This window comes from Arthrobacter sp. P4_H3 (assembly GCF_056400885.1).
Window position 1 is genome coordinate 1 of the sequence record NZ_JBFUKK010000017.1, and the last position, 86,822, is coordinate 86,822.

An 86,822-nucleotide genomic window follows, 5' to 3' on the forward strand; every position below is an offset into this window, starting at 1 on the left:
GCTACGGCGCTACGGCGAGTTTCATGATCTTTTCGGCGCGGCCCAGGCGGGGCAGGTCGGAGCCGTCGCGGATGACGCGGCCGTTGGCTTCGAAGTCGGCCATGAAGTCCGTGGCCCACGCGACGTCGGACGGCGTGGGGCTGATGACCTCGTTGATGACGTTGGTCTGGTCGATGGCCAGGCACAGCTTGCCGGTCATGCCCATCATCACGGTGATGCCGGTCTGCTCGCGCAGGATGGGGTGGTTGGTTCCCACCGTGGGGCCGTCGATGGGGCCCGGGAGGTTKCCCACGCGGCTGGCAACAACCAGCTTCGCGCGCGGGTACGCCATGGCCTCGGGWGTGGCSGCCATGCCGGTGTCGCGGCGGAAGTCGCCGGAACCGAACGCCAGGCGGAAGGCGCCCTGGGCCTTGGCGATGTTGTTGGCTTCCTCGATGCCGACGGCGGATTCCACCAGCGGAATCACGGGGGTCTTGCCGTCCATCCGGTGGAAGGACTCGGTGACCTGGTCCGCGGACTCGGTCTTGGCCAGCATGACGCCGAGCAGTCCGGGGGTGCCGCGCAGGCCGGCGAGGTCTGCGGCCCAGAACGGGCTGGTGGCGTCGTTGATGCGCACCCAGGCCTGGCCGCCGGCAGTCAGCCAGTTGACGACGTTCTCGCGGGCAGTGTCCTTCTGCGAGGGGTCCACGGCATCTTCGATGTCCAGGATGATCGAGTCCGCGCGCGACACAGCCGAGACGTCAAAAAGCTCAGGCTTCATTGCGTTCACCAAAAGCCACGAACGGGCAATTTCGGCGGGGATGTTTCGTTCGGGCCGTACGGTGTCGACGGCGGCGGAGGTAGAGGTGGTCATACTCCTACCGTATCCGCCCGGACCCCTCCAACGCTAAGTAACAGCCTGCCGCCCTTGGAACAATACCGCGAACAATACGACCAAAATCCGCTGTTGCCTGCGCGTCAAACTCCTTCACGGCCCGTTACCGGGCGAAACAGGGCGTCTTGTGACCCGCCGTTTCCTCCTGTTTCCGCTCATTTCCGCGGGTTTCCCGGCGTGACAGCAACGCTTTTTTTGGCCGGAAAGGTGCGCTTACATCGTTCAAGCGGCAGGCAAACAACCCCGCTGCATCACACCACGACCTCTCCCCCAATGCTTCACAAAGGAACCCGAATGAAACGACACCTGACCATCATGAGTGCCGCGGCCGCCGTCGTCATCGCGATGACGGTGTCGGGCTGCGGCGGGACTGCCAACGGCACAAGCTCGGCCGGCGGTACAGCCGGCGGTACAGCCGGCGCAGGTGCCGCTGGCGCCACCGAGGTGAAGGAGCTCCGCTACCAGGGCTGGGCCAACTCCGTCACTCTTCCCGAGCTGGCCCAGGACCTCGGCTACCTCGGCGACGTCAAGCTCAACTGGGTGGGCAACACCATCAGCGGCCCGCAGGACATCCAGTCGGCAGCCACCGGCCAGACCGACTTCGGGGGTGCCTTCGCCGGAGCGGTGGTGAAACTTGTGGAAGCCGGCGCCCCGGTGAAAGCCGTCATCAACTACTACGGCGAGGACGAGAAGACGTTCAACGGCTTCTACGTCAAGGAAGACAGCCCCATCCGCACCGCCCGGGACTTCATCGGCAAGAAAATCGCCGTGAACACGCTGGGTGCGCACTCCGACGCCGTCATCAACACGTACCTGCAGAAGAACGGCCTCAGCGCCGAGGAAATCAAGCAGGTCCAGCTGGTGGTGGTGCCGCCCAACGACACCGAGGAAGCCATCCGCCGCGGCCAGGTGGACGCCGGTTCACTGGGCGGCGTCCTGCAGGACAAGGCAATCGCCAACGGCGGACTGCGCTCGGTGTTCAGCGACGCCGAACTGTTCGGCACCTTCGCCGGCGGCCCTTACGTGCTGCGCACCGACTTCATCGCCAAGAACCCCAACACCACCCGGACCTTCACCACCGGAGTGGCCAAGGCCATCGAGTGGGAGCGGACCACACCGCGGGAGGAAGTGATCGCCCGTTTCACCAAGATCCTGCAGGAACGCGGGCGCAACGAGAACCCGGCTGCCCTGCAGTACTGGAAGAGCGTGGGCGTTCCGGCCAAGGGCGAGATCAAGGATGAGGACTTCACCCGCTGGGGCAAGTGGCTCAAGGACACCGGGATCGTCCAAGGCGAACTGGACCCGAAGAAGCTCTACACCAACGAGTTCAACGGCCTGGCAGCCGGCACCGGTGCGGCTTCCGGCACAGCCAGCCCCGGCGCCACCACCAGCAACACGAAAGGACAGCCATGACGCCGAAGATCAGCCTCCGGAACGTCACCAAGGAATTCGCGGTGCGCCAAGTCAAGAGCAGCGGGAAACAGCGTAGCCGGAACCAGGCCGGCCCGTCCGTGCTGACGGCCCTGGATGACCTCAGCCTGGACGTCGCGGCCGGAGAGTTCCTCACGCTTGTGGGGCCCAGCGGCTCCGGTAAGACCACGCTGCTGGACCTGCTGGCCGGCCTCTCCCGGCCCAGCTCGGGAAGCGTCCTGGTGGACGGCAAGGAAGTGACCGGTCCGGGCCAGGACCGCGCCGTCGTCTTCCAGCAGTACGCGCTCTTCCCCTGGCGGACAGCATCGGCCAACGTCTCCATCGGGCTGGAGAACTCCGGCCTTTCGCGGAAGGAACGGGCCGCCAAAGCCAGCGAATTCCTCGACCTGGTCGGGCTGGCGGGGTTCGAGGACCGCTATCCGCACGAACTGTCCGGCGGTATGAAGCAGCGCGTGGCCATCGCCAGAAGCCTCGCCTATGAGCCGGACATCCTGCTGATGGACGAACCGTTTGCCGCCCTGGACGCGCAGACCCGCGAGCAGCTCCAGGACGAGCTGCTGCGGATCTGGAAGGCAACGGGCAAGACCATCGTCTTCATTACCCACGGAATCGACGAGGCCGTGTACCTGGGCCAGCGCGTGGCCGTGCTCAGCGCCCGCCCCGGCCGGCTCAAGGAAATCGTGGACATCAACATCCCGGACCGCGACGGCGAGGACGACATCCGATCCCATCCAGCGTTCGTGGAACACCGACACGAGGTCTGGTCCCTGCTGCACGACGAGGTCCGGCTCGCCCAGGGCTCCGGACACCGCAAGATCCTCCCAGACGGCACGGCCCCCGACGAACAACCCAATGAAAGGAGCGCTGCCTGATGAGCGCTGTGTTGACCCGCCCGCCAGAGGCGGCTGCCGCCGTCGAACCTTCCCGCCAGACCGGTTCCGGTCCCGAAAGCGGACAGCGTCCGACGGCGGCGGGCAGGGTCGCTGCCCTGGCCGGGCTCGCCGGACGGGCCGGCTGGAAATCCCTCGCCGTGCTGCTGTTCCTTGCGTTGTGGGAACTCGGCCCGACGTACCTGGCCAGCCCGTCCACCCGGGTGTTCCTGCCGCCGCTGCACGAGGTCATCGCGGCCGGCGCGAAGCTGCTGGAGACCGGGCAGCTGCAGAACCACCTGCAGGCAAGCCTCACCCGTTCCGTCTCCGGGTTCAGCATCGCCGTGGTGTCCGCCGTGGTGCTGGGGCTGCTGATCGCCTGGTACGGGTGGCTGAGCTCATTCCTGAACCCGCTGCTGGAGCTGTTCCGTAATACGGCCACGCTGGCCCTGCTGCCCGTGTTCACGCTGCTGCTGGGCATCGGCGAGGAATCGAAGATCACCATCGTGGCCTACGCGGCGTTCTTCCCGGTGCTCCTGAACACCATTGCCGGCGTCCGGACCGTGGATCCGCTGCTGATCCGGGCCGCGAGGTCGCTGGGGCTGAACAGCTTCCGGCTCTTCCAGAAGGTCATCCTGCCCTCGGCTGTCCCGACAATTTTCACGGGCATCCGGATGGCCGGCACATCCTCCATCCTGGTGCTCATCGCCGCCGAAATGGTGGGGGCCAAGGCCGGGCTGGGCTACCTGATCGTCAATTCGCAGATGAGCTTCCTCATCCCGGACATGTACGCCGGCATCCTCACCGTCTCCATCCTGGGGCTGGCGGTGAATGTCCTCCTCGTCGCCCTGGAACGGCACTTCTCCCGCTGGCGCACCGCCGTCGGCGCCGGCAACTGACCGCTTCACCAGCACCAACAGCCTGTCCGCACCATCAACCAGTAAGGAAAAAGCAATGACCACCATCACCGAAACCAAGCTCGACTTCGCCAAACTGGGCTCCCGCGTCGGGGCTGAAATCCGCGGCCTGGACCTCAGCGGGGACCTCTCCCCGGACACCGTGGCCCGGATCCGCGAGGCCCTGAACGAGCACAAAGCCCTGGTGTTCCGCGAGGCCAACATCCGCACGGACGAGGAGCAGGTGAAGTTCGCCAGCCACTTCGGGCCGCTCACCAAGGCGCACCCCACTGTGGCCTCGGTTGAGGGCGAAGAAAACGTCCTGCCGGTGGACAGCGAAAACGGCTCCGCCAACAACTGGCACACGGACGTCACCTTCGTGGTGAACCCGCCGCAGGCATCCACGCTGCGCAGCATCGACCTGCCGGCGTACGGCGGGGAAACCCTGATCGCGTCCTCGGCCGGGGCATACGCCGACCTTCCGGCGGAACTGCGGAACTTCGCGGACACCCTGTGGGCCATCCACACAAACGACTACGACTACTCGGTGCCCAAGAACCTGGAGCACCAGAACGCGGAGGAACGCCGCAAGGAGTTCACCCGGCTGAAGTTCGAGACAGCCCACCCGGTGGTCCGGGTCCACCCGCTGACCGGCGAGCGCGGATTGTTCATTGGGGGCTTCGCGCAGCGGCTGCGGATCGTGGGGCTGTCCAACACCGAGTCGAAGGACATCATCCGGCTGCTGCAGGCCTACGTCACGCGCCCCGAGAACGTGGTGCGGGTGAACTGGGAGCCGAACCAGCTGGTGCTCTTCGACAACCGCATCACCCAGCACTACGCCCCGGACAACTACGACGGCCAGCCGCGCAAGCTCAACCGCGTGACCATTGCCGGCGACATCCCCGTGGGCGTGGACGGCAAGCCGAGCCAGGCCCTGCAGGGCGACTCGTCCACGTACTCGGTGGTGGCGCCGCTCTAGGCCCCCACCCAACTAGGTCGCAGTTAATGTCGTTTTGAGGGCTCATAACGACATCTACTGCGACCTAGTTGGGCTGAGCGGGGACTTAGGGGATGTTGCTCCCCCGGGCCGTCACCCACAGCCGGTACCACTCGGCCCGGGTCATGGATGCGGCAACACGGGCAGCTCCGGCACAGGCCCGGATCCGGTCGGGGTTGGCCGAGCCGATCACCGGAGCGATTCCGGCCGGGTGCCGCATGAGCCAGCCGAGGAGGATGGCTTCCCTGGTGGTTCCCATGGCCTTCGCCATCTCAGCGACGAGCGCTGCTGTGGCTGCCTCCGCCGGCGTCGGGCTTTCCGGCGGGGCGCCGGTGTAGTGGCCCCGTGCCAGCGCCCCATAGGCCTGCAGGGTGATCCCCTGCCGGCCGCAGAACTCGACAGTGCCGTGCGGGAAGCTGTGGTCCAATCCCTCGGCGTGGTTGACCAGCACGGCGCTTTCCAACCAGGCCCGTTTCAGCAGGCTCATTTCCAGCTGGTTGGCTACCACGGGTGTTTCCAGGTGGTCCTGCAGCACCTCGATCTGCGGGGCGGACATGTTGGACACACCGACCTGGCGCACCTTGCCTTCCTGCATCAACTGCCCGACGGCGGACGCCACCTCAGCGGGGTCCGCCAGCGGGTCGGGGCGGTGGAGCATAAGAACATCCACGTACTCGGTCTTCAGCCGCTTAAGGCTGCCGTTTACCCGTTCGAGGATGCCGTCGCGGCTCAGGTCGTAATGCGTCTCGAGCCCCTGCTCGTTGAGCCGGATGCCGCACTTGGTCTGGAGCCGGATCCGTTCCCGCAGGCCCGGCGTAATCGCAAGGACCTCACCGAAGACGGCCTCCGACTTGCCGCCGCGGTAAATGTCAGCGTGGTCGAACAGCGTGATGCCGGAATCCAGCGCGGCGTCGATCGCGGCGGCGGCCTGGCCCACGTGCTCCGACGCGTACGGCTCGGCGGACCAGCTGCCGCCCAGCCCCATGCAGCCATAGATCAGTTCCTGTTGACGGCTCAGTTCCTGGCTTGCAGCATTTTTGGTCATGTCGTCACTCTTTCACTTGATCCGGCCAAGGCCCAGCGGCAAAAAAGCCCCGGTGGCGGTGCCCTGCCCGGGCACCGCCACCGGGACGGATTTCACGGTAAAGCTAGATGCTGCTTGGCACCGGCCTTAGCGCAGCCAGACCGTGGTGTTGGCGGGAAGTTTGCCGGCTTCCAGCGGGCCGCTACTGAGCAGGACCTCACCTGCCGGGAGCTCCACCGGCTCCGCACCGAAGTTGGTCACGGACTGCCAGCCGCCGGGCCGGCTGAACTGCAGCACCTGGGAGTTGCCGGTTTCCACCCATTCCAGCTCTTCCGCGGCCTGCAGCTCGCGGCGCAGCTTCAGCGCCTTGCGGTAGAGCTCCAGGGTGGAGCCTTCCACGCCGTCTTGGGCGTCCACTGCGTAGCGGCTAAACCATTCAGGCTGGGGCAGGTGGGCGTCCCCGGCGCCGAAACCGAATGAGGCGCCCTCGGCGGCCCACGGCAGCGGCACGCGGCAGCCGTCGCGGCCGATCTCCACGCCCTTGTTGCGGAAGAAGGACGGGTCCTGGCGCTCGGCGTCGGGGATCTGGCCGACTTCCTGCAGGCCGAGTTCCTCGCCCTGGTACAGGTAGGCCGAGCCCGGGAGGGCCAGCATCAGCTGGCTGGCCGCGCGCGCACGGCGCAGGCCGAGTTCAACGTCCAGTTCCTCGGCGGGGGCACCGGCCAGCAGCCAGCCCTTCCCGTCCTGGCCCTTGGCGTGGACTCCGCCACCCTTCGGCAGGCCGTAGCGAGTGGCGTGCCGGACGACGTCGTGGTTGGAGAAGACCCAGGTGGAGGACGCCCCGGTTGCCGTTGCTTCGGCGAGGTTCCGGGTGATGATTTCCAGGAACTCCCCGGCGTCAAAATCGGCCTGCAGAAGGTCGAAGTTGAAGGCCTGGCCCAGCCCCTGCGGGCTGGCATAGCGGGCGCGGCGGGTGGCGTGCACCCAGGCTTCGGCGACGGCGGTGCGCGGCGGATTGTATTCGTTGAACACCTCACGCCATTCGGCGTAGATCTCGTGGACTTCGTCGCGGTCCCAGTACGGGTGTGAGCCGTCCGGGAAACCGTCGGTGCCGGTGTTGGCCTCGGTGAGTTCGGCCTTGGAGAGCAGCGGCTCGGTGAGGTCCTTGGTCAGGGCGTGCGCCACGTCCACGCGGAAGCCGTCCACGCCGCGGTCGGACCAGAAGCGCAGTGTCTTCAGGAAGTCGTCGCGGACCTCGCGGTTGGACCAGTTCAGGTCCGGCTGTTCCTTGGCGAAGATGTGCATGTACCACTGGCCGGGGGTCCCGTCCGGTTCGGTGATGCGCTCCCAGGCGGGACCGCCGAAGACGGAGTCCCAGTCCGACGGCGGCAGCTCGCCGTTTTCGCCGAGTCCGTCACGGAAGATGTAGCGCTCGCGGGCAGCGGAGCCCTTCGGTGCGGCGAGGGCCTCCTTGAACCATTCGTGCCGGTCGGAGGAGTGGTTGGGGACGATGTCCGCGATGAGCCTGATGCCGGCGTCGTGGAGCGCAGCGGACATTTCGGCGAAGTCCTCCAGGGTGCCCAGTTTGGGGTCCACGTTGCGGTAATCGTCGACGTCGTAGCCGCCGTCGGCGAGCGCGGAGGGGTAGAACGGGCTGAGCCAGACGGCATCGATCCCCAGTTCCTTCAGGTACGGCACCTTGGCCGTGATGCCTTTGATGTCGCCCAGGCCGTCACCGTTCGAATCCGAGAAGCTGCGCGGATAGATCTGGTAAACGGAGGCCTGGCGCCACCAGTTGGGATCGGCTGCGAGGTTTGAATCGGACAGGGTTGCCAGAGTGGCGGTGGTGGACAAAAGAGATTTCCTTTTCTTGGGTTGGTTGTTTTTGGTAAAGGGAAAATGGATGGGCGCGTCCGGATGGCCTGCGCCTGTTTCACTGGCTGCGTCGCCGGTTACTTCGGTTACTTCACTGCACCGCGCATGACTCCGGACAGTACCCAACGTTGCGCGAGGATGTAAACCACCAGCGTGGGCGCCATGGCCATCAGGTACGACGCGAAGGCGAGGCTGTAGTTGGTGTTGAATTCGCCCTGGAAGAGCATCTGCACCACGGGGAGGGTCTGCAGCGCAGGGTCCGCGATCATCATCTGCGGCAGCAGGAAGTCATTCCAGGAGCCGAGGAAGGCGAAGATCCCCACGGTGGCGTTCATGGGAGCCAGCAGCGGGAAGATGATCCTGCGGAACACCTGCCACGTGGTGGCACCGTCCATGCGTGCCGACTCTTCCAGCTCCACGGGAATGGAGCGTACGAAGGCAATGTACAGCAGCGTGTTGAACGAGATTCCGCCGAGTACGTGCAGGAACACGACACCGGCCGGGTTGTCCAGGCCAAGGAGCGCCGTCTGCTTGATCAGCGGCAGGATGATCACCGGGAACGGAATGAACATTGCCGAGAGCAGGTAGACGAACGAGCCCCGGAAGAACCTGTGGTTCCAGTTCCGGGCAATGGCGTAGGCCACCAGGGAACTGCAGGCCAGGGAGCCGAGGACGCTCAGCACGGTCACAAACGCGGTGGACATGAAGGCCCGCGGGAAGTTGGTGGCCACGTAGGCGGCGGCAAAGTTTTCCCAGTTCATCGGGTTGGGCCAGGCGAGGCCCGTGCCGGTTCCGATCTGGTCCGGGGACTTCAGTGCCATGGCCACAGTGAAGTACAGCGGCAGCAGGACGGTCAGCGAGGCCACCAGCATCAGGGCGGTGAGCCACCAGTTGACCTTGAAGCCCTCGCGGTTGGACTTGCGGTTCTTGCGGAAGACCTGCGTGACGCCGGCGGGCGCTGCGGCTCCGGTGATGGTCTCGGGGCGTGTGGAAATGGTCATTAGAGTGAAACCCCCCGGCGCTGGATGAGGCGCAGTTGGATGACGGAGATCAGCAGGGTGATCAGGAAGTAGATGACGGCGTTGGCCATCTGGTAGGAGTAGTCGCCGCCCGTGAAGCCGGAGAAGATGCGCATGGCCACGGACTGCGTCGCCATGCCGGGACCTCCGCCGGTGAGGCCCACGATGATTTCGTAGGTCCCCAGGAAGCCCTTGAACCCGAGGATCACGTTGATCACCAGGTAGCCCAGGATCAGCGGCAGCGTCAGGCTGAGGAACTGGCGGAAACTGCCGGCACCGTCCAGGTCCGCGGCTTCATAGACCTCGGAAGGGACGCTCTGGAGTCCTGCCAGGTAGATGATGGTGGCGCCGGGCGCCGCCTGCCAGACAGTGACCACCACGATGGCGATCCAGGCCAGGTTCTCATTGGCGAGGATGCTGGTGGCGAGCGGGGTCATGCCGAACCGCTCCGCCAGCACCGGAAGCGTGTTGGAGAAAAGGTAGTTGAACACGAAGGAGACGATGAGCGCGGACAGCACCATGGGGATGAAGAAGACGGTGCGGATGCCGGTGCGCCATTTGATTTTGGCGTTCAGGCCCAGTGCAATGGCGAGCGCCACGACGTTGACCACCACGGTGGTGGTCAGGGCGAACACGAAGGTGAAGATGTAGGACTGCAGTACTGCCGGGTCCTTGAAGATGTTGACGTAGTTCATCAGCCCGATGAACTTCCAGTCGCCGTAGCCGGCGTAGTTCGTGAGGCTGAAGAAAACGCCCACGAGTGCCGGCAGGGTGATGAAGAAGGCGAACAGTGCCAGTACAGGCACCACCATCCAGTAGTACGTGGGGTCGATCTTGCTCCTGGACCGGAATGCTCCGGTGCCTGTGGAGGCTGAGGCGGCTGTGGCGGCTGAGGCGGGCGTCTTGCCTTCTGCGGGACGGGCTGTCTGGGCCACCCGGGAAGTTGTAGTCATGTGAACTCCTGGAGTCGGGGTGGGATCAGACTGCGGTGCGCTCGGCAACGCGGCGCCATTCGTCGTCGAGCGCTGAAAGGAACTGCTCGCCGTTCTTGCCGTACACGAAGGACTGGATGTAGTTGTTCAGGGGCACCGACGGCGGGAAGTAGGTCGCGGCGCCCTGGTAGTAGCGCGCTTCCTTGACCGACTCGCCCAGTCCGCTGATCTGCGGGTTGCTGACGGCGGGAGCGTCCTTGAGGGGTGAGAAGGCTGCGTTCTTTTCGTTGAACGTGTTCACCACGGACGGCTCCAGCAGGTAGTTGACGAACCGCTGCGCCGCGGCCATGTTTGGCGTGTTGCGGGTGATGGAGAGGGCCATGTCCACGTTCACCCGGGCTTTGGTTTCCTCGGGGTTGTCCGTGACCGGCAGCGGGAAGCTCCCGAGCCTGATGTTCTTGTTGGCCGAAACGAGCTGGGACAGCGCCCACGGGCCCTGCAGGTACATCGCCGCCTGGCCTTTGGCGAACGCCGCGTTGCCGTCGGCGTAGTTCTTGCTGGCGGCGCCGTTCTGGGCGTACGACGCGAGCTGCAGCATCTTGGGCAGCGCCGGGCCGAAGTTGTTGGAGAATGACTCGGCCGCGTCCTTGCTGATGCGGGCACCCCTCGCATTGATCCTGGTGAAGAAGTCCGCAACGTCCAGCGAGCCGCCGGCCACATAGTCGAACATGCCCTGGGCGAGGGTCCACGTGTCTTTGTATGTTCCGTAGATCGGGGCGATGCCGGCGGCCTTGAAGGTTTCGCAGGCCGCGACGAACCCGCTCCACGTGGTGGGGACGGAGACACCCTGCGCTTCGAAGATGTCGCGGTTGTAGATGACCCCGGCCGCGGCCAGGGAGAACGGCAGCGCACTGACCTCGGTGCCGTTGTACTGGCCCCAGGAGCTGATGAGCTCCTGCATCTTCGGGTCGATACCGGCGGCCACGGGCAGGTCCGAGAGGTCGGCGAAGATGCCTTTGCGGACGAAATCGGCGGTGGCCTGCGCAAAGCCGCGGGTCACCACGTCCGGCGGATTGTTGCGGACCAGCCCGGGAACGAAGTTGCCCTCATTGAAGTCCTGGACCACGCGGATGTCCGGGTTCAGCGCCTCGAAGTCCTTGATGACCTGGTTGAAGTAGGCCACCACCTCGGGCTTGTTCTGCATGAAGCGCAGGGTGGTGACGCCGTTCTGCGGGCCGGACGGCGACGCGCAGCCGGTTAGGGGAATCATGGCTGCGGCCCCGGCCAGGCCAGCGGCCCGGAGCAGCGAACGCCTGCTCAGCAGTGATGCGGGCACGGCGGCGTTCACAGGGCGGGGGCTGACGTGCGGGAGTGGCGGCGCTGGTGCCGGGGTCCGGGCGGGCAGTGCTTCAGGATGCGGTTCACAGTTGCTCCTTTGCAAAAGGCTGAGTGAAGGGCTGGAAGTCAAGCCAGTGGTCGGCGGCCGTCCGGTCCACATGGTCTAAGTTTATTTGGAATCTAAATTTAGTTCCTCAAGTATTATGTGGTGCAAAGCACAGAGAGGTCAACACCATGTCTGAAATGACTGCGGCAACGCCCCAGCTGTTGCGGCGCGTGAGCGCCGGAGCAGTGCTGGAATTCATGCGCGCCTCGCAGGCGGTGACGGTCACGGAAGTCATGGAGGCCACCGGACTCACCCGGGCTACCGCAATTTCCGTGTGTGAGGACCTCATGGAGCGCGGCTGGATCAGGGAGCTGGAAAATCAGCGCGCGTTCGGCGGCTACCAGAAAGGCCGGCCGGCGCGGCGGTTCGAACTCAACGAGCGCGCCGGCTACGTACTGGGCATGGACGTGGGCATCTCCAAGGCCACCGTGGTGGTGTCCGACCTCCGCGGCAAGGCCCTGGGCCGGTCCACCCAGCCGTTCGCCGGTGCCGAAATTTCGGCCGAGGAACGGATCGCCGTCATTGACCGGACCGCCATGATGGCCCTGCACGGCGTGGGGGCATCCCCTGACTCCGTGCTCGCCGTCTGCGCCGGCATCGCGGCCCCGGTGGACCGCAACGGCGACGTGCTGGTGACCCAGCACTTCTGGGGGCTGTTCGACGTCGGCCTGAAGGCGGCGCTGCTGGAAAGGCGCGGGTGGACCGTACTGCTGGAAAACGACGCCAACCTCGCCGCCCTGGGCGACCGCTGGCGCGGGGCGGCCGCCGGCGTGGACGACGTCGTGGTCATCCTTGCCAGTGAACGCCTGGGTTCGGGAGTGATCGACGGCGGGCGGCTGCTGCACGGACGCGGCGGCGGTGCCGGCGAGCTCGCCTTCCTCGACATGGTGGAAGGCGTGGGAGACACCTTCGGCATCGCATCCCTGGCGCGGGGTTGGGCCGCAGACGCCCTTGCCGGCAAGGCCAAAACCTCACTTCGTGAGCACTCCGGCACAGGCGTCGAGGCGGAGCACGTTTTTGCCGCTGCCGCCGCCGGAGACGCCGTTGCCCTGGGCATCCTCGACCGGCTGGCAGACAGGATGGCCAGGGTCATCGGTGCCGTGGCCACCATGATCAACCCCGAGCTGGTGGTCATCGGCGGCGCGGTGGCAAACTCGGCAGGCGTGCTGCTCGAACCGATCGCCAAGCGGCTGGCGGAGTTCACCGCCACTCCCCCGGCAGTGGCGGTTTCCCCTCTCGGCGACTCGATCGTGACCGTGGGTGCCGTCCGGTGCGCCCTGGACTACGTCGAGAAAAACACCCTGGACCTGGAGCTCGCGGCCCCGGCCTAGGCATCTTCGCCGGGAGTGATGAGCGCGAACGGACACTTGAGGCCCGAAATCCTGGGCCTCAACTGTTCGTTCGCGCTGATCTACTCCGGTCTACTCCGGCATGATCATGGTGCGCAGGTCCAGCTGGCGGAGCACGCGGTCCGCGACTTCCGGGTCCATGTCCGGTTCGTTCCGGGCCGCCACCACTTCCTGGCGGGCGGCGTCGAGCGCAATGGTCTGCACGGCAATGGCCAGTTCGCGCCCGCGCTTGCGCTTCTCCCCCACCGATTCGTTCTTCAGGCTTCCGTCCAGGAGCTCGGCATGCAGGCGCGTCATCTTTTCCTTGACCAGCGCCACCTTCTCCGGCGGGAGTTCCTTCATGAGGTCGTTGTCCTTGAGGGCGGCGACGGCAGCCTGTTGCGCCCGCTTGGCCAGCACCCGGGCGGCGTCGCGTTCCTCCGAGCCGTCCCCGGTGGCCTTCAGCACCTTCATCAGCCAGGGCAGCGTCAGGCCGGGCAGCACCAGGGTGGCCAGCAGCACCGCGCAGGCGATGACCAGCAGCTGGTCGCGCGCCGGGAAGGGAGTGCCGTCCGCCAGGGTCAGGGGCAGTGCCAGGGCAAGCGCCAGCGTCGCAAGGCCCCGCATGCCGCACCAGGTCAGGATCAGGACCTCCTTGGCCGACGTGGGCTGCAGCAGGTTCTCCCGCTTGCGTGCCGAGGCCGCCAGGAGGGCGAGCCACAGGAACCGGACGGCGAACACAATGATGCACACCACCACCGCGGTTCCGATCATCCCGTAGATTTCAGTGCCTTCGTCGTGGATGACCTGGCGGATTTCCAGTCCCACCAGCCCGAACGCCAGCCCCGTGACCAGGAGCTCCACCACGTCCCAGAAGGCCGTGCGCGTGACCCGCTCGGCGGCGTCCTGGGGCCGCGAGTGGCGCTGCATCTCCAGGGCGGTGACGACGACGGCGATCACGCCGGAGGCGTGCACCTCCTCGGCGAGGATGTAGGCCGCGAAGGGCACCACGAGGGTGACCGCGCTGCGGGCCACCATGGACGCCACGAGCCGCGTGATCAGCGCCGTGACCCAGCCCATGGCGATGCCGACCAGCACCGCGACCGCCGCCCCCACGAGGAACTTGAGGACGACGTCGGGCCCTATCCGGCTGCCGGACACGGCGGCGGCAACGGCGGCCTGGAAGATGACGATCGCGGCGGCGTCGTTGAAGAGGCCCTCGCTCTGCAGGACGGTGATGAGCCGCCGCGGCATGTGCACCCGGCCGGCCACGGATTCCACGGCCACGGGGTCGGGCGGGGCCACCATGGCGCCCAGCGCGATGGCAGCGGGAATCCCGATTCCCGGGATCATGAGCCAGGCCGCCCCGGCCACCGCGGCGGTGGACACGATCACCAGGGCCACGGCGAGCATGATCAGCGTGCGCCAGCGGACCCGAAACACGGCCCACGAGCTGCGCTGGGCCGTGGCGAACAGGAGCGGCGGCAGGAAGATGGGCAGGATCAGCTCGGGCGAGATGTCCATTTCCGGAAAGCCGGGGATGAACGTCAGCGATGCCGCCAGGATCAGCATGAGCACCGGATACGGCAGCCGGAGCCGGTCCCCCAGGCCCACGGCCACCACCGTGGCAAGCAGGAGCCCGATAATAAGTGCCAGCTGGTCCATGTGCTCACTTTCCCCGAAGTGGAGGTGCCCGCGGGGATGCGCAGGCGCCTCCTCCACGATATCGGGTGCGGGCCGGCGCTTACTCGCCGTTTAGTTGCCGGGCTCCAGCGCGGCGGCGACCGGCAGGGTGCCGTCCCGGAATTCGATGGTGCGGCCGGCGGTTTCCGGCAAGCCCAGGACGGCTGCCGTCACGAGGGCCACGTTGGCGCGTGATGTGGCGGTGCCTGCGGAGGTGTCGGCCGGGTTGACGTCGATCAGCCCGTTGCCCGGCCCGTCCGTCAGCGACCCCGGCCCCAGGATGGTCCAGGCCAGGTCCGTGCCGCGGAGGTATTGGTCCGCGGCGGCTTTCGCCTCGGCGTAGGCGTGGAAGCTGTTGTCGGCGGGAACTCCGTGGTCGGGTCCCGCACCGAAGTAGGACACCATGATGTAGCGCCCGACGCCGGCCTCCGCGGCCGCGTCCATCGAACGGATAGCGGCGTCCCGGTCCACCGCATAGGTGCGGTCGGGGCTGCCGCCGCCGGCACCGGCGGACCACACGACGGCGTCATGGCCGCGAAGGGCGGCGGTGAGTTCCGCCGTCGTCGTGTGTTCAACGTCCAGGACTGACGGCGTGGCGCCCGTCGCCGCGACGTCCTCCGTGTGGTCCGGGTTGCGGAAGAAGGACGTGACGTCCTCACCGTCCGCCGCGAGGATTCTGGCCAGTTCCAAAGCCACTTTGCCGTGGCCGCCGATGATTGCGATGCGCGTCATTGACCCATTCTGTCCCACCGCAGCTGGGAACGGCAGCGGGCCGGCCGGCTCACCCGGGCTTCTTTCCGGTCATCGCCTCGTAGTGCCGGGCGATTTGGGCAGGGGTCAGTTCCCGGTCATAGATGGCAACCTTGGCGATGCCGCCTTCAAAAAACGATTCGAGATTGCTGGTCCCGACCCGCAGGGGGGCATCTCCCCGCGTGGGAACGATGACGCGGCCGTTGATGCTCAGGTCGTCCTGGTCGCGCTGGACACCGTCCCTGAAGATCTTTGTGTATCCGTGCGGATACTCGCCGCCTCCGGCCGCCGCGTTAATGACAAGGACGTAATGGATCCACTCGCCGGCCGTTATGTCGTCCTGGAAATAGGACCCGGCACCCAGCCCTCCGTTGCGGTTGAACAAATACCCGGAGATCCGGTTGGGTCGGTCTTCGGCGTTGTCGGCAGAGTACATCCGGGCCACGTATTCGTACTTCTCCGGTTCCCCTTTACCGAGCCAGTGCACGTAGCCCGACGATTCTTCACGGCTGAACTGGAGGATGTCCGGACGCAGCCATGCTTCGACTGTGAGGGCACCGGTAGTGGCCGGACTGAGGGCTGCGGCGTCTGCGATCTCCAGGTACTGGGCGCGGCCGTCGAACTTCGACGCGGCCGCGCCGTTGGGGAGGGTGGTTTCCGACGGCGATCCAAGATACTTTCCATTGTGGTTACCGCCGGAGAGATCCGGCTCGGTCCCGCCGGCTGAATTGGCCATGGTCCAATATGCCCTTGGCTGGTCGCGCAGGACATCCGCGTCGTAGGCATCGGTGGTGCCGCTACCGCAGGCGAACAGCACGATCAGCAAATAGACGCCAATGACCGCAAGCACTCCCGCAGCGGCCGCGGCCGAACGTTGGCTGTACCGCTTCATCAGGCTGCCCCTCCCGGTTTCACAAGCACTTGGAATTTCACCGCGAACGCTGACTGCAGCCGGCCTACGTGAGCCGCAGCCGGTCGATCCGGGGCACCGGGCTTGCCGCGTCCCTCCGGTAGCCGGTGATCTGGACGCTTCCGGCCGCGCCGTGGTGGCCGACGCCTGGCAGCAATTGTGTCGTGCTGACCTGGCTGCCGTCGATGGAAACAACGACTGCCTCGGGCGACACAACCACCCTCAGCTCATGGGCCTTGCTCTCCGGAAGCGGACCCTTGGCGAGCTCCTTGCCGCCGGCGTCATTTTCCTGCGTGATCCGGTAATCGTTGGCGGACACGGAGACCTCTATTTGTTGGGGATCCTTCGTCAGGACCGTCACGCCTGCCGTGGTCCCGTCCCAGGCCTTCTCGAAGCCGCCGAGCGTGGCTTCGACGGTGTAGGACGTCCAGAGCCGTGTTTTGAGCGGTGCAAAGAGCCTACTGATGAAGGCCCCTGGTCCCGGGTCCAGCGAGACTCCGCTGTCGGCTTGCGTGGCGAGCACCACGGGTTGCTCGTCGTATGTTGTCCAGGAAGCGGGCATGCCGAGCGGCACGCTATCGGGCGGGTTCAAGGGACTGACTTCCAGGATTTTGTCCGCAAACGCGCCGAGCGAGGTATCCGACGTCGTGTCCATCCGGGCGAGGTTTCCCTCCGCCATGTTGTCGGCACTTGTGGCGACGGCACTGTGTGGCTGGTCCAGCATCGCGGCCTTAAACAACGAGGCGACAACTTTGGGGAGTGCACCGTCCGTACCCGGAGGGCTTGAATGCGCCGAAAACGGGTACGCGAAGAACTCCGGCTCCGGAAAGCCGTGGGCAGCAATCTGGCTCTTGGACTCCTGGAGGTCCGCAGTGATCCGTGCGCGGTACTCGTCGGCAGTTTCAACCCGGTGTTGCTCGGTGAGGTACTGCAGGTTGGTGAGGAAAGGGCCGGAGTGCCCTTCGGCGTCAATCGGGACCTCAACGTGCCCCATGTGGGTATGGGCCTCGATGTCCCACCGGCCGCTCTGCTGCAGCTTCGTGAGTTCGGGCCAGGTCATGTAGTAGGGACCGCGGGTCCCGACAAAGCCCGTGACGATGTACGCGACGGCATGCTGGTTGTTCCGGGCAAGAATGGGATCGGCGTACTGCCAGACGCCCCGGGCTCCGTCGTCAAAGGTGACCTGAACGGAATGCGGAGGCAGTGGCCTCCCATTGATCCACTCCCTGAGCTGTGCAGCCGTTATTGTCTGCCATCCGCTGTCGGCCAGCAGCTGCATCTGCCCCGCAAAGGCTTCAGGTGTGACCGTGTACTCGCCGCCGCCGTAGCTGATGTCGTGGTAGGTGAGGATGATCGGTCCGGATTGTTGACTGGTGCTCGCCGTGTTCAGCCGGGCCACCAGCGAAGAATCGATAGGGCCTGCCGGGACGTTGGTGAACTGGTCGAACACGCTGTTGGGGTTGGTTGAAAGGTGGTCATAGTGATCCTTCGCGACCACCCATTGCCAGGCGGCCGGACCGGCCAGGTACCCGATGACGAGGGCAACAAGCACCGCAGTGACCGACGCCGTGGCCAGGCGGTCCTTGAGCGCGTCGCCGCGGCGATGGGAAGCTGAATGTTCCTTGCGCGATGGTGCCTGAAAGCGGGTACTCATCGGGTGCCCCACTTCGAATCGCGGATGGTTAACAGCGCATACGGCAGCTGGCCCACCAGGAGCGTCACGTAGAAAAGCGTGAAGAATATTCCCTTGTACCAATCCTTCTCGTGCGTCTTCAGCCGGTAATACAAGCCGTAGAAAACGGCAATGGCCGCAACCCCGCCGAGGTACCAAACGGGCGGCGAGAACAGGAAGTACGGCGAGACGATGAGCGCCCGGAACACTACCTGCGGGGCGACGAAGGGCAGCAGCACGCCGAGGTAATAGAACAGGGCCATGACCGGAGGCTTGCGCCACATGATCCGGACGGCCCGGGTCGATTCCCGAAGCCAGCTCTTCTTCCACCGGAGCTGCTGGCGCAGGAATTGGCGCAACAGGTCCGGGACCACCGTCTGCGCCTTGGCGTTCGGCGCGTATAGGATCCTCCAGTCGGGAAGGAGGAAGTTGGTCAGGCTCCTGTCATCCCCGTAGGTGCTGGGCTGGCCGAGAAAGGTCTGGCTGATCCATTGGTCCGCGATCGGTTCCACGGCTGTTCGCCGATACCCCGAGAAACAGCCGGAGCAACAGGTAACTGAGCCGAAAAGGGCCTCCGCGGACTTATAGACACTAAAGGCTATGTAGTACTGCATGGCTTGCATCCGGGTGAGCAGGTTGGTCCCCTTGTTTGACACGTCAGTGTGTCCGCACACAGCGCCAACGGAAGGATCAGCGAAGTACGCGACGAGGGCGCGAACGGCGCCGGGCTCAATCAGCGAGTCGGAGTCAATGAAGACAAGGATGTCCGCGTCTCCTGCCGCCTGCATGCCGGCCGTCATCACATGGCGCTTGCCACGATTGACGTCAGCCGCCAGCACCGCGAGCGACGGAAAGTCGGCCTCGACTTCGCGGATGCGGCTCAACGTGTTGTCCGTCGAATGGTCGTCAACCACCACCACCCGGATCCGGTCCGCAGGGTAGTCAACGGCGAGGCACGCATGGAGGGTGGCCGTGATGCCGTTCTCTTCGTTGTACGCGGGAACCACGATCGCAACGGAAGGAAGCTCAGTCTCGGGAAGGGCGGAAACGCCGGGACGATAGCGCCAGGCCAGTCCGAACCGGCCGAAGATGAAGACCAGCACGAGAAGGCTGTAGACGGCCCAGACAGGCGACTGCTGAAAGTTCGACAGGGTCAGGGCCTTCAGAATGCAAATGACAACCACTATGGCTGTCAGCCCTAGAAGGAGGGCACCCCGTTCTACCCTGAACGGCCGGGACGTCGCCGTATGCGCACCCCGGTGGCCCTGGTCCGGTCGCGGACTTGAAGGCACCGTGCTGATCGTTTGGTGGCCAAGGTGACGGCGGTCAGGCTTCGTCCTCGGCACCATTTCCTTTTGCGTGCTCATCCGGTTCCCCCCGGTTTAGGCGTTAGGCAGGTAGCCGCGACTCCCCGCGACCATGTGCAATCAAAAGCAGCTTCATAGGCTGGCTTGCTCGCTGGATATTCGATGGCACCAATCGCTCCCCAGAGACTGACACTGGTGTTTCATGGCAGCCTTGTACCGGCCGTTGACTCGACCGGGGCTGATTAAGGCTTCGCGGGAGTTCGCTGGATCCCAACCGGACACCGCCGCGTGCCTAACCGCCGTCGAACGCTTAATGCCGGGTTGAAGGTGGCTGTACTCGGAAGCGTTGCGACCTGGCGGTGACTAGTTCACACGTCAAACCTAGTTCGGGCGGGCGCGATGGTTGCGAGTGGTAACTACTCGATTCGTGCCTAATCTTGAGCAAGCGTTCGAGTGGACTACTTGCTTGGAGTGAACACATCACCTAACCAGCCGCAGCGGCAGAAAGCGGGCAGCTGCCTTTATGCCGCTGGCCTGACGAAGAACTGCTGCGCCAGGGTCCAGAGGTTGGTGGTGGTCCAGTAGATCAGGACGCCGATGGGGAATACGATGCCGCCCGCGCCGAAGATGACCGGCAGGACGTAGAGGATGGCCTTCTGCTGGCGCATGAACGGAGTCTCCATGGCCTCGTCGGACATGGTTCTGGCCATGATCAGCTTCTGCGTCATGAACTGCGCGGCCGTCATGGCGAGGATCATGACGATGGCCAGTACTGCGACCGCCACGGGGTTGCCGCCCGGGGGCGTGCCATGGAGTAGTGCCGCGGACAGCGGGGCGCCGAAAATAGTGGACTCATCGAACTGCACCACCTGCTCGTGGCTCATGGCCCCGATGCCTTCGGCCTGGTGCGCTGCAGTGCTGATGCCGGAGAGCACCTGGAACAGGGCAAGGAAGAACGGCACTTGGATGAGCATGGGCAGGCAGGCCGAGAACGGGTTGGTGCCGTGCTTCTTGTACATGGCCATCTGCTCCTGCGCCATGGCCTGGCGGGAGAGCTGGTCGGTCTTGCCGCGGTATTTTTCCTGCAGCTTTTTCAGGTCCGGCTGGAGCAGCCGCATCCGGCGCTGGGCGTCGAGCTGCTTCAGGAAGACCGGGATCAGGGCGGCACGGATGACCAGCACCAGCCCGATGATGGACAGCGTCCACGTCCAGCCGTCGGCCGCCGGCATGCCAACGGCGCCCAGCCCGGCGTGGAAGCCCACCATGATGGCTGACACCAGCCACTTGAACGGAAACATGATTGATTCAAGGTCCACCGAGATCCCCTCCCCCAGGTGCTGCAAAGCTACGGCGTAACGGGCCGATTGTCACGGTCCCGGGATCCGGGGGCATTCCAAAGCCGGCAAAACAAAAGAACCCCCGGAATCTCAAGGATTCCGGGGGTTCTGCCTGGTAGCGGTGGGGAGGCTCGATCTCCCGACCTCACGATTATGAGTCGTGCGCTCTAACCAACTGAGCTACACCGCCACGAATGAGAAAAACCTGCATCAAGCCGGTCAAAAACCGCCTTGACACAGGCCCTCATTCAGAGCCCCCCACCGGAATCGATCCGGTGACCTCGTTCTTACCAAGAACGCGCTCTACCACTGAGCTAGGGGGGCAACGAGTAAATACTCTACCGGAAGATTCCGCTCCCAACAAATCGGCGGCGGAACAGGTCCGCGCGGCTGGAAAATGCGCCGAAATGCCCGGAATTCCGGGCATTAAGCCGCCCGTTGGCGGGACCCGTGGCGGTCCCCGCAGCACCGATGTGATGAAGCCAACACAGGTTGCCGGTTAAAGAAGAACGGGCCGGCTGATTCAGCCGGCCCGTTCTTAGTGCCTGGTGTTGCTAGTGGTTACCACTTGCCCTTGCGGTTGAAGCCGCCCTGGCCGCCTTCGTTGCCGTGGCGGGGCTTGCGTGAGCCGTCACCGTGGCCGCCGAAGCGGGAGTCACTGGCCTGGCCGCGGGTGGCGCCGCTGTCAGCGCCAACAGTGCGCTCCGAACGGTCGCTGTATGAACGGCCGCCGCGGTCAGCGGAGGAACGCTCGCCGTCGCTCTTGCGGAATTCCTTCTTGAACCCGCCGTTGCCCTTGAAGTTGCCGCCACGGTCGCCGCCGCCGGAGTAACCGCCGCGGTCGCCGCCACGGTTGCCCTGGTAACCGCCACGCTCGCCGCCGCCGGAGGGCTTGCGGCCGTTGTCCAGCTCGAGGTGGATCAGCTCGCCGCCGATCCGGGTGCGGGACAGGGCCTTGAGCTGGTCAGCGCTCAGGTCCGCCGGAAGCTCCACGAGGGAGTGATCCGAGCGGATGTCGATGCCGCCGATCTGTGCCGAGGAAATGCCGCCCTCGTTGGCAATGGCGCCAACGATGGAACCCGGCATGACGCGCTGGCGGCGTCCTACGGCGATCCGGTAGGTGGCGTTGCCCTCGGTCAGGGTGCGGGTGGGGCCACGTGAGCCGAAGCCGTCCTTGGCGCGCTCGCGCTTCTGGAACTCGGGGGCAGCAGGCAGTTCCTTGACCAGGAGCGGCTGTCCGCCCTGCGCCATGACGGCCAGAGCGGCAGCGATCTCCGCAGCCGGAACGTTGTGCTCTTCCTCGTAGGAAGCGATCAGGTCGCGGAACGCTGCTACGTCTTCGGACTCGAGGGTCTCCGTGATGCGCTCGGCGAACTTGCCCAGGCGCAGCGTGTTGACGGTCTCGGCCGTGGGCAGGTGCATCTGCTCCACCGGCTGGCGGGTTGCCTTTTCGATGGAACGCAGCAGGTACTTCTCCCGCGGGGTCATGAACAGCACGGCGTCACCGCTGCGGCCTGCACGGCCGGTGCGGCCGATGCGGTGCACGTAGGACTCGGTGTCGTGCGGGATGTCGTAGTTGATCACGTGGCTGATGCGCTCGACGTCAAGGCCGCGGGCAGCGACGTCGGTGGCCACCAGGATATCGATGCGGCCTTCCTTCAGCGCATCGACAGTCCGTTCGCGCTGCTGCTGCGGGATGTCGCCGTTGATGGCGGCAGCCTGGAAGCCGCGGGACCGCAGCTTGTCAGCCAGGTCCTCGGTGGCCATCTTGGTGCGCACGAAGGCGATGACGCCGTCGAACTCTTCAACCTCGAGGATGCGGGTCAGCGCGTCGAGCTTGTGCGGGCCCATGACCTGCAGGTAGCGCTGGCGGGTGTTCGCACCGGTGGTGGTCTTGGACTTCACCGAGATCTCGGCCGGGTTGTTCAGGTACTGCTTGGACATCCGGCGGATCTGGCTCGGCATGGTGGCCGAGAACAGTGCAACCTGGCGGTCCGAGGGGGTCTGCTGGAAGATCTGCTCCACGTCTTCGGCGAAGCCCATGCGGAGCATTTCGTCGGCCTCGTCCAGCACCAGGTACTGGAGCTCGGACAGGTCCAGGGAACCCTTGGAGATGTGGTCGATCACACGGCCGGGAGTACCGACAACCACCTGGGCACCGCGGCGCAGGCCGGCGAGCTGGGGGCCGTAGGCGGAGCCGCCGTAGACGGGGAGGACGGTGAAGTCATCGATGTGCTTGGCGTACGAGGTGAAGGCCTCGGCAACCTGGAGCGCCAGCTCACGGGTGGGAGCCAGCACCAGGGCCTGCGTCTTGCGGGACGGGCCGTTGAGGTCATGGAGTTCGGCCAGGCGGGACAGTGCCGGTACTGCGAATGCTGCAGTCTTACCGGTGCCGGTCTGGGCCAGGCCCACGACGTCGCGGCCTTCAAGCAGCAGCGGGATGGTTGCTGCCTGGATGGGGGAAGGCTTTTCGTAGCCGACATCCTGCAGGGCGGCAAGAACGCGGGGGTCGATGCCGAGGTCCACGAAGCGGATGCCTTCGGCTTCGGTGTCAGCTTCGCCGCTGGTCGGGTCGGCCTTGGGGGCCTCTGCGGCCCTGGGGGCTTCTTCAGCCTTAGGGGCCTCCTCAGCCTTAGGGGCTTCAGCGGCGGGGGCCTCATCAGCGGCAGGCGCTTCGGCAACTGCCGGGGCCTCGGTGAAAACGGGGGCAGCGCCGGCTACCGGAGTAGCGTTTTCGGCAGTGGTGTCGACGGTTGCGGCTTCGGCAGTAGCGTCGTTGTGAATTTCGGGCATAGGGGAGTTTTCCTCATCCATAGGGGGCCAGGCGGCACAACCCGAGGTGAGCGGAGCCGCAGTACATGTGCCGTTTGGACGCCGGGCAGACATTGACCGGCCGGTCACGTAGAAGTCCGGCGCTTTCGCAATCCCGTGGCAGGACTTCCCGCTGCATCTCTTGGCTGCTATCCCAGCAGTCTGTACAGCGTTTTCTTTAGCCGGCTCTCCCTATGAAAATGCCCGCATCGCTTGTGCGGGCCCCAACACTTGCCAGTCCTGCCTCAAAAATTGGGCAGGAATAAGGGATTTCCGGAGTGGGGGATATTTCAAGTGTAAGGCATGGTTCCGTGTTGCACGAAACCGGCGGCTGCCTAGCGGCGGTGACGTTGCGCACACAAGGCAGCACAGCAGGCGCACACGGGGCCGCACAGCCCTTCCGAAGCCCGAGGAACTAGACGCCCAGGCGCCGCTGAATCTTCTCGAATTCGTCGTGGTACTCCGGCTGAAGGCGGATCTCGCCGTCCGCGTCTGCATCACGCAGTGCTTCCATATCCTCGATGGTGGGCTCGCTGAACCACTTGCCGACGGTCACGCCGTGGGTGGGAACGAACAGCCGGTGGATATGGTCGCCGGCCCGGACGGTCCCGGTCCTGATAACGCGGAGGTACGTGCCCACCCGGCCCGCGTCGGTGAAACGCTTGACCCACTGGGACTCGTCCATGCGGCGCTGGAATGTGGCACACGGGACACGGGGTGAGGTGACCTCGACTTCGACGTCGAGCCCGATCTTCCACCGTTCGCCGATCACCGCGGTGGTGGTGCCGATGCCCGCGACGCGCAGGTTCTCACCGAAAATCCCGGGCGGCAGTTCGCGCTGCAGTTCACCCACCCAGTAGTCGGCGTCGTCCTGCGAATAGGCGTACAGCGCCTGGTCCACGCCGCCGTGGTGGATGCGGCTGGCCTGGACGTCCCCGTGGAGTCCGAGCTTGTGAACCTTTACCGGGCCGTCGACGGCACGTTTATCGATGGCCGTGACGCCCACGCTTCCCTCATCGCTCAGAAGCTGGTGTACCCGGCAGACGGCAAGCACAGATGCGGTGTCCATGGCACCAGTGTAGGCGGGCAGGGCAGTGACCGCTTCACGGATCGAAGCGGTACCCCATGCCGGCCTCCGTGTGCAGGTGGCGCGGGTTGGCCGGGTCCTGCTCCAGTTTGCGCCGCAGCTGGGCCAGGTAGACGCGAAGGTACTGGGTCTCTTTGGCGTACGCCTGCCCCCAGACCTGGGTGAGGAGCTGCTGCTGGCTGACCAGCTTCCCCGCATTGCGCACCAGCAGTTCCAGGATGTTCCACTCCGTGGGGGTGAGGCGGATTTCCTTTCCGTCCCGGACCACCTTCCGGGCGGCGAGGTCCACCACGAAGTCCGCGGTTTCCACCGTGGGCGCCTCGCGCTGCGCCGGCGAGCGCCGGGAGGCCGCGCGCAGCCTCGCCAGGAGTTCGTCGAGGCCGAACGGCTTGGTCACGTAGTCGTCCGCCCCGGCGTCGAGGGCATCCACCTTGTCCTCCGAGGCGTGGCGGGCCGACAGCACGATGATGGGCACCGAGCTCCAGCCGCGGATCCCCCGGATCACGTCGACACCGTCCATGTCCGGCAGCCCGAGGTCCAGCACCACGATGTCCACCGGGTGCTGGGCTGCCAGTTTCAGTCCGTCCGCCCCGAAGCCGGCGGTGATTGCCTGGTAGCCATGGGCACGGAGGTTGATCTGCATAGCCCGGGCCAGCTGTGCCTCGTCTTCGATAATCAGCACCAGGGTCACGGCAACGGGCCCTCCCACAGCGGGAGGGTGACCACCATGGTCAGCCCGCCGCCCGGCGTCGGCTCCGCTGCGAGCGTGCCTCCCATGGCTTCGGTGAAGCCGTTCGCCACAGCCAGGCCAAGCCCGATCCCGACGTTGCGGCCGCTGTCGGTGCGCTGGGAATCGTTGAGCCGCTGGAACGGCAGGAACATGTCCAGCACGGCCGCCGGGGCCACCCCGGAGCCCTGGTCCACCACGCGGAATTCGCTGGCGGGGCGGCCCGCGAGCGCGATCCCCTCCCCCGCCCGAGCCGTCAGCACCACGTCGGCCTCCGGCGCGTATTTGAGTGAGTTCTCCACCAGGTTCGCCACCACGCGCTCCAGCATCCCGGCGTCGGCCTCCACCCGGGGAAGGTTGGGCGGCACTTCCACCCGGATCCGCCCCGCGGGCAGGCCCTTCAGCGCATCGGGCAGCACGTCCACCCACCCCAGTCCGCGCAGGAACGGGTTGACGGAGTCAGCCGTGATCCGGGACATGTCCAGGAGGTTGCCGATCAGGTGGTCCAGGCGGTCGGCCGAATCCTCGATGGTAGCGAGCAACTCGCGTTCATCCTCCGGGGAAAACCGCACCTCCTCCTGGCGGAGGCTGCTGACCGCCAGCTTGATTCCGGCCAGCGGTGTGCGCAGGTCGTGGCTGACGGCCCTCAGGATGGACGTGCGCATCTTGTTGCCCTCGGAGAGACGCTGGTTGTCCTGCCTGCTCGCCACCAGCTGCCGGCGTTCCAGGATGGCCACCAGGAACGCGCCAAAGGCGGCCAGCATCCGCTGGTGCTGGCCGGAAAAGGGCTGGCCGGCCGGTGGCCCGCCGTTGATCAGCAGGGTGTACCGGGAATCGACGACGGCGGTGTGGTCGGCGGCCGCATGGGTCACCGGCGGATTGGTCCCGGCGCTGGCAACCACGGTCCATTCGGTATTACTGCCCGGCCCGCGTCCCGGACGGCCTGCAGCAGCGGACCCCGGGCCGGGCTGGCTCCCCGGGCCGGGCTGGCTCCCCGGGCCGGCCGGCATGCTTCCGGCCAGCAGGGTGACGGCGTCCACCGCCAGCCTGCTGCGGACTTTCTCGAGGAACGTCTCCAGGCTGCCATCAGAGCTGAGGATCCGCAGGGAAAGCTCACTCAGTGCGGTGGCTTCGGCCCCGGACCGTGCGGCTTCCTCGGCCCGACGGGTCGCCAGGCCGACGGCAAGGGCCACGCTGCAGGCAACCGCCAGGAACACCAGCAGGGTGAACAACGTGGAGGGATCAGCGATGGACAGCGAGCCCACCGGATCGGCGGAGAAGTAATTGAGGAGCGTTGTGCCCAGGACGGCTGCCACGACGGCGGGCCAGAATCCCCCGATGGCAGCCACTGCGACGGCGACGGCGAGGTGCAGCAGCATGATGATGCTGAAGTTCCGGTACCCCGCCAGCGTCACGAGGACTTCCACGGCAGGCGGCAGGACCACGGCAAGGACCAGGCCCAGGACGAAGCGGCTCCGCCCAATGCCCTGAAGCGCCGAGCGCGCCGTCCCGGAACCGGCGGGGCCGGCGTGCGGGGCGCCGGAACGGGCGGGGCCGGAGTGCGGGACGCCGGAACGGGCGGGTTCAACTGCTGCCATGGCTCCATCTTGGCATGGGCAGTTCTCCCCCTTATTCCCGTTACCAGGACCTCCCTCCAGGCACTAGGCTGACTTCAGGATTGACACATCTGTGCTTTGCCGACCGCGTGGTCACGCGTGTGGCGAAGCGGGCGGCCACGCAGCGTTGGCGCGCGTGGCCGGTCACGGATTTCAGCATGGACAACCAAGGGGGACCCATGGAGCCGCAGGACCCGAACAAGGATCCTTCGAAGGATCCAAAGAACAACCGTTCCGGGCCGCAGGGACCGGACGGCGAGTCAGCGGCGCCCGGCGTGCCCGGGGCTTCGGGACCGGGCTGGATGACTTCGCCCGAAGATTTCACGCCGCAGCCACACGATCCAGCCAGCGGCCAACTGCCGCCCTGGCAGGTCCCCAAACCCGAGCTCCGCCCGGACCTGCTCGGCGATTCTGCGGGCGCCCCGCCAGAAACAGGAAGAAAAGCAGGACGCCGGCAGAAAGGTGCGGCTGCCGGGCCTGGTCAAGGGCCGGGCCCGGCTCCGGCGCCCGGAAGCGGACCTGGACCCGTGATCGACCCCTTCGAGCGCGAACGCGAGCGGGAAACGGCGGCACGCAAGAAGCGCTCGCAACGCCGTACCGTCGTCGTCGGCCTCGGCGTTACTGCCCTGCTGGCGGGCACCATCACCGCCATCGTGGCCAGCAACGAAGCGGAGGCCGACTACGCGCAGGTCTGTTTCAACGATGAAACCGGCGAGCGCGTGGACGACGCCCAGTGCGACAACAGCAGCAGCGCCGGACGGAGCTCGGCCATCTATGCCTGGTACTTCTACTCGCGCGGCGCCAGCGTCCCGGCTGTCGGGCAGAACCGCTCGCAGTACACCGGTTTCACCAAGACCGCGCCGCAGGGGGCCAAAACGTCCAAGGGCTACAGCAGCAAGGGCGGAACGGTCAGCAGGGGCGGCTTTGGCAGCAGCTCCAAGGGCGGAAGCACGGGAGGCTAGGCGTGAAGAGACTGCAGGCGACCCCCAGGCCCGACTGGAAGCAAAAGATCGAGGAACAGGGGCTGGTCTTTTCCACCACCACCATGCCGGACGGCAAGAAGATCGAGTACTGGAACGAATCGGCGTACTACGAATTCACCATGGACGAGGTGGAAACCCTCGAGAAGACCGCCGAGGACATGCACCTGATGTGCCTTGAGGCGGCCAAGTACCTCGCCACCGGGGCCATGGGCAACATCGGAATCGGCCCTCAGGCGCTCGAACTGGCTGCGGAATCGCTCCAGGCCGCGGATATGGACATCTACGGCCGCTTCGACTTCGTGTACGACGGCCAGGGCGGCCCGGCCAAGATGCTCGAGTACAACGCGGACACGCCCACGGGGCTGATCGAGGCTTCCGTGGCGCAGTGGTTCTGGCTCCAGGATGTCTTCCCGGAGAAGGACCAGTGGAACGGAATCCATGAAGCCCTGATCCGGCAGTGGAAGAAGCTGCAGTACCGCACCGGCATGAGCACCCTGCACATTGCGCACTCGGAAGCCGAGCAGTCCGGCGAGGACTGGATGACGGCGGCCTACATGCGGGACGTCGCCGGCCAGGGTGGCTGGACCACCATCGGCATCAACATGTCCGACATCGGCTGGGACCCCAACCTGAACCGCTTTGTGGACCTGGATAACTTCATGATCAGCACCATCTTCAAGCTGTATCCGTGGGAACTGATGATGAAGGAACCCTTCGGCCAGCGGCTGCTGCAGCGTGCCCACAATCCGCGCTGGGTGGAGCCGGCTTGGAAGATGCTCCTGTCCAACAAGGCACTGCTGGCGGCCCTGTGGCACCTCTACCCGGACCATCCGAACCTCCTCCCGGCGTACCTCAACGAGCCCGGACCCCTCAAGGAATGGGTCGCCAAGCCGCTGCACGGCCGCGAAGGGGACAACATCAAGATCCACGCTGCCGGCATCAACATGGAGCAGCCGGGCGGCTACGGCCGCGAAGGCTGGTGCTACCAGCAGTTCCATTCCCTGCCCGATTTCGCCGGGAACCATCCGGTGCTGGGCCTCTGGGTGGTTGATGGCGAGTCCGTGGGCTGCGGCATCCGCGAGTCCGACGGACCCATCACCGATTACTTCTGCCGGTTCGTTCCCAACACTATCGACGCCCCGGCTCCCCTTTCAGTCCAGGCCGCTTCGGCCTCCTCCAGCAAAGCAGGTATCGCACTATGACCGCAGGTACGACGACGACGGCGGAGGTCCCGTCCAAGGGGCTGCGCGCCGGCATCCTGGACCTGGGCGACTCCGTCATGCTGGGGCTGGCCTCCACCGCACCCGTCTATTCGCTGGCGGCTACGCTGGGCCTGATTGTGGCGGTCAACGGCAACTACACGCCGCTGATCCTGCTCCTGGGGTTTGTGCCGGTCCTCTTCATCGCCTACGCCTTCCGGGAACTGAACAGCGCCATGCCGGACTGCGGCACCACCTTCATTTGGGCCCGCCGGGCGTTCGGTCCGTGGGCGGGCTGGCTGGGCGGCTGGGGCGTTGCCCTTGCCGGCGTTGTGGTCCTCGCCAACCTGGCACAGGTGGCCGGGCAGTATCTGTGGCTGCTGATCGGCGACGGGTCGCTGGCGGAGAACGACCTGGTGGTGACGGCCACCGGCGTGGTGTTCATTATCTTCATGACCCTGGTGAACTACCGCGGCATCCGGCTGGGCGAGCACGTCCAGCGGGTCCTGACCTACGTGCAGTATGTCTCGCTGGGAATATTCGCACTGGCGATCATTTTCCGGATCACGGGCGGGACACCCGTCGGAGACACAAGCATCCAGGCCTTCGACATCGAGTGGTTCAACCCGGCCGGCGCCTTCGCCGATCCGGGCGCGGTGGTGCACGGTGTACTGCTGGCGCTCTTCATCTACTGGGGCTGGGACACCTGCCTGGCCGTGAATGAGGAAACCGAGAACCCCGCCAAGACCCCCGGCCGCGGCGCCGTCATTTCCGCCTTCGTGCTGATGGCGATCTACGTGTCCGTGGCGCTGCTGGTCATGATGTATGCCACCGTGGGCACGGACGGGATCGGGCTGGGCAATGCCGAGAACCAGGATGACGTCTTCCTGGCCATGAAGGACGTGGTGCTGGGGCCCTGGGGCTGGCTGATCGTGGTGGCCGTGCTGGCATCGGTGCTGTCCTCGACGCAGACCACCATCCTGCCCACCGCCCGCGGCACATTGTCCATGGGCGTCCACGGGGCCCTTCCGGCCAAGTTCGGGGAAGTCCACGAGCGCAACCAGACGCCGGGGTTCTCCACGCAGGTGATGGGTGCCGCCGCCGTCGTGTACTACGTGGCCATGAGCTTCCTGAGCCAGAACCTGCTCTCCGATTCCATCAGCTCCATCAGCCTGTTCATCGCGTTCTACTATGCCCTCACCGGCTTCGCGTGCTTCTGGTTCTTCCGCGGCACCCTGCGCGAGTCAGCCCGCAACCTCTGGTTCCGGGGCATCCTGCCGCTGCTCGGTGCGCTGATGCTGACCGCCGCGTTCTTCATTTCCGCCGCGCAGATGTGGGATCCGGCCTACGGTGACACGGAGATCCTCGGTGTGGGCGGTGCGTTCGTCAGCGGCGTGGTGCTGCTGGCGCTCGGCGTGGTGCTGGCCGTGGTGTGCCGCTTCGCCCCCGCCACGCGGGGCTACTTCCTGGCACAGCGGCCGGTGCCGAGCACCCGCTAGAAGCACAACCCGTAGGATGCACCAATGAGCAACGCTGCTGACGTTCCCGCTGATTCGGACCCCTCCGACGTCCTGGCCCTGGATGCCCTCCTGACCCCCGGGGAGCTGGCGGTCCGGGAGCGGATCCGCGATTTCACGGAGCAACGGATCAAACCGGATATCGCCCGGTGGTACGACGACGCCGTCTTTCCGCTCGACCTGGCTCCCGAACTCGGCGAGCTGGGCGTCCTCGGCATGCACCTGGAGGGCTATGGCTGCCCGGGCCGCTCCGCCGTCGAGTACGGCCTCGCCGCGATGGAACTGGAAGCCGGGGACTCCGGGATCCGCACGTTCGTCTCCGTCCAGGGATCCCTGGCCATGACCGCCATCCACCGGTGGGGGTCCGAGGACCAGAAGCAGGAGTGGCTCCCCCGCATGGCCGCCGGAGAGGTGATCGGCTGCTTTGCCCTGACCGAACCCACCGCAGGATCCGATCCGTCCTCGATGACCACCGTGGCCCGCCGCGACGGGTCCGGGGACGGCGCCGGCTGGGTCCTGGATGGCGCCAAGCGCTGGATCGGGCTCGCGTCGGTTGCGGGCGTGATGGTGGTGTGGGCCATGACCGACGACGGCGTCCGCGGCTTCCTGGTGCCGGCCGGCACGCCCGGGGTCACCGCGACGCCGATCGGCCGGAAACTTTCGATGCGCGCCTCGATCCAGTGCGATGTGGTGTTCGACGGCGTGCGGCTGGGGCCCGAGGCTCTGCTGCCGGGTGCCCGCGGCCTGCGCGGCCCCTTCACCTGCCTCAACGAGGCGCGGTACGGGATTGCTTGGGGTGCCATGGGCGCCGCCCGCGATTCCTACGAAGCCGCCCTGAAGTACTCACAGGACCGGCTCCAGTTCGGCAGGCCGCTGGCCGGGTACCAGCTCACGCAGGAGAAGCTGGTGAACATGCTCCTGGAAATCCAGAAGGGCACCTTGCTCGCCCTGCACCTGGGCCGGCTCAAGGACGCCGGCACCCTGCGGCCCGAGCAGATCTCCTTCGGCAAGCTGAACAACGTCCGCGAGGCGCTGGCCATCGCGCGGGAGGCCCGCTCCATCCTCGGAGGCAACGGGATCACGCTCGACTACTCGCCGCTGCGGCACGCCGCCAACCTCGAGTCGGTGCGCACCTACGAGGGCACCGACGAGGTCCACACCCTCATCCTGGGCCAGCACATCACCGGCATCGGCGCCTTCCGGTAACCAGCCTCCCAACTAGGTAGCAGCAGGTGTCGTTTTGACGGCTCATAACGACACCTGCTGCGACCTAGTTGGGGTGGGCGCCGCACCGTGGCCGTCCCGGCGGGCTCAGGCCGAGAAGCCCCCGTCGGCCTTGATCAGCTGACCGGACACCCAGCGGCCCTCGGGCGAGAGCAGGAACGCCACAGTTCCCGCCACGTCCGCGGGGGTACCGAGCCGTCCGCCGGGCTGGCGCCGGCTGAGGTCCTCCCGCAGCTCCGCATCCATCCAGCCGGTATCAACGGGCCCGGGGTTCAGCACGTTCGCCGTGATGCCAAGCGGGCCCAGCTCCCTTGCCGCGGCAATGACCGTCCGGTCCAGCGCCCCCTTGGACGCGCCGTACGGCAGGTTGAACGCTGTGTGGTCGCTGGTCAGCGCCACGATCGCGCCGCCGTCGTGCCCTGCCTGCCTGGCAAAGGCGGCGATGAGCTGCCAGCTGGCCCGGGTGTTCACGGCGAAGTGCCGGTCCCAGCTCGCCAGCGTGGTGTCCAGGACACCGGAGTCCACGGACTCAGCATGGCTGAGCACCAGGCCCTGCAGCGTCCCGGCCTGCACTGCCACCTCGGCCATGAGCCGGTCCACCGCCAGCGGATCCTCCAGATCCGCCGGCAACGCCAGGACGCGCGCGCCCGTCGCTTCCAGCTCCGCCAGGAGGCGTTCGACGTCGTCCGGCTGGACTCCCCAGGGCATCCGGGAGTCGTAGTCCTGCCAGTAGGTGAGCACCAGGTCCCAGCCGTCCGCTGCCAGGCGGCGGGCAATGCCGGCGCCGATGCCGGCCAGGCGGCCGACGCCGGTCACCAGGGCTGTCCTGCGCTGCTCGGCGGCCTGAGCCACCGGCTGGTCGTCCGTGGACTTAGTCATCCGGGCACCTCAGCCAGTGAGTTCCGCCGGAGCACCACGAGCCAGCAGGCCAGGATGGCCACCGCGCAGAACACGCCGGCGCTGGAGGCCATGAGCCACGGCTCGGGCGTCTGGAAGTCCAGGTTCTCCGCTCCGAGCGCCTCGCCGATGCTCTTGGGTGAAAAGAAGAACACCATGATCGAGGCCCCCAGCACTCCGCCCAGGAACCAGCGGGTCACCCGCTGGCGGTGCGGTGTCTCGCGCAGGGTCCACGCGAACGCCGGGAGGACCGCCGCCATCCAGACCCAGTGGTGGGACCAGGAAACCGGGCTGATGAGGAGCATGGTGAGTGCCGTCGCCGAGATGGCCACCACCCGCGCGCCCTGGTCACTGGCGGCCTTGATGACCATGGCGCCCACGCCAACCACCAAGACGCTGAGCAGGAGCCAGGGGATGGTGACGCCGGCTTCGGGAACCCCGAAATGCAGCAGCGCACCCTTGATTGAAAGGTTGTCCACATAGCCCGCCCCGCCGATCCTGGACGTGTCAGGAAGGATCTCCAGCCAGAACTGGAACGATTCCGCCGGGCGAACCAGCCAGCCCAGCAGCACGGTGAAGGCGAACCCGGCGGCCATGTTGAAGAGTCCGCGCCAGTCCTTGCGCACCAGGAAGTACAGTCCGAAGACCAGCGGCGTCAGCTTGATGCCGGCGGCCATGCCCACCAGGAACCCCCGGCCGGGGACACCCTGGTTCCAGCGCTGGTTCCTGGCGAGGAGGTCGGCCGCCATGAGCCCCATTAGCAGGATATTGATTTGGCCGAACGCCAGGGTCTCGCGCCACGGTCCCAGGTTGATGACGGCCAGCAGCAGTATGACGGCGCCGCACCGGTTCCGTGTTGCCTTCAACCCGGGGGTTCCGAAGGTGCTGCGCCAGTCCTGTTTGGCGCTCCAGTACCGAACTCCGCGGACGGCGACCCAGACGGCCACGGCTGCCCCGGCAGCGTTGAAGAGCATCAGCGCTGACTTCTCCGGCAGCGTCGCCAGCAGGCTGAACAGCATCGCGGCGAACGGCGGGTAAGTGAACGGCAGTTCCGGCCCGCCGGCCCAGCCCACGGTCCGGCTGTAGAGGTCCGACGGCGCCTGGCCGGCTTCGTTGAGGATCTTGCCGCCGTGCCAGTAGACGCTGAAGTCGAGGCCGTGCTCGCCCCAGGCGTCGAGCCTTGAGGAGATGAACAGGGCGGCAGCCAGCACGGCCAGCAGCGTCACCAGCTCGCCGGAGACGCCCAGCGCCAGCCGGCTCCGGTACCAGGGTGCAGCGGTCCCGGCGCGTGGCCGGGGTTTTCTGTCGGCGTCGTGCCGCGTCGCGGCGTCGAGCTCCTTTTCGGCGTCGAGCAGTGCCATCCCGTGTCCCCAAACGTTGTTCCTGCAGAGCGGCGCCACTGTAGGCGCGGTGCGCGCTATCGCGATGTTGTGCCGGCTGACTCGCGCCGGATTCGGCGCCTCGTCCTCACATCCTACTGAAACAGGGGCCCTGTCCCCTGCTGCGCAGCGCCGGCGTGGCATGACCAGACGGGGCACCAGGCAGGACACCACAAACCGTCAGGACTGTTGCTGCCGCGGGACGCCGGAGCGCCCGTCCGTTGGCGGGCCGCCGGGCTCAGCGGTCCGCGGGACGCCGGGCTCAGCGGTCCGCGGGGCTGGCCGCCACGAGGACAGGTTCCCGCGCCCCGGCATCCTTGCGGATGGTGGCGCTGATGACGGCGGCAATGGTGCACATGGCGGCTGCGCCGAACCAGGCATAGGTGTACTGGCCGGTGGCGTCGCGGATGGCGCCGGCGCCCAGGGCGGCGGCGGCCGCACCGAGCTGGTGGGCGGCGAACACCCAGCCGAACACCACGCTGCCGTCCGCCCCGAAGACCTGGCGGCAGATGGCGGCCGTCGGCGGAACGGTGGCAACCCAGTCGAGCCCGTAGATCACCACGAAAACGATCATGCTGGGCTGGACGGTGGCACTCAGCAGCAGCGGCAGCACCAGCAGCCCGATACCGCGGAACTGGTAATACACGGCCAGCAGGATCCTCGGGTTGAAGCGGTCCGTCAGCCAGCCGGAGGCAATGGTGCCCACGATGTCGAAGATCCCGACGACGGCGAGCAGGCCCGCCGCGGTGGTCTCCGCCATGCCGTGGTCGTGGGCGGAGGGAATGAAGTGGGTGCCGATGAGACCGTTGGTGGTGGCACCGCAGATGGCAAAGCCGGCCACCAGGGCCCAGAAGGTGCGGACCTTGCTGGCACGCTTGAGGACCTGGAGAGCCCGGACCGCGGCGTTCCCGCTGGGTGCCGTGGAAGGGACCTGTTCCGACGCAGCGGCGGGCGCAATGCCGGGCGCAATGCCGGTGTCAGCACCGGCGGCTGTGTCGGTGTCAGCGGAGGGGACCGCCTCGGCGCCGTACGGCAGCACTCCGGCGTCGGCCGGTGAGTTCTTGAGGAACTTGAGCACCAGCGGCACCACGGCCAGGGCGCCGGCGGCAATGAGCAGGGATGCCTGCCGCCAACCGGGATCCTGGGCCAGCATCGCGATGAAGGGCAGGAAGACCAGCTGCCCGGCCGCACTCCCGGCTGTCAGGATGCCGATCACCAGGCCGCGGCTCTTGGTGAACCAGGTGTTGGCGATGGTGGCGGCGAAGACGAGCGCCATGGACCCTGTGCCCAGTCCGATCAGCAGCCCCCACGTCAGCAGGATCTGCCACGACTGGTTCACCAGCACCGTCAGGGCACTCCCCGCGCCGATCAGGACCAGCGCCACGGACGTCACGGCGCGGATGCCGAACCGTTCCATGAGCGCTGCGGCAAACGGTGCGGTGAGGCCAAAGAGCACCAGGTTGATGCTGACAGCCCCGGACAGGACTGTGGTGGACCAGCCGAATTCGTCCTGCAGCGGCACCATCAGGACGCCGGGGGCGGCCCGGAAACCGGCGGCGCCCACGAGGGCCAGGAACGCGACGGCGGCCACGATCCACGCGGGGTGCAGCTGGCGGCGCCTGCGTTTCCTGGGCGAAGGCAGCAGGGTGGTTTCGGAAGCGCTCATGCGGCGGGCCCGTTCTGTGAGGTGGAGGTGGCCAGCCGGACGGGCTCAGCCGTGCGGGTGAGGCTGTGCCAGCTGGTGTTTTCCGCGGTCAGCCGCTCACCGCAGGCGGTGCAGCTGTCCGCCGAGGACGTCCGCTGGCCGCAGGTGGAGTGAATGACAAACATGTGCGCCTGCTCGGACGGTGCCGGGAGATGCTTTTCGGCCCAGATCACGACGGCGTTGAGCACCGGCAGCGCGTCCTCGCCTTTCTCGGTGAGCACGTACTCCTGCCGGGTGCGGCCGCCGTCGTCGTACGGTTTCCGGGCAAGGAGCCCGTCGTCCACGAGGCCTGCGAGGCGCTTGGTGAGCACGGAGTCGGCCACCATCAGCCGTTTTTTCATGGCGTCGAAGCGGCCGTTGCCGAAGAAGACTTCGCGGAGCACCAGCATGCTCCAGGGATCGCCCAGGATGTCCAGGCCGCGGGCCATGGCGCAGGTGCGTTGGGACCAGTCAGAGCGGAGTGCCATGCAGGAAACCCTAGCTGACTCTCTTCAAGAAAGCTAGGGTTGTCGGGTCGGGTTGTCCGGCTAAATGGTCAGCGGAGGGTGGCCCTCGACGGACGGTAGGCCAGGGCCCAGTAGGCGAGCATGGCGATCCCGCACACCACGCCCAGGCTGGACACCGCGAGCTGCCATTGCGTCTGCGGGTCTTTGCCCCACTCGTGCGCGCCTGCCATCACGGCGAGGTATTTGGGCGTCAGGTAGAACGCCACTGCGGAGGCGGCCACGATGATCCAGCCGGCCAGCCGCATCCTTCCGTCCTTCGACGGGATGCGGTGGAGCGCGAAGGCCATGGAGGGCAGCGCCACCGCCATCCACACCCAGTGGTGGGACCACGAGACCGGACTGATGAGCAGCATGAGCACGGCGGTGGCCGATACCGCCACGAAGTTCTCGTCCGCTTCAACAGCCCATTTGATGACCAGCGCCGCCACGGCCACGAGGGCCAGCGAAAGAACCAGCCACACCGCGCTGGTGACTCCGGAGTCCGGCATGCCCAGATGCAGCAGCAGGCCTTTGACGGAAAGGTTGTCCACGTAGCCGGGGCCGCCGATCCGTCCGGTGTCCGGCAGGATCTTGGTCCAGAACGTCACCGACGCATGCGGGAGCACGGCCCAGGACAGCGCGATGGAGCCGAAGAAGCCCGCAGCCATCCAGCCGAGCGCCTTAAAGTCCCGGCGCACCAGGAAGTACAGGCCGAACGCCAGCGGCGTCAGTTTGATCCCCGCCGCCATCCCGATCAGCAGTCCTGCCGGCCACCGGAGCTCACCCGCCCGGGATTTTCCGTGGAGGGCAAAATCCGCGAGGATCAGCCCCATCAGGATGATGTTGATCTGGCCGAAGTCGAACGTGTCCCGCCAAGGGCCCAGCAGCAGGATCGCCGCCGTCCCCGCGAGCGCCACGGCCCGGAAGCGCCAGTCGGCGAAGGCGTCCTTCCAGCGCTGCAGCCCGAAGTAGTGCCGCGCAAGCCACGCCGACACAACGGCGGCGCCGGCCAGCGCCGTCGTAATGAAAATGAGGCTACTGGCACCGATGCTGAGCGTTGCCAGCAGCGCGAACAGCAACGCGGCGAACGGCGGGTAGGTGAACGGGAGCCCGTCCCGCGGCGCATAAAGCTCGTTGACGCCGCTCTCGCCGGTCTGCAGCACGCGGCTGCCGCCGTAGTAGTACACCTCGAAGTCGTTCATAAGCGGGATGTACGCCGAGTACAGAACCACAAGGGCGATCACGACGGCGGCAGCACCTGCCGCCGTCGCTATCCAGCCGCGCGTGGTGGGCGAAACCGCCCGGAGCGAGATGGTCACCGGCTGCTAGCTGCCCGTCCCGATGAAGGTGAAGGCGCGCTCCAGGTCCGCGATGAGGTCCTCGACGTCCTCGATGCCGCAGGAGAGCCGGATGAGGTTGACCGGAACGGCCAGCTCGGTTCCCTTGACGGAGGCGTGCGTCATTTCCGACGGGTAGTTCATGAGTGACTCGATGCCGCCGAGGGACTCGGCCAGGGTGAACACGGAAGTGTTTTCCGCGACGGTGCGGGCCGCCGCCTCGCCGCCCTTGAACTGCACGGAGATCATGCCGCCGAACTTCTTCATCTGCTTCTTCGCAAGTTCGTGGCCCGGGTGCGACGGGAGGCCCGGGTACAGCACGGCTTCCACTTCGGGGCGCTGCAGCAGCCATTCGGCCACGGCCTGGGCGTTGTCGCTGTGCCGGTCCATCCGGACGCCAAGGGTCTTGAGGCCGCGGGTGGTGAGGAAGGCGTCCATCGGGCCGGAGACGGCACCGACGGCGAACTGCACGAAGCCGATCTTCTCGGCCAGCTCCGCGTCGTTGACCACGATCGCGCCGCCGACGACGTCGGAGTGGCCGCCGATGTACTTGGTGGTGGAGTGCACCACGATGTCGGCGCCGAGGGCCAGCGGGGTCTGCAGGTACGGCGAGGCGAAGGTGTTGTCCACCACGAGCAGCGCTCCGGCGTCGTGCGCCAGCTTGGCGAGCGCCTCGATGTCAGTGATCTTCATCATCGGGTTCGACGGCGTTTCCACCCACACGAGGCGGGTTTTGCCCCCGTCCGGTCCGCCGGCCGCAACGGCCCCCGCGACGGCATCGAGATTGGACATGTCCACCGGCGTATTGCCGATGCCCCACTCCCCCAGCACGCGGCTGATCAGCCGGTAGGTGCCCCCGTAGGCGTCGTTGCCGAGCACGATGTGGTCGCCCGGACGGGTCAGTGCACGGATCATCGAGTCCTCGGCGGCGAGGCCGGAGCTGAAGGAGTACGCGTGCGAGCCGCCTTCGAGCGCGGCCAGCTGTTCCTGCAGCGAGTCACGCGTAGGGTTGGTGCCGCGGCCGTATTCGTAGCCGTCGCGCAGCCCGCCGATGCCGTCCTGGGCATACGTGGAGGAGAAGTGCACGGGCGGCACCACGGCGCCGGTACGCGGTTCGAAGGCCTGGCCGGCGTGGACGGCGCGGGTGTTGAACCCTTGGTTTTCAGAGACAGACATGAAGTTCCTTTCGGCTGCCGATCGGGCTTGCAATCAGGACTAGTTGCTGAGGTAGGCGAGGAGGTCGTGGCGGGTCAGGATGCCCACCGGGGCGCCGACGAAGGTGACCATGACCGTATCGACGTCGGAAAGCAGTTCGCGGGCCGCGGAGATGGTCTCCAGCGAACCGATCACGGGCAGGCTGGGCCCCATGTGTTCGGAGATCTTGTCCGTCAGCTTCGCCTCGCCGCGGAACAGCTTGGATGTGAGGCTCCGCTCGTCCACGGCGCCCAGCACCTCGCCCATGACCACCGGCGGTTCCTGGGACAGGACCGGGATGTGGGAGACGCCGTACTCGTTCATGATGTTGATGACGTCGCGGACAGTTTCGTTCGGGTGGATGTGCACCAGTTCCGGGAGCTCGCCGGTCTTGGATTTGAGTACCTCACCGACGGAGGATTCCTCGCCGCCGGACAGGAAGCCGTAGGACCGCATCCACTGGTCGTTGAAGATCTTGGCCAGGTAGCCGCGGCCTGAATCGGGCAGGATCACCACCACCACGGCGTCTTCGGGCAAGTCCTTGGCGATCCGCAGCGCGGCAACCACGGCCATGCCGGATGAGCCGCCCACCAGCAGGCCCTCTTCGCGGGCAAGCCTGCGGGTCATCTCGAAGGACTCGGCATCGCTGACGGCAATCACGTCGTCCGGGACGGTCTTGTCGTAGTTGGCCGGCCACATGTCCTCGCCGACGCCCTCCACGAAGTACGGCCGGCCGGTGCCGCCGGAGTAGACGGAACCTTCGGGGTCGGCGCCGATGATCCGCACGCGTCCGCCGTCGGCTTCGGGGCGGTTGGCGGAAACTTCCTTGAGGTACCTGCCGGTGCCGGTGATGGTGCCGCCGGTGCCGGCCCCGATCACGCAGTGCGTGATCCGGCCGTCCGTGTCCTGCCAGATCTCGGGTCCGGTGGATTCGTAATGGCTTCCCGGCGCGGCGGGGTTGGAGAACTGGTCCGGTTTGAACGCGCCCGGGATTTCGGTGACCAGGCGGTCCGACACGCTGTAGTAGCTCTGCGGGCTGTCCGGGGCGACGGCGGTGGGAGTCACCACCACTTCGGCGCCGTATGCCTGCAGGACGGCGCGCTTGTCCTCACCGACCTTGTCCGGGACCACGAAGACGCAGCGGTAGCCCTTCTGCTGGGCCACGAGGGCCAGGCCGACGCCGGTGTTCCCCGAGGTGGGTTCAATAATGGTTCCGCCGGGCAGGAGTTTGCCGTCCCGTTCCGCCTCCTCGATCATCTTCGCCGCGATACGGTCCTTGATGGATCCGCCCGGGTTCAGGTATTCCACCTTCGCCAGGATGGTGGCTTTGACGCCATCAGTTACGTGGTTGAGTTTGACGAGCGGCGTGTGGCCGATGAGGTCCAGGACGGACTGGGCGTACTTCATAGGTACAAAGTTACCGTCTCGGGCCTGCACGCCTTGCTTCGCCGCCCCGCCCCGCCGGTGCGTGCCGCGCGCGCACAGGCCGGGACGGGTGGGACGATTGGTCGGTGCAGCGGTTCGCGTGGTTGACGAAGAGACGGAGTTACCTCCTGCCGGGCATCACGCTCATGGCCGGCGTGGGGGCCCTGGCCCTGGGTGCGTTGCCTGTGCCGGCCTTCGCGGAACTGGCCGGCCGGACCATTCCGATCCTGTCCTTCGTCCTGGCCATGTCCCTGGTGACGGAGCTCCTGGACGAGGCGGGCCTGTTCCGGGTGGTCACGGACCGCCTGGCTGTCCTGGGCCGCGGCCGCGTTTTCTTCCTGTGGCTCCTCGTCATTGCAGTCGCCACGGTATCCACGGTTTTCCTGTCCCTGGACACCACAGCAGTGCTGGTGACCCCCGTGGTGGTCCTCCTGGCCGTCCACGCCGGCATTCCGCCCCTGCCGTTCGCCCTGACCAGCATCTGGCTCGCCAACACGGCGTCCCTGCTGCTTCCGGTGTCCAACCTGACGAACCTGCTGGCCCAGGACAGGCTCGGGCTCAGCCCGCTGGGATTCGCGGGCCTCGTCTGGGCCCCCGCCCTGGTGGGACTGCTGGTTCCGCTCACCCTGTTGTGGCTGGCGTTCCGGGGAGACCTGCGCGGCAGCTACGGGCCCCAGCCAGTCCACCGGGTGCGGGACCGCGGCCTGCTGATATTCGCGGCGGGCACACTGCTGGTGCTGCTGCCTGCGCTGGTGTCCGGAGTGCCTGTCCAGTACCCCGCCATGGCGGCGGCCGCCTTCCTGCTGGCGGTTTTCCTGCGGCGGCGCCCTGCCGCGCTGCGGTGGTCCATGGTTCCGTGGCGTCCGCTGATGCTGACGGTGGGCCTGTTCATGCTCGTGGAGGCCCTGCATGCCAACGGCCTAGCCTCGCTGCTGGCCGGGGTGGCCGGATCAGGCGACAGCCTGCCCGACCTCCTGCAGTTGGCGGGGCTGGGTGCAGGCGCCGCAAACGCTGCCAACAACCTCCCCGCCTACTTGGCCCTGGAACCGGTGGCAGGCTCGCCGGCCCGGCTGGCCGCCCTTCTTATCGGCGTGAACCTCGGCCCGCTGGTGAGTCCGTGGGCATCCTTGGCCACGCTGCTCTGGCACGAGCGGCTCCTTGCCCTGAACGTCCGCATCAGGTGGGGCGGATTCGCCCTCGCCGGCCTGGTGGCCGCAGCGCTGACAGTTCCCCTGGCCGTCGTGGCGCTGTGGGTGGCTTCAGGGATGCACTGAATCCCAGGCGGGTTCCCAGGCGGGGCGGGCCACCCGGGCCCCCAGCCTACGCGCCGATGTCGTTTGCCGCGGATTCCGGGCTGACCCGTGCTGCCCCGGCGTCGGCGTTCTGCCACAGCCCCAGGACGTTGCCCTCGGGATCCCTGAAGTAGGCGTAGAAACCCATTCCGGGAATGGCATCCTTGGGTTTGACCACGGCTCCGCCCAGCGATTCGATCCGCGCGAGCGAGGCGTCGATGTCCTCGACATCAACGGTGATGATGGGGGTCTTCAGTTCCCCTTCCCTGGCAAAGAGTCCGCCGTTGATCGCCCCGGGTTCCTTGGGCGTTCCGGTTGTTTCATCACTCGGGGTGGTGAGGACCATGTTGTAGTCCATCTGGGGCATCGGGGTGATTGTCCAGTCGAAGGCCGCTTTGTAGAACTCGCTGGCCCGTCCCTGGTCGTCCGCAGGGATTTCAAAATGTACGATTCCAGCCATTGTGCGCTCCTGACAAAATGGGGGTGGAGGGCACGGATGTGCCGCGCCACAGGCAAATTCTAGTCCCGCAGACCGGAGCCAATCAGGGCCCTTTGGCCTTGCCTGTCCACCGGGCTGCAGGCCTTGGAGGCGACGCCGGGGCGGCATGCCGCGGGGGGCTGTGTCAGCCTTGCGTGGGACGATGGACCTATGACCATTACCGACGTCCCTGCTGGCCTCGCCGCCGCGGCGGACGCCTCGCTGCGGTGGCATCCGGGCGGTCCGTTCAATCTCCTGCAGACCCTCGGCACGCTGATGCGCGGCAACGGTGATCCGGCCTTCGCCTCCCGGCCCGACGGTGTCTGGATGTCATTTACGACGCCGGATGGCCCGGCGACGCTGCGCCTCACCGTTTCCGGGGACCCCCGCGAACCGGACGTGGACGCGCAGGCATGGGGCCCCGGGGCCGGGGACGCCATCTCCACGGCGCCGCGGCTGCTGGGCAGCGGGGACGACTGGTCCGGCTTTGACCGCCCAGAGTTCCACGCCACGCTCCCCCGGATGGTGGTGGAAGCCCGACGCCGGAACCTGGCGCTGCGGCTCCCGTCCACCGGCCGGATAGTCGATTCCTTGGTGCCTACCATCCTCGAGCAGAAGGTCACCGTCATCGAAGCCCGGCGGGGCTATCGCTACCTGATGTACCGCTTCGGCACGGCGGCCCCCGCCGCCGGTACGGCCGCGCCGGCCGGGCTGCTGGTGCAGCCCACTCCTGAGCAGTGGCTCCGGATCCCCTCCTGGGAATGGCACAAGGCCGGCGTGGGACCGCAGCGCTCGGCAACTGTCATGCGGGCCCTGCGTTCCGCCGTCGCCCTTGAACGCCTGGCGGGGCTCACAGCCGCGGAGGCATCCGCCAAGATGCAGACCATCCCCGGCATCGGCATCTGGACCACGGCGGAGGTGGTCCAGCGCACCCACGGCTGCCCGGACTCCATCGCGGTGGGCGACTACCATCTGGCCGCGTATGTGGGCGCCGCGCTGACCGGCCGGCGGACGGACGATGCCGGGATGCTGCGGCTGCTGGCGCCGTGGCAGGGTCACCGGCAGCGGGTGGTGCGGATGATCGGCCTCAGCGGCTTCCGGAAACCCACGTTCGGCCCGCGCATGACCATCCAGGACCACCGCCGGCACTAGGTCTTTGCGTGGACGGCGGGCCTTAACTGTCCGTTCGCGCTTGTCCCCAGATCCCCGGGCCGCCGGCTGTCAGAGCCCCAGCCGGGCCACCGCTTCCTTGCGCATTTCCACCTTGCGGATTTTCCCCGAGACGGTCATCGGGAAGCTTTCGCGGACGTCCACGTACCGCGGGATCTTGTAGTGGGCCAGCTGCCCCCGGCAGAACTCGGCGACGGCGGCGGCGTCCAGCGGATCGGCGCCGGGCTTGAGGATGATGCAGGCCATCAGCTCTTCGCCGTACTTGGCATCCGGGACTCCTATCACCTGCACGTCCTGGATCGAGGGATGGCTATAGAGGAACTCCTCGATCTCGCGCGGGTAGATGTTCTCCCCGCCGCGGATCACCATGTCCTTGATCCGGCCTTCGATCACCAGGTAGCCATCGGCGTCCATGCGGGCCAGGTCGCCCGTGTGCATCCAGCCGTCAGCGTCGATCGCTTCGGCGGTCTTGTCCGGCTGGTCCCAATACCCCTGCATAACGCTGTAACCGCGCGTGCACAGCTCGCCGATATCGCCGCGCTCCAGCACGCTGCCTGTCACCGGGTCCACCACCTGGCTTTCCAGCTGCGGCATGGTCCGCCCCACGGTCTCGGTGCGGTGCTGCATGGTGTCACCGTCGCGGGTCATGGTGGATACCGGGGACGTTTCCGTCATGCCGTAGCAAATGGCCACATCCTTCATGTTCATTTCCGAGATGACCCGGTTCATCACCTCGATGGGACACAGCGATCCGGCCATAACGCCGGTCCGCAGCGTGGACAGGTCGTAGGAAGCGAAGTCCGGCAGTGCCAGCTCGGCAATAAACATGGTGGGCACGCCATACAACGATGTCCCACCAAAATCCTGGACCGCCTCAAGGGCCCCCGCAGGTGTGAAGGACCGCCCCGGAATGATCGTGGCGGCGCCGTGGCTCAGGGCGTTCAGGTTTCCGATGACCATCCCGAAGCAGTGGTAGAACGGCACCGGGATCACCACGCGGTCGTGTTCCGTGTACCCCAGCAGCTCGCCGATGGAATAGCCGTTGTTCAGGATGTTGCGGTGGGTGAGCGTGGCGCCTTTGGGGAAGCCGGTGGTGCCCGAGGTGTACTGCAGGTTGATGGGATCGTGCGGATCCAGCCCCGCCAGGCGGGCCTTCAGAACCGAATGCCCGACGTCGTCTGCCCGCTTGAGCAGCTCGGCGTACGTCAGTTCGGCGTCCGTTTCCGGATCGCCTGCCTGCAGCTGCGGCTGGCCGCCATCCGGGAGGAACACCAGTTCCTTCAGAGCAGGGCATTCGGCGAGGGCCTGCCGGGCCATCCCGGTGTAGTCGCTGCTCCGGTCCGACGGCGCCGTGACAAGCATGCGCATGCCGTTCTGCTTCACCACAAACTCCAGCTCGTGGCTCCGGTAAGCCGGATTCACGTTGACCAGGATCGCGCCGATCTTGGCTGTGGCGTACTGCAGGATGGTCCACTCCGCACAGTTGGGGCTCCAGATGCCAATCCGCTCCCCCGTGGCGACGCCGAGGGCGAGCAGCGCGCGGGCCAGCCGGTCGACGTCGTCGTTCAGTTTTGTGTAGCTCCAGCGGCGGGCATCCGCGCCGGGAACCGGAGCAGCCTCGATCAGGGCGTCGTGGAACGGGAACCGGGCCACGATCCGCTCGAAATTCTGTCCAATGGTCTCTTCGAGCAGCGGGACGTCAGTGTCCCCGGCTGTATAAGCGCGCATGCTGGCACGCTACCACTCAGCCCGTGCAAGAGAGGCGCAAGAGAAGCGTAAAACTAGGAAGCCCTACAAAATATTTCGGAACCGGCAAGGGCGGGCCGGTATTGTGAAACGCATGAGTGCACCCATTGACCTGCAGGCAACGTTCATCCCCAACGACGGCGAATTCTTCCGCGTGAAGCTCGCCCTCGAAATCGCGATCGACGAGGTGGTCAACGAACCCGGCTGCATCCGGTACGAACTGACGCAGGCCACCGAGGACAAGCTGGTTCTCACCGAACAGTGGGCTTCCGAGGAGGACCTTGACAAGCACTCCAAAGGCACGGCCGTCCAGGACCTGAACGAATCGCTGAGCGCCCTGCTGGCCGAGCCCGTCCAGCTCGAACGGCTGTAGTCCCGCCGCTTTTCTCCGGACAAACAACGCGGGGTCACATCCGCCCGTACGAACCATGGTTCGTGGGCGGAAGTGACCCCGCGTTGGAGCTTAAATGCTGCGTTCAGGCGGTGGAGCCTCAGGCGATGGACGCCCGGCGGAAGCCTAGGCCTCCGGAATCTGGGTGCCGTCCTGCTTGCCGGCCGCAGCCGCTGCCTCAGCCTGCGAACGGGCCACATGCGCGTGGACTTCCTCCATGTCCAGTGCCTTGACCGCGTCCACCACCTGTTCCAGCTGCTGGGCGTTCAGCGCGCCGGGCTGGGAGAACACCAGCACCTTCTCGCGGAAAGCCATCAGCGTGGGGATGGACGTGATGCCGGCTTCGGCCGCCAACTGCTGTTGCGCTTCGGTGTCCACCTTGGTGAAGACGACGTCCGGGTGCTTCTCGGAAACGGCGGAATACGTGGGTCCAAACTGCTTGCAGGGACCACACCATTCGGCCCAGAAATCAACGAGGACGATGTCGTTGTTCTCGACGGTTGTTGCGAACTGTTCACCTGTAATGTCTACGGTAGCCATGAGTCAACGGTACGCGAGCCGCCCGGGGAAGTCCCATGCGTTTCGCTCTTGGCACACCTCCACCGCTTCAGCCCGGCTTCCGGGACCTATGACCCTTGCCGGGCGTTAAACAGGCGTTTAACATCTTGAACATGCGTTCAGCAGCAGCGGACCCGCGCGGGGACGACCGCAGCACCAGGGCGCGGATCAGGGACGCTGCCATCGGGCTGTTTGGCAACACCGGCTTCGCGCTCACCACCGTCCGCGCCGTTGCAACGGCCGCCGGCGTCAGTCCGGGGCTGGTCATCCATCACTTCGGCAGCAAGGCCGGCCTGCGTCTGGCCTGCGACGACTTCGTCATCGGCGAGGTGGCACGGCGCGGCCAGGAAAAGGCGGATCCGGCCAGCGCCCGCCACCTCCTCGAGGATTACCTTGCGGACCCCGGGCAATACGAGGACGAAATCGCCTACATCCGGCAGGCGCTCAGCGACCGGTCGGAGGCCGGCGAGTGCCTGTTCGATGCACTGGTGCGGCAAACAGCGCAGCTGATGGAAACCGGCGTGGCCCACGGCACCGTCCGCACCTTCAGCGATCCGCACGCCGCCGCCGTCGTGATCGCTTCCAATAGCCTGGCCATCCTGGTGCTTGGCAGGCACATCGCCAGATCGCTGGGGACGACGGGACTCGGCGCCGACACGGTGCGCCGGCTGACTGTGCCGGCGCTGGAGCTCTATACGTACGGGGTCTACACGGACACCGTCTTCCTGGACGCTGCACGGTCCGCGATGGGGGCTTCCGGAACGAAGGCTCCGGCGGAGGCCGGGTCCGGAACGAAGGCCGGGGCGCAGCCTTCCGGACCGCTGAACAGGGAGGAAGATCGATGAGCCAGGCGATAGTCGTTCAGTCACTCACCAAGAAATTCGGCAGCAGGGAGGTGCTGCACGGCATCGACTTCACGGTGGAACGCGGAACGGTGTTCGGCATGATCGGACCCAACGGTGCCGGCAAAACCACCACCATGCGCTGCCTGCTGGACATCATCAGGCCATCGTCCGGGAGTTCCCGGGTGCTGGGCGAGGATCCCCGGCGGGCGGGACCGGAGCTGCGTCGCCGGATCGGATATCTCCCCGGCGAACTGTTCCTGGAAGGCCGGATCACGGGACGTAAACTCCTGTCCCATTACGAGGCCATCAGCGGCCCGGTGAAGCGCGGCCACATCGATGCGCTGGCGGAGCGGCTTGACCTCGACCTGGACCGGCACACACGCAAGCTGTCGAAAGGCAACCGGCAGAAACTGGGGCTCGTACAGGCCTTTATGCACGACCCGGAGCTGCTGGTGCTGGACGAGCCCACCAGCGGCCTGGATCCCCTCGTGCAGCAGGAATTCCTGGCCATGGTGAAGGAGTCCCGGAACAAAGGACAGACCATCTTCCTCAGTTCCCATGTACTTAGCGAAGTCCAGCAGGCTGCGGATGAGGTCGCCATTCTGCGGGACGGCCACATCGTCACCGTGGCCTCGGTGGCCAGGCTCCGGGAAAGCGCAGTGCGGCATGTCCGGCTCAGCGCCACCGGGATTTCCGTGGACGACGCCGGCGCGCTGCTCCGCCGGGTCCCCGGCATCGCCCGGCTTGAGGTGCTGGACTCGGGCGACGGCGTCGAGCTCTCAGCCACCCTTGAAGGCGCCATCCAGCCCCTGCTCCACGTGCTTTCCGGGCTGCAGCTGACCGACCTGGTGCTCGAGGAACCCGACCTGGAGGAATCAGTGCTCAAGATGTACGGAAGCCTGGCCGGCAACGGGGTACGGCCGTGAAGACGACCCTTCCCCTGTTCACCAGGGCCTTCGTGGACTCCTGGCGGTCGACCCTCGGCTGGGCGGCCGGACTGGCCTTTGCCGTCTTCCTCTACCTGCCGCTCTACCCTTCCATCGGCGGCAGCGCCGAAATGCAGAACATGATCGACGCCCTGCCGCCGGAGATGACCAAGGCCCTGAACTACGATCTGATCGCCACAGGTCCGGGCTACACCCAGGCGACGCTCTTTGGCCTGATCGGCTTCATGCTGATGACTATCGCCTCGGTGGCGTGGGGCGCGGCAGCAGTGGGCGGGGACGAGGAATCGGGTCAGCTGGAACTCACGCTGGCGCACGGCGTCACACGCGTCCAGGTGGTCCTGGAGCGTGCACTGGCCCTGTTCCTTCGCGTGATCCTGCTGTCCGCCCTGGTGTTTGTCCTGGTGCGCCTGCTCAATGACTCGGCACGGCTGGACATCATGCCGGAAAACCTGTTCGGTGCCGCCGTGCTGTTCGCCGGGCTGTCGCTGCTCACCGGAACCGCCGCCCTCTTCGCCGGCACGTTGACGGGCCGCCGGACGTATGGACTCGCCGCCGGCGCTGCCGTAGGCGTGCTGGGCTACGTCTTCAACGCCGTGGGGCGGCAGAGCAAGGACGTCGAGTGGCTCCTGGGGCTGTCCCCGTATCACTGGGCCTACGGAAACTCCCCGGTGGCTGGCGGGGCGGACTGGGCGGCCGCCGGATGGCTGTGGGGCATCTCAGTGGCACTGGTGCTGCTCAGCGCAGTGGCGCTGGACAGGCGCGACGTCGGCGCGTAGCGACAGGTGCTTAGGCCTCGGGCGTGCAGGCGGCAGGTGCGGTTCCAGCGGCGCCGCAGCGTCTCAGTGCCAGAGGTTCGGCGCGGGACGGCGGGCTCCGGGCAGTGCATTGGTTTCGCGCCACTCGTGGATCCACTCCGGCAGTTCCAGCCCCGCCGGGGGCTCACCGAATTCGGCGAAGATCTCCTCCTGGCTGACGGGCTTCCCCTTACTGACAAGACGGGTGGCGATGTGCGCCCGTGCATAGATTTCCCCGTCCGCCACCATGCGCTGCTCGAAGTAGATGGCTTTGGTGTCGAGGCCGATGATCCGCGATTCGATGGTGTAGCGCTGCCACAGCTGCAGGGACTTGCGGAAGGCGATGGTCTCCCCTGCGGCCACGGGCGTCCAGCCCCGCCGGCGCATCTTTTGCCAGGTCCCGCTACGTGCCATCAGATCAAAGCGGCCCAGGTCCATCAGCGAGAAATACATCCCGTTGTTGACGTGCATGGCGATGTCTATGTCCGTGGGCAGGACGCGAAGCGGCAGGGAGGATGTGTCCCAGATGCTCAGGGCCGGCCGGCGCGAGGAAGTGAACAGGAGCAGGAGGGTTCGCAAAAGCAGGTGCATGCAAACATGTTACCCGCGAGTAACATCGCGGCCAAGAGGCGGCGCCGTAGGATTTCCCCCATGACACAGCAACGCTACAGGGACATAGCCGAGTGGCCGCTGATGGGGACAGCCCTGGTGTTCCTGGCAGCCTATGCCTGGCAGGTGATCGGCCACATCGAGGGACGGCAGGCCGACGTCCTGGAAGGGATCATGTGGATCACCTGGGCGATCTTCGCCGCCGACTATGCCGCCAACCTGTGGCTCGCGGAGAACAGGAAGCACTGGTTCATCCTCAACCTGCACGAGCTGCTGATCGTTGCCCTGCCGTTCTTCCGGCCGCTGCGGCTTCTCCGGCTGGTGACGCTGCTCTCCGTGCTGCACCGCACCGTGGGTGAAACCCTCCGCGGCCGCGTGGTCACCTACGTGGCCGGCTCCGCGGTCCTGCTGGTCTTCGTGGGCGCACTGGCCGTCCTGGATGTCGAACAAAACGCTCCCGACGCCAAAATCCTCACCTTCGGCGACGCCGCCTGGTGGGCCATCACCACCATAACCACGGTCGGCTACGGCGACCTCTTTCCGGTCACGCCGATTGGCCGGATGGTCGCCGCGGCTTTGATGATGAGCGGCATCGCGGTGCTGGGTGTGGTCACGGCGTCCATCGCATCGTGGCTGGTGCAACGGGTGGAAGAGAACACCGAAGCGGCCGTGGAAGCGGCTGAAGTTCCGGTCCGCACTGAGGTCCGGGAGCTGCTGGTGGAGGTTGCCGCCCTGCGCCGGGAATTGGCGGAACTGCGCAGCGAGCGCGAGCTGTAGAACCGCCGCCAACCCACCGCATTCAATTAAAAGGTAGCCGCCCGGACTTTACATCCGGGCGGCTACCTTTTGACGTCTATTGGACTGGAATAAGTCCAGACGGCTGAATTACTTTGTCTTACGATATTCCCCCAAAACCGAGAATTGTCCAGGCCAAAACTAATTAACCAGCATTCGCAATGCGCACGTGTCCTGGCGCTTGCAGTGCCCACGGCAGGGCATTCACGTACCGCGTACTCACCCCAGGCCAAGTACCACTCCATCCGCAAGCGAGTGTCCCCGCCGTCGAACAAAAAGCGGCATTGGGTATGTCCTGCCAATGTGCGGGTGTTATGCGTGAAGATTCGGGTAATGCCCACTCGTGCGGCAAATACTCCCCATTCATAGACTCGATATTCCTAGGGCAAGCAGCATTCCGGAATTTCACATGGCCACGGAAGTGGGCATGGGTCTAATCATTCGGGCTTCCGCAATTCTTCGTCAATTCGGCAGCCCACTTCACGCGTCTTTACGCAACGGGCTGCCCTTTGTGCGGTCCGGGGCCGGCGCACCACCGCCCTGGGGCCTGCTGTCCTGTTGACCCCCAAGGGCATTGACTCTCGGGGGGAACCGATGGATCAAAACGAGCTTAACCAGGAGGACAGACCACTTGTCCCCACACCTGCACCAAGCCGCGGCACAAATACCAGGCTGAGGATCATGCTGGCCGCGGGAGCCGTGGTGACGGCGATTGCCGTGACCGCCATAAGCTTCTCCAGCGCCACGCAGACGTCCCAGGTCAGCGAAGCCCAGGCCCTAACGGCTGCGGTGCCAGCGGCCGACAACTCCGTAGACGCCCCTGCCACGGCCGGTGCCGGCACGCCGGAGGCGGCTGTTGCTGCCGTTCCGGAAGCCGCGCCACAGCAGGCACCGGCTGCCGAACCGGCGCCCGCTGTGCAGGCACCCGCTCCGGCACCCGAACCCGCACCCGCACCCGAGGCGTCCAACACGTACACGGTGGTTGCCGGGGACACGGTGGGGGCCATCGCTGCCCGCTTTGGCGTCGACATGAACGCTATGCTGGCGGCCAACGGGCTCGGCTTGTACTCGCCGATCGTGCCGGGTCAAGTCCTGAAGCTGACAGGCCCCGCCGTAGCCGCCCCGGCCGCAGCCCCCGCGGCAGCGGCACCAGCGCCAGCACCAGCTGCTGCTCCTGCTCCGGCCCCCGCCCCTGCGGTCCGGACAATCTACGTCGCGGGCGCCGGTGGCCAGGGGATGGTGGACGCCTGTATCGGCCCCATTCACTTCACCCCGACTGATGCCTACGCCCTGTTCATCACGGAGCACGACTTCTGCGGCGGGTGGGCACGGTTCTCGGGGATCGGCGTCGGTGAAACGGTCAGCATTCCCGGCTACGGAACCTACACGGTCACCGGGCGCGGGCAGGTGCCCAACCCCGGCACAACCAACAATGTCTCAGCGGTTTTCGGAGGCTTTCCACGGGTGATCCTGCAGACCTGCATCCCGGGGACCAACCAGATGCTGGTGATCGGCCTCAACTGATTTCCTAGGCTTGTCCGCGGTTCTGCGCCTTGAGGGCCAGGGACCTCGGACAAGCCCGGGCCGGGTCGGGCAGGGCCACGCCGGGCCTGGCCTGACCTGGCCTGGCCGCGAAAACGTAGCGGAAACAGAAAAGTCTCCGGAACCTGACGGTTCCGGAGACTTTTCCTTGGGTGGCAGATGAGGGATTCGAACCCCCGTAGGCGTTGCCAGCTGATTTACAGTCAGCCCCCTTTGGCCGCTCGGGTAATCTGCCGAACTTCAAAAGAAGATCACTCGCGGCTTCCATGTTCAGAACGACTGTTTCCATCCGTTCCGCTTCCAGCAACCGCGGGCAAGACAACTTTACAGAACTTCTGCCGAAGAATCGAATCGAGCCTCAAAGGGCCCCGAATTCCCCGGAATTCCGCGGAAAATCAGGCTTCACCGAGAATGCGTCCGGCCAGTTTCGCCTCGAACTTTGTGGCCTGCTCCTCCGTGATCTGGTTCAGCTGCACTGCCCGCATCAGGTCCGAGTGCACACCGTCCATCCGGGAAGAGGCATCTGCCACGGGGCTAAGGATGATGGACGCGGCCACCGCAGCCGCTGCTACGGACGTCGCCGCCGTGGCGATGGTTGTGGCTGCGGCTGCAGTCGAGCGGGTGACATAACGGACGGCCTTCTGGTGCATGTGCTTTCCTTCCGGGGCAGCTCTTCCAACACCTTCAACTCTGGAGGCCAAGGCTTCGTTCCCGCCCTGCGTTCGCTATGAGGGAACTGTGAATCGCCCGTAACGTCTTGCGCTGTGGACGATTGTCCGGCACGCGGCCTTCACTTGGACGCCATCCGTACTAGGCTGGAATGCAGACAACACCGCCCTTCAAGGGGTATCGGGACGATCAGCAGGAGGACAGTTATGGCAGGCGAATCCACATTCGACGTCGTCAGCAAGGTAGACAAGCAGGAAGTTGCCAATGCGCTGAACCAGGCGCAGAAGGAACTGGTCCAGCGGTATGACTTCAAGGGCGTCGGCGCCGAGGTCGATTTCAGCGGTGAGAAGATCCTGATGAAGGCGAACTCGGAAGAGCGCGTGCTCGCCGTCCTGGACGTGCTGCAGTCCAAGCTCATCCGCCGCGGCATCTCGCTGAAGTCCCTGGACAGCGGCGAGCCGTACCCGTCCGGCAAGGAGTTCCGCCTTGAGGCTTCCATCAAGGAAGGCATCGAGCAGGACCTGGCCAAGAAGATCAACAAACTGATCCGCGACGAGGGCCCCAAGGGCGTCAAGTCCCAGATCCAGGGCGACGAACTCCGTGTCTCGTCCAAGTCCCGCGATGACCTGCAGGCCGTCATGGCACTGCTGAAGGACTTTGACGAGGCCGACCTGCAGTTCGTGAACTTCCGCAGCTAGCCCCGCCGTCGTTTTCGACGCGGAAAAATCCTGACGCTACGCAAAGAGGCCGGCGCCCCCCGTATACGGGCCGCGCCGGCCTCTTTGCGCGTCGAAAAGGACTTCACGCGTCGAAGGGCACTTTGCGCGTCGAAAGGCACGATGCGCCCCACCACGGAAAAAGTACGACGGCGGCGCTCAGCTGAGCGGGCGGCCCGCCATCAGTTCCAGCCGGGCGATGCGGTCCTGCATCGGCGGGTGCGTGGAGAACATCTTGCTCAGCCCGCCGCCGCGGAACGGGTTGGCGATCATCAGGTGCGACGCGTTCACCAGCTTCTGGTCCTGGGGCAGCGGCACCATCTGCACGCCCTGATGGATCTTGCGCAGGGCTGAGGCGAGCGCCAGCGGATCGCCGGTAAGCTCGGAACCGTCCTCGTCGGCGTCGTACTCCCTGGTCCGGGAGATGGCCGACTGGATCACCATCGCCGCGAGCGGGGCCAGCAGCGCCATGGCGAGCATCGCGAGCGGGTTCGAATTGCGCCGGTCGCCACCGCCGAAGTACAGCAGCATCTGCCCCACCGACGTGATCACGCCGGCTACTGCCGCGGCCACGGATGAGGTGAGGATGTCCCGGTTGTAGACGTGCATGAGCTCATGGCCGAGCACGCCGCGCAGTTCACGGACGGACAACAGCCGCAGGATGCCTTCGGTGCAGCAGACGGCGGCGTTCTGCGGGTTCCTGCCGGTGGCAAAGGCATTCGGCGCAGGCGTGGGCGAGACGTAGATCCGGGGCATGGGCTGGTTGGCACTTACCGAGAGCTCCCGGACAATCTGGTACAGCTGCGGGGCCTGCTCCTCGGTGACCGGGTAGGCCTGCATGGCCCGGAGCGCGATCTTGTCGCTGTTCCAGTACCCGTAGGCGGTGGTTCCCACACCCACCAGCGCCATGATCCAGATGGGAGCCGTGCTGCGCATGCTGCTGCCGATCACGGCACCGAGCCCCAGGAGCACCGCCCAGAGCACCCCGAACAGCGCCGCGGTCTTGAGCCCGTTGTGGTGATTATGCACTGTGCCTCCTCGCGAAGTTCCTGCCCTCTTGAAATGACTGCGGGGCCGGTCCCTACGGAACGGGATTCCGCGCGTCGTACTTCAAAAAACCCGACTGCCGGTGTGCCAGCGCCCATGCCACAGCGATGCACAAGAGGCCGCCCAGCAGCAAAACCCAACCTTCACTCAAGAGTTTAGTGCCGCCGCCGGCCAACATGTCCCCTATCCTCGGACCGCCCGCAACCACCACCACAAACACGCCCTGGAGTCGCCCTCGAAGGTGGTCGGGCGTGGCCGCCTGGAGGATGGTGGTGCGGAAAACGGCACTCACGGAATCGGAGATGCCGGCCAGTGCACAGCACAGCGCGGCGGGCAGCAGCCACAGCGTGACGCCGGCCTCCCCCGAGCGCCCGGCCAGGACCACTACCAGCCCGAAACCGGCAATGGACGCGCCCCAGCCCATAACGGACCACACCACGGCGCTTCCTTGCCGGCGGACGCCGCCCAGCGGTCCGGAGAACAGGCCGGCCAGGAAGGCGCCGATTGCAGTGGACGCCAGGAGGATGCCCACCGTGGCCTCGCCCCCGCCGATCATCACCGCACCGATGGCCGGCATCAGGGCCCGGGGCTGCGCGAAGATCATGGCTATCAGGTCGATCACGAATGTCATGCGGAGGTTCGGGCGCGTGCCCAGGAACCGGAAACCCTCCACCACGGAACGCAGCCCCGCGCGGTGGGCTTCCTTGCCCGGCGGCATCGGCGGAAGCTTCAGCAGGGCCCAGAAGGCAAACACGAAGCTCGCCACGTCCAGCGTGTACGTCCAGCCAAACCCCACCCACGCCACCAGCACGCCGGCCAGGAGCGGACCGGCGGTCATGGCCAGGCCGAAGCTGATCATGCTCAGGGCGTTGGCCGCGGGGAGCAGTTCCTTGCGGACCAGCATGGGGATAATGGCGCTCCGGGCGGGCTGGTTGATGGCCTGCGCGCCGCTCTGCACGGCAACCAGCACGTACAGCAGCCACACGTTCCCCACCTCCAGCCAGGCCTGCAACGCCAGCGCGGCCGTGGTCAGCCACAGCACGGTAGTGGCCAGGAGCGCCACCCTGCGGCGGTCGTGGGCATCGGCGATGGACCCGCCCAGCAGGCCGCCCAGTACCAAGGGAACCAGCGCGAAAATACTCAGCAGGCCGACGTAGAGACTGTCCTGCGTCAGCCGGTACACCTCGAGGCTGACCGCCACCAGGGTGAGCTGGCTGCCGAGGTTGGAGACGGCTGATCCCAGCCACAGCCGGCGGAAGTCCGAACTCTCGCGCAACGGAGTGATATCAGCCAGCAATTTACCCACCGGGCAACTCTAGCCGCGGGCACTGACGGGACCGGGCCATCCCGCCACCGGCATCCCGACAGTGACCCCGGCAGGGCCCCGAATAGTGGTGCGGACCTTGATAGTCTCGGGCGGGGAAACACAACAGCGAACGGAGTGCGCATGGAGTTGTCCAGACGGCTGCTTTTCGGCTCTGAGGTATGGGAAGTCACCCGGCCGCGCACGCCGCTGACTTCCGGCCACCTGATGATCCGCCTCAGCAATCCCGCGACGGCCCTCGACCACCGGTCGGCCGCCGACTGGTTGCTGTGCCACAACGCTGCCCGCACGGCACTGGCCGACGTCCTGGGCGCGGACACTTGCACTCTGCTTTTCGCGCACCGCTGGCATGCGCTCGGTGCCTCGATCGGCGAACCGGCCGCGGAGTCATCCACCCCCACGTTCCACCTGTTCGGCCGCTGGGACAGCGAACCGGTCACCCCTGCCGAACAGCTCGCCTTACCCGCGCAGCGCCGCCGGCCGGTGCCGGATCAGGATCTGGACAAGCACGACGTCGGGCTGCGCACCGCGCTGCTGGCGGCGGCAACTGCCGCCCGGCGCAGCGCACCTGACGGCACCGGCCCCCGCAGCGACGGACCGAACGGAGCAGTACCGCCGCCCCCCATCCGCACCTGGGCGCCGGCGACCCCTGCCGGGACGCACCACACGGTCCTGGCTCCGGAGCGGAGCATCGGGTCCGTGGAGGACGTCACCCCGGCGGAACTCCTTGCCCTGGCCGCAGCATTGGAAGCCCTGGCGCTGCGGCAGTCCGTCACGGGCCTCAGCTGCCTGGTGCCGGATGCTGCCGTCACGGACGGGCGGCTGGAACTGCACGCGCTGGGCCGCTCCGCCGGCGAGGCCGTCAACCCGTTTGAAATGGTGCTGCGTTCTCCGGAGATTAGCCTAGCCTTATTGTGATTCAGTCATAATAAGTGCTTCAATGGGGTTATGACAGTTCACGAGGCCGGCCAGGACGCATGGGCAGCTGCCCTGCGCGCCCACGGCCGCCGGGTGACCAAACAGCGGCTGGCGGTGCTCACCGCCGTCGCACATCACCCGCACTCGCCGGCCGAAAGCATCCTTGCCGCCGCGCGTGAGGAACTCCCCGAACTGACCGCGCAGTCCGTCTACGTGGTCCTTGGCGACCTCACGGACCTCCAGATGCTGCGCCGGTTCGAACCGCCCCATTCCCCCGCGCTGTACGAGACACGAGTGGGCGACAACCACCACCACGCCGTGTGCATCAGCTGCGGTCGGGTGGAGGACGTGGACTGCGCCGTTGGCCATGCGCCCTGCCTCACCCCGCACTGGGATCCGGACGCCAAGCCGATGACCATCCAGATCGCTGACGTCATGTACCAGGGCATCTGCCAGGACTGTCAGCGCACCCAAAAGCTACCCGCCGAACGAAACTAAGCAAGAAACCCAACCAGAAGGAGAAAGATGACTCAGAACATCTCTGCGCCCGCTGTGTCCACCACGCAGTCCGGTGCTCCCGTCACTTCCGACGCTCACTCGAAGGCTGTCGGCGCCGACGGTGCCATCATCCTGACCGACCACTACCTGGTGGAAAAGCTCGCCCAGTTCAACCGCGAGCGGGTGCCGGAGCGCGTAGTGCACGCCAAGGGCGGCGGCGCATTCGGTACGTTCAAGGCCACCGAGGACATCTCGGCGTACACCAAGGCCGCGTTCCTGCAGCCGGGTGCCGAGACCGAGATGCTGATCCGCTTCTCCTCCGTCGCCGGCGAGAACGGCTCCCCGGACACCTGGCGGGACCCCCGCGGTTTCGCCGTGAAGTTCTACACCTCCGAGGGCAACTACGACCTCGTGGGCAACAACACCCCGGTCTTCTTCATCCGCGACGGCATCAAGTTCCCGGACTTCATCCACTCCCAGAAGCGCCTGCCCGGCACCCACCTGCGCGACGCGGACATGCAGTGGGACTTCTGGACCCTCTCCCCCGAGTCCGCACACCAGGTCACCTGGCTGATGGGTGACCGCGGCCTGCCGGCTTCCTGGCGCGAAATGCAGGGCTACGGCTCGCACACCTACCAGTGGATCAACGCCGAGGGCGAGCGTTTCTGGGTCAAGTACCACTTCAAGTCCAACCAGGGCGTCAAGACCATCACGGGCGACCGCGCCGAAGAGCTGGCCGGTTCGGACGCGGACTTCTACATCCGCGACCTGCAGGAAAACATCGCTGCCGGCAACTTCCCGTCCTGGGACCTGCACGTCCAGGTCATGCCGTACGAGGACGCCAAGACCTACCGCTTCAACCCGTTCGACCTCACCAAGGTGTGGCCGAAGGCTGACTACCCGCTGATCAAGGTGGGCACCATGGAGCTGAACCGGAACCCGGAGAACTACTTCGCGCAGATCGAGCAGGCCACCTTCGCGCCGTCGAACTTCGTGCCGGGCATCGCCGCATCCCCGGACAAGATGCTGCAGGCCCGCATCTTCTCCTACGCGGACGCCCACCGCTACCGCGTGGGCACCAACCACGCCCAGATCCCGGTGAACCAGCCCAAGAACCAGGTCAACAACTACAGCCAGGACGGCGCCGGGCGGTACCACTTCAACGCCCCGTCCGTTCCGGTCTACGCCCCCAACTCCGTTGGCGGCCCCGCTGCTGTTGAGCCGCAGGACCCCGCAGGCGGCTGGGAGAACGACGGCGAGCTGACGCTCTCAGCGCACTCCCTGCACGCCGAGGACGGCGACTTCGGCCAGGCCGGCACGCTGTACCGCGAAGTTTTCGACGACGGCGCCAAGGCCCGTCTGCTGGACACCATCACCGGTGCAGTGGGCGGCGTGAAGAGCCCGGGCATCAAGGAACGCGCCATCCAGTACTGGACCAACGTTGACGCCGACCTCGGCGCCAAGCTGCGCGCCAACCTCGGCGCAGGCCAGACGGAATCAGACGCAGAGGCAGCCAACAAGCTCTGATTCGCTCCCTCGCGACAGCTGATGCGACGGCGCCCTAAACCGGCGCCCGACAGCCCCTGATACGAACACCCCGCCGCGGACTATCCGCGGCGGGGTGTTCTGCGTTCCGGGTGCTTTCCACATACGGTCCGCAGCCTCTGGCCTGCGCGGCAGGGCGGCCCTAGGCTCCCTACATGAACACATTCGACGGCATCCCCGCCGGTGCTTCCGGCTTCTATGCGGACCTTGAGCAGAACAACAACCGGGACTGGTGGCTGGAACACAAGGCCCGCTACGAGACGCTCGTCCGGGAACCGCTGGCTGCCCTGCTGGCCGAGCTGGAGCCCAGGTTTGGCCCCGCGAAGATCTTCCGGCCCAACCGGGACGTCCGTTTCTCCCAGGACAAGTCCCCCTACAAGACAGCCCAGGGTGCGGTCGCGTCGTTCCAGGAAGGCGTGGGGTACTACGTGCAGCTGAGCGCGGACGGCCTTCTGGTGGGTGCCGGCTGCCATGCGATCTCGCCCGCCCAGCTTGCCCGCTTCCGGAACTCGGTGGATGCCACCGGGACCGGGGAATCCCTGGAGAAGATTGTTCATCGGCTCACCGATGCCGGATTCACCGTTGAGGGTGAACGGCTCAAGACCGTCCCGCGGGGCTTCCCCCGCGAGCATCCCAGGGCCGACCTCCTCAAATACAAGTCGCTGTCCGCCGGCAGGGAGCTGGGCGAACCCGGCTGGCTCTCCACGCCGGGCGCGGCGGAGGAGGTTGGCCGGCTCTGGGAACAGCTGCGGCCGCTTGTCGAGTGGATGGGCCGCCACGCTTCGCCCTAAGGCAGCGCGCCGTGCATGCCGTACGCGCCGTGCATGCCGTACGCGCCGTGCGGGAAGCGTGCCGTGCGGGCTGCGGTGCGTGGCGGCGTCAGAAGTGCTGGCCGTCCGTGGCCAGGCGGTGCTGAAGGTTCGAGAAGAAGACTGTCACCATCAGTTCGAAGGCCTTCGTCGCTTCCTCGGGCTGGTTCATCACCACAAAATCGAACTGCAGGCCGTAGAACGTGGACGTGAAGAGGCGGGCGTCGGTGTCCGCGAACTCCGGGCGGATGCCCTGCACCACCAGCCAGTCGCGGGCTTTTTCGTGGAGCATGCGGAAGTGGTCCTGGGCTGTTCCGCGGGGCGAGTCCGCCACGATGTCCTGGGCCGTGGCCTCAAACTCGAGCCTGGCCAGGTGGCGGTTCCGCTGGGCCATCGTCCAGCGCCAGGACTCCATCAGGTAGGACCGCCAGGCCTCCTGGTCGATGTCGCGCACGTCCGTGCTGCGCATGCTGTCCAGCCGGGATTCGATGGACCGGATGATCTCGTTGACCAGCTGCTCCCGGTTGCCGAAGTGGTAGACCAGCACGTACGAGCTGATGCCCAGGCCGTCCGCCAGGCTCCGGAACGTCAGCTCGGCCAGGGTCTTGTCCATCAGGTAGTCCTGAATGGCGGACAACAGCTCCGCCTTGCGCTCCGGTTTAACTGCTCTGGCCATGGCTCCATCTTATGGAGTCATGGCCAGGGCGGATTCCGACGCAGGGGCGGGCGGACGGGAGCGGAGGTCAGCTGCGGGTGAGCGCGTCCTCGTCCTCGTCGTCCGCAGCGCCCTTGTCCTGCACTGCCTTCACAGCCTGCGGGGCGCCATTGACGGCGGCCTTGGCTTCGGCGAACTTCTCGTTGAGCCGGGAATGGCGCTGGCCGTAGGAGAAGTAGATGGCCACGCCGATGACCAGCCAGATGGCGAAGAAGATCCAGGTCTCCACCGCGAGGTTCGTCATCAGGTAGAGGCACAGGAGCGCCGATACCACCGGGAGTACCTTGCCGAACGGGACGCGGAAGGCCGGCTTCAGGTCCGGGCGCTTCCTCCGCAGGACCAGGATGCCGAGGCTGACCATCACGAACGCGGAGAGCGTGCCGATGTTGATCATTTCCTCCAGCAGGTCCACGTTGGTGAGGCCTGCCACGACGGCGACCCCTGCACCGCAGATGATCTGGAGGCGGACCGGCGTCGCACGGATAGTGCTGGTCTTGGACAGCGAGCGCGGCAGCAGGCCGTCGCGGCTCATGGCCAGGACCACCCGGGACAGTCCCATGAGCAGCACCATGATCACGGTGGTGAGGCCCACCAGGGAACCGAAGGCGATGACCTTGGCGGCGTCGGTATTCCCCACGGCTTCGAAAGCGGTGGTGAGGGTGGGGTTCTCGGCCTCTGCCAACTGCGTGTAGGACACCATGCCGGTCAGGGCGAGCGACACGAGGATGTAAAGGACAGTGACGATCGCCAGGCCGCCGAAGATGCCACGCGGCAGGGTCTTCTGCGGGTTCTTGACCTCTTCAGCCGAGGTGGCCACGACGTCGAATCCGATGAAGGCGAAGAAGACCAGCGCCGCGCCGGCGAAGATGCCCAGCGTGCCGTACTGCGCCGGCACGGCTCCGGTGAGGAAGCCGAAGAAGGACTGCTTGAGCACGTCGGCACCGCCTGAGGCCGCGGTGGGCTCGGAGGCGGGAACGAACGGTGCGTAGTTCTCGAACTTTACATAGCTGAAGCCCACGACGATTACGAACAGGACGACGGCGATCTTGATCAGGGTGAAGATATTGCCCACACGGGCGGAGAGCTTCGTTCCCAGCACCAGCAGCACGGTGAATACGGCCACGATCAGGAAGGCGCCCCAGTAGAGGTCGATTCCGCCGAGGGAGATGGCGGGCGGAATGTCCACTCCCATCAGCGCAAAGACCTTGCTGAGGTAGATTCCCCAGTACTTGGCGATCACGGCTCCGGCGGTGAACAGCTCAAGGATGAGGTTCCAGCCAATGATCCAGGCCAGCAGCTCGCCCATGGTGGCGTAAGTGAAGACGTAGGCGGAACCGGCCACCGGGATGGCCGTGGCAAACTCGGCGTAGCACATGATGGCCAGGGCGCAGGTGACTGCAGCGATGGCAAAGGAAAGCGTCACAGCGGGGCCGGCGAAGTTCGCGGCGGCCTTGGCTCCGACGGAGAAGATCCCGGCGCCGACAGCAACGGCGACACCCATGATCATCAGGTCCCACGTGCTCAGGGAACGCTTCAGTTTGCGTCCGGGTTCATCGGCGTCGGCAATCGACTGCTCAATGGATTTTGTCCGGAATAGGTTCATAGGAAAGTCCACAATCTCGATAGCTTGTTGGAAACAGACTTATCAAGAGTAGTGTCCATCCAGTGGACGGTCATATTTATCCCAGATAGTGAGACGCCCCATGCCCGCCCTGGAGATCATGGCGGGGTCAAGTTTAGCGCGAACGAGCACTTGAGGCCCCTCTCACGAGGGGCCTCAAGTGTTCGTTCGCGCTGCCGGGACGGGCTGGTCAGGCCGGCCAGTCCATGAGCTTTGACCGGATCAGGAACCGCTTGCCTTCGGGTGATTCAACCGAGAACCCGCTCCCCCGGCCCTGCACCACGTCCACGGTCAGATGGGTGTGGCTCCAGTAGCTGAACTGCTCCCTGGACATCCAGAACTCGAGGGGCTGCGGCCGCCCGCCGTCGGCGATGTCGAACAGCCCCAGGAGGACGTCCGCTTCCGCGGTGATGAACTCCCCAGCCGGATAACACATAGGCGAGGAGCCGTCGCAGCAGCCGCCGGACTGGTGGAACATGAGGGGACCGTGCTGGCCCCACAGCTTCCTGAGCAGTTCCACAGCCTCGTCCGTGAGCGCCACGCGGGAGATGTCCTCCCCGGGCAGCGTCACTGCCGCGTCTAGCCTCGCCTCCATCATCAGTACCTGATGACGACGCGGCCGTCGATCTTGGCGTGCTTCATCTCGTCAAGAACGGCGTTGACCTCGGAGAGTTCCCGGGTGGAAACGGTGGGGTGGATCTTACCTTCCGCGTAGAACTCGAGGGCTTCCTCCAGGTCCTGCCGGGTACCCACGATTGAGCCGCGGACCGTCAGGCCCTTGAGCACAATCTCGAAGATCGGTGCCGGGAAGTCGCCCGGCGGCAGGCCGTTGAACACGATCGTGCCGCCACGGCGGGCCATCCCGATCGCCTGTCCGAATGCTGATGGGTGCACAGCCGTGACCAGGACTCCATGGCAACCTCCGGTTTCACGTTGGATGACTTCCACCGGATCTTCGTGCAGCGCGTTGACGGTAAGTTCCGCACCGTGCTTCTTGGCCAGGGCGAGTTTGTCGTCCGCGATATCCACGGCGGCTACACGCAGGCCCATGGCCACGGCGTACTGGACGGCAATGTGCCCGAGTCCGCCGATGCCGGAAATGGTGACCCACTGTCCGGGCCTGGCTTCGGTCATCTTCAGGCCCTTGTAGACCGTGACGCCGGCGCAAAGCACCGGGGCGACTTCAACGGGGTCCGAGCCGGCCGGGATGCGGGCGGCAAAGCGCGTGTCCACGAGCATGTACTCCCCGAAGGAACCGTCCACACTGTAGCCGGCGTTCTTCTGCGCTTCGCAGAGTGTCTCCCAGCCGGTGCGGCAGTACTGGCAGTCGCCGCAGGCGGACCACAGCCAGGCGTTGCCGACGAGGTCTCCGACGGCAAGGTCGGTGACACCCTCGCCCAGGGCAACCACTTCGCCTACGCCTTCGTGGCCGGGGATGAACGGCGGTGTCGGCTTGACCGGCCAGTCGCCCTCCGCCGCGTGAAGGTCGGTGTGGCAGACGCCGGTGGTGATGACCTTGACCAGCGCCTGGCCCCGGCCCGGGGTGGGAATGGGGAGGGTCTGGATCTGAAGATCCTTGCCGAACTCGGTTACTACTGCTGCTTGCATTGTCGTCGTCATTGGCGAAATCCTTGCGTTGATGGAGCGTTGGTGCGGTGGAGGTGGTGCTGCCTTCCTGAGGGGTGGCCAGGGTGGTGCGGGGGGGGACGGATCAGTGCTGATCCGTCCCCGCCCGGGCCAAGGGCGGCTTTAGAAGAAGCCGAGCTTGTTCTCGTTGTAGCTGACCAGTAGGTTTTTGGTCTGCTGGTAGTGGTCCAGCATCATGGAGTGGTTTTCACGTCCGATGCCGGAGGACTTGTACCCGCCGAACGCTGCGCCGGCCGGGTAGGCGTGGTAGTTGTTGACCCAGACGCGGCCGGCCTGGATCTCGCGGCCGGCACGGTAGGCCACGTTGCCGTTACGCGACCAGACACCGGCGCCGAGGCCATAGAGGGTGTCGTTGGCGATTTCCATCGCGTCGTCATAGTCGCTGAACCGGGAGACCGACACGACAGGTCCGAAGATCTCCTCCTGGAAGATGCGCATCTTGTTGTGGCCTTCGAAGACGGTGGGCTGGACGTAGTAGCCGCCGGCCAGGTCACCTTCCAGCTGGGCGCGGGCGCCGCCGGTAAGGACCTTGGCGCCTTCCTGCTTGCCGATGTCGATGTAGGAAAGGATCTTTTCCAGCTGGTCGTTGGAGGCCTGTGCGCCGAGCTGGGTGTCTGTGTCCAGCGGGTTGCCTTGGATGATTTTCTCCACGCGGGCCACGGCGTCAGCCATGAACGAATCGTAGATGTCCTCCTGGACCAGGGCACGGGACGGGCAGGTGCAGACTTCGCCCTGGTTGAAGGCAAAGAGCGCGAAGCCCTCCTGCGCTTTGTCGTAGAACGCGTCGTTGGACTCGGCAACATCGTTGAAGAAGATGTTCGGGCTCTTGCCGCCCAGTTCCAGCGTGACCGGAATCAGGTTCTGGCTGGCGTACTGGCTGATCAGGCGACCGGTGGAGGTCTCGCCGGTGAAGGCGATCTTGCGGATCCGCGGGCTGGAGGCCAGCGGTTTGCCAGCCTCGACGCCGAAGCCGTTGACCACGTTGAGCACACCGGCCGGCAGCAGGTCACCGATGAGTTCCATCAGGACCAGGATGGACGACGGCGTCTGCTCGGCGGGCTTGAGGACCACGGCGTTGCCGGCGGCCAGGGCCGGGGCGAGCTTCCAGACGGCCATCAGGATGGGGAAGTTCCACGGGATGATCTGGCCGACGACGCCGAGGGGCTCGTGGTAGTGGTAGGCCGTGGTGTCCTCGTCGAGCTGGGAGAGCCGGCCTTCCTGGGCACGGACGGCAGAGGCGAAATAGCGGAAGTGATCCGCCGCGAGCGGGATGTCCGCATTGAGGGTTTCGCGGATCGGCTTGCCGTTGTCCCAGGACTCAGCGACGGCGAGCATCTCCAGGTTCTCGTCGATGCGGTCGGCGATCTTGTTCAGGATCGCGGCGCGCTCTGCGACGGAGGTCTTGCCCCAGGACGGTGCAATCTTGTGCGCGGCGTCCAGTGCCAGCTCGATGTCTTCGGCGGTGCCGCGGGCAACTTCGCAGAAGACCTTGCCGGTGACGGGCGTGATGTTCTCGAAGTACTGGCCCTTGACCGGGGCAACCCATTCGCCGCCGATCCAGTTCTCGTAGCGGTCCTTGAACGTAACCTTCGAACCCTCGGTACCGGGCTGTGCGTAGACAGTCATTGCTAGCTCCTTTGCTTTGGCAGTTACTATGCCTCCACCGTAGGAGCCGGGAGGTTGCAACCAGGTTGCAACCCTGTGACTCAGCTCACGCCACTGCCGGCACCAGCGCCAGCGGCGCCGCCTCAGGCGCTGAGTTCGATTTCCAACCGTTCAAGATCGGCGACGACGGCGGCCCGCTTGGGCGAGCGCAGCGGGAGCAGCCTCAGCGCGGCGGTGCGGACGCCGACGTCGTCCTTTGCTTCCGGAAGTTCCGCGTACTTCAGCAGCGCATCGGCGCTGCCGTCCGTCAGGACCGCTTCGCGCAGCAGCGAGGACACGCGGTCCCGGAGATCGATGATGCCCGGCGCTTCCGAACGCGGCAGCACCGCGCCGCGGTAGATCTCCAGGGCAATGCGGTGCGCTCCGCGCTGCAGGCAGTTGAGCACCTGGCTCGAGTCCGGCATCAGGTCCATGGGGAGCCGGTAGGGGCGGGACGCGGGGACGGCTTCCGGGCTCAGCTGCTGCAGGACCTTGCGCAGGCGCACCATCTCCGGCCTGAGCGTCATGGAGGAGCCGTCGCCCGGATACAGCAGCGTGCAGAGTTCCTCCGCGCTGAGCCCCTTGGGGTGGACGCTGAGCAGTGCCAGGATTTCGCTGTGCCGGGCGGAGAGCGCCACAGTGCGGCCTTCGATGCTGAGCAGTGCCTGGTCCCGACCCAGGAGCTGGAGGCTGTTGCGGTACAGGCTCCCTTCGGCTGCGGATCCGGTCTTCGCAGCGGAAGACGTCGTCCGCCGTCGTGCCGGTGCCGCCTGGCGGGCGGCCGCCAGCTGGAGCCGCTCCACGCGCAGCTGCGCCTGGGCCGCTGCCACGGTGGCCTCCACGAGGGACAGCGTGTGCGGCGCCACCGCGGATTCGGTGCCCGTGATGTCCACAACCCCCAGCAGCGCGCCGGAGTCGGGGTCGTGGAACGGCACGGCGGTGCAGCTCCACGGATGGACGGAGCGCTTGTAGTGTTCGGCACCGGAAATCTGGATACTGCGGCCCAAGGCCAGGGCGGTTCCGGGAGCGCTGGTGCCCACGCTGGCCTCGGACCAGTCGGCGCCGGCCACGAACATCATGCCTTCGGCGCGCCGCTGCATTAGGGAGTCACCCTCCACCCAGAGGAGGCGGCCCACCTCATCGCCCACGGCGACCAGCAGGCCGCTGTCGTGGCTGGGCAGGACCAGGAGTTTATGGATCACCGGCATGATGGTCGCCAGCGGATGCTGCCGGCGGTATTCCTCCAGCTCCTCCCCATCCAGGGCCAGCGGCGCCTCGGGGTTGTCCGGATTGGCCCGGAACTGGACGGAACGTTGCCAGGATTCCTCCACCAGGCTGCGCAGCCCGGGCAGGTGCACGCTGCCGGTGTGGCCGGCGCTGTTCGCGGAATCGAGGCCGCCGGCAGCGCCGAAGCCGCTCACGCCGAGCAGTTCGTGGCCGGCCAGGGCATGCCGCTGGAGAAGTGCCGCGGCGTCCGTGCCCGGAACTGCTGGCTGATTCGTATTCCTCATCGAACTCCCTTGCCGGCACATCGGTGTGCCAGGCGTGACGGTATGCCGTGCTGGATTGGTCTGCTCAGTCTATTGCCATCCAGCAAGCCGCCATAGGGCTGGACGTTGGGTCAGCCCTCGGCGCTGCGGGAGATCCGGATCATTTCCTCGCGCGGCACAACCTTGACGCGTTCGCGGACGACGCCGGTCTCCGCTTCCGCTGCGGTCCACGCCTGGCCGAGGGCTGCTTCGTGCGCGTCCAGCCTGTTCCAGCCCTCCCACGTGGTGTACTCGACGCCGCGCTCCTCCAGCAGGGCAATGATGGCGTGCGGGTCCGGGTTCTGCGCCGGCGGCAGGGTCAGCCGGTCCTCCAGCAGGCAGCCGATGGTCTCCAGGGCGTCGCCCTTCGTGTGCCCGATGAGCCCCACCGGACCGCGCTTGATCCAGCCCGTGGCGTAGATCCCGGGCACCGGACTGCCCTCGGAGTCGAGGACCCTGCCGCCCTCGTTGGGGATCACGCCGGCCCTGGCGTCGTATTCCAGTTCGTCCAGGGGGGACCCGTGGTAGCCGATGGCGCGGTACACGGCCTGGACGGGGTAGTCGATGAACTCCCCCGTGCCCTTCACGTGCCCGGTGCCGTCCAGCTGCATCCGCTCAAACTTGATGCCCGCAACCTTTCCGGTGCCCGCGCTGCTGCCGGCGCCGTCGTAGATCTCCACCGGGCTGTGCAGGAAGTGCAGGTGCAGGCGGCGGGAGGACGGCTGTTCGGATTCCGCATGCTCCTCGACGAGCCAGTTCGTCAGCGTGTTCACCATGGTCTTGATCTGGTTGTTGCTGCGGATGGCGTCATCGGAGGCTTCGTCGAACTCGAAGTCCTCCGGGTACAGCACGATGTCAACATCCTTCATGTGGCTCAGTTCGCGCAGTTCCAGCGGGGTGAACTTCACCTGGGCCGGGCCGCGGCGGCCGAAGACGTGCACGTCGGTGACCGGGGAGTTCTTCAGGCCCCGGTAGACGTTGTCCGGAATTTCCGTGGAGAGGAGTTCGTCCGCGTGCTTCACCAGCATGCGGGCCACGTCCAGGGCCACGTTGCCGTTGCCGATGACGGCAATTTCCTTGGCATCGAGCGGCCATTCGCGGGGCACATCCGGGTGGCCGTCGTACCAGGACACGAAGTCGGCCCCGCCGAAGGATCCTTCAAGGTCGATGCCCGGAACGTTCAGGTCGGCGTCCTTGATGGCGCCGGTGGAGAAGATCACGGCGTCGTAGAAGGCGCGGAAATCGTGGAGTTTCAGGTCGCGGCCGTAGGTCACGTTGCCGAGGAACCGGATGTCGCCGCGGTCCAGGACCTTGTGCAGCGCGTTCACGATCCCCTTGATGCGCGGGTGGTCCGGTGCCACGCCGTAGCGGATCAGGCCGTAGGGCGCAGGGTAGGCCTCGAACAGGTCGATGCTGACTTCGACGTCGCCGCCCTTGACCTCGTTGGACTTGGTCAGGATGTCCGCGGCGTACACGCCTGCCGGTCCGGCGCCGACAATCGCGACGCGGAGGGGACGCTTGGGGGTGGTTTCGGCCGAGTTGGACACCGGGAGCCCTTCTGAAACGAGAAACTGCGCCACGTCACGTAGCGCACAGTTTCCCATTCTAATTGGTCAGCCCCCTTTCCCTGCGGAGCTGTTGAGGGATACTACGTCGCCTTCCCGGTACAGCAGCGCGCGCAATTCGGATTCAGCCGAGCCCGTCCGCCGGGGGTCGATGGTCTCTCCCGCGGCAAAATGGTCCAGGAGCCGCGGGTCCACATAGCTTTTCCGGGCGATCGACGGGGTGTTTCCCAGTACCGCCGCCGCGTCCTGCATCGCGAGGCTGATGGCCCTCTTTTTCTCGGCCACTGTCTTCTGGGGCCCGATCCGGGCCAGGCTGACCGCGGCGGCCACGGTTCCGTGCAGGGTGCGGAAGTCCTTCGCCGTGAAGTCCGACCCCGTCCGTTCCTTGACGTATTCGTTGATCTCCGCGCTGCCCACCGGATGCCAGCTGCGCCCGTTCTTGTACGCCAGGAGCCGGGCGTTGCCGCCCCGGCGCTTGAGCACCCGGACCAGGGCGGCGAGGTCGGCGTCGTCGATCTCGGATTCCCAGGTCTTGCCGCTCTTGGCGGGAAAACTGAGCCGCAGGCTCTCCTGCCTCACTTTCACGTGGGCGCACAGCAGGGTGGCCAGCCCGTGGCTGCCGTTCTCGTTGGTGTACCGCTCGGACCCGACCCGCAGCGACCCCGTGTCCAGCATCCTGAAGGCAGCCGCGAGGACGCGTTCGCGCGAGAGCCCGTCGCGGCGCAGGTCCACGGTGACCAGCCTCCGCGCCGTGGGCAGGGATTCTGCCAGCTGGAGGACCCGGTCGAATTTGAGCCGGTCCTTCTTTTCCCGCCAGGCCGGGTGGTAGATGTACTGCCGGCGGCCCATGGCGTCGAGTCCTGTGGCCTGGATGTGCCCGTTGTCGTACGGCGCAATCCACACGTCGGTCCAGGCCGGCGGGATGCCGATGCTCTCCAGCCTTTCCCGGACCGGCCCCGGGGGCAGCGTGGAACCGTCCAGGTCCCGGTACGTGAAGCCGGATCCTGCGGCCAGGCGCCGGTAGCCCCTTCCCGAGGCGTTGCTGTGGCGGAGCCTCATGGCCCGGCCGGGTCAGGATGCTTGTTCATATTAGTAAGCGTACTGATCACCGCAAGGCCCCGCAGCAGGGCTGCGGGGGAATCGTTGCCGTGTCGGCGGAATACCGCCCGCGGGGGTGGTGTTATTGATCGTGTGCCTACACCCGACGGAACCGCAGCCCCAGCCATGACCACTCCGGGTACCTCTGACTCCGCTGCCGCGGCTTCCGGCGGACAGCCGCCCCGCCCCGGCGTCGCCCTTAAGGCAGTGGACAAGGACACGACGGCGGGTGTCCTGTTCGGAATCGGCGCGTACGGACTATGGGGGCTGCTGCCCCTGTACTTCTTCGCGCTGCAGCCCGCCGGCGCGGTGGAAATCGTGGCCAACCGGGTGGTGTGGTCCCTGCTGTTCTGCACGCTGCTGATCACGGTCACCCGCTCGTGGCGGGTACTCGGGGCGGCGTTCCGGAACCGGACGGTCCTTGGCACCCTGTCCATCGCCGCGGCACTCATCGCGGTGAACTGGCTGACCTACACGTACGGCGTCACCACCGGCCAGGCCGTCGAGGCGTCCCTGGGCTACTTCATCAACCCGCTCGTCTCCGTGCTGCTGGGCGTGTTCGTGCTGAAGGAAACGCTGCGTCCGCTCCAGTGGGCCGCCGTCGGGATCGGTTTTGTTGCGGTGGTGGTGCTGACGATTTCCTACGGCAAGCTGCCCTGGATCGCGCTGACGCTGGCGGTCAGCTTCGGACTCTACGGCTTCGTCAAGAAGCGCGTCGGGCCCAAGGCCGACGCCATCACCAGCCTGACGGTGGAGACGGTGGTGCTCACTCCCCTGGCGGCCGCCACGATGATCTTCCTTGGCATCAGCGGGGCCGCGACCCTCGGCACCCAGGGTTCCGCGCACTTCTGGCTGCTGGTGTCCTCGGGCGTCATCACCGCGGTGCCGCTGGTGTTCTTCGGCGCCTCGGCCCGCCGCCTGCCCATGACCACCATCGGCCTGCTGCAGTACTTCGCGCCGGTGCTCCAGTTCATCGTGGCCCTGGCGGTGTTCAAGGAAACCATGACCCTGGACCGCTGGATCGGCTTCGGCGTGGTCTGGCTGGCGCTGCTGGTGCTGACCGTGGACATGCTGGCGGCGTCGCGCAGGAGTTCCGTGGCCCGGAAGCGCGCCCTGCGGGAAGCGCGAGCGGACACTTAAGCCCCACCCGCCAAGCGCGAACGGACAGATAATGACCTGTTGGGCGCTTTTTGGGGTCCTTATCTGCCCGTTCGCGCGGTCGGTTAGGCCTTAGGGGCTGTCGACGCGCTCGTATTCGCGCGGGATGACCACCATCGGCACGGGCAGTGCACGCAGCACCTTGTTGGCCGTGCTCCCGATGAACAGCTTGTTTTTCTCGGCCAGGCGCGACGAACCCACGATCAGGACCTCGCCGTCGTCCCATTCGAGGTCGTCAATGCACTCCTCGATGGTGCGCCCGTGCGCTACTTCCACGCTCACCTTATGTCCTTCCGGGAGCCGGTGCGACGCCTCGGTGAGCACGGTATTGGCGTGGATGTGCGCCGCATTGACCACTTCGCCGCTGTCACCTTCCGCGTCGAGCTCCACCAGGGAGACCATGCGCAGCGGTGCGCCCCGGCGTTGCGCTGCCCCGATGGCGACGTCGATCGCGGCCTCCGCTCCCACGCGCTGGCCGACGGCGAGCGTCAGCCGGGTGATGGCCTCCGTGCGGCGGTACCCGCGGGGAGCCAGCGCTACCGGTACCGGGGAGGCGTGCAGGAGGGCGTTGGCCACGCTGCCCACCGTGTGGCGCTTGAACAGGCCGCTGCTCGCCGCACCCACCACGATGAGTCCCGCCTGGTACTCGACGGCGGCCTCGATCAGCCCGGCAGCGAACGAGTCGGCGTGGCGCACGTGGAACTCCACGCTGACGTCCTCGGGAACCAGCGCCAGCCCTTCACGCTGAGCATCCAGCATCGCCTGCTCGCCGGCGCCGACATGGCCGCCGTCGGCATCCTGCGCGGCATGCGGGATACCCTTTTTCACCACGTAGACGAGGTCAAGCTGGGCGCCCTGTGCCCGGGCCATCGCGGACGCCAGGGCTACGGCGTCGGCGCCGCGTTCGTTTGGTGTGTAGCCAACTACGTATCGCATGGGTGAACCCCTTTTGGGTCTGGGGCAGAATCCAGCCGCGCTCGGGGTTCCCGGGCGACGTCGGCCGGTCTGCGTTCCTGCAGTGGTAGTGCTGACTCTAGCCCACAAGGGCCCAATTCAGGGGTGACATCCGGCCCGAAACGAGCCCCGAAACGGAGGCCCCGCAGCAGCCAAAACAGTGCGCACACAGAAGAGCCGCGGACGGTCGGTCCGCGGCTCTTCGGTTGGCTCCCGGAAGCCTGGGTCAGGCATCCGGGCGGAGTCCCATTGGGCGGGGCCCTGGTGCGGGTCCCTGGTCTTTTGGTTAGGCGCGGCCTTGGTTAGGCGTGCGCCTTGATGGCGGCGGCCAGCACCTCGAGGCCGTCCAGCAGCAGTTCGTCACTGATGACCAGCGGCGGCAGCAGGCGGATGACGTTGCCGTAGGTGCCGCAGGTGAGGATGATGACGCCTTCCTTGAGGCAGGCGGCGGCAACGGCCTTGGTCAGTTCCGGGTTCGGTTCCTTGGATCCGGCCTGCACCAGTTCGATCGCCAACATGGCGCCGCGTCCGCGGATATCGCCGATGACCGATACTTCACCCTGCAGTTCGCGGAGCCGGCCGGTGGCCAGTTCCTCGATGTGCTTGGCGCGGGCGTTGAGGTCGTACTGCTCCATGGAGCCGATGGACGCGAGCGCCGCGGCGCAGGCAACCGGGTTGCCGCCGTAGGTGCCCCCCAGTCCGCCCGGGTGGACGGCGTCGAGCAGGTCCGCACGGCCGGTGATCGCGGACAGCGGCATGCCGCCGGCGATGCCCTTGGCCATGGTGATGATGTCCGGGACAACACCTTCGTGGTTCACGGCAAACCATTCGCCGGTGCGGCAGAAGCCGGACTGGACCTCGTCAGCGATGAAGACGATGCCCTTTTCCTTGGCCCAGGCGGCGAGCGCCGGCAGGAAGCCGTCGGCCGGGACGATGAAGCCGCCCTCGCCCTGGATCGGCTCAATGATGATCGCAGCAACGGATTCGCCGCCGATCTGCTTTTCGATCATGGTGATGGCGCGCTTGGCGGCCTCGGCACCGGTGATCGAGGGGTTTTCCTCGCGGAACGGGTAGCTCATGGGCATGCGGTAGACCTCGGGCGCGAACGGGCCGAAGTTGGTCTTGTACGGCATGGCCTTCGCGGTCAGCGCCATGGTCAGGTTGGTGCGTCCGTGGTAGGCGTGGTCGAAAGCGACGACGGCGTCACGGCCGGTGGCCAGGCGTGCCACCTTGACGGCGTTTTCCACGGCCTCGGCACCGGAGTTGAACAGCACCGTGCGCTTTTCGTGGTCGCCCGGGGTCAGGCGGTTCAGCTGCTCGGCGACAGCTACGTAGCCCTCGTACGGGGTGACCATGAAGCAGGTGTGGGTGAAGTGCTCCACGGCTTCCTTGACGGCACCCACGACGGCGGGATCAGACGCGCCGACGCTGGTCACGGCGATGCCGGAGCCCAGGTCGATGAAGGAGTTGCCGTCGACGTCGTGGATGATGCCGCCGTCGGCGTCGGCAACAAAGACCGGGACGCTGGAGGCGACGCCGGCTGCCACGACAGCCTTGCGGCGTTCGGTCAGCGCAACAGACTTGGGTCCCGGGAAGTCCGCCTGAACGCGGCGCTTCTGCTCGAGACGGTAGGTGATGTCATGGGCGGTGGTGGTCATGGAGAAGCCTTTCTTGAAAGCTGGGGGTGAGGCGTAAAGGTCAGGAAGCTGGATCAGGCGACTGAGTTATGCATCAAGTGCACTCATCACGTGCTTGATGCGGGTGTAGTCCTCGACGCCGTACATGGAGAGGTCCTTGCCGTAACCGGACTGCTTGAAGCCGCCGTGCGGCATTTCGGCGGTCAGCAGGATGTGGGTGTTGATCCATACCGCGCCGAAGTCCAGGTCGCGGCTGACGCGCATGGCCGTGCCGTGGTCGGTGGTCCAGACGCTGGAGGCCAGGGCGTAGTCGACGTCGTTGGCCAGTTCCACTGCCTCGGCCTCGGTGTTGAACTTCTGGACGGTGATGACCGGCCCGAAGGTTTCCTTCTGGACGACGTCATCGGTCTGCTTGGCCCCCGTGATGATGGTGGGTTCGAAGAAGAAGCCCTTGTCGCCGGCGCGGTGGCCGCCGGTAACGATCCTGCAGTTCTCGGGCAGGTGCTCCACCACGGAGTTCACAGCGTTGAAGTGGTTGACGTTGTTCAGCGGTCCGAAGTAGTTGTCTTCGTCGTTCTGCGAGCCGGTGTGCAGGGTCTTGGTGTGTTCCACCATGGCTGCCACGACGTCGTCGTGGACGGAGTCCTCAACGAGCACGCGGGTGATGGCGGTGCAGTCCTGGCCGGCGTTGAAGAAGGCGAACTCGGCGATGGCCGCTGCGCTCTTCTTGATGTCGGCATCCTTGAAGACGATGGCCGGGGCTTTGCCGCCGAGTTCCAGGTGGGCGCGCTTGAGGCCCTTCGCGGCGCCGGAGGCCACCGCGATGCCGGCACGGACCGAACCGGTGATGGAGACGAGGCCGGGGACCTTGTGCGCCACCATCATGGCGCCGGTTTCACCCGTTCCCAGGACAACGTTGAAGACGCCGGCCGGGAAGATGTCCTTGGCCAGCTTCGCCAGCACCAGGGTGGACTCGGGGGTGGTGTCCGATGGCTTGAGGACCACGGTGTTGCCTGCCGCGAGGGCGGGGCCGATCTTCCAGATGGCCATCAGGAACGGGTAGTTCCAGGGGGCGACCTGCGCCACGACGCCGATGGGTTCGCGGCGCACGTAGGAGGTGTGGCCTTCGAAGTACTCGCCGGCGGACTTGCCCTCGAGGATGCGGGCCGCACCGGCGAAGAAGCGGAGCTGGTCGGCGCCGGCGGCAACTTCCTCGGAGGCGATGAGGCTGCGGACCTGGCCGGTGTTGCGGTGCTGGGCTTCAACGAGTTCGTCGCTGTTGGCTTCAACGGCGTCGGCAAGCTTGAGGAGCATCAGCTGGCGCTGGCCCGGCGTGACGTGCTTCCAGGTCTTGAACGCCTCGTTGGCGGCCGTCATGGCGGCGTCGACGTCGGCCTGGACGGAGATGGGCGACTTCGCCACCACTTCACCGTTCGTGGGATTCACGATGTCCAGCAGTCCGGTGCCGGCGGGCGTGACGAACTCGCCGTTGATGAAGTTCTGCAAGGTTTGGACCACGGTGTACAACCTCTTTCATGCTGGTTTCTGCGGCCGGTCCTGCAACCGGCGCAGTGTTGCGACTGCTCACGAGCCTATGCCAGGGCCCGTACACAGGGAATAGCCACCTGCACACCATCCCCGGAACCCTTTAGTGCGGTTGACCAGCGCGCGGTTATCCTGAATTCATGGCAATCTCCCTCGCCGCCCTGCTGGGCGTACAGTCGCTCAAGCTCACCAAATCCGGCCTGGCGGAGACCACGTGGCACCAGGACATCCAGTGGGTTGCCGTCACCGAGCAGGAGGACCCGCAGCGTTTCCTCAACGGCGGCGAGCTGGTGCTCACCACGGGAATGCGGCTGAAGTCCGCCCCGGAGCAGCGCCGCTTTGTGCGGCAGGTGCAGCGGGCAGGCGCGGTGGGGATCGGGTTCGGGATCGGACTGACGCACGACGCCGTTCCGCCGGCACTGATTGCCGAGGCGAACCGCTGGGGCCTTCCCGTGGTGGAGGTCCCGTACGAGACGCCGTTCATTGCAATCACCAAGCTGGTGGCCGATGCGCAGTCCGCGGACCACTACTCCAAGCTGGAAAGGCTCATAGCGGGCCACCAGATCCTGGCCCGCGCCCTGCTGACCGGCGGCGGCCTCTCCGAGCTGCTCAAGAACCTCGGCTCGATGCTCCGCACGGACATCGTCCTGACCCAGTTCACGGCGCAGCTGTACAACAGCGTGCCCGGCAACCCGCCACCCACGGCGGACACCTGGGCGTCCTACCCCATCCCCACCGGCCGGCGCGACGCATGCACCCTCTGGATCCGGCAGCCTTTCGAGGATTCCGGCATCGTGGGGTACGCGCAGAACCTGATCAGCGTCGAACTGAACAACATGGTCAAGCAGCGGCAGGCCCAGCGGGCACTGTCCGGCCAGGTGCTGGAGGACGTGATCCACGGGACCCTGGAGGCCAGCGAGGCGTCCCGGCGGCTGGCCGGCATCGGCGTCAACAGCACCCGGAAGAACGTGGTCCTCCTGGCCGAGTCCGCGGCGCACCCCAAGCAGTTGGTGAGTTCCTCGGTGCCGCGGCCGCTGGAGCACGGGGTGACCGCCGTCGTCGGCAAGGACCTGATCATCGTGGTCCAGGACGACGGCAGCGGCGCCAGCGTGCTGGCAAAAAGCCTCAGCGACCACCTGGCCGAGGCCGGGATCCACGCCACGATCGGCATCGGCGGCGCCTACACCAAACCCAACGGGCTGCGGTGGAGCTACTTCGAGGCCCGGGACGCGGCGAGCCACGGCCTGCCCGTCAACGAGCCCGAGCGGCTCAGCCTGACCTCGCTGCTCCTGGCCAGTGAGGACGTGCCGCTCGCGGACATGGCAAATGAGTCCCTCAACCCGCTGCGGAACTTCGACGCCCTGCACGGGGCCGAGCTGATGACCACGCTGGAAAGCTACCTGAACAACAACGGCTCGGTGGCCGCCGTCGCCGAGGCACTGACCCTGCACCGCAATACCGTCCGGTACCGGCTCGCGCAGATCACCGAGCTGACCGGCTACGATCCCGCCCAGACCCAGGACCGCGTGCAGCTCTGGCTGGCACTTGCTGTGCAGCGGCTGAGCCAGCGGCAGCCTGGGTAGTCCCCGCCGGTTTGAAGCTTCCGGAGATGTTTGCCACATCTTTACAAACATCAAACGTCTAACGTCTAATGTTTAAGTATGGTAAGTACGACGACGGCACCTCCTGGAACTGACACCCCACCCGACGCACGGGTCGGGGTGAGCCGGCCGCGCGCCGTCGTCGTCCTCGGAATCATTGCCGTCGTCCTCATCGGCCTCAACCTCCGCGCCGGTATCACCGGGGCTTCCGCCCTCCTCCACGACCTCCAGGAAGTCCTGGGCTACGGGCCGTTCATCGCCGCTGTGATTCCTTCCATCCCCACGCTGTGTTTCGCAGTTGCCGGCGCGGCCACGTCATGGCTGACGCGCCGGATGGGCGTGGAGAAAGCCATCCTGCTGTCCCTGGGAATGCTCGCCGCCGGCCTCCTGGTCCGCGGCATCCCGTCCACCGGCATGCTGCTGGCCGGAACCGTGGCGGGGATGTCCGGACTCGCCGTCTGCAACGTGGCCATGCCGTCCTTCATCCGTGAGCACTATGCCGACCGCACTTCCCTGATGACGGCGCTCTATACCGTCACCATGACCACCGGCGCCACAGTCACGGCAGTGATGGTCGTCCCGGTGGCCCAGGCGCTGGGTTCGGCGTCGGCGGGGCTGGGCTCCATCGGCCTGCTCTCCGTGGCCGCCTTCCTGGGTTTCCTGCCGGTCGCCCTCCACGCACACCGGAACGCCACGCCGGGCCGGGGCAGCCACATTTCCCCCTGGCCGCTCCTGCGGACCCGCAAGGGCGCGCTGCTCACCGCCATTTTCACCCTCCAGGCACTCCTCGCCTACGCGGTGCTGAGCTGGTTCCCGTACATGCTCACCACCCTGGGGCTGACCGCGACGGACAGCGGCCTGATGTTCGGGCTGATGCAGCTGGTCTCCGTTCCCGCGGGCATGGTGCTCATCGCCATCGGATCGCGGCCGCGGATGCTGCGGCCGGCCTTCTACCTGGCCAGTGTCACCATGGTCCTGGGCGTCACAGCGCTGATGCTGCTGCCTGCAACGCTGGCCGCCGTGCCGGCTGTACTGCTGGGCTTCGGCCTGGGCATTTTTCCGCTGGTGATGGTGATGATCAGCCGCAGCGGACGCACGACGGCGGAAACCACCGCCATGTCCACGCTGGCGCAGTCGGTGGGGTACCTGCTCGCCACGGCGGGTCCGTTCGGCATGGGCCTGCTTCACAGCGCCACGGGCGGCTGGACGGTACCGCTGGTCCTGCTACTGGCCATAGCGCTCACCCAGATCGTCGTGGCGCACCTGCTGACAAGGACCCGGCCATGACCCTCACCGCTTCGAACCGGCCTGCACTGGCCGACGAAATCACCGACAAGCTCCGCCGGATGATCCACTCCGGCGAATGGCCGCTGCAGCAGAAGATCCCGGCCGAGCCCGAGCTGATGGCCACGCTGGGCGTGTCCCGGGGCACCCTGCGCGAGGCCATCAAGGCGCTGGCCCATGGCGGCATGCTGGAGGTCCGCCGTGGCGACGGCACCTACGTCCGCGCCACGAGCGAGATTTCCGGCGCGGCGCAGCGCATGTACCAGGACCATACCCAGGAGCACATCCTCGAAGTCCGGGTGGGCCTGGACACACAGGCCGCCCGGCTGGCCGCCCGCAACGCAAAGGCGGACCACATCACCGCCATGAAGGACCTGCTGGACCTGCGCCGCGATGCCTGGAACTCCGGGGACTACGCCGCCTGGGCACAGGCCGACTGGGACTTCCACGTGCTGGTGGCGCACGCGACCGGGAACCCGCTGCTGCACGAGCTCTATGTCAGTTTCGGCGCCGTGTTCCACGCCGACCTGCTCCGGCAGCAGCGCCGCGTCGGCTTCAACGGGCTCCCCGACGAAGGGCACGGCAAGCTTGTTGAGGCCATCGAGGCGCACGATGAAAGCGCCGCCGTGGACAGCGTCAACCGGAACCTGAACTCCTGCGCGGAGTGGCTCCGGGAGTAGCCGGTCCGGCCGCCCTCAGCGCGCACCGCACACCGCCCTCAGCGGGCACCGCACAAAGTCAGTAGGCTTGTCTCTTTGGGGGAGCTCTTCATCCGGCCCTGGCCGCATCCTGCTCGCCCCTTTCTGCCTGCTGACGAAATTGGAGTACCCCTTGGCCAGATCAGTCGAAGTCACCGCGGAAGGCAAGCGTCCGGACCCCTGGGCGGACAGCCTGGGCCGGGTAGGCGTCCGCTCCGCCCAGGTCCTGCTGATCCTGACCGTTGTTGTGGTGTCAGTATTCGCCCTGCTCCAGATCCGGCTCCTGGTCATCCCGGTGCTGATCGCCCTGATCCTGGCGGCGGCGATCGCACCCTTCGTCAACGTGCTGAAGCGGCGCGGCCTGCCCGGCGCAGCGGCGACGGGCCTGGCCTTCGTGGCCCTGCTCGCGGTGCTCGCCGGCGTCACTACCGTCATTGTGGTCTCCATCCGCAGCCAGTGGAGCGAGCTGGCCAGCCAGGCATCCTCGGGGCTGGACGAGCTGCAATCCTTCCTCCTTAACGGCCCCATCGCCGTGGACCGGGATCAGATTGAACAGGCCCGGGCAGCCATCGTGGAATTCGCCGCCAGCAGCCAGGTCCGCTCCGGAGCGCTCACCGGATTGTCCGTCATCACGGAGTTCCTGGCCGGCGCCAGCCTCATGGTGGTGATCCTGTTCTTCTTCCTCAAGGACGGCACGGCCATCTGGAGTTTCTTCCTGCGGCCGTTCACCGGCGCACGCGAGGCGAAGCTGCGCCGGTCCGGCACCCGGACCATCCAGGTCCTGGGTGACTACGTTCGCGGCACGGCCATTGTTGCCCTGGTGGACACCGTGGCAATCGGCTCGGCACTGCTGATCATGCAGGTTCCACTGGCCATACCGCTGGCCATCATCGTCTTCATCGGCGCCTTCGTTCCGATCGTTGGCGCCACGGTGGCCGGCATCCTGGCCGCGCTCGTGGCCCTGGTGGCAAGCGGACCCGTGGTTGCGCTGATCGTGATCATCGTGGTGATCGCCGTCAACCAGCTGGAAGGCAACCTGCTGCAGCCCGTGGTGATGGGCAAGTCCCTCCAGTTGCACGCCTTGGTTATCCTGCTGGCCCTGACCGCAGGGACCATCCTGGCCGGCATCATCGGCGCCGTGCTATCCGTCCCCCTGGCAGCAGTGGCGTGGGCGATCATCCAGGTCTGGACAACGGATCCCAAGGAATTGGACGCCAAGAACCCCGCCGGTCAGGAACTCGAAGACAACGACCCTGAACCTGCGGACGCGGAGCTTGCTGCGGCGGACAGCGCGTCGCGGTAGGGGCAGCGCGCCATAAGGCTGCAGGCTGCCTAGTTTGAACGGTGCAGCAGCCCCTGGATCACGTTCTTCGGCCGCTGCATTTCGCCGTGCTTGGAACCGAGGACGATAACCCACCCCGCAAACACCGGGATGGCCCACTGCAGGATCTTCAGTTGCTTCTGGGCCGCTTTGAGCTCTTCCGACGCACCAGGCCTGGGCTCGGTGGCACCTTCGGCACCCTCGCCCGCGAGCTTCTCCACCTTGCCGCCCAGGATTCCCGCATACAGCGTGACTGCGGCGCCGGTGAGGGTGACCGCCGTCTTGTAGACATTGAGCCCCGCTACGCCCTCCTGGGCCGCCGTCCGGCCCTTGTTCTCCCAAGTGATGGCCAGGCCGGACAAGAGATGCGCGGCAAAGGCACCTGCCTGGACGGGCGCCCACCTCTTCCACCCCAGGCTGGAGAGTCTGGTGCGCTCCGCCGGATCCTTCGCAGCGGCTGCGGCTCCGTTGAGGCCGATGGCGCCCATAAGGGAGCCGCCGAACCAGGCCCCCGCGGTTAGGTCGTGGATGGCCCGTGCAACAAGATTTCCTGCCATGGTGATCTTTCCTAACGTAGTGCGGAATGTCCGGCCATAGTAAGCACACTTACCAATATTTTGGTACTCTGAGGAATGCGTAAGATCAGCCCTATGAACGAAACTGGAACCCTCTTCGGCTGGGCCTTTGGCGACTCTTCGAGGGGCGACGACGAGGCCTACCTGGATGAACTGCGGCGTGACGCCCTGGCCAACGCCACGAAGGATGCCGCCTCGCGTGGATTCGACGTCGAAGCCGGGACCGAAACGTATTTGGTCATCGATCCCGACCACACCCTGGCAGATCTCCACACCGCTACGGACCAGGTCGTCATCCGCTGCACGGTGAAACTCGTCGGCCCCGGCGCCGCCGACGTCCATGCCGAAGGGCCGATGAACGGCTAACGCCACTGTTTGGCACAACGGAGGGCAGGCAGGAACACCACCCCATGGCGGACGAAGGTACGGCCCTCGCCGAAGCCGCCGACGCGGCTTCCGCCCTCGGCCGACGTGAAGCAGCCACAGCAGAAAGCGAGCAGTGAAATGGCTACCGTTTCCAAAACCTTCCCCACTCCGCCGGCCGACGTCTGGAAGGTCATCGCCGACGGCTGGCTCTACTCCGGATGGGTCGTAGGTGCCTCCAGGATCAGGGGTGTGGATGCGCTGTGGCCCGCTGCGGGCGCCGTACTGCACCACTCGGTCGGCGCCTGGCCACTGCTGATCAACGACAAAACCACGGTGAAGGCGTCTGATCCAGGGAAATCCATCGAGCTGATCGCGCGCGGCTGGCCCCTGGGAGAAGCCAAGGTGGTCATCACTCTGGAGCCGGCAGAAACCGGGTGCAAGGTCTCCATCGCCGAGGATGCCGTCAAAGGCCCGGGCCTGCTGGTTCCCCGGTTCATCCGGGACCCGCTCATCTCGGTCCGGAATACAGAAACGCTGAACCGGCTGGAACTGATGGCTTCGGGAGGGGCGGGCACTTAGGTTCCGGGCCGCTAGGTTAAAGCGCGAACGGGCAGTTAAGGACCCGTCAAACCAGGGGTTTGCGGTCCTCAACTGCCCGTTCGCGCATTAGAGCGCGGTAGTCAGCGGTAGGGAACGGCAGGATTAGACCTGCGCGGCCACACCGTCACGGGAGATGGACACCATGTCCTCGCGCGGCACAACCTTGACCCGCTCGCGGGCAACCTCAACGCCGTGCGAACCGGTCTCGGTGGCCTTTTCGCCGAGGCTGCGCTCGTGCGCGTCCAGGGCCAGCCAGCCTTCCCAGCTCGTGTACTGCACGCCGCGGCTTTCAAGGAGTTCGACGACGGCGTCTGCGCCGGGCGCCAGAGCAACCGGAAGGTTTTCGCGGTCTTCGAGCAAGTAGGTCACGGTTTCCAGGGCGTCACCCTTGGTGTGGCCGATGAGGCCCACCGGGCCGCGCTTGATCCAGCCGGTGGCGTAGATACCCGGCACGTGGGTGCCGGCGGCATCCAGCACACGGCCGCCGTCGTTCGGTACAACACCCTTCTTGTGGTCGAACTCGACCTCCGGGAGGGCGGAACCGAAGTAGCCGATGGCGCGGTACACGGCCTGGACCGGGTAGTCCACGAACTCGCCGGTGCCGCGGGCGTTGCCCGTGCCGTCCAGCTCGGTGCGCTCAAACTTCATGCCGGCAACGCGGCCGGGGGTCTCGGCGTCGTCGTAAATTTCAACCGGGCTGTGCAGGAAGTGCAGGTGCAGGCGGCGGGAGGCCTTGAGCTCGGAGACGTCCTCGGGCTGCTCGGCGATCCAGTTGGTGAGCGTGCCGACCATGGTCTTGGTCTGGTTGTTGCTCTGGACCTGGCGGTCGGATTCCTCGTCGAACTCGAAATCCTCCGGGTACAGGATGATGTCCACGTCCTTGGAGTGGGCCAGTTCGCGCAGTTCCAGCGGGGTGAACTTGACCTGGGCCGGGCCGCGGCGGCCGAAGACGTGCACGTCCGTGACCGGGGAGTTCTTCAGGCCGGCGTAGACGTTGTCCGGGATTTCGGAGACCAGGAGGTCGTCGGCGTGCTTGGAGAGCATGCGGGCCACGTCCAGGGCCACATTGCCGTTGCCGATGACGGCGATTTCCTTCGCGTCCAGCGGCCATTCGCGGGACACATCCGGGTGTCCGTCGTACCAGGACACGAAGTCGGCGCCGCCGTAGGAGCCCTCGAGTTCGATGCCCGGGATGTTCAGGTCCGCGTCCTTGATGGCGCCGGTGGCGAAGATGACGGCATCGTAGTGGGTGCGCAGGTCCTCGATGGAGAGGTCCGTGCCGTAATCAACGTTGCCGAAGAAGCGGATGTCGCCGCGGTCCAGGACCTTGTGCAACGCGTTGACGATGCCCTTGATGCGCGGGTGGTCCGGGGCCACGCCGTAACGGATCAGGCCGTAGGGCGCCGGGTAGCGGTCAAAGAGGTCGATACTGACGGTCAGCTCGCCGCTCTTGACGGCTTCGCTCTTGGTGAGGATGTCGGCGGCGTACACGCCGGCGGGGCCGGAACCCACGACGGCGACCCGGAGCGGGCGGGCGGCAGAACCTACGGTGGTGCTATTTGACACGGCTGTGTTCCTTTTTTCTGTCACGGCCCAACTAGGTAGCAGCAGATGTCGTTATGACGGCTCAAAACGACACTTACTGCTACTTAGTTGGGAAGGGGCTACGGGGCTAAGGGGTGAGGACGCGGGTGTTCGAAATGCGGGGGCGGTTCGGGGTGGTGGTGCTGTAGTCGGCGGTCTTGAAGTGCGACGGCGCGAACGGGCTGACGCGGACAACGTCGCCGATCACGATCACCGCGGGATTCGCGACGCCGGTGGCCTCGGCCTGATCAGCGATGGAACCGAGAGTGCCAATGGTCACGCGCTGGTTGGGCAGATAGCCATTCTCAACGATGCCAACTGGAGTGTCCTGAGGCAAACCGGCGCCGGCGAGTGCGGCGGCGGATTCGCGCAGCTGGCCCACTCCCATGAGCAGCACAATGGTGTGGTCGGCCCGGGCGGGGACCTCGGAAAGTTCCTCGTGACCGGTGACCACGCTGAAGCCCTTGGCCAGGCCGCGGTGCGTCACGGGGATGCCCGCCGCTGCGGGAACGGAGATCGCTGACGTCACGCCGGAGACCACTTCAACCTCGACGCGGTGCTGGCGGCAGAACTCGGCTTCCTCGCCGCCCCGGCCCAGGACGTACGGGTCCCCGCCCTTGAGCCGGACCACGCGGTGGCCGGCCAGGGCTTCGTCGACCAGGATCCGGTTGATGTCGGCCTGCGGTACGGGATGGTGGCCGGGGGTCTTGCCCACCTCGATCACGCGGACGTCCGGGGCGAGTTCATTCAGGAGTTCGCGCGGGCCGAGGCGGTCTGCCACGACCACGTCGGCCTGGCCCAGGAGCCGGCGGCCGCGGACGGTGATGAGCCCGGTGTCGCCGGGACCGCCGCCCACGAGGGCCACGCTTCCCCGGTGGGCCCGCTGGCGGCGCAGCGGAAGGTCGCCGGTTTCCAAGGCAGTGGCGACGGCGTCGCGCAGGGCCATGGCGCGGCGCGGGTCTCCCCCGGCGTTCACGGCGATCTGCACATCGTCCACCACGGCGACGGCGGGGGTCCAGGCGGCGGAGGCTTCGTGGTCGGAGGCATTGACGCACCAGACGCGCTGGGCCTCGGCGTCGGCCGAAACGCGGGAGTCCACGGCGGGATCGCCGGTGGCGGTCTGGACGAACCAGACGCCGTCGACGTCGGAAGGGCGGTAGGGGCGCTGCTCCCAGGTGAGGAGGCCGGCGTCGGCCAGTTCCTCAAGTCCCGCGGAGGCGGCGGGGGCAACCACGGTTACCCGGGCACCGGCGTCGAGCAGCCCCTTGGCGCGGCGCGTGGCCACCGGCCCGCCGCCCACCACCAGCACGGGGCGGCCCAGCAGGCGCAGTTCCGTGGGGTAAATATCCTGAATTGCCATGAATCGACGATAGGGCCGCGTCATATACCGGAACAACGGCGCGGAAACACCAGTTCACGTAAGGTAACGCTGCGTCATATTGCTTGTGGATGCGCCAGTGGTGGGCCGGAGGACCGAGTGTGGGTATCCGCCTCCATCTGGGGCCTTCCTTCGGCCCTACTTCACGGCGATGAGTTCGATCGGCTTGATGTCGGGATCCTTGGCGAGCATGGCCGGGCCGTGTTCAGCAAGTGCGGCCGGAATGGCACCGTTGAGGTGCGCCTGCCTGTCCTCCTCGGTGTCAAAGGTGTCGAAAATGCCGAACGTGTTTTCGCTGACCCGGAAGGCATACCAGGTCCGGGTGCCCGGTTCGTTGTCCACGATCTCCCGGCCTCCGTTGAGGAAGTCCCAAACTTCCTGTTCCTTCCCCGGCTTCGCCTCGACCATAGCCAGCAGTCCAAGTTTCGGTGCCATGGCTGTCTCCTCAAATCGTCGGAACCGGGCGATGCCGGCCTGTTCGCGAGTCTAGGCACGTCGCCCGGGCCGGACAAGGGTCCGCCCATTCCGAGGCCGAGGCCGGCCCTGCGACGCGCAGGCTAGGTCTGCGGGTTACTGGGCAGCCCTGCGAGGTACAGTCCGCGCTCCGCGACCAGCCGTTCCAGGTATCGGCGCAGCAGCAGCCGCTCGGCGATCCGGCCCAGCGGTCCGAACGGCGCCGTGAATTCCACGCGGTCCGTCATGAGGCATCCGTGGGCTGTCGCTTCGAACTCATGGACGTGGCGGAAGGTTTTGAACGGCCCGCGGACCTGCTCGTCCACGAACCGCCCGGGAAACTCCAGCGACGTGATGCGGCTCGTCATCCGTATGGGCAGCCCGAAGTGCCTCGCCCGCCATGTCACTTCCTGCCCGGCGCCGATCAGGCCGGACGTCACGCCCGCCACGGCCCGCTCCCCCGCGTCAGCCTGGGAGCCCACGTGCGCGTCGATGCTGCGCGCGAGGTCGAACAGCATCTCCCGGGACAGGGCGGATTCGGTGCGGCACACGAAGCTGACGGTCATGGCGCCAGTCTGCCAGACTCCCCCGCCGCCGTGCGCCGGCGCCGCCGTCGCGTCCGTCGTGGGGCACATTGAAGCCAATTCGTCCCCGCAAGCCGTCAACACGCGGCGTGTCCGTGTCGAAGTGCCCCGTTTAGGCCCCCGGAGCACCTCAACCAGACCAAAACAGCAGAGCCCGACGGCGGGACTCGCCGACGGGCTCTGCTGTTGGGTCTTGCTGTGGCTGGGCAGGCAGCGGGCCCTAGCGGGTGCTGCCGGCGAGGAGGCCGCGGCGGCGCAGGAGCCGCTTTTCAATCGGCGCGAACACGAGCAGCTCGATCAGGATGCCCACGGCCAGGATCAGCAGGATGGCTGACATCACGATGGTCATGTCGGCGAGGTCGCGGCCCTGGTTCAGCATGGAGCCGAGGCCGAAGCCGATGGTGCCGCCCACCGCGATGATTTCCGCGGCCATGAGTGAGCGCCAGGAGAAGGCCCACCCCTGCTTCAGCCCGCTCAGGTAGCCGGGAAGGGCCGCGGGCAGGACTATTTGAAGGGCCATCTGCAGCCGATTCGCGCCCAGGACGGTGCCGACGCTGCGGTACTGCGGCGGGATCTGGTCTACGCCGGAGATCAGGCCGTTGATGATGGATGGGATGGCACCCATGAACACCACGAAGTACACGGTGGCGTCCGTGAGGCCGAACCAGATGATGGCTGCCGGCACCCAGGCCACGGAGGGCAGGACCTGCAGTCCGGAGATGAGCGGACCGAAGGCGCGGCGCAGCGGGGCCACCTGTGCCAGCAGGAGTCCGATCGGCGTCGCAATCACCACGCTGATCAGGAAGCCGATGATTCCGCGCTGCAGCGATGTCCAGACGGCTTCCTGCAGGGACCCTTCGGCCCAGAGGGTGCCGAACTGGCCCAGCACGTCCAGCGGACCGGGCACCAGGTCCCGGCGCTTGAGGCCCAGCGAAACGTAGAACTGCCATACGACCACCAGCACCACCAGCGCCGCCACCGGGAGCAGGATGCGGCTCCAGTCGATGCGCGCCGCACGGGCGGCGTCCGACTGCAATGAATCAAGGCCGGCTTCAAGCTCGCGCAGGTCCTCGTTGCCGGTGGAGGACCGGGTCAGGGCAGCGTGGACTTTGCGGGTTTCGGGCTCAGCGCCGGACACTTCTCCGGTCACAGGCGCTTCGGCCAGGGGCGTTGGGTTATTTGGCATGGCGGCGGATCTCCTCTCGCAGCCGGGCGGTGATGACCCCGGTCAGCTGTCCGGCAAGTCCGGCGTCGGTTCGGTGTTCCTCGGTGACGTTCCATTCCTGGACCACGCGGCCGGGGCGTGAGGACAGCAGCAGCACGCGCTGGCCCAGCCGGACGGCTTCGCGGACGTTGTGCGTCACAAAAACGATGGTGCGGCCGGTTTCCTTCCAGATCCGCTCCAGTTCGTCATGGAGGAGGTCACGGGTGATGGCGTCAAGGGCGGCAAACGGCTCGTCCATCAGCAACAGCTGCCGGTCCTGGGCCAGGGAGCGGGCCAGGGAGACGCGCTGGCGCATGCCGCCGGAGAGCTCGTGCGGGCGCTTGTCGCCGGCGCCGCCCAAATGCACCAGGTCCAGGAGTTCGTTGGCCTTGGTGCGCCGCTCGGCCTTGCCCACGCCGCGCAGCTTCAGGGCGAGTTCGATGTTTTCCCGGGCCGTCAGCCACGGGAAGAGGGCGGCGTCCTGGAACATAAACGCCGCGCCGTCGCTGGGGACCTCAAGGGCGCCCGACGTCGGCAGCTCCAGTCCCGCCATGATGTTCAGCAGGGTTGACTTGCCGCAGCCGGAGGCGCCGAGGAGGGCGACGAACTCGCCTTGCGCGATGCTGGCGTTGACGTCGTCCAGCACCGGGGCGCCGTCGCCGAAGCGTTTGCCCAGGTTTTCCAGTACGACTGGCATGGTCCTGTCCTTACGTTGATGGGGCTGGAGGTGATGCGAGGGGGGGGTGGTGCGCTTGGTCAGTCCTTGCCGAGGCCGGCGGCGCTGACCTTGTCTCCGCCGGTTTCGGCGGTGACGCTGTTCAGGGCGGTGAGGTCGAAGATGCCGTTGATGTCCGCCTGCTTGGTGGTGCCGGCGTCCACACCGTCCTGGAGCAGCTTCTTGTAGGCTCCGGCCAGCGGATCCACCGTGAAGACGATGTTCTGCAGGGACCGGTCAATGACGTCCTGCTGGAGCTCGGCGCTGCCGTATTCCTTCAGCGCTGCGTTCAGCACACTCGCCTTTTCCGCAGCCGGTGTGTCATTGAGCCAGGCAACGGACTCGGCGTGGCCCTTCAGGAGGGCTTTGACGGTGTCCGGGTGCTCGGCGGCGAACTTCTTGTTCACGATCAGGATGGTGGTGGGGAACTCGCCGGGCTTGCCGGTCAGCGACCCGTCCCACAGGTCCTTCTCATCGACCAGGACCTTTGCCCCGGCCTGCAGCACCAGGCGGGAGGCCCAGGGCTCGGGCAGCCACGCGCCGTCGAGCTTGCCGTCCTGGAACAGTTTCAGCGTCTGGGCGTTCTCGGTCGGGTTGATCGCCACATCGCCGCTGCCGTCGGTGCTGGTCTTGTAGCCCTGCCCGGCCAGCCAGGCCCGCAGCGCCACATCCTGCGTCCCGCCCAGCTGCGGCGTGGACAGGGTCTTGCCCTTCAACTC

General features: G+C 66.4%; 78 protein-coding genes and 3 tRNA genes. 29 read left to right on the forward strand and 52 right to left on the reverse strand.

Features of this window, described 5'->3' with window-relative positions; genetic code table 11:
* Position 1: 1 nt before the first annotated feature.
* The gene (locus AC1DRE_RS19025) at positions 2-853 is read right to left on the reverse strand and encodes an HpcH/HpaI aldolase/citrate lyase family protein (protein ID WP_476986077.1); all 852 of its coding nucleotides are present in this window, start codon (positions 851-853) and stop codon (positions 2-4) included.
* A gap of 315 nt (positions 854-1,168) precedes the next feature.
* Between AC1DRE_RS19025 and AC1DRE_RS19030 the strand changes: the two genes are divergently transcribed.
* Genes AC1DRE_RS19030 through AC1DRE_RS19045 form a run of 4 tightly spaced genes read left to right on the forward strand, consistent with a single transcriptional unit; the run spans position 1,169 to position 5,049 of the window.
* The gene (locus AC1DRE_RS19030) at positions 1,169-2,287 is read left to right on the forward strand and encodes an ABC transporter substrate-binding protein (RefSeq protein WP_476986078.1); all 1,119 of its coding nucleotides are present in this window, start codon (positions 1,169-1,171) and stop codon (positions 2,285-2,287) included.
* Positions 2,284-3,177, forward strand: a complete 894-nt coding sequence (locus AC1DRE_RS19035) for an ABC transporter ATP-binding protein (protein WP_476986079.1) — start codon at positions 2,284-2,286, stop codon at positions 3,175-3,177. Before AC1DRE_RS19030 ends, AC1DRE_RS19035 begins: the two co-directional genes overlap by 4 nt.
* On the forward strand, positions 3,177-4,073 hold the full coding sequence (locus AC1DRE_RS19040) for an ABC transporter permease (RefSeq protein WP_476986080.1): 897 nt from the start codon (positions 3,177-3,179) through the stop codon (positions 4,071-4,073). Before AC1DRE_RS19035 ends, AC1DRE_RS19040 begins: the two co-directional genes overlap by 1 nt.
* Before the next feature lie 55 nt (positions 4,074-4,128).
* A complete protein-coding gene (locus tag AC1DRE_RS19045) occupies positions 4,129-5,049 on the forward strand; it encodes a TauD/TfdA dioxygenase family protein (RefSeq protein WP_476986081.1) in 921 nt (306 codons plus the stop codon).
* Positions 5,050-5,134: 85 nt separating this feature from the next.
* Here the strand turns inward: AC1DRE_RS19045 and AC1DRE_RS19050 are convergent, their stop codons facing one another.
* The 5 genes from AC1DRE_RS19050 to AC1DRE_RS19070 form a co-directional block, all read right to left on the reverse strand.
* Entirely contained in the window at positions 5,135-6,112 is a 978-nt protein-coding gene (locus AC1DRE_RS19050; RefSeq protein ID WP_476986082.1) for an aldo/keto reductase, read from the reverse strand.
* 126 nt (positions 6,113-6,238) lie between these two features.
* On the reverse strand, positions 6,239-7,945 hold the full coding sequence (locus tag AC1DRE_RS19055; protein WP_476986083.1) for a glycoside hydrolase family 13 protein: 1,707 nt from the start codon (positions 7,943-7,945) through the stop codon (positions 6,239-6,241).
* Positions 7,946-8,052: 107 nt separating this feature from the next.
* Positions 8,053-8,967 (reverse strand): carbohydrate ABC transporter permease, encoded by a 915-nt coding sequence (locus AC1DRE_RS19060; RefSeq protein ID WP_476986084.1) that lies wholly within the window; start codon positions 8,965-8,967, stop codon positions 8,053-8,055.
* Positions 8,967-9,938 (reverse strand): carbohydrate ABC transporter permease, encoded by a 972-nt coding sequence (locus AC1DRE_RS19065; RefSeq protein WP_476986085.1) that lies wholly within the window; start codon positions 9,936-9,938, stop codon positions 8,967-8,969. The genes AC1DRE_RS19060 and AC1DRE_RS19065 overlap by 1 nt, the downstream gene beginning before the upstream one ends.
* Before the next feature lie 25 nt (positions 9,939-9,963).
* Positions 9,964-11,253, reverse strand: coding sequence for an ABC transporter substrate-binding protein (locus tag AC1DRE_RS19070; protein ID WP_476986086.1), 1,290 nt, complete (start codon positions 11,251-11,253; stop codon positions 9,964-9,966).
* 236 nt (positions 11,254-11,489) lie between these two features.
* On the opposite strand from AC1DRE_RS19070, the gene AC1DRE_RS19075 reads away from it, so the two are divergent.
* Complete coding sequence (locus AC1DRE_RS19075; protein WP_476986087.1) at positions 11,490-12,692, forward strand: ROK family transcriptional regulator; 1,203 nt, start codon at positions 11,490-11,492, stop codon at positions 12,690-12,692.
* A 90-nt stretch (positions 12,693-12,782) separates the two neighbouring features.
* Here AC1DRE_RS19075 and AC1DRE_RS19080 read toward each other — a convergent pair whose 3' ends face one another.
* The 12 genes from AC1DRE_RS19080 to AC1DRE_RS19135 all read right to left on the reverse strand — a co-directional run bounded on the left by AC1DRE_RS19080 (position 12,783) and on the right by AC1DRE_RS19135 (position 26,571).
* Positions 12,783-14,354 carry a Na+/H+ antiporter gene (locus AC1DRE_RS19080; RefSeq protein ID WP_476986088.1) on the reverse strand — a complete coding sequence of 524 codons (1,572 nt, stop codon included), beginning with the start codon at positions 14,352-14,354 and terminating at the stop codon, positions 12,783-12,785.
* A gap of 90 nt (positions 14,355-14,444) precedes the next feature.
* Positions 14,445-15,104, reverse strand: coding sequence for an SDR family oxidoreductase (locus tag AC1DRE_RS19085; RefSeq protein ID WP_476986089.1), 660 nt, complete (start codon positions 15,102-15,104; stop codon positions 14,445-14,447).
* Between the two features lie 49 nt (positions 15,105-15,153).
* A complete protein-coding gene (locus AC1DRE_RS19090; protein WP_476986090.1) occupies positions 15,154-16,014 on the reverse strand; it encodes a LamG domain-containing protein in 861 nt (286 codons plus the stop codon).
* 64 nt (positions 16,015-16,078) lie between these two features.
* Complete coding sequence (locus AC1DRE_RS19095; RefSeq protein WP_476986091.1) at positions 16,079-17,686, reverse strand: polysaccharide deacetylase family protein; 1,608 nt, start codon at positions 17,684-17,686, stop codon at positions 16,079-16,081.
* Complete coding sequence (locus AC1DRE_RS19100; protein WP_476986092.1) at positions 17,683-18,888, reverse strand: glycosyltransferase family 2 protein; 1,206 nt, start codon at positions 18,886-18,888, stop codon at positions 17,683-17,685. Before AC1DRE_RS19100 ends, AC1DRE_RS19095 begins: the two co-directional genes overlap by 4 nt.
* 644 nt (positions 18,889-19,532) lie before the next feature.
* Positions 19,533-20,309, reverse strand: a complete 777-nt coding sequence (yidC, locus tag AC1DRE_RS19105) for a membrane protein insertase YidC (RefSeq protein WP_476986145.1) — start codon at positions 20,307-20,309, stop codon at positions 19,533-19,535.
* Between the two features lie 152 nt (positions 20,310-20,461).
* A tRNA-Met gene (locus AC1DRE_RS19110) sits at positions 20,462-20,538 on the reverse strand.
* A 62-nt stretch (positions 20,539-20,600) separates the two neighbouring features.
* A tRNA-Thr gene (locus AC1DRE_RS19115) sits at positions 20,601-20,672 on the reverse strand.
* Between the two features lie 237 nt (positions 20,673-20,909).
* Entirely contained in the window at positions 20,910-23,141 is a 2,232-nt protein-coding gene (locus tag AC1DRE_RS19120) for a DEAD/DEAH box helicase (protein ID WP_476986093.1), read from the reverse strand.
* Positions 23,142-23,574: 433 nt separating this feature from the next.
* Positions 23,575-24,228, reverse strand: coding sequence for an MOSC domain-containing protein (locus tag AC1DRE_RS19125; protein WP_476986094.1), 654 nt, complete (start codon positions 24,226-24,228; stop codon positions 23,575-23,577).
* 34 nt (positions 24,229-24,262) lie between these two features.
* A complete protein-coding gene (locus AC1DRE_RS19130; RefSeq protein WP_104171971.1) occupies positions 24,263-24,937 on the reverse strand; it encodes a response regulator in 675 nt (224 codons plus the stop codon).
* On the reverse strand, positions 24,934-26,571 hold the full coding sequence (locus tag AC1DRE_RS19135; protein WP_476986095.1) for a sensor histidine kinase: 1,638 nt from the start codon (positions 26,569-26,571) through the stop codon (positions 24,934-24,936). The genes AC1DRE_RS19130 and AC1DRE_RS19135 overlap by 4 nt, the downstream gene beginning before the upstream one ends.
* A gap of 197 nt (positions 26,572-26,768) precedes the next feature.
* On the opposite strand from AC1DRE_RS19135, the gene AC1DRE_RS19140 reads away from it, so the two are divergent.
* The 4 genes from AC1DRE_RS19140 to AC1DRE_RS19155 are packed head-to-tail and all read left to right on the forward strand — an operon-like array spanning position 26,769 to position 31,494.
* Complete coding sequence (locus AC1DRE_RS19140) at positions 26,769-27,551, forward strand: Tat pathway signal protein (protein WP_476986146.1); 783 nt, start codon at positions 26,769-26,771, stop codon at positions 27,549-27,551.
* Positions 27,552-27,553: 2 nt separating this feature from the next.
* On the forward strand, positions 27,554-28,774 hold the full coding sequence (locus AC1DRE_RS19145) for a glutathionylspermidine synthase family protein (RefSeq protein ID WP_476986096.1): 1,221 nt from the start codon (positions 27,554-27,556) through the stop codon (positions 28,772-28,774).
* Positions 28,771-30,270: an APC family permease gene (locus AC1DRE_RS19150; protein WP_476986097.1), complete on the forward strand. Its 1,500-nt coding sequence runs from the start codon at positions 28,771-28,773 to the stop codon at positions 30,268-30,270. Before AC1DRE_RS19145 ends, AC1DRE_RS19150 begins: the two co-directional genes overlap by 4 nt.
* A gap of 24 nt (positions 30,271-30,294) precedes the next feature.
* Entirely contained in the window at positions 30,295-31,494 is a 1,200-nt protein-coding gene (locus AC1DRE_RS19155; protein WP_476986098.1) for an acyl-CoA dehydrogenase family protein, read from the forward strand.
* Between the two features lie 105 nt (positions 31,495-31,599).
* Here AC1DRE_RS19155 and AC1DRE_RS19160 read toward each other — a convergent pair whose 3' ends face one another.
* The 7 genes from AC1DRE_RS19160 to AC1DRE_RS19190 form a co-directional block, all read right to left on the reverse strand.
* Complete coding sequence (locus AC1DRE_RS19160) at positions 31,600-32,391, reverse strand: SDR family oxidoreductase (RefSeq protein WP_476986099.1); 792 nt, start codon at positions 32,389-32,391, stop codon at positions 31,600-31,602.
* Positions 32,388-33,770, reverse strand: coding sequence for a glycosyltransferase 87 family protein (locus tag AC1DRE_RS19165; protein WP_476986100.1), 1,383 nt, complete (start codon positions 33,768-33,770; stop codon positions 32,388-32,390). Before AC1DRE_RS19165 ends, AC1DRE_RS19160 begins: the two co-directional genes overlap by 4 nt.
* Positions 33,771-34,050: 280 nt before the next feature.
* The gene (locus tag AC1DRE_RS19170) at positions 34,051-35,454 is read right to left on the reverse strand and encodes an MFS transporter (protein WP_476986101.1); all 1,404 of its coding nucleotides are present in this window, start codon (positions 35,452-35,454) and stop codon (positions 34,051-34,053) included.
* Complete coding sequence (locus AC1DRE_RS19175) at positions 35,451-35,960, reverse strand: winged helix-turn-helix transcriptional regulator (protein WP_104171962.1); 510 nt, start codon at positions 35,958-35,960, stop codon at positions 35,451-35,453. The genes AC1DRE_RS19170 and AC1DRE_RS19175 overlap by 4 nt, the downstream gene beginning before the upstream one ends.
* A 68-nt stretch (positions 35,961-36,028) precedes the next feature.
* Positions 36,029-37,297: a glycosyltransferase family 87 protein gene (locus AC1DRE_RS19180; protein ID WP_476986102.1), complete on the reverse strand. Its 1,269-nt coding sequence runs from the start codon at positions 37,295-37,297 to the stop codon at positions 36,029-36,031.
* 6 nt (positions 37,298-37,303) lie between these two features.
* A complete protein-coding gene (locus AC1DRE_RS19185; RefSeq protein WP_476986103.1) occupies positions 37,304-38,491 on the reverse strand; it encodes a cystathionine gamma-synthase in 1,188 nt (395 codons plus the stop codon).
* A 39-nt stretch (positions 38,492-38,530) separates the two neighbouring features.
* Positions 38,531-39,916 carry a cystathionine beta-synthase gene (locus AC1DRE_RS19190; RefSeq protein WP_476986104.1) on the reverse strand — a complete coding sequence of 462 codons (1,386 nt, stop codon included), beginning with the start codon at positions 39,914-39,916 and terminating at the stop codon, positions 38,531-38,533.
* Positions 39,917-40,080: 164 nt separating this feature from the next.
* On the opposite strand from AC1DRE_RS19190, the gene AC1DRE_RS19195 reads away from it, so the two are divergent.
* Positions 40,081-41,208 carry an SLC13 family permease gene (locus tag AC1DRE_RS19195; protein WP_476986147.1) on the forward strand — a complete coding sequence of 376 codons (1,128 nt, stop codon included), beginning with the start codon at positions 40,081-40,083 and terminating at the stop codon, positions 41,206-41,208.
* A gap of 46 nt (positions 41,209-41,254) precedes the next feature.
* On the opposite strand, the gene AC1DRE_RS19200 is transcribed toward AC1DRE_RS19195, so the two are convergent.
* Positions 41,255-41,686: a VOC family protein gene (locus tag AC1DRE_RS19200; protein WP_476986105.1), complete on the reverse strand. Its 432-nt coding sequence runs from the start codon at positions 41,684-41,686 to the stop codon at positions 41,255-41,257.
* A 189-nt stretch (positions 41,687-41,875) separates the two neighbouring features.
* Here AC1DRE_RS19200 and AC1DRE_RS19205 point away from each other — a divergent pair, with 189 nt between their 5' ends.
* Positions 41,876-42,856: a DNA-3-methyladenine glycosylase family protein gene (locus AC1DRE_RS19205; RefSeq protein ID WP_476986106.1), complete on the forward strand. Its 981-nt coding sequence runs from the start codon at positions 41,876-41,878 to the stop codon at positions 42,854-42,856.
* 69 nt (positions 42,857-42,925) lie between these two features.
* Here AC1DRE_RS19205 and AC1DRE_RS19210 read toward each other — a convergent pair whose 3' ends face one another.
* Complete coding sequence (locus AC1DRE_RS19210; protein WP_476986107.1) at positions 42,926-44,602, reverse strand: AMP-binding protein; 1,677 nt, start codon at positions 44,600-44,602, stop codon at positions 42,926-42,928.
* 112 nt (positions 44,603-44,714) lie between these two features.
* Between AC1DRE_RS19210 and AC1DRE_RS19215 the strand changes: the two genes are divergently transcribed.
* The gene (locus AC1DRE_RS19215; RefSeq protein ID WP_476986108.1) at positions 44,715-44,993 is read left to right on the forward strand and encodes a putative quinol monooxygenase; all 279 of its coding nucleotides are present in this window, start codon (positions 44,715-44,717) and stop codon (positions 44,991-44,993) included.
* A gap of 144 nt (positions 44,994-45,137) precedes the next feature.
* Here AC1DRE_RS19215 and trxA read toward each other — a convergent pair whose 3' ends face one another.
* Positions 45,138-45,551 (reverse strand): thioredoxin, encoded by a 414-nt coding sequence (gene trxA / locus AC1DRE_RS19220; RefSeq protein ID WP_104171953.1) that lies wholly within the window; start codon positions 45,549-45,551, stop codon positions 45,138-45,140.
* 131 nt (positions 45,552-45,682) lie between these two features.
* On the opposite strand from trxA, the gene AC1DRE_RS19225 reads away from it, so the two are divergent.
* The 3 genes from AC1DRE_RS19225 to AC1DRE_RS19235 are packed head-to-tail and all read left to right on the forward strand — an operon-like array spanning position 45,683 to position 48,137.
* Entirely contained in the window at positions 45,683-46,414 is a 732-nt protein-coding gene (locus tag AC1DRE_RS19225) for a TetR/AcrR family transcriptional regulator (RefSeq protein ID WP_476986109.1), read from the forward strand.
* Positions 46,411-47,340 (forward strand): ABC transporter ATP-binding protein, encoded by a 930-nt coding sequence (locus AC1DRE_RS19230; protein ID WP_476986110.1) that lies wholly within the window; start codon positions 46,411-46,413, stop codon positions 47,338-47,340. Before AC1DRE_RS19225 ends, AC1DRE_RS19230 begins: the two co-directional genes overlap by 4 nt.
* Positions 47,337-48,137 (forward strand): ABC transporter permease subunit, encoded by an 801-nt coding sequence (locus AC1DRE_RS19235; RefSeq protein ID WP_476986111.1) that lies wholly within the window; start codon positions 47,337-47,339, stop codon positions 48,135-48,137. The genes AC1DRE_RS19230 and AC1DRE_RS19235 overlap by 4 nt, the downstream gene beginning before the upstream one ends.
* A 63-nt stretch (positions 48,138-48,200) precedes the next feature.
* On the opposite strand, the gene AC1DRE_RS19240 is transcribed toward AC1DRE_RS19235, so the two are convergent.
* Positions 48,201-48,746 carry an acyl-CoA thioesterase gene (locus AC1DRE_RS19240; RefSeq protein WP_476986112.1) on the reverse strand — a complete coding sequence of 182 codons (546 nt, stop codon included), beginning with the start codon at positions 48,744-48,746 and terminating at the stop codon, positions 48,201-48,203.
* A 60-nt stretch (positions 48,747-48,806) separates the two neighbouring features.
* Between AC1DRE_RS19240 and AC1DRE_RS19245 the strand changes: the two genes are divergently transcribed.
* Both AC1DRE_RS19245 and AC1DRE_RS19250 read left to right on the forward strand, forming a co-directional pair.
* The gene (locus AC1DRE_RS19245; RefSeq protein WP_104171948.1) at positions 48,807-49,541 is read left to right on the forward strand and encodes a potassium channel family protein; all 735 of its coding nucleotides are present in this window, start codon (positions 48,807-48,809) and stop codon (positions 49,539-49,541) included.
* Between the two features lie 612 nt (positions 49,542-50,153).
* Positions 50,154-51,083, forward strand: a complete 930-nt coding sequence (locus AC1DRE_RS19250) for a LysM peptidoglycan-binding domain-containing protein (RefSeq protein WP_476986113.1) — start codon at positions 50,154-50,156, stop codon at positions 51,081-51,083.
* 171 nt (positions 51,084-51,254) lie between these two features.
* Here the strand turns inward: AC1DRE_RS19250 and AC1DRE_RS19255 are convergent.
* Together AC1DRE_RS19255 and AC1DRE_RS19260 are read right to left on the reverse strand one after the other, a co-directional pair.
* Positions 51,255-51,336: transfer RNA gene (locus tag AC1DRE_RS19255), tRNA-Tyr, on the reverse strand.
* A 160-nt stretch (positions 51,337-51,496) separates the two neighbouring features.
* Entirely contained in the window at positions 51,497-51,751 is a 255-nt protein-coding gene (locus AC1DRE_RS19260) for a hypothetical protein (protein WP_364118804.1), read from the reverse strand.
* Positions 51,752-51,976: 225 nt separating this feature from the next.
* Between AC1DRE_RS19260 and AC1DRE_RS19265 the strand changes: the two genes are divergently transcribed.
* A complete protein-coding gene (locus tag AC1DRE_RS19265) occupies positions 51,977-52,468 on the forward strand; it encodes a YajQ family cyclic di-GMP-binding protein (protein WP_310161018.1) in 492 nt (163 codons plus the stop codon).
* A gap of 177 nt (positions 52,469-52,645) precedes the next feature.
* Here AC1DRE_RS19265 and htpX read toward each other — a convergent pair whose 3' ends face one another.
* Positions 52,646-53,515 carry a zinc metalloprotease HtpX gene (gene htpX / locus AC1DRE_RS19270; protein ID WP_476986114.1) on the reverse strand — a complete coding sequence of 290 codons (870 nt, stop codon included), beginning with the start codon at positions 53,513-53,515 and terminating at the stop codon, positions 52,646-52,648.
* A gap of 52 nt (positions 53,516-53,567) precedes the next feature.
* Complete coding sequence (locus AC1DRE_RS19275) at positions 53,568-54,839, reverse strand: MFS transporter (RefSeq protein ID WP_476986115.1); 1,272 nt, start codon at positions 54,837-54,839, stop codon at positions 53,568-53,570.
* Between the two features lie 141 nt (positions 54,840-54,980).
* On the opposite strand from AC1DRE_RS19275, the gene AC1DRE_RS19280 reads away from it, so the two are divergent.
* The 4 genes from AC1DRE_RS19280 to AC1DRE_RS19295 all read left to right on the forward strand — a co-directional run bounded on the left by AC1DRE_RS19280 (position 54,981) and on the right by AC1DRE_RS19295 (position 58,609).
* Positions 54,981-55,775 (forward strand): hypothetical protein, encoded by a 795-nt coding sequence (locus AC1DRE_RS19280; RefSeq protein ID WP_476986116.1) that lies wholly within the window; start codon positions 54,981-54,983, stop codon positions 55,773-55,775.
* Between the two features lie 30 nt (positions 55,776-55,805).
* Entirely contained in the window at positions 55,806-56,273 is a 468-nt protein-coding gene (locus AC1DRE_RS19285) for a Fur family transcriptional regulator (RefSeq protein WP_476986117.1), read from the forward strand.
* 27 nt (positions 56,274-56,300) lie between these two features.
* Positions 56,301-57,800 carry a catalase gene (locus tag AC1DRE_RS19290; RefSeq protein WP_476986118.1) on the forward strand — a complete coding sequence of 500 codons (1,500 nt, stop codon included), beginning with the start codon at positions 56,301-56,303 and terminating at the stop codon, positions 57,798-57,800.
* A 173-nt stretch (positions 57,801-57,973) separates the two neighbouring features.
* Entirely contained in the window at positions 57,974-58,609 is a 636-nt protein-coding gene (locus tag AC1DRE_RS19295; RefSeq protein ID WP_476986119.1) for a DUF2461 domain-containing protein, read from the forward strand.
* Between the two features lie 88 nt (positions 58,610-58,697).
* On the opposite strand, the gene AC1DRE_RS19300 is transcribed toward AC1DRE_RS19295, so the two are convergent.
* The 8 genes from AC1DRE_RS19300 to AC1DRE_RS19335 all read right to left on the reverse strand — a co-directional run bounded on the left by AC1DRE_RS19300 (position 58,698) and on the right by AC1DRE_RS19335 (position 68,407).
* Positions 58,698-59,303 (reverse strand): TetR/AcrR family transcriptional regulator, encoded by a 606-nt coding sequence (locus tag AC1DRE_RS19300; protein WP_476986120.1) that lies wholly within the window; start codon positions 59,301-59,303, stop codon positions 58,698-58,700.
* Positions 59,304-59,370: 67 nt separating this feature from the next.
* The gene (locus AC1DRE_RS19305; protein ID WP_476986121.1) at positions 59,371-60,945 is read right to left on the reverse strand and encodes an amino acid permease; all 1,575 of its coding nucleotides are present in this window, start codon (positions 60,943-60,945) and stop codon (positions 59,371-59,373) included.
* A gap of 208 nt (positions 60,946-61,153) precedes the next feature.
* The gene (locus AC1DRE_RS19310; RefSeq protein ID WP_476986122.1) at positions 61,154-61,561 is read right to left on the reverse strand and encodes a DUF779 domain-containing protein; all 408 of its coding nucleotides are present in this window, start codon (positions 61,559-61,561) and stop codon (positions 61,154-61,156) included.
* Entirely contained in the window at positions 61,561-62,583 is a 1,023-nt protein-coding gene (gene adhP, locus AC1DRE_RS19315) for an alcohol dehydrogenase AdhP (RefSeq protein WP_476986123.1), read from the reverse strand. Before adhP ends, AC1DRE_RS19310 begins: the two co-directional genes overlap by 1 nt.
* 129 nt (positions 62,584-62,712) lie before the next feature.
* A complete protein-coding gene (gene exaC, locus AC1DRE_RS19320; protein WP_476986124.1) occupies positions 62,713-64,236 on the reverse strand; it encodes an acetaldehyde dehydrogenase ExaC in 1,524 nt (507 codons plus the stop codon).
* 122 nt (positions 64,237-64,358) lie between these two features.
* On the reverse strand, positions 64,359-65,765 hold the full coding sequence (locus AC1DRE_RS19325; RefSeq protein ID WP_476986125.1) for a GAF domain-containing protein: 1,407 nt from the start codon (positions 65,763-65,765) through the stop codon (positions 64,359-64,361).
* 110 nt (positions 65,766-65,875) lie between these two features.
* Positions 65,876-67,330 (reverse strand): FAD-dependent oxidoreductase, encoded by a 1,455-nt coding sequence (locus AC1DRE_RS19330; RefSeq protein ID WP_476986126.1) that lies wholly within the window; start codon positions 67,328-67,330, stop codon positions 65,876-65,878.
* Between the two features lie 66 nt (positions 67,331-67,396).
* Positions 67,397-68,407, reverse strand: coding sequence for a DNA topoisomerase IB (locus AC1DRE_RS19335; protein WP_476986127.1), 1,011 nt, complete (start codon positions 68,405-68,407; stop codon positions 67,397-67,399).
* A 132-nt stretch (positions 68,408-68,539) separates the two neighbouring features.
* Between AC1DRE_RS19335 and rarD the strand changes: the two genes are divergently transcribed.
* Positions 68,540-69,586, forward strand: coding sequence for an EamA family transporter RarD (gene rarD / locus AC1DRE_RS19340; protein WP_476986128.1), 1,047 nt, complete (start codon positions 68,540-68,542; stop codon positions 69,584-69,586).
* Positions 69,587-69,676: 90 nt separating this feature from the next.
* Here the strand turns inward: rarD and AC1DRE_RS19345 are convergent, their stop codons facing one another.
* The 3 genes from AC1DRE_RS19345 to AC1DRE_RS19355 form a co-directional block, all read right to left on the reverse strand.
* Complete coding sequence (locus AC1DRE_RS19345; protein ID WP_476986129.1) at positions 69,677-70,540, reverse strand: universal stress protein; 864 nt, start codon at positions 70,538-70,540, stop codon at positions 69,677-69,679.
* Positions 70,541-70,860: 320 nt separating this feature from the next.
* Positions 70,861-72,216 carry a 4-aminobutyrate--2-oxoglutarate transaminase gene (gabT, locus tag AC1DRE_RS19350; protein ID WP_476986130.1) on the reverse strand — a complete coding sequence of 452 codons (1,356 nt, stop codon included), beginning with the start codon at positions 72,214-72,216 and terminating at the stop codon, positions 70,861-70,863.
* Positions 72,217-72,282: 66 nt separating this feature from the next.
* Entirely contained in the window at positions 72,283-73,713 is a 1,431-nt protein-coding gene (locus AC1DRE_RS19355; RefSeq protein WP_476986131.1) for a gamma-aminobutyraldehyde dehydrogenase, read from the reverse strand.
* A 167-nt stretch (positions 73,714-73,880) separates the two neighbouring features.
* On the opposite strand from AC1DRE_RS19355, the gene AC1DRE_RS19360 reads away from it, so the two are divergent.
* From AC1DRE_RS19360 to AC1DRE_RS19375, 4 genes are all read left to right on the forward strand, one after another.
* The gene (locus AC1DRE_RS19360) at positions 73,881-75,323 is read left to right on the forward strand and encodes a PucR family transcriptional regulator (protein WP_476986132.1); all 1,443 of its coding nucleotides are present in this window, start codon (positions 73,881-73,883) and stop codon (positions 75,321-75,323) included.
* A 78-nt stretch (positions 75,324-75,401) separates the two neighbouring features.
* Positions 75,402-76,628, forward strand: a complete 1,227-nt coding sequence (locus AC1DRE_RS19365; protein ID WP_476986133.1) for an MFS transporter — start codon at positions 75,402-75,404, stop codon at positions 76,626-76,628.
* Positions 76,625-77,305 carry a FadR/GntR family transcriptional regulator gene (locus tag AC1DRE_RS19370; RefSeq protein WP_476986134.1) on the forward strand — a complete coding sequence of 227 codons (681 nt, stop codon included), beginning with the start codon at positions 76,625-76,627 and terminating at the stop codon, positions 77,303-77,305. The genes AC1DRE_RS19365 and AC1DRE_RS19370 overlap by 4 nt, the downstream gene beginning before the upstream one ends.
* A 151-nt stretch (positions 77,306-77,456) precedes the next feature.
* A complete protein-coding gene (locus AC1DRE_RS19375; protein WP_476986135.1) occupies positions 77,457-78,626 on the forward strand; it encodes an AI-2E family transporter in 1,170 nt (389 codons plus the stop codon).
* A 29-nt stretch (positions 78,627-78,655) separates the two neighbouring features.
* On the opposite strand, the gene AC1DRE_RS19380 is transcribed toward AC1DRE_RS19375, so the two are convergent.
* A complete protein-coding gene (locus tag AC1DRE_RS19380) occupies positions 78,656-79,201 on the reverse strand; it encodes a hypothetical protein (RefSeq protein ID WP_476986136.1) in 546 nt (181 codons plus the stop codon).
* A 93-nt stretch (positions 79,202-79,294) separates the two neighbouring features.
* Here AC1DRE_RS19380 and AC1DRE_RS19385 point away from each other — a divergent pair, with 93 nt between their 5' ends.
* Together AC1DRE_RS19385 and AC1DRE_RS19390 are read left to right on the forward strand one after the other, a co-directional pair.
* Positions 79,295-79,585, forward strand: a complete 291-nt coding sequence (locus tag AC1DRE_RS19385) for a hypothetical protein (RefSeq protein ID WP_476986137.1) — start codon at positions 79,295-79,297, stop codon at positions 79,583-79,585.
* A gap of 138 nt (positions 79,586-79,723) precedes the next feature.
* Positions 79,724-80,164, forward strand: a complete 441-nt coding sequence (locus AC1DRE_RS19390; protein ID WP_476986138.1) for an SRPBCC family protein — start codon at positions 79,724-79,726, stop codon at positions 80,162-80,164.
* Between the two features lie 123 nt (positions 80,165-80,287).
* Here the strand turns inward: AC1DRE_RS19390 and AC1DRE_RS19395 are convergent, their stop codons facing one another.
* The 7 genes from AC1DRE_RS19395 to AC1DRE_RS19425 form a co-directional block, all read right to left on the reverse strand.
* Positions 80,288-81,751: an FAD-dependent oxidoreductase gene (locus AC1DRE_RS19395; RefSeq protein ID WP_476986139.1), complete on the reverse strand. Its 1,464-nt coding sequence runs from the start codon at positions 81,749-81,751 to the stop codon at positions 80,288-80,290.
* 106 nt (positions 81,752-81,857) lie between these two features.
* Positions 81,858-83,129 carry a uroporphyrinogen-III C-methyltransferase gene (gene cobA / locus AC1DRE_RS19400; protein WP_476986140.1) on the reverse strand — a complete coding sequence of 424 codons (1,272 nt, stop codon included), beginning with the start codon at positions 83,127-83,129 and terminating at the stop codon, positions 81,858-81,860.
* Positions 83,130-83,285: 156 nt separating this feature from the next.
* Positions 83,286-83,582, reverse strand: coding sequence for a putative quinol monooxygenase (locus AC1DRE_RS19405; protein ID WP_476986141.1), 297 nt, complete (start codon positions 83,580-83,582; stop codon positions 83,286-83,288).
* 122 nt (positions 83,583-83,704) lie between these two features.
* Entirely contained in the window at positions 83,705-84,166 is a 462-nt protein-coding gene (locus AC1DRE_RS19410; RefSeq protein ID WP_476986142.1) for an SRPBCC family protein, read from the reverse strand.
* 238 nt (positions 84,167-84,404) lie between these two features.
* Positions 84,405-85,370 (reverse strand): ABC transporter permease, encoded by a 966-nt coding sequence (locus tag AC1DRE_RS19415; RefSeq protein ID WP_476986143.1) that lies wholly within the window; start codon positions 85,368-85,370, stop codon positions 84,405-84,407.
* On the reverse strand, positions 85,360-86,085 hold the full coding sequence (locus AC1DRE_RS19420; RefSeq protein ID WP_043483399.1) for an ABC transporter ATP-binding protein: 726 nt from the start codon (positions 86,083-86,085) through the stop codon (positions 85,360-85,362). Before AC1DRE_RS19420 ends, AC1DRE_RS19415 begins: the two co-directional genes overlap by 11 nt.
* 59 nt (positions 86,086-86,144) lie before the next feature.
* A partial coding sequence (locus AC1DRE_RS19425) for an ABC transporter substrate-binding protein (RefSeq protein WP_476986144.1) occupies positions 86,145-86,822 on the reverse strand: 678 nt, incomplete at its 5' end.

Coding starts and splice junctions, on each gene's coding strand:
- AC1DRE_RS19045 (WP_476986081.1), top strand. CDS start 4,129: ATGACCACCATCACCGAAACCAAGCTCGACTTCGCCAAACTGGGCTCC.
- cobA (WP_476986140.1), bottom strand. CDS start 83,129: ATGGCAATTCAGGATATTTACCCCACGGAACTGCGCCTGCTGGGCCGC.
- AC1DRE_RS19215 (WP_476986108.1), top strand. CDS start 44,715: ATGAGTGCACCCATTGACCTGCAGGCAACGTTCATCCCCAACGACGGC.
- AC1DRE_RS19170 (WP_476986101.1), bottom strand. CDS start 35,454: ATGAGCGCTTCCGAAACCACCCTGCTGCCTTCGCCCAGGAAACGCAGG.
- AC1DRE_RS19305 (WP_476986121.1), bottom strand. CDS start 60,945: ATGAACCTATTCCGGACAAAATCCATTGAGCAGTCGATTGCCGACGCC.
- AC1DRE_RS19420 (WP_043483399.1), bottom strand. CDS start 86,085: ATGCCAGTCGTACTGGAAAACCTGGGCAAACGCTTCGGCGACGGCGCC.
- AC1DRE_RS19125 (WP_476986094.1), bottom strand. CDS start 24,228: ATGGACACCGCATCTGTGCTTGCCGTCTGCCGGGTACACCAGCTTCTG.
- AC1DRE_RS19265 (WP_310161018.1), top strand. CDS start 51,977: ATGGCAGGCGAATCCACATTCGACGTCGTCAGCAAGGTAGACAAGCAG.
- AC1DRE_RS19210 (WP_476986107.1), bottom strand. CDS start 44,602: ATGCGCGCTTATACAGCCGGGGACACTGACGTCCCGCTGCTCGAAGAG.
- AC1DRE_RS19360 (WP_476986132.1), top strand. CDS start 73,881: ATGGCAATCTCCCTCGCCGCCCTGCTGGGCGTACAGTCGCTCAAGCTC.
- AC1DRE_RS19285 (WP_476986117.1), top strand. CDS start 55,806: ATGACAGTTCACGAGGCCGGCCAGGACGCATGGGCAGCTGCCCTGCGC.
- AC1DRE_RS19195 (WP_476986147.1), top strand. CDS start 40,081: ATGGCCGGCGTGGGGGCCCTGGCCCTGGGTGCGTTGCCTGTGCCGGCC.
- AC1DRE_RS19200 (WP_476986105.1), bottom strand. CDS start 41,686: ATGGCTGGAATCGTACATTTTGAAATCCCTGCGGACGACCAGGGACGG.
- AC1DRE_RS19160 (WP_476986099.1), bottom strand. CDS start 32,391: ATGACTAAGTCCACGGACGACCAGCCGGTGGCTCAGGCCGCCGAGCAG.
- gabT (WP_476986130.1), bottom strand. CDS start 72,216: ATGACCACCACCGCCCATGACATCACCTACCGTCTCGAGCAGAAGCGC.
- AC1DRE_RS19150 (WP_476986097.1), top strand. CDS start 28,771: ATGACCGCAGGTACGACGACGACGGCGGAGGTCCCGTCCAAGGGGCTG.
- AC1DRE_RS19290 (WP_476986118.1), top strand. CDS start 56,301: ATGACTCAGAACATCTCTGCGCCCGCTGTGTCCACCACGCAGTCCGGT.
- AC1DRE_RS19415 (WP_476986143.1), bottom strand. CDS start 85,370: ATGCCAAATAACCCAACGCCCCTGGCCGAAGCGCCTGTGACCGGAGAA.
- trxA (WP_104171953.1), bottom strand. CDS start 45,551: ATGGCTACCGTAGACATTACAGGTGAACAGTTCGCAACAACCGTCGAG.
- AC1DRE_RS19140 (WP_476986146.1), top strand. CDS start 26,769: ATGGAGCCGCAGGACCCGAACAAGGATCCTTCGAAGGATCCAAAGAAC.
- AC1DRE_RS19205 (WP_476986106.1), top strand. CDS start 41,876: ATGACCATTACCGACGTCCCTGCTGGCCTCGCCGCCGCGGCGGACGCC.
- AC1DRE_RS19295 (WP_476986119.1), top strand. CDS start 57,974: ATGAACACATTCGACGGCATCCCCGCCGGTGCTTCCGGCTTCTATGCG.
- AC1DRE_RS19405 (WP_476986141.1), bottom strand. CDS start 83,582: ATGGCACCGAAACTTGGACTGCTGGCTATGGTCGAGGCGAAGCCGGGG.
- AC1DRE_RS19335 (WP_476986127.1), bottom strand. CDS start 68,407: ATGAGGCTCCGCCACAGCAACGCCTCGGGAAGGGGCTACCGGCGCCTG.
- AC1DRE_RS19385 (WP_476986137.1), top strand. CDS start 79,295: ATGAACGAAACTGGAACCCTCTTCGGCTGGGCCTTTGGCGACTCTTCG.
- AC1DRE_RS19090 (WP_476986090.1), bottom strand. CDS start 16,014: ATGAAGCGGTACAGCCAACGTTCGGCCGCGGCCGCTGCGGGAGTGCTT.
- yidC (WP_476986145.1), bottom strand. CDS start 20,309: ATGTTTCCGTTCAAGTGGCTGGTGTCAGCCATCATGGTGGGCTTCCAC.
- AC1DRE_RS19380 (WP_476986136.1), bottom strand. CDS start 79,201: ATGGCAGGAAATCTTGTTGCACGGGCCATCCACGACCTAACCGCGGGG.
- AC1DRE_RS19065 (WP_476986085.1), bottom strand. CDS start 9,938: ATGACTACAACTTCCCGGGTGGCCCAGACAGCCCGTCCCGCAGAAGGC.
- AC1DRE_RS19080 (WP_476986088.1), bottom strand. CDS start 14,354: ATGGACCAGCTGGCACTTATTATCGGGCTCCTGCTTGCCACGGTGGTG.
- AC1DRE_RS19035 (WP_476986079.1), top strand. CDS start 2,284: ATGACGCCGAAGATCAGCCTCCGGAACGTCACCAAGGAATTCGCGGTG.
- adhP (WP_476986123.1), bottom strand. CDS start 62,583: ATGACGACGACAATGCAAGCAGCAGTAGTAACCGAGTTCGGCAAGGAT.
- AC1DRE_RS19280 (WP_476986116.1), top strand. CDS start 54,981: ATGGAGTTGTCCAGACGGCTGCTTTTCGGCTCTGAGGTATGGGAAGTC.
- AC1DRE_RS19310 (WP_476986122.1), bottom strand. CDS start 61,561: ATGATGGAGGCGAGGCTAGACGCGGCAGTGACGCTGCCCGGGGAGGAC.
- AC1DRE_RS19230 (WP_476986110.1), top strand. CDS start 46,411: ATGAGCCAGGCGATAGTCGTTCAGTCACTCACCAAGAAATTCGGCAGC.
- exaC (WP_476986124.1), bottom strand. CDS start 64,236: ATGACTGTCTACGCACAGCCCGGTACCGAGGGTTCGAAGGTTACGTTC.
- AC1DRE_RS19120 (WP_476986093.1), bottom strand. CDS start 23,141: ATGCCCGAAATTCACAACGACGCTACTGCCGAAGCCGCAACCGTCGAC.
- AC1DRE_RS19030 (WP_476986078.1), top strand. CDS start 1,169: ATGAAACGACACCTGACCATCATGAGTGCCGCGGCCGCCGTCGTCATC.
- AC1DRE_RS19060 (WP_476986084.1), bottom strand. CDS start 8,967: ATGACCATTTCCACACGCCCCGAGACCATCACCGGAGCCGCAGCGCCC.
- AC1DRE_RS19370 (WP_476986134.1), top strand. CDS start 76,625: ATGACCCTCACCGCTTCGAACCGGCCTGCACTGGCCGACGAAATCACC.
- AC1DRE_RS19135 (WP_476986095.1), bottom strand. CDS start 26,571: ATGGCAGCAGTTGAACCCGCCCGTTCCGGCGTCCCGCACTCCGGCCCC.
- AC1DRE_RS19250 (WP_476986113.1), top strand. CDS start 50,154: ATGGATCAAAACGAGCTTAACCAGGAGGACAGACCACTTGTCCCCACA.
- AC1DRE_RS19225 (WP_476986109.1), top strand. CDS start 45,683: ATGCGTTCAGCAGCAGCGGACCCGCGCGGGGACGACCGCAGCACCAGG.
- AC1DRE_RS19155 (WP_476986098.1), top strand. CDS start 30,295: ATGAGCAACGCTGCTGACGTTCCCGCTGATTCGGACCCCTCCGACGTC.
- AC1DRE_RS19300 (WP_476986120.1), bottom strand. CDS start 59,303: ATGGCCAGAGCAGTTAAACCGGAGCGCAAGGCGGAGCTGTTGTCCGCC.
- AC1DRE_RS19260 (WP_364118804.1), bottom strand. CDS start 51,751: ATGCACCAGAAGGCCGTCCGTTATGTCACCCGCTCGACTGCAGCCGCA.
- AC1DRE_RS19165 (WP_476986100.1), bottom strand. CDS start 33,770: ATGGCACTGCTCGACGCCGAAAAGGAGCTCGACGCCGCGACGCGGCAC.
- AC1DRE_RS19410 (WP_476986142.1), bottom strand. CDS start 84,166: ATGACCGTCAGCTTCGTGTGCCGCACCGAATCCGCCCTGTCCCGGGAG.
- AC1DRE_RS19040 (WP_476986080.1), top strand. CDS start 3,177: ATGAGCGCTGTGTTGACCCGCCCGCCAGAGGCGGCTGCCGCCGTCGAA.
- AC1DRE_RS19085 (WP_476986089.1), bottom strand. CDS start 15,104: ATGACGCGCATCGCAATCATCGGCGGCCACGGCAAAGTGGCTTTGGAA.
- AC1DRE_RS19240 (WP_476986112.1), bottom strand. CDS start 48,746: ATGCACCTGCTTTTGCGAACCCTCCTGCTCCTGTTCACTTCCTCGCGC.
- AC1DRE_RS19325 (WP_476986125.1), bottom strand. CDS start 65,765: ATGAGGAATACGAATCAGCCAGCAGTTCCGGGCACGGACGCCGCGGCA.
- AC1DRE_RS19345 (WP_476986129.1), bottom strand. CDS start 70,540: ATGCGATACGTAGTTGGCTACACACCAAACGAACGCGGCGCCGACGCC.
- AC1DRE_RS19050 (WP_476986082.1), bottom strand. CDS start 6,112: ATGACCAAAAATGCTGCAAGCCAGGAACTGAGCCGTCAACAGGAACTG.
- AC1DRE_RS19095 (WP_476986091.1), bottom strand. CDS start 17,686: ATGAGTACCCGCTTTCAGGCACCATCGCGCAAGGAACATTCAGCTTCC.
- AC1DRE_RS19390 (WP_476986138.1), top strand. CDS start 79,724: ATGGCTACCGTTTCCAAAACCTTCCCCACTCCGCCGGCCGACGTCTGG.
- AC1DRE_RS19185 (WP_476986103.1), bottom strand. CDS start 38,491: ATGTCTGTCTCTGAAAACCAAGGGTTCAACACCCGCGCCGTCCACGCC.
- AC1DRE_RS19075 (WP_476986087.1), top strand. CDS start 11,490: ATGTCTGAAATGACTGCGGCAACGCCCCAGCTGTTGCGGCGCGTGAGC.
- AC1DRE_RS19175 (WP_104171962.1), bottom strand. CDS start 35,960: ATGGCACTCCGCTCTGACTGGTCCCAACGCACCTGCGCCATGGCCCGC.
- AC1DRE_RS19190 (WP_476986104.1), bottom strand. CDS start 39,916: ATGAAGTACGCCCAGTCCGTCCTGGACCTCATCGGCCACACGCCGCTC.
- AC1DRE_RS19365 (WP_476986133.1), top strand. CDS start 75,402: ATGGTAAGTACGACGACGGCACCTCCTGGAACTGACACCCCACCCGAC.
- AC1DRE_RS19245 (WP_104171948.1), top strand. CDS start 48,807: ATGACACAGCAACGCTACAGGGACATAGCCGAGTGGCCGCTGATGGGG.